This is a genomic window from Mesorhizobium sp. 43Arga (assembly GCF_053714255.1).
Window position 1 is genome coordinate 224,805 of the sequence record NZ_JBSKBO010000006.1, and the last position, 115,343, is coordinate 340,147.

The 115,343-nt window shown below is 58.9% G+C and carries 94 protein-coding genes and 17 pseudogenes (2 of these 111 cut by a window edge); 64 read left to right on the top strand and 47 right to left on the bottom strand.

The window, feature by feature from the left end:
• Window positions 1-53, bottom strand: the 5' portion of a protein-coding gene (locus ACWGS8_RS21850; protein ID WP_454582849.1) for a hypothetical protein. Its footprint begins 133 nt before the window's first position; 53 of the gene's 186 nt are visible here — the first part of the coding sequence; it begins with the start codon at window positions 51-53; its stop codon lies beyond the left edge, outside the window.
• A 476-nt stretch (window positions 54-529) separates the two neighbouring features.
• Between ACWGS8_RS21850 and ACWGS8_RS21855 the strand changes: the two genes are divergently transcribed.
• On the top strand, window positions 530-739 hold the full coding sequence (locus ACWGS8_RS21855; protein WP_454582850.1) for a hypothetical protein: 210 nt from the start codon (window positions 530-532) through the stop codon (window positions 737-739).
• 150 nt (window positions 740-889) lie between these two features.
• Here the strand turns inward: ACWGS8_RS21855 and ACWGS8_RS21860 are convergent, their stop codons facing one another.
• Together ACWGS8_RS21860 and ACWGS8_RS21865 are read right to left on the bottom strand one after the other, a co-directional pair.
• Window positions 890-1,228: a hypothetical protein gene (locus ACWGS8_RS21860; RefSeq protein ID WP_454582851.1), complete on the bottom strand. Its 339-nt coding sequence runs from the start codon at window positions 1,226-1,228 to the stop codon at window positions 890-892.
• A 155-nt stretch (window positions 1,229-1,383) separates the two neighbouring features.
• Complete coding sequence (locus tag ACWGS8_RS21865; RefSeq protein ID WP_454582852.1) at window positions 1,384-1,575, bottom strand: hypothetical protein; 192 nt, start codon at window positions 1,573-1,575, stop codon at window positions 1,384-1,386.
• 184 nt (window positions 1,576-1,759) lie between these two features.
• Here ACWGS8_RS21865 and ACWGS8_RS21870 point away from each other — a divergent pair, with 184 nt between their 5' ends.
• Window positions 1,760-2,008, top strand: a complete 249-nt coding sequence (locus ACWGS8_RS21870; protein ID WP_454582853.1) for a DUF6894 family protein — start codon at window positions 1,760-1,762, stop codon at window positions 2,006-2,008.
• Window positions 2,009-2,159: 151 nt separating this feature from the next.
• Here ACWGS8_RS21870 and ACWGS8_RS21875 read toward each other — a convergent pair whose 3' ends face one another.
• The 3 genes from ACWGS8_RS21875 to ACWGS8_RS21885 form a co-directional block, all read right to left on the bottom strand.
• Entirely contained in the window at window positions 2,160-2,756 is a 597-nt protein-coding gene (locus ACWGS8_RS21875; RefSeq protein WP_454582854.1) for a hypothetical protein, read from the bottom strand.
• 20 nt (window positions 2,757-2,776) lie between these two features.
• Window positions 2,777-3,517 (bottom strand): DUF4142 domain-containing protein, encoded by a 741-nt coding sequence (locus ACWGS8_RS21880; RefSeq protein ID WP_454583039.1) that lies wholly within the window; start codon window positions 3,515-3,517, stop codon window positions 2,777-2,779.
• A 704-nt stretch (window positions 3,518-4,221) separates the two neighbouring features.
• A complete protein-coding gene (locus ACWGS8_RS21885; protein WP_454582855.1) occupies window positions 4,222-4,446 on the bottom strand; it encodes a hypothetical protein in 225 nt (74 codons plus the stop codon).
• Window positions 4,447-5,425: 979 nt separating this feature from the next.
• Here ACWGS8_RS21885 and ACWGS8_RS21890 point away from each other — a divergent pair.
• The 3 genes from ACWGS8_RS21890 to katE are packed head-to-tail and all read left to right on the top strand — an operon-like array spanning window position 5,426 to window position 8,365.
• Window positions 5,426-5,734 (top strand): hypothetical protein, encoded by a 309-nt coding sequence (locus ACWGS8_RS21890; RefSeq protein WP_454582856.1) that lies wholly within the window; start codon window positions 5,426-5,428, stop codon window positions 5,732-5,734.
• 12 nt (window positions 5,735-5,746) lie between these two features.
• Window positions 5,747-6,214, top strand: coding sequence for a DUF6894 family protein (locus ACWGS8_RS21895; protein ID WP_454582857.1), 468 nt, complete (start codon window positions 5,747-5,749; stop codon window positions 6,212-6,214).
• A 36-nt stretch (window positions 6,215-6,250) separates the two neighbouring features.
• Window positions 6,251-8,365: a catalase gene (katE, locus tag ACWGS8_RS21900; protein ID WP_454582858.1), complete on the top strand. Its 2,115-nt coding sequence runs from the start codon at window positions 6,251-6,253 to the stop codon at window positions 8,363-8,365.
• Between the two features lie 344 nt (window positions 8,366-8,709).
• On the opposite strand, the gene lov is transcribed toward katE, so the two are convergent.
• The 6 genes from lov to ACWGS8_RS21930 all read right to left on the bottom strand — a co-directional run bounded on the left by lov (window position 8,710) and on the right by ACWGS8_RS21930 (window position 17,640).
• Window positions 8,710-9,744: a blue-light-activated histidine kinase gene (lov, locus tag ACWGS8_RS21905; protein WP_454582859.1), complete on the bottom strand. Its 1,035-nt coding sequence runs from the start codon at window positions 9,742-9,744 to the stop codon at window positions 8,710-8,712.
• A gap of 618 nt (window positions 9,745-10,362) precedes the next feature.
• A complete protein-coding gene (locus ACWGS8_RS21910) occupies window positions 10,363-10,893 on the bottom strand; it encodes a YciE/YciF ferroxidase family protein (protein ID WP_123169699.1) in 531 nt (176 codons plus the stop codon).
• Between the two features lie 228 nt (window positions 10,894-11,121).
• Window positions 11,122-14,526 carry a DEAD/DEAH box helicase gene (locus tag ACWGS8_RS21915; protein ID WP_454582860.1) on the bottom strand — a complete coding sequence of 1,135 codons (3,405 nt, stop codon included), beginning with the start codon at window positions 14,524-14,526 and terminating at the stop codon, window positions 11,122-11,124.
• Between the two features lie 483 nt (window positions 14,527-15,009).
• Window positions 15,010-15,879 (bottom strand): alpha/beta fold hydrolase, encoded by an 870-nt coding sequence (locus ACWGS8_RS21920; protein WP_454582861.1) that lies wholly within the window; start codon window positions 15,877-15,879, stop codon window positions 15,010-15,012.
• A 570-nt stretch (window positions 15,880-16,449) separates the two neighbouring features.
• A complete protein-coding gene (locus ACWGS8_RS21925; RefSeq protein WP_454582862.1) occupies window positions 16,450-16,875 on the bottom strand; it encodes a transposase in 426 nt (141 codons plus the stop codon).
• Between the two features lie 486 nt (window positions 16,876-17,361).
• On the bottom strand, window positions 17,362-17,640 hold the full coding sequence (locus ACWGS8_RS21930) for a DUF982 domain-containing protein (protein WP_454582863.1): 279 nt from the start codon (window positions 17,638-17,640) through the stop codon (window positions 17,362-17,364).
• A 138-nt stretch (window positions 17,641-17,778) separates the two neighbouring features.
• Here ACWGS8_RS21930 and ACWGS8_RS21935 point away from each other — a divergent pair.
• Window positions 17,779-17,874, top strand: a pseudogene (locus ACWGS8_RS21935) (IS481 family transposase); the annotation flags it as partial.
• Here ACWGS8_RS21935 and ACWGS8_RS21940 read toward each other — a convergent pair.
• On the bottom strand, window positions 17,865-18,053 hold the full coding sequence (locus ACWGS8_RS21940; protein ID WP_454583040.1) for a DUF982 domain-containing protein: 189 nt from the start codon (window positions 18,051-18,053) through the stop codon (window positions 17,865-17,867). The pseudogene ACWGS8_RS21935 and the gene ACWGS8_RS21940 overlap by 10 nt on opposite strands.
• A 179-nt stretch (window positions 18,054-18,232) precedes the next feature.
• Between ACWGS8_RS21940 and ACWGS8_RS21945 the strand changes: the two genes are divergently transcribed.
• Window positions 18,233-18,766 (top strand): hypothetical protein, encoded by a 534-nt coding sequence (locus ACWGS8_RS21945; protein WP_454582864.1) that lies wholly within the window; start codon window positions 18,233-18,235, stop codon window positions 18,764-18,766.
• Between the two features lie 297 nt (window positions 18,767-19,063).
• Here ACWGS8_RS21945 and ACWGS8_RS21950 read toward each other — a convergent pair.
• Window positions 19,064-19,460: pseudogene (locus ACWGS8_RS21950) on the bottom strand (thiamine pyrophosphate-binding protein); the annotation flags it as partial.
• On the opposite strand from ACWGS8_RS21950, the pseudogene ACWGS8_RS21955 reads away from it, so the two are divergent.
• Window positions 19,460-19,645, top strand: a pseudogene (locus tag ACWGS8_RS21955) (alpha/beta hydrolase); the annotation flags it as partial. The pseudogenes ACWGS8_RS21950 and ACWGS8_RS21955 overlap by 1 nt on opposite strands.
• Window positions 19,646-19,754: 109 nt before the next feature.
• Here the strand turns inward: ACWGS8_RS21955 and ACWGS8_RS21960 are convergent.
• Window positions 19,755-19,970, bottom strand: a complete 216-nt coding sequence (locus ACWGS8_RS21960) for a hypothetical protein (protein WP_454582865.1) — start codon at window positions 19,968-19,970, stop codon at window positions 19,755-19,757.
• Between the two features lie 458 nt (window positions 19,971-20,428).
• On the opposite strand from ACWGS8_RS21960, the gene ACWGS8_RS21965 reads away from it, so the two are divergent.
• From ACWGS8_RS21965 to ACWGS8_RS21975, 3 genes are all read left to right on the top strand, one after another.
• The gene (locus ACWGS8_RS21965) at window positions 20,429-20,995 is read left to right on the top strand and encodes a hypothetical protein (protein ID WP_454582866.1); all 567 of its coding nucleotides are present in this window, start codon (window positions 20,429-20,431) and stop codon (window positions 20,993-20,995) included.
• A 335-nt stretch (window positions 20,996-21,330) separates the two neighbouring features.
• A complete protein-coding gene (locus ACWGS8_RS21970) occupies window positions 21,331-22,743 on the top strand; it encodes a hypothetical protein (RefSeq protein ID WP_454582867.1) in 1,413 nt (470 codons plus the stop codon).
• 313 nt (window positions 22,744-23,056) lie between these two features.
• Window positions 23,057-23,626 (top strand): recombinase family protein, encoded by a 570-nt coding sequence (locus ACWGS8_RS21975; protein WP_454582868.1) that lies wholly within the window; start codon window positions 23,057-23,059, stop codon window positions 23,624-23,626.
• A gap of 49 nt (window positions 23,627-23,675) precedes the next feature.
• Here the strand turns inward: ACWGS8_RS21975 and ACWGS8_RS21980 are convergent, their stop codons facing one another.
• Entirely contained in the window at window positions 23,676-24,176 is a 501-nt protein-coding gene (locus ACWGS8_RS21980; protein ID WP_454582869.1) for a hypothetical protein, read from the bottom strand.
• A 117-nt stretch (window positions 24,177-24,293) separates the two neighbouring features.
• Between ACWGS8_RS21980 and ACWGS8_RS21985 the strand changes: the two genes are divergently transcribed.
• Both ACWGS8_RS21985 and ACWGS8_RS21990 read left to right on the top strand, forming a co-directional pair.
• Window positions 24,294-24,998, top strand: coding sequence for an SOS response-associated peptidase (locus ACWGS8_RS21985; RefSeq protein WP_454582870.1), 705 nt, complete (start codon window positions 24,294-24,296; stop codon window positions 24,996-24,998).
• A gap of 30 nt (window positions 24,999-25,028) precedes the next feature.
• Window positions 25,029-25,628, top strand: coding sequence for a hypothetical protein (locus ACWGS8_RS21990; RefSeq protein ID WP_454582871.1), 600 nt, complete (start codon window positions 25,029-25,031; stop codon window positions 25,626-25,628).
• A gap of 331 nt (window positions 25,629-25,959) precedes the next feature.
• Here the strand turns inward: ACWGS8_RS21990 and ACWGS8_RS21995 are convergent, their stop codons facing one another.
• Window positions 25,960-26,220 carry a hypothetical protein gene (locus ACWGS8_RS21995; RefSeq protein WP_454582872.1) on the bottom strand — a complete coding sequence of 87 codons (261 nt, stop codon included), beginning with the start codon at window positions 26,218-26,220 and terminating at the stop codon, window positions 25,960-25,962.
• Between the two features lie 3 nt (window positions 26,221-26,223).
• Entirely contained in the window at window positions 26,224-26,484 is a 261-nt protein-coding gene (locus ACWGS8_RS22000) for a hypothetical protein (protein ID WP_454582873.1), read from the bottom strand.
• Window positions 26,485-26,844: 360 nt separating this feature from the next.
• Between ACWGS8_RS22000 and ACWGS8_RS22005 the strand changes: the two genes are divergently transcribed.
• Complete coding sequence (locus ACWGS8_RS22005; RefSeq protein WP_454582874.1) at window positions 26,845-27,144, top strand: trehalose-6-phosphate synthase; 300 nt, start codon at window positions 26,845-26,847, stop codon at window positions 27,142-27,144.
• Between the two features lie 603 nt (window positions 27,145-27,747).
• Entirely contained in the window at window positions 27,748-28,020 is a 273-nt protein-coding gene (locus ACWGS8_RS22010; RefSeq protein WP_454582875.1) for a hypothetical protein, read from the top strand.
• Window positions 28,021-28,516: 496 nt separating this feature from the next.
• Here the strand turns inward: ACWGS8_RS22010 and ACWGS8_RS22015 are convergent, their stop codons facing one another.
• Window positions 28,517-28,711, bottom strand: coding sequence for a DUF6117 family protein (locus ACWGS8_RS22015; protein ID WP_454583041.1), 195 nt, complete (start codon window positions 28,709-28,711; stop codon window positions 28,517-28,519).
• Between the two features lie 439 nt (window positions 28,712-29,150).
• Window positions 29,151-29,444: a ribbon-helix-helix protein, CopG family gene (locus tag ACWGS8_RS22020; protein ID WP_454582876.1), complete on the bottom strand. Its 294-nt coding sequence runs from the start codon at window positions 29,442-29,444 to the stop codon at window positions 29,151-29,153.
• A 720-nt stretch (window positions 29,445-30,164) separates the two neighbouring features.
• Here ACWGS8_RS22020 and ACWGS8_RS22025 point away from each other — a divergent pair.
• The 3 genes from ACWGS8_RS22025 (at window position 30,165) to ACWGS8_RS22035 (ending at window position 38,447) form a co-directional block, all read left to right on the top strand.
• Window positions 30,165-30,467 carry a hypothetical protein gene (locus tag ACWGS8_RS22025; protein WP_454582877.1) on the top strand — a complete coding sequence of 101 codons (303 nt, stop codon included), beginning with the start codon at window positions 30,165-30,167 and terminating at the stop codon, window positions 30,465-30,467.
• Window positions 30,468-30,650: 183 nt separating this feature from the next.
• Window positions 30,651-36,362 carry a HAMP domain-containing protein gene (locus ACWGS8_RS22030; RefSeq protein WP_454583042.1) on the top strand — a complete coding sequence of 1,904 codons (5,712 nt, stop codon included), beginning with the start codon at window positions 30,651-30,653 and terminating at the stop codon, window positions 36,360-36,362.
• Window positions 36,363-36,371: 9 nt separating this feature from the next.
• Window positions 36,372-38,447 carry a response regulator gene (locus ACWGS8_RS22035; RefSeq protein ID WP_454582878.1) on the top strand — a complete coding sequence of 692 codons (2,076 nt, stop codon included), beginning with the start codon at window positions 36,372-36,374 and terminating at the stop codon, window positions 38,445-38,447.
• Between the two features lie 470 nt (window positions 38,448-38,917).
• On the opposite strand, the gene ACWGS8_RS22040 is transcribed toward ACWGS8_RS22035, so the two are convergent.
• From ACWGS8_RS22040 to ACWGS8_RS22050, 3 genes are all read right to left on the bottom strand, one after another.
• Entirely contained in the window at window positions 38,918-39,373 is a 456-nt protein-coding gene (locus tag ACWGS8_RS22040) for a hypothetical protein (RefSeq protein WP_454582879.1), read from the bottom strand.
• A 138-nt stretch (window positions 39,374-39,511) separates the two neighbouring features.
• Window positions 39,512-39,637 (bottom strand): hypothetical protein, encoded by a 126-nt coding sequence (locus ACWGS8_RS22045; protein ID WP_454582880.1) that lies wholly within the window; start codon window positions 39,635-39,637, stop codon window positions 39,512-39,514.
• A 192-nt stretch (window positions 39,638-39,829) separates the two neighbouring features.
• Window positions 39,830-44,263 carry an NACHT domain-containing protein gene (locus ACWGS8_RS22050; RefSeq protein WP_454582881.1) on the bottom strand — a complete coding sequence of 1,478 codons (4,434 nt, stop codon included), beginning with the start codon at window positions 44,261-44,263 and terminating at the stop codon, window positions 39,830-39,832.
• Window positions 44,264-44,410: 147 nt separating this feature from the next.
• Between ACWGS8_RS22050 and ACWGS8_RS22055 the strand changes: the two genes are divergently transcribed.
• From ACWGS8_RS22055 to ACWGS8_RS22065, 3 genes and pseudogenes are all read left to right on the top strand, one after another.
• Window positions 44,411-46,225 carry a hypothetical protein gene (locus ACWGS8_RS22055; protein WP_454582882.1) on the top strand — a complete coding sequence of 605 codons (1,815 nt, stop codon included), beginning with the start codon at window positions 44,411-44,413 and terminating at the stop codon, window positions 46,223-46,225.
• A 353-nt stretch (window positions 46,226-46,578) separates the two neighbouring features.
• On the top strand, window positions 46,579-47,343 hold the full coding sequence (locus ACWGS8_RS22060) for a hypothetical protein (RefSeq protein ID WP_454582883.1): 765 nt from the start codon (window positions 46,579-46,581) through the stop codon (window positions 47,341-47,343).
• A gap of 119 nt (window positions 47,344-47,462) precedes the next feature.
• Window positions 47,463-47,708: pseudogene (locus ACWGS8_RS22065) on the top strand (polyhydroxyalkanoate synthesis repressor PhaR); the annotation flags it as partial.
• A gap of 23 nt (window positions 47,709-47,731) precedes the next feature.
• On the opposite strand, the gene ACWGS8_RS22070 reads toward ACWGS8_RS22065, so the two are convergent.
• Entirely contained in the window at window positions 47,732-47,860 is a 129-nt protein-coding gene (locus tag ACWGS8_RS22070) for a hypothetical protein (RefSeq protein ID WP_454582884.1), read from the bottom strand.
• 8 nt (window positions 47,861-47,868) lie between these two features.
• Here ACWGS8_RS22070 and ligD point away from each other — a divergent pair, with 8 nt between their 5' ends.
• The 7 genes and pseudogenes from ligD to ACWGS8_RS22105 all read left to right on the top strand — a co-directional run.
• Complete coding sequence (gene ligD, locus ACWGS8_RS22075) at window positions 47,869-48,057, top strand: non-homologous end-joining DNA ligase LigD (protein ID WP_454582885.1); 189 nt, start codon at window positions 47,869-47,871, stop codon at window positions 48,055-48,057.
• A gap of 166 nt (window positions 48,058-48,223) precedes the next feature.
• Window positions 48,224-48,437: pseudogene (locus ACWGS8_RS22080) on the top strand (ArdC-like ssDNA-binding domain-containing protein); the annotation flags it as partial.
• A gap of 389 nt (window positions 48,438-48,826) precedes the next feature.
• Window positions 48,827-49,211 (top strand): annotated as a pseudogene (locus ACWGS8_RS22085) (alpha/beta fold hydrolase); the annotation flags it as partial.
• A 610-nt stretch (window positions 49,212-49,821) separates the two neighbouring features.
• Window positions 49,822-50,307 carry a DUF1353 domain-containing protein gene (locus ACWGS8_RS22090; protein WP_454582886.1) on the top strand — a complete coding sequence of 162 codons (486 nt, stop codon included), beginning with the start codon at window positions 49,822-49,824 and terminating at the stop codon, window positions 50,305-50,307.
• 11 nt (window positions 50,308-50,318) lie between these two features.
• Window positions 50,319-52,028, top strand: coding sequence for a caspase family protein (locus ACWGS8_RS22095; RefSeq protein WP_454582887.1), 1,710 nt, complete (start codon window positions 50,319-50,321; stop codon window positions 52,026-52,028).
• Complete coding sequence (locus ACWGS8_RS22100; protein WP_454582888.1) at window positions 52,028-52,792, top strand: PDZ domain-containing protein; 765 nt, start codon at window positions 52,028-52,030, stop codon at window positions 52,790-52,792. The genes ACWGS8_RS22095 and ACWGS8_RS22100 overlap by 1 nt, the downstream gene beginning before the upstream one ends.
• 48 nt (window positions 52,793-52,840) lie before the next feature.
• A pseudogene (locus ACWGS8_RS22105) lies at window positions 52,841-53,055 on the top strand (hypothetical protein); the annotation flags it as partial.
• A gap of 458 nt (window positions 53,056-53,513) precedes the next feature.
• Here ACWGS8_RS22105 and ACWGS8_RS22110 read toward each other — a convergent pair.
• The 5 genes and pseudogenes from ACWGS8_RS22110 to ACWGS8_RS22130 form a co-directional block, all read right to left on the bottom strand.
• A pseudogene (locus ACWGS8_RS22110) lies at window positions 53,514-53,969 on the bottom strand (MucR family transcriptional regulator).
• Window positions 53,970-54,150: 181 nt separating this feature from the next.
• Entirely contained in the window at window positions 54,151-54,375 is a 225-nt protein-coding gene (locus tag ACWGS8_RS22115) for a topoisomerase DNA-binding C4 zinc finger domain-containing protein (protein WP_454583043.1), read from the bottom strand.
• A 48-nt stretch (window positions 54,376-54,423) separates the two neighbouring features.
• Window positions 54,424-55,257, bottom strand: a pseudogene (locus ACWGS8_RS22120) (UvrD-helicase domain-containing protein); the annotation flags it as partial.
• Window positions 55,139-56,851: a UvrD-helicase domain-containing protein gene (locus tag ACWGS8_RS22125; protein ID WP_454583044.1), complete on the bottom strand. Its 1,713-nt coding sequence runs from the start codon at window positions 56,849-56,851 to the stop codon at window positions 55,139-55,141. The pseudogene ACWGS8_RS22120 and the gene ACWGS8_RS22125, both read right to left, overlap by 119 nt.
• A 249-nt stretch (window positions 56,852-57,100) precedes the next feature.
• Complete coding sequence (locus tag ACWGS8_RS22130) at window positions 57,101-57,637, bottom strand: hypothetical protein (protein ID WP_454582889.1); 537 nt, start codon at window positions 57,635-57,637, stop codon at window positions 57,101-57,103.
• Window positions 57,638-57,768: 131 nt separating this feature from the next.
• On the opposite strand from ACWGS8_RS22130, the gene ACWGS8_RS22135 reads away from it, so the two are divergent.
• From ACWGS8_RS22135 to ACWGS8_RS22145, 3 genes are all read left to right on the top strand, one after another.
• On the top strand, window positions 57,769-58,686 hold the full coding sequence (locus ACWGS8_RS22135) for a hypothetical protein (protein ID WP_454582890.1): 918 nt from the start codon (window positions 57,769-57,771) through the stop codon (window positions 58,684-58,686).
• Window positions 58,687-58,922: 236 nt separating this feature from the next.
• A complete protein-coding gene (locus ACWGS8_RS22140; protein ID WP_454582891.1) occupies window positions 58,923-59,255 on the top strand; it encodes a helix-turn-helix domain-containing protein in 333 nt (110 codons plus the stop codon).
• On the top strand, window positions 59,252-60,538 hold the full coding sequence (locus ACWGS8_RS22145; protein WP_454582892.1) for a type II toxin-antitoxin system HipA family toxin: 1,287 nt from the start codon (window positions 59,252-59,254) through the stop codon (window positions 60,536-60,538). The genes ACWGS8_RS22140 and ACWGS8_RS22145 overlap by 4 nt, the downstream gene beginning before the upstream one ends.
• 622 nt (window positions 60,539-61,160) lie before the next feature.
• On the opposite strand, the pseudogene ACWGS8_RS22150 reads toward ACWGS8_RS22145, so the two are convergent.
• The 3 genes and pseudogenes from ACWGS8_RS22150 to ACWGS8_RS22160 all read right to left on the bottom strand — a co-directional run.
• Window positions 61,161-61,950, bottom strand: a pseudogene (locus ACWGS8_RS22150) (SDR family oxidoreductase).
• A complete protein-coding gene (locus tag ACWGS8_RS22155) occupies window positions 61,947-62,276 on the bottom strand; it encodes a nuclear transport factor 2 family protein (RefSeq protein WP_454582893.1) in 330 nt (109 codons plus the stop codon). Before ACWGS8_RS22155 ends, ACWGS8_RS22150 begins: the two are co-directional and overlap by 4 nt.
• 341 nt (window positions 62,277-62,617) lie before the next feature.
• Window positions 62,618-62,980: pseudogene (locus ACWGS8_RS22160) on the bottom strand (alpha/beta fold hydrolase); the annotation flags it as partial.
• Window positions 62,981-63,120: 140 nt separating this feature from the next.
• Here ACWGS8_RS22160 and ACWGS8_RS22165 point away from each other — a divergent pair.
• From ACWGS8_RS22165 to ACWGS8_RS22180, 4 genes are all read left to right on the top strand, one after another.
• Window positions 63,121-64,038 carry a LysR substrate-binding domain-containing protein gene (locus ACWGS8_RS22165; protein ID WP_454582894.1) on the top strand — a complete coding sequence of 306 codons (918 nt, stop codon included), beginning with the start codon at window positions 63,121-63,123 and terminating at the stop codon, window positions 64,036-64,038.
• 163 nt (window positions 64,039-64,201) lie between these two features.
• Complete coding sequence (locus ACWGS8_RS22170) at window positions 64,202-64,705, top strand: type IV secretory system conjugative DNA transfer family protein (protein WP_454582895.1); 504 nt, start codon at window positions 64,202-64,204, stop codon at window positions 64,703-64,705.
• A 656-nt stretch (window positions 64,706-65,361) separates the two neighbouring features.
• Window positions 65,362-65,574 carry a hypothetical protein gene (locus tag ACWGS8_RS22175; protein WP_454582896.1) on the top strand — a complete coding sequence of 71 codons (213 nt, stop codon included), beginning with the start codon at window positions 65,362-65,364 and terminating at the stop codon, window positions 65,572-65,574.
• Between the two features lie 665 nt (window positions 65,575-66,239).
• Window positions 66,240-67,028 (top strand): Tim44 domain-containing protein, encoded by a 789-nt coding sequence (locus ACWGS8_RS22180; RefSeq protein WP_454582897.1) that lies wholly within the window; start codon window positions 66,240-66,242, stop codon window positions 67,026-67,028.
• Window positions 67,029-67,743: 715 nt separating this feature from the next.
• On the opposite strand, the gene ACWGS8_RS22185 is transcribed toward ACWGS8_RS22180, so the two are convergent.
• From ACWGS8_RS22185 to ACWGS8_RS22195, 3 genes are all read right to left on the bottom strand, one after another.
• Entirely contained in the window at window positions 67,744-67,998 is a 255-nt protein-coding gene (locus tag ACWGS8_RS22185) for a hypothetical protein (RefSeq protein WP_454582898.1), read from the bottom strand.
• A gap of 205 nt (window positions 67,999-68,203) precedes the next feature.
• Window positions 68,204-68,392 carry a DUF3606 domain-containing protein gene (locus ACWGS8_RS22190; RefSeq protein WP_032929693.1) on the bottom strand — a complete coding sequence of 63 codons (189 nt, stop codon included), beginning with the start codon at window positions 68,390-68,392 and terminating at the stop codon, window positions 68,204-68,206.
• A 315-nt stretch (window positions 68,393-68,707) separates the two neighbouring features.
• Window positions 68,708-69,118 carry a sunset domain-containing protein gene (locus ACWGS8_RS22195; RefSeq protein WP_454582899.1) on the bottom strand — a complete coding sequence of 137 codons (411 nt, stop codon included), beginning with the start codon at window positions 69,116-69,118 and terminating at the stop codon, window positions 68,708-68,710.
• Between the two features lie 526 nt (window positions 69,119-69,644).
• On the opposite strand from ACWGS8_RS22195, the gene ACWGS8_RS22200 reads away from it, so the two are divergent.
• The 4 genes and pseudogenes from ACWGS8_RS22200 (at window position 69,645) to ACWGS8_RS22215 (ending at window position 72,496) form a co-directional block, all read left to right on the top strand.
• The gene (locus tag ACWGS8_RS22200; RefSeq protein WP_454582900.1) at window positions 69,645-70,511 is read left to right on the top strand and encodes an ATP-dependent DNA ligase; all 867 of its coding nucleotides are present in this window, start codon (window positions 69,645-69,647) and stop codon (window positions 70,509-70,511) included.
• A complete protein-coding gene (locus ACWGS8_RS22205; protein WP_454582901.1) occupies window positions 70,508-70,708 on the top strand; it encodes a hypothetical protein in 201 nt (66 codons plus the stop codon). The genes ACWGS8_RS22200 and ACWGS8_RS22205 overlap by 4 nt, the downstream gene beginning before the upstream one ends.
• Window positions 70,709-71,362: 654 nt before the next feature.
• Window positions 71,363-71,570: pseudogene (locus ACWGS8_RS22210) on the top strand (DUF768 domain-containing protein); the annotation flags it as partial.
• A 425-nt stretch (window positions 71,571-71,995) separates the two neighbouring features.
• Window positions 71,996-72,496 carry a hypothetical protein gene (locus ACWGS8_RS22215; protein WP_454583052.1) on the top strand — a complete coding sequence of 167 codons (501 nt, stop codon included), beginning with the start codon at window positions 71,996-71,998 and terminating at the stop codon, window positions 72,494-72,496.
• A 46-nt stretch (window positions 72,497-72,542) separates the two neighbouring features.
• Here ACWGS8_RS22215 and ACWGS8_RS22220 read toward each other — a convergent pair whose 3' ends face one another.
• The 4 genes and pseudogenes from ACWGS8_RS22220 to ACWGS8_RS22235 all read right to left on the bottom strand — a co-directional run bounded on the left by ACWGS8_RS22220 (window position 72,543) and on the right by ACWGS8_RS22235 (window position 74,798).
• On the bottom strand, window positions 72,543-72,836 hold the full coding sequence (locus ACWGS8_RS22220) for a hypothetical protein (protein ID WP_454582902.1): 294 nt from the start codon (window positions 72,834-72,836) through the stop codon (window positions 72,543-72,545).
• 564 nt (window positions 72,837-73,400) lie between these two features.
• Complete coding sequence (locus ACWGS8_RS22225) at window positions 73,401-73,667, bottom strand: HGGxSTG domain-containing protein (protein ID WP_454582903.1); 267 nt, start codon at window positions 73,665-73,667, stop codon at window positions 73,401-73,403.
• A pseudogene (locus ACWGS8_RS22230) lies at window positions 73,663-73,780 on the bottom strand (IS1 family transposase); the annotation flags it as partial. The pseudogene ACWGS8_RS22230 and the gene ACWGS8_RS22225, both read right to left, overlap by 5 nt.
• Window positions 73,781-73,814: 34 nt before the next feature.
• Window positions 73,815-74,798 carry a magnesium transporter CorA family protein gene (locus ACWGS8_RS22235; protein ID WP_454582904.1) on the bottom strand — a complete coding sequence of 328 codons (984 nt, stop codon included), beginning with the start codon at window positions 74,796-74,798 and terminating at the stop codon, window positions 73,815-73,817.
• A gap of 1,227 nt (window positions 74,799-76,025) precedes the next feature.
• Between ACWGS8_RS22235 and mprF the strand changes: the two genes are divergently transcribed.
• From mprF to ACWGS8_RS22260, 5 genes are all read left to right on the top strand, one after another.
• On the top strand, window positions 76,026-78,614 hold the full coding sequence (mprF, locus tag ACWGS8_RS22240; protein WP_454582905.1) for a bifunctional lysylphosphatidylglycerol flippase/synthetase MprF: 2,589 nt from the start codon (window positions 76,026-76,028) through the stop codon (window positions 78,612-78,614).
• Window positions 78,615-78,631: 17 nt separating this feature from the next.
• Complete coding sequence (locus tag ACWGS8_RS22245) at window positions 78,632-79,990, top strand: virulence factor family protein (RefSeq protein WP_454582906.1); 1,359 nt, start codon at window positions 78,632-78,634, stop codon at window positions 79,988-79,990.
• Between the two features lie 722 nt (window positions 79,991-80,712).
• Entirely contained in the window at window positions 80,713-81,150 is a 438-nt protein-coding gene (locus ACWGS8_RS22250) for a curlin (RefSeq protein WP_454582907.1), read from the top strand.
• 68 nt (window positions 81,151-81,218) lie between these two features.
• On the top strand, window positions 81,219-81,620 hold the full coding sequence (gene csgH / locus ACWGS8_RS22255; RefSeq protein ID WP_454582908.1) for a curli-like amyloid fiber formation chaperone CsgH: 402 nt from the start codon (window positions 81,219-81,221) through the stop codon (window positions 81,618-81,620).
• Between the two features lie 172 nt (window positions 81,621-81,792).
• Window positions 81,793-82,206, top strand: coding sequence for a curlin (locus ACWGS8_RS22260; protein ID WP_454582909.1), 414 nt, complete (start codon window positions 81,793-81,795; stop codon window positions 82,204-82,206).
• Window positions 82,207-82,453: 247 nt separating this feature from the next.
• Here the strand turns inward: ACWGS8_RS22260 and ACWGS8_RS22265 are convergent, their stop codons facing one another.
• On the bottom strand, window positions 82,454-83,131 hold the full coding sequence (locus tag ACWGS8_RS22265; RefSeq protein WP_454582910.1) for an ATP-dependent DNA ligase: 678 nt from the start codon (window positions 83,129-83,131) through the stop codon (window positions 82,454-82,456).
• Between the two features lie 298 nt (window positions 83,132-83,429).
• Between ACWGS8_RS22265 and ACWGS8_RS22270 the strand changes: the two genes are divergently transcribed.
• Window positions 83,430-84,389: an aldo/keto reductase gene (locus ACWGS8_RS22270; protein WP_454582911.1), complete on the top strand. Its 960-nt coding sequence runs from the start codon at window positions 83,430-83,432 to the stop codon at window positions 84,387-84,389.
• Between the two features lie 589 nt (window positions 84,390-84,978).
• Here ACWGS8_RS22270 and ACWGS8_RS22275 read toward each other — a convergent pair.
• Both ACWGS8_RS22275 and ACWGS8_RS22280 read right to left on the bottom strand, forming a co-directional pair.
• Window positions 84,979-85,983 carry a glycosyltransferase family 2 protein gene (locus tag ACWGS8_RS22275; protein WP_454582912.1) on the bottom strand — a complete coding sequence of 335 codons (1,005 nt, stop codon included), beginning with the start codon at window positions 85,981-85,983 and terminating at the stop codon, window positions 84,979-84,981.
• Window positions 85,980-87,305, bottom strand: a complete 1,326-nt coding sequence (locus tag ACWGS8_RS22280) for an oligosaccharide flippase family protein (RefSeq protein ID WP_454582913.1) — start codon at window positions 87,303-87,305, stop codon at window positions 85,980-85,982. Before ACWGS8_RS22280 ends, ACWGS8_RS22275 begins: the two co-directional genes overlap by 4 nt.
• A gap of 344 nt (window positions 87,306-87,649) precedes the next feature.
• Here ACWGS8_RS22280 and ACWGS8_RS22285 point away from each other — a divergent pair, with 344 nt between their 5' ends.
• The 3 genes from ACWGS8_RS22285 to ACWGS8_RS22295 all read left to right on the top strand — a co-directional run bounded on the left by ACWGS8_RS22285 (window position 87,650) and on the right by ACWGS8_RS22295 (window position 92,262).
• Window positions 87,650-88,501 carry an FkbM family methyltransferase gene (locus ACWGS8_RS22285; protein WP_454582914.1) on the top strand — a complete coding sequence of 284 codons (852 nt, stop codon included), beginning with the start codon at window positions 87,650-87,652 and terminating at the stop codon, window positions 88,499-88,501.
• 257 nt (window positions 88,502-88,758) lie between these two features.
• Entirely contained in the window at window positions 88,759-91,437 is a 2,679-nt protein-coding gene (locus ACWGS8_RS22290) for an AMP-binding protein (RefSeq protein ID WP_454582915.1), read from the top strand.
• 66 nt (window positions 91,438-91,503) lie between these two features.
• Entirely contained in the window at window positions 91,504-92,262 is a 759-nt protein-coding gene (locus ACWGS8_RS22295; RefSeq protein ID WP_454582916.1) for a hypothetical protein, read from the top strand.
• 362 nt (window positions 92,263-92,624) lie between these two features.
• On the opposite strand, the gene ACWGS8_RS22300 is transcribed toward ACWGS8_RS22295, so the two are convergent.
• Window positions 92,625-92,942, bottom strand: a complete 318-nt coding sequence (locus ACWGS8_RS22300) for a hypothetical protein (RefSeq protein WP_454582917.1) — start codon at window positions 92,940-92,942, stop codon at window positions 92,625-92,627.
• A 267-nt stretch (window positions 92,943-93,209) separates the two neighbouring features.
• Here ACWGS8_RS22300 and ACWGS8_RS22305 point away from each other — a divergent pair, with 267 nt between their 5' ends.
• From ACWGS8_RS22305 to ACWGS8_RS22325, 5 genes are all read left to right on the top strand, one after another.
• Window positions 93,210-93,458 (top strand): hypothetical protein, encoded by a 249-nt coding sequence (locus ACWGS8_RS22305; protein ID WP_454582918.1) that lies wholly within the window; start codon window positions 93,210-93,212, stop codon window positions 93,456-93,458.
• Window positions 93,459-94,377: 919 nt separating this feature from the next.
• Window positions 94,378-95,172, top strand: a complete 795-nt coding sequence (locus tag ACWGS8_RS22310) for a class I SAM-dependent methyltransferase (RefSeq protein WP_454582919.1) — start codon at window positions 94,378-94,380, stop codon at window positions 95,170-95,172.
• A 240-nt stretch (window positions 95,173-95,412) separates the two neighbouring features.
• Window positions 95,413-95,706 carry a hypothetical protein gene (locus ACWGS8_RS22315; protein ID WP_454582920.1) on the top strand — a complete coding sequence of 98 codons (294 nt, stop codon included), beginning with the start codon at window positions 95,413-95,415 and terminating at the stop codon, window positions 95,704-95,706.
• 104 nt (window positions 95,707-95,810) lie between these two features.
• Window positions 95,811-96,359 carry a histidine phosphatase family protein gene (locus ACWGS8_RS22320; RefSeq protein WP_454582921.1) on the top strand — a complete coding sequence of 183 codons (549 nt, stop codon included), beginning with the start codon at window positions 95,811-95,813 and terminating at the stop codon, window positions 96,357-96,359.
• A gap of 1,423 nt (window positions 96,360-97,782) precedes the next feature.
• Window positions 97,783-99,591: a hypothetical protein gene (locus tag ACWGS8_RS22325; RefSeq protein WP_454582922.1), complete on the top strand. Its 1,809-nt coding sequence runs from the start codon at window positions 97,783-97,785 to the stop codon at window positions 99,589-99,591.
• A 579-nt stretch (window positions 99,592-100,170) separates the two neighbouring features.
• On the opposite strand, the pseudogene ACWGS8_RS22330 reads toward ACWGS8_RS22325, so the two are convergent.
• The 4 genes and pseudogenes from ACWGS8_RS22330 to ACWGS8_RS22345 form a co-directional block, all read right to left on the bottom strand.
• A pseudogene (locus ACWGS8_RS22330) lies at window positions 100,171-100,469 on the bottom strand (DUF5996 family protein); the annotation flags it as partial.
• A gap of 122 nt (window positions 100,470-100,591) precedes the next feature.
• A pseudogene (locus ACWGS8_RS22335) lies at window positions 100,592-100,777 on the bottom strand (DUF5996 family protein); the annotation flags it as partial.
• Window positions 100,719-101,064: pseudogene (locus ACWGS8_RS22340) on the bottom strand (DUF5996 family protein). The pseudogenes ACWGS8_RS22340 and ACWGS8_RS22335, both read right to left, overlap by 59 nt.
• A gap of 151 nt (window positions 101,065-101,215) precedes the next feature.
• The gene (locus ACWGS8_RS22345; protein WP_454582923.1) at window positions 101,216-102,046 is read right to left on the bottom strand and encodes an alpha/beta hydrolase; all 831 of its coding nucleotides are present in this window, start codon (window positions 102,044-102,046) and stop codon (window positions 101,216-101,218) included.
• A gap of 512 nt (window positions 102,047-102,558) precedes the next feature.
• Here ACWGS8_RS22345 and ACWGS8_RS22350 point away from each other — a divergent pair.
• From ACWGS8_RS22350 to ACWGS8_RS22400, 11 genes and pseudogenes are all read left to right on the top strand, one after another.
• Window positions 102,559-103,488, top strand: coding sequence for an MBL fold metallo-hydrolase (locus ACWGS8_RS22350; RefSeq protein WP_454582924.1), 930 nt, complete (start codon window positions 102,559-102,561; stop codon window positions 103,486-103,488).
• A 309-nt stretch (window positions 103,489-103,797) separates the two neighbouring features.
• Entirely contained in the window at window positions 103,798-104,277 is a 480-nt protein-coding gene (locus ACWGS8_RS22355; protein WP_454582925.1) for a VOC family protein, read from the top strand.
• A 149-nt stretch (window positions 104,278-104,426) separates the two neighbouring features.
• Window positions 104,427-105,294, top strand: a pseudogene (locus tag ACWGS8_RS22360) (MBL fold metallo-hydrolase).
• A gap of 728 nt (window positions 105,295-106,022) precedes the next feature.
• A complete protein-coding gene (locus tag ACWGS8_RS22365; protein ID WP_454582926.1) occupies window positions 106,023-106,781 on the top strand; it encodes an SDR family oxidoreductase in 759 nt (252 codons plus the stop codon).
• Between the two features lie 491 nt (window positions 106,782-107,272).
• Window positions 107,273-108,109 carry an alpha/beta fold hydrolase gene (locus ACWGS8_RS22370; RefSeq protein WP_454583045.1) on the top strand — a complete coding sequence of 279 codons (837 nt, stop codon included), beginning with the start codon at window positions 107,273-107,275 and terminating at the stop codon, window positions 108,107-108,109.
• Window positions 108,110-108,200: 91 nt separating this feature from the next.
• On the top strand, window positions 108,201-108,611 hold the full coding sequence (locus ACWGS8_RS22375; protein ID WP_454582927.1) for a cupin domain-containing protein: 411 nt from the start codon (window positions 108,201-108,203) through the stop codon (window positions 108,609-108,611).
• A 37-nt stretch (window positions 108,612-108,648) separates the two neighbouring features.
• Entirely contained in the window at window positions 108,649-109,086 is a 438-nt protein-coding gene (locus tag ACWGS8_RS22380) for a CBS domain-containing protein (protein ID WP_454582928.1), read from the top strand.
• 456 nt (window positions 109,087-109,542) lie between these two features.
• Window positions 109,543-109,836: a hypothetical protein gene (locus ACWGS8_RS22385; protein WP_454582929.1), complete on the top strand. Its 294-nt coding sequence runs from the start codon at window positions 109,543-109,545 to the stop codon at window positions 109,834-109,836.
• 10 nt (window positions 109,837-109,846) lie between these two features.
• Window positions 109,847-111,142: an HlyD family secretion protein gene (locus ACWGS8_RS22390; RefSeq protein WP_454582930.1), complete on the top strand. Its 1,296-nt coding sequence runs from the start codon at window positions 109,847-109,849 to the stop codon at window positions 111,140-111,142.
• A 130-nt stretch (window positions 111,143-111,272) separates the two neighbouring features.
• Window positions 111,273-112,883 (top strand): MDR family MFS transporter, encoded by a 1,611-nt coding sequence (locus tag ACWGS8_RS22395; RefSeq protein WP_454582931.1) that lies wholly within the window; start codon window positions 111,273-111,275, stop codon window positions 112,881-112,883.
• A gap of 318 nt (window positions 112,884-113,201) precedes the next feature.
• Window positions 113,202-115,343 carry the 5' portion of a PAS domain-containing protein gene (locus tag ACWGS8_RS22400; RefSeq protein ID WP_454582932.1) on the top strand. The gene runs 1,860 nt beyond the window's last position, so the window shows 2,142 of its 4,002 coding nt (coding positions 1-2,142); its start codon is at window positions 113,202-113,204; its stop codon lies beyond the right edge, outside the window.

A 115,343-nucleotide genomic window follows, 5' to 3' on the forward strand; every position in this document is an offset into this window, starting at 1 on the left:
GGCTGTTCTTTTTTGCCCAAGAGACCCGAGAAATACTTGTTGAAGAATCCCATCATTTCCTCCTCGCATGAGCAATATAGCTGCATGATACGAATTTGCCGGAAGATGATTTGTTCCCGTGGAAGCCGCGCTAGCTGCGATTTCCCCCTGTTCCGGTCCAGTGCAGGTCCAGCGCATTGGCACCTCTTCGTGAGTCGACGTCATTCAAGACGGCAGGGTGGTGCGACAAGCCGCTGGTCTTGCAGCACATTGCGAGCCGTGAAACGTCCTTACGTGAATGACATTGCCGGTGAAACCCTCGCCTCGACGCGTCGAGATCAAGACCAGACCGCGTTGTTTGATGGGTTCTACCTGTAAGACCGCTCGTCGGATTGCCCGGGCACACCGGTGTCCGCGGTTCAATAGAGGACGATCGTTGCGTTAGCCGACGACCGCTACAACAAGCCCGCCACCTACAGACTTGACGCTCGCCTTAACGCGCGCGAAATTTTGTGAGCGTCGGTCCAACTTGGCAATCGAGGAACGGGCAATGAAGGGCAGAAGGGCGCAGGACCGGACGGGGCAATATCCAGTAGATGAATTCGCATCCAAGCACGGCCTGTCCGAGAAGTCGGCGACGGTCATTCTCAATCTCTATGGACCATCCCGGCCGGCATGCGATGCTGCCGCAGTGGCTTTCAAGGAAGCTGTCATACAGCGGCAAGCTGGCCGGCTGATAACCCTTCTCGATATCGACTAGGACACGTACGAGGTCGATCTGGATAAAGATCAGTAAAGATCACATTGATCTGCATTGCGCATTCTCGGGTCCACAATCTCAGCCACATGCCGTGACGCAGTCAGCCCTTCCCAGCGTACGGCTGGGCCTGACCCAAGTTTCTCCTACGTTTTATTTCGCAGCCGGTTGTGACGGCTGCACCCCTTGCTGGTCACCGCCTGTACTGGACTGCGGTGTCGGATTCTTGTCCACCTTTGGATTTTTGTCGATCGGCTGGCTGTTACTGTCCGACTGAGATTGGGCTGGATTTGCCGAGGCCGGGTTTGAGCCGGAGGCCGCGGGAGGCTGGCCAACTTGCTGATCTGTCGAAGGCGCTTTGATAACCTCGCCATAGATTTCGGCAATACCCCAGGCGACGAGGGCCAGCAGCAGCGCGGCTATGAGCACGACGAGCACGGGCCGCCCGAGAGGGCCTTGTCGAACTTTGTTTTCGGGGACGTTGTTCGTCATGAGGCACCGTGGGAGTTTGGTTAGCACACAAATCGATGAGGACGTGCTGGCCGACCTCAATCTCGAACCATCCCAAAGGTTCCGGCCGTCGAGAGGGCGATGACTAGATGGAGACAGCCGATCGGCATCGCTTGAGGCAGCCCCGTCGGGCCTCGTCACCCAAACTCCCGCAGGTCTTTCGCTTCTCGTTCGAGGATGGCCGCTACATCCTCTCGACCGAGATGTGTAAGCATCACCGCAATGCAACATTCCAGATAGGTAAGCGACGAGCGGCGCAGAAAGTCGGCGGTGGCGCTTTCTGCCCTTTGGTCAATGCGCTCGACCTCGCTCCGATGAAACTCATTCATCGCGTTAGCTCCCAGCCCTTCGCGATCCGGCCGATCGGCGGGACAGCATGACAACTTCCAACATGCCAGGAAGTGGCATTTCACTTGCAATTTTCCTTACAGCGATGGCCTGCAGAGCGCTGGCGCGTGCGTTGATAAAACGATCGGACGGTGAACTTTTTCCATTCCCGCAAATTAGACGGCAATGGCGAGATATTTCTTCGACATACCGGATGCCGACATCGCTGATCCAAACGATCTTGTCGACGTGCGTGACGCGCGCGAGGCAGGACTACGAGCCCTCGCAGCGATCCTGAGAGAATCACATCCCGACGGCACTAAACGCGCCTTCGAATTCAACGTTTGTGATGAAGTAGGCCGACACTATCTGCACCTCACCATCACACTCGAATGGAGGAATGCACCTGGCCATCCTTCTGTGGCTACCCATTGACCCGATTGACCGTCAAGACAAGTTGCGCGGTTCCGTGGCAGATCACCCAGCGGCGCGGTTTGGAGCGGGCGCCCAAGCATGAAAATTTAGTTGCTGCTGATGAGCGGATCTGAAAGGAAACAGGGTGGCCCTGGCCGCCCTGCGCTGCGCCTCAAAGATCGCGGCCACGTCTATCCCGCTGCAGGTCTGCCCCGGTATAGACGTCGGCGTTCGGGTCGAAACCGGTCCAGCCGCCAGCTTCATATTCATTGCGTCTGCCAGCGACGTCGACCGAATTATACTGCTTGAGGATCCGTTCAGCATTTGGCGCAAGATTATCCTGGACCCTGGCAGTGACCATCGTCCCGCCACGCCGAACGCCTTCGGCATAGACATGGGCGTCATTTTCGGGGACGCCAGCGTTGGTCATGGCGCCGATGATGCCGCCGGCAGCACCACCGACGACGGCTCCGCCGACCGCGCCGACAGCGGTGGCAGCCAGCCACCCAGCTGCAACGACAGGTCCCACTCCAGGAATGGCCATTAAACCGAGGCCGGTTGCCAAACCGCCGGCGCCCCCGATGACGGCGCCCACGCCAGCCCCGGTGGCCGCGTCCTCGCCGGCTTCGGTTTCCTCGCCCTTGTGCCAGCCGCTCGCGTTGCTGGCCACAATGCTGATGTCGTCGCGCGGGACGCCGGTGGCCACGAGTTCGCCAACGGCATCATTGGCATCGTCATGATTGTCGAACAGTCCTGTTACTGTTTTCATTTGCTTGTTCTCGCCTTCTGTCACTTGTTGCCGGCAACAACGTTGCCTTGGTAGTCGAGCGCGATCGGCGTGGACTTGCCGTCCTTGCTCGCGGTTCCGCGCCAGATGCCTTGGTCGTCCTTCGTCAGACCAGAGACGTCGGAGTAGCCAGCCTTTTCGATCGCGCTCTTAGCCTGGGCTTCGGTAAAGCTGTTGGCGCCGGGTACAGGAGCCGCCGGATTGGTGGCGCCGCTGGTGACTGCCGGTGTGGTGCCGTCAGAAGCAGGCGCCGTCATTGCGACCTTTTGTATCATCTCCTGATGCATCTTGAGTGTCGGCAACGTCTCGGCCGCAAAGGATTTCAGGGTGGCGTTGTCGCCGTCCTTGGCATAAGCCTCGAACAAGCTGACCGCATCGGCATGGGCCGCCTTCTGCATGTCGGCATAAGATGCGTCTACTGGGGCCGTCCCCGACTGCAGCTTGTCAACGTCGCTCTTGTGCGCCGCGTCGAGATCGGCAGGCACCTTCAACTTCTGTTCGCCGGCGATGCTCTCAAGCTTCGCATTGGCGGCACCATGATCGGAGATCATCTTCTTGGCGAAGTCCTTCAGGCCTTGGTCTTGCAGCTTGTCTTGGGCAACCTTGCTCGACTGGACTTCGAACATCCCACCCATCGCGGCTTTGGTGACGAAGTCCTGAGCGGTCTCGGCGGCGAAAGCTGGCCAGCCAAATACCATCGAGGCTGCTAACGATAGCGACGCCAGACGAAGACTGTTTCTCATGGTGATAATCCTGGATTGAGATCGAACAATCCAAACCTGCTCGCGTCGGGTTTGTTCCATGCACCATCGAAGGCGCTGCGAGATCGCCTAAGGCCGTGAAATCGGCGGATGACCATTTCGGTCGAAAACGAAACGGGCGCTGTCGGAGGCTGTTGCGGCGGGCCGGCGCGCTTTTTCGTGTTGAGGGGGGAACATCGGTCTTTACCGCTTGTTTGACTGGCGGCGGCCGGCTCTTCAGCGGCGGCCGCTGACCAAAGACCCAAAACCTTGGTCGGCCCGCGCTTCCCCGAGTGGCGCGGGCCACTCCATCCAACCCCACTCCAAGCAGGTTTTCGACCAGACAGTGCCCCTCCCTGCCTTAATCGCAGTGGCGGGCTTTCTTCGTACCTGCGGAACTTCGCCGGTAATTGCTTGTTGACGAGCGGCGGCAGCTACTCAGGAAGGTGCCGATCGCAGGCTACGCGGGCAGCTTCGCCGGAGCCCGTCACTGCTTCCTCAGTGGCGGGCTTTCCCGGGGACAAGCATCTACGCAAGGAAAAACGTACATTGGTCGCCGTGCCCGCCACTCGTTGTTCCAGGCGGTTTGGCCCCCTGCACCCCTCCTGAAGACTGCCCCGCCGGCTCCGGCTTGGGGGCCTTCTTGAGGTCTCGTATCGGGCGCGCGGCAAGGCGGGGCGGGGACGGGGCAGCCAGCTTCGAGGCCTTCATGGCACGCGCTGTGGCCGGCCATTGCCGCGATCAACGTGAGCAAACTTGAAGACTTCGCTTTTTCTCTCGTCCACCACCCTGAACCAACGTGTCTGTGAGGTCCTGACGACCAACGGTCCGCTGGTGACCTTTTGCATAGCCTCTATTGCCGTCTCGCCAGTGGCGACGTGCAGAGCAACAACGGACTCGCCTTGCATCTCATCGATATAGTACTTCACCATCTGCGTCTCCAGGTTTCGCTGCCAAACTTCGCACGGTTGCGGAGGTTCCAATCTTGCGATCAAGCGCCCCGCCGGCTATCAAAAACTGTGCCGGACGTTCCTGGCCGCTCCTAGCTATGCCCGCTGCCGGATGGGGCCGGCATTAGGAAATTCGATGATCTTCGCCTCGGGCTCAAAAGGCTTTAGGGGTGCGTGCCCCGGCTGCTCATGATCGAAAACTTGGCGCAGATCGCGCTGGTCGACCACCGAGGGACAGGCGTAAAATTGTCCTTCCAGTTCCGGTCACCGCCATGGCGCTTGCCGGGAGGCCGGAAGGTCGGAAAGCTTCGTCATGCCGGCTCGAAGGATTGGCCTCCGCAAAAGTTCCCGGCCTCTGGCTCAACGCGGAACATCTTCCAAATTCCCGAGTTATGGGGCCGGAAGTCAAGGGTTATGGACTCTTCCCGAAGCTTCCAGGCCCGTCTCGGGTGGTTGGGTGCGAGGCGGGCTGTTTCGGGGAGCGAAACCTAAGCGGCGCCGCGAGCGCGCGCAGACCTCTTCCTTCAACGAATATCCTGTGGGCGCCGACTGACCTACGCAAGCAGCTGTACGATGACTGCTGCGCGGCGACTTATTTTTCTAGCCGGGGCCTCCGATCGAATTAGGGTTCTGCGCCGACCTCTTTCCTCCGCCTGTCACGACAAGATCAGCTGGCGGTGAAATGTTCGACTATGCAAAGGGCTGCCGTTGCCGACGAACGTGGCGGAACGTTTGCAACGTCGCCAAAACGATATCTGCGCGGGCGTCTAACAACCATTTGCCCGGGCGCTTTATTGCATGGCAGCCCTGGAACCTCGTGTGGTGTGGAAAGTTGTCCGACGTCGGCGAAGGAGATCTAAGTCGTGACGCGTCGTGAAAGCAGACCCGGTCCCGCCCGGCACTGGATGAACATCAGGGTCCCGACGGCATCAACACCACCATTGCAGCCCGGAGAAGGTCCATGAACGTCGCCAACCTTCAGCTGGAGGGACTGCTGATGGCGGTTGCAGCGATCAACAACGCGTTGGTTCGTAAGGGACTACTCACCACCGACGACATCGACAAGGCGTTGAAAACCGCGGAAGCCTCGTTCACCGGCGATGAGCGGCTGCTCGAGGATATGTCACCGGCCAACCGCGATGCCATCTGCTTTCCTTTGCGGCTTTTGCAACTGGCCAACACGAGCCAGTTGGAAGCCAGCGTGCCGCCGTTTTCAGAGCTGGCCAGCCAGGTTGGGATCACCAAACAGCCTTACAACGACCAGATGTGAAGGGAACATAGCATGGAAGTGCTGGAAATCGTCGTTGGCAACAACGTTGTGGAATTCCGCGGCGAGGGCGGTGACAACATAACCGTTACCGTTGCCCAACAATGGATCTTGTCGCCTGAGGAGCTGATCGAGAAATCCAAGGTCATGCTTCTGCACGCCGCCAAATTTGGTGTCGACGAAGGAAAATCTGCCGAACGGCCGCTGGCCGAGGCTGGGGACGAGTATCGGCTTGAGTATCACGACAATGGAGAGATCCGTGAGGTGGGTGGCCTGGTCTTTCCCAATCTGGACGCGGTCCGCGACGAGTGCAGGCGATCGGCGCAGGATTTGTGGAAAGACGCCCTGTCTCGGGGTGAAACACCGGTGGGATGGGCCGTCAGGGCGCGTAACCGTGGCGGTGACATTGTCGCCTCGGTCGATTTTTCCGAGTTGCAACCCGCCTCGGCCGGACTGGACCAGTCATCGCATTCCGAAATCTGAGCACGTCATTCTCAAGCGTTTCAACAGGAGAGCACTATGGCACGTAAGCCGGCAGCCGAAGCCAACGCACCGACAGCCACCGTCCACGACTTGACCTTGGTCAGAGGCCAAGGAGGGGAATTGCATCAGGTCGCGCAGGGTGACATTGACGTCCTGACAACAGCCCAGGGCGGCCCGGTCTCAGACGACCAGACTACTCTCAAGATTGGCGCACGTGGCCCCACACTGATTGAGGATTTTCATTTCCGCGAGAAGATCTTTCATTTCGACCACGAGCGGATTCCTGAGAGGGTCGTGCATGCGCGTGGCTATGGCGCCCACGGCTTTTTCGAAACCTACGAGTCTCTCGCAAAATATACCCGCGCCGACATCTTCCAGCGAGCTGGAGAAAAAACGCCGGCATTCGTCCGGTTCTCGACGGTGGCCGGCAGCAAGGGGTCATTCGACCTCGCCCGCGACGTCCGCGGATTTGCCGTGAAGCTTTACACCAAAGAGGGAAACTGGGACATCGTGGGAAACAATATCCCGGTGTTCTTCATTCAGGACGCGATCAAGTTTCCCGACGTAATCCATTCGGTCAAGCCGGAGCCTGACCGTGACTTCCCGCAAGCTCAATCGGCGCACGACACATTCTGGGATTTTATCAGCCTGACGCCGGAATCGATGCACATGATCATGTGGGTGATGTCGGATCGCGCCATTCCGCGGTCTTTTCGCTTCATGCAGGGTTTTGGGGTGCACACCTTCCGGCTTGTCAACGCGGCTGATGAATCCACGTTCGTGAAATTCATCTGGAAGCCGAAGCTTGGCATGCAATCGGTGGTGTGGAACGAAGCGGTCAAGATCAATGGCGCCGATCCGGATTTTCATCGGAGGGACCTCTGGAATGCCATCCAATCCGGCGATTTCCCCGAATGGGAGCTATGCCTGCAATTGTTCGATCAGGAGTTTGCCGACAATTTCGAGTTCGACATCCTTGATCCGACAAAAATCATTCCCGAGGAGATCCTGCCGCCAATACCGGTCGGGCGTCTTGTTCTGGACCGCATGCCGGATAATTTCTTCGCCGAGACCGAACAGGTCGCGTTCATGACCCAGAATGTTCCGCCAGGCGTCGACTTCAGCAACGATCCGCTGCTGCAGGGGCGCAACTTCTCCTACCTCGACACCCAGCTGAAACGCCTGGGCAGCCCCAACTTCACTCATCTGCCGATCAACGCGCCGAAATGCCCCTTCCATCATTTCCAGCAGGACGGCCATATGGCGATGCGCAATCCGGTCGGACGGGCCAACTACCAGCCAAATTCATTCGGCGTCGGCCCGCGGGAGTCCCCTGAGCGCGGGTTCCGATCCTTCGCTGACGGAGAGGAAGGCCAAAAAGTTAGGCTGCGTTCCGAAAGTTTCGCCGACCACTACAGCCAAGCTGCCCAGTTCTTCAACAGCCAGACCCCACCCGAGCAACGCCACATCGCTCAGGCCTTGACTTTTGAACTGAGCAAGGTTGAAACCCCAGCCATCCGCGAGCGGATGATCGCGCACTTGCTGAACATCGACGATGGGCTCGCCGTCACGGTCGCCGACAAGCTTGGCATAACCGAGATGCCGAAGCCGGCCGACGCCGCTGTACCCCCGCGGGCGGATCTCAGGTCCTCGCCGGCGCTGAGCATCATTGCCAATGGTCCCGAGAGCTTTGCAGGCCGCAAGGTGGGTGTCCTGATCGGCACCGGCACGGACGCGGGTGTCTTCAAGGCCTTAAAGGCCGCCATTGAGAATGAAGGGGCCGCCATGGAAGTCGTCGCGGCAAAGGCCGGCGGCGCGGTGTCGAGCGATGGCACTAAGATCCTGGCCAAGCATATGATCGATGGTGGCCCATCGGTGTTGTTTGACGCGGTCGCCATCCTGCTCACCGAAGAGAGTGCCAATCTGCTGGCCGGCGAAGCAGCGGCTCGCGATTTCGTGGCGGATGCTTTTTCTCATTGCAAGTTCATCGGCTTCACCTCCGGTGCCGTGCCGCTTCTGGCCAAAGCGGGCGTTGAGCCGGGGGCTGACGAAGGAATGCTGCCGCTAGCTGACAAGGCGAGTGCCAGGGATTTCATTGAAAGTTGCCGGGGTCTGCGGCTGTGGGCGCGCGAAGCAGCGGTCAAACTGTAAGGCCCGGTCTTTCAAGCGCAAAGGAGGGGCCGCAAAGTGGGCCCGCCCCTCCGTCTTGATGAATTTCGACAAAGCACGGCCCGAATGGCGTGCGACCGGTTCTCGCACAGTGCTGCCCGCCGCGTGCCGCTCGTGATCCAGGATCTGCTTTCAAAGACATCATGGTCATCGTGAAGGAGATCGCATTAACCTTTGACCGAAACGCCTCTGTCGGCAGGCGCCGTTTGATGAGGAACCTCCTTTGGTTCTTGAGCTTGTCGTCCTGATCAGCGTGGACATCGAGGCCGCGCTGGCCGACCAGCCTTGCTGCTCCCATTGCTCGCTCATGTGCGGTGAACTGGTTGCTATGTCTGGCTGGTGACGTTTGGCACCTCGACGAGAACCCTTACACCGCGGTCTAACCATTCCCGCTCCGTAGACCCTTGAAGTTGTCGCCGTATCGTAGCTTCGGCGATCACAGTGCCAAAACCTGCCTTTCGCATCCTCGCTGGCGGCGGGCCTCCGGTTTCTTCCCAAACGAGCACCAGGCCCTTGGTTTGCGGAATTTCGTTCCAGCTGATTGCGACCTGACCAGTGTCCCGCGAGAGCGCGCCATGCGATGCTGCGTTTACGGCCAGCTCATGAATAAACAAGGCAAGTGGTTGGACAGCGTGAGCTGTAAGCATGACGTCCGGCCCATTCAGGACCGCGCGCGTCGCCCCGTAAGGCTCAATCTGGGTTTGAATGGCTTCCCGCAGCGGAATCAGATGCCAGCCGCGGCGGGATAGCAAAGTATGAGCCCGAGCGAGAGATTGCACACGCTTCTGTACGGAGGCCGCGTACAAGGCGGCATCCTCTGATCGCGTAAGTCGAACGATGCTGTCGACCAGGGCAAGCACATTGTTGGCGCGATGGTCCACCTCTAGAAGGAGCCGGTGCTCGGAGTCTTCGAGAGACTGGATCCTGCGATAGTCTGTGCGGTCGATCTGCGAGCCGAAGTGATATACAACCCGGCCACTGTCATCGTGAATTGGACTGAGGTGAAGCTGGTTCCAGAAGGCCGATCCATCCTTGCGGTAGTTGAGCAGTTCGACACCGACCTCGCGCTCCTCTCTTATCGCGGCTCGTATTTCGGAAACGGCGATTTTCGACGTTGCCGGGCCCTGCAGGAACCGGCAATTTCTCCCAAGAACTTCTCCTGCGCTGTATCCTGTCAATTTCAGGAACGCCTCGTTTGCCAGTACTATTGGGTAATCCTGGCGCGTAGCATCGGTTACGACCATCGGCATACGTGTCCGCTGGAAGGCTATGGCTGCCAACTCTTTACGGTCTCGTAGCACATCTGCCGTGATTGCGGCCGGCTGATCACCGTGAATCTGGGATAGCTCCTTTTTGCCCATGCACGCTTCTTTCGCTGCCGACTAAATCTTGAACGTGGGGGAGGCAAAAGCGTTGCCCACCGTTGGCAAATTCGCGGCCAATGCCAATCTTGAGACAATCGTTGTCGAAGTTGACACCTTCTGTCCGCGCGCTTGAACAAGGACCAAGGCCGCAAATTAGCAGCGTTGAAATGCCGGCCAGTGTCACGAAGGAGACCCGCAATCGCGGTCGATTTGGGTGGTGAGCGAGGATGTCACACGAGATAGAGGAGCGCCGCTTCAAAATGCTTATCGAACAATATGTGGAGTCGCGGAAGACGCGGCACGATGTTGTGTCAGTGAGACACGCAGAGGCGACCGTGCTTACTGTTATGAAGGACTGTCCGGTTTCTAGAAGGGAGCTGGGCGACATGATTGCCGCGAGCGCCGTGGCTCATGGCCTGGGTGTTGTGTTCGATGCGCAGCAATACCCATCGCATCTCTCGCTCTCACACTGAGATGGTTGCTGACCCTACGCTAAGAGAGGAACCCATGGCAGCAATGCAGTGCACATCTGCCTCAACATGACGGGTGGCTGACTGATCCTTAATAGCAAGGGCCACGACGCTGCCGCCGTAGCCCATCTTTCTGTCAGTGCGATCAAGCCGCTTTTTGCTGTTCGGCCGCCCTGTCGTTCACACCGGACTCACCGAGGGAGGTCAGCGCTTCATCGGTGGCCTTCTCCTCTTCCAGTGTGGCGTTGAGGAGTGCGACGATGTCCTCCTTGCCCAGCGATGTCGCCCAGGCGATCAGCGTGCCATAGCGTGCGATCTCATAGTGCTCGACCGCCTGTGCGGCCGCGACAAGGCCGGCGTCGATCGAGGTCGAACCCTTGTATTCCTCCAGGATCTCGGATCCCTCCTCGATGATGCCGTCGATCGCCGGGCAGGTCTTGCCGCGGGCGGCAACGCCAAGGATATCGAACACCTGCTCGAGTCGCTCGACCTGGCTTTCGGTTTCGACAAGATGCTTCTCGAAGGCGGCGGACACCTGGGCGTCCTCCGCGCCCTTGGCCATCTTCGGCAGGGCTTTGAGAATTTTCTTCTCAGCGTAATAGATGTCCTTGAGGCCGTCGAGGAACAGATCCTCAAGACCCTTGGCGCTGGCACTGGCTTTCTTCGTGGCTGCCATCTGACAATCTCCTTTGGTTGAAATCACCCCTTCGGGTGCCAGTCCAACTTGGATTGTCGCGGCAGGTTCCTCCGAAAGTCAGATGTGCTTCATTTTCTTTTTAGCCTCGAACGCCTGTCGAATGCGCAGACACAGGAGTGTGCTGGGCGGCGCCTGCTTGGTGGTATCGTTTGACGCCGTCCCGCGGAACCAAGACAGTGCGAAGTACGAGCAAGCCGAATGGTCCGGTTACAAAACGCCGGCGTCCAGCACCAATTCCTGGACAGCGGCCAACCGCTGCGGCCCGGGCTGGGTGGCGATCTTAAAGATGAGCCGCCCTTGACGTCGAACGCAGTCGGAGCGCTGGGCCAAGCGGCCATAAAACGTGGAACCGGGCGTCGCAAATTCGATCGCTATGGCAACGGGTCCAGCGCCGATCTTGGAGATGCCGGCGTTCACCGCTGCTAGCTTGAGGCGTGCGAGATCGATCAGCATGGTCGTCTCAGGTGGCGGCTTTCCAAACCGATCTTCAAGCTCCTCGGCAAAAGCATCGATTTCGGCGAGAGTCTCAAAGCGTTGCAAACGCGAATAGAGATTCAGGCGCACCACCGGTTCGGGGACATAGTCGAACGCAAGAGTGCCTGAGAATTGCAATTCGATCTCGGTTTCAAAGGTCGAGCCGGCATTACTACCTCGCACCTTGTCGACCGCCTGCGCCAACAGCCGCTGATAGAGACCCAACCCGATCAACTTCATGTGGCCGGCTTGTTCCTCTCCAAGCAGGTCGCCCGCGCCGCGCAGGGCGAGATCGCGGGCACTGATGGCAAACCCCGAACCGAGCCGGTCAAAAGCAAGCAGTGTCGAGAGCCGCGAGCGCGTTTCGGGCGTAATGTCCTTTCCAGCCGCTGTCAGAAAGTACGCCAAACCTTGCAGCCGCCCCCTGCCGACACGGCCCCGCAACTGGTGCAGTTGAGCCATCCCGAACCGGTCCGCCCGAAACACGACGATAGTGTTGGCGCGTGGCACGTCCAAGCCATTCTCGATGATGTTTGTCGACAGAAGGATGTCGCCATCCCCGTTGGCAAAGGTCACGATAGCCTCGTCCATCTCTGAGGGGTTCATGTCGCCATGAGCCACCAACACGGACAAATCGGGGACCAGTTTGCGCAGTTCAGCAAGTGTGGGTTCGATGTCCTCAATACGCGGGACCACGCAAAAACTTTGGCCAGCCCGTCGATGCTCGCGGGTAAGTGCAGTCTTGAGCGACGCTCTATCAAAAGGGGCCAATTCTGTGCGCACCGGGCGCCGCCTCGCCGGTGGCGTGGAAAGCAGGCTGGCTTCCTGGACACCAACCATGGCTGCCGCAAGCGTGCGCGGTATCGGAGTGGCACTCATAGATAAAACGTGGAGCTTCTGGCCGAGCCCGCGAAGCGTTTGCTTGAGTTTGACGCCGAAGCGGTGCTCCTCGTCGATAATGAGCAGACCGAGATCGGCAAAGGTGACGTCCTTGGCCGCGATTGCGTGCGTCCCAACGACGATTCGAAACGATCCGTCGGCGAGCCCCGCCTTGACCTTTCTTGACTGAGCATCGCCGACGACGCGCGAAAGAAGGGCCACACTCACCTCGGTGCCCTCAAACCTGCGGGAAAATGTTTCAAAATGCTGGCGCGCCAGCACCGTAGTCGGTGCGACCACGGCGACTTGACAGCCATTCAACGCGACAACGGCGGCAGCGCGCAACGCCACTTCCGTCTTGCCGAAACCGACATCGCCGCAGATCAGCCTGTTCATCGCCTTGCCGGAGGACAGGTCTGCGATGACGGCGGCAATCGCATCGGCCTGATCGGCGGTTTCCGGATAAGGGAACCTTGCCGCGAAACGGGCATAAGGAACTCGCGGTGGCTTCAACGCGCGGCCACCGGTGCTCTCACGCTCGGCAGCCAGTCTGACAAGGTGTTGCGCAGCCTCGGCAATCTCGATGTCAAGCTGTGCCCGGCGCTTGGCCCAACCATCCCCTTTCAACCTGTCGAGTGTCACGGCATCTTCATCAGCCCCGTAACGCCAGATGCGGCCGAACTCCTCCACGGGCGCCAGAAGCGTGGCTCCTCCATGATATTCTAGCCGAACAGTATCGGTAACGTTCCCCTCGACCTCGACGGTCTCAAGGTCTCGCAGAATGGCGATGCCGTGATCTTCATGCAAAACGACGTCGCCGATTCGCAGCTCTGGCTCCTGAGCGAGAGACCGGGCTCCACGGTCTCCCGGGTTTAATCGTGGCCCGAACACGTCGACGGCCGACACGACCGCAAGTGCGGCCCTTTCATCGACAAAGCCACCGTCGATATCGACGTCGAGGCTGACCAAGGTTGCTGGCTCGGCGCCGAGCGCCGCTGCCCAGCTTTCGACGTCCCCGACATCAAGCGTGAGATGCCGCTGCAGCGCCTTCACCATTCGATCGAGGTCCGGCGAAGGGCCGGCGATGGCGACGCGACGGCCGGCTTGGACCTGGTCGGCAATAAAGTTCGCCATAGCCCTTGCAGGGTTGATCTCTACGATAAAATCGGGTGTTGACGACAGGCCCTGCAAATCAAGGTTCATCCGACGTCTCGCCAGTTGCTTATCAAGGGTCGGGCGATCCAGATAAAAGCGTTCTGCGGTCGGCTTGCGGCCTTGCTGCCTGTTGCGCATCCGCCGGGCATCATCGATCAACGCGATCGCGGCGTCGAAGCGTTCGTCCACGGACCCCTCCACGGCAACAGGGGCGTGGGGCAAGAGCTCGAAGATGGTGTTGAGCTTGTAGCCGGCCCCGACCATTTGGATTTCCATACATTGCGCCTCCGTCGGCTCGACCGGCGCTGGGCGGCATTCCAGAACCTCTGTCGAAGGTGCGAGCGTGATGTTCTCGAAACACTCGTCTGTCCGTTGCGACACCGGGTCGTATGAACGAATGCTGTCGACAACCCCACGCTCGATTAGGATCCGGTAGGGATGTGGGGCGCCCGATGGAAACACCTCGATGCCCTGACCAAGCAACGCAAATTCCCCCGGCTCGTCGACCCGGTCGTCCATCAGGTAGCCCTGCCTCACCAGGCGATCGCAAAAGGCATCAACATCCACGTGGTCCCCGATGGCCAGGTATGTGAAGGCCTTTGCGATGGAATCTGCAGGAGGGATGCGCTGCAAAGCCGCCTCAGGTGACAAAACGACCAGGCGGGCGCGACCGTTGGCTGACTTGGCCAAGGCGAGAAGCGCGGTTGCGCGTCGTCCCATGCTTTCACGCGATGGCTCGATACGGTCGTAAGGCAGACAATCCCACGGCGGCAATAAGATCACCTGCGTTTGCGGCATAAACTGCTTGAAAGAAATTGAGACTTCTTCTGCCTGGTTCTCGCTCCTTGCGATGAATATCAGGTTAGCTGCGCCGCCATCCCGGACTGCCTGGACCAGCCGCGCGGCAATCGCGGCAGCTGGTATTCGACGCGATCGTGGTGCGTGTCCTTCGCTCGCAACACCCGATTGTGAAAGCGTGGTCGCCCCCACCACGTCGATCGGCGCTTTTGAATCTTTTCGTCGTTTCATGAAATTTAGGCCCGAGGTTGCCCGTTCTAACGAGCGGGCGAACAGTGTGTTCCTTGGGCCAAGGATGCGTTGCAACAGGGCGGTAGTCCCGAACGCCGGCCGCTGGAGGCCCGGCTATTGCTGTTCCGGGCGGCTTCAGGTGACCCCTGCGCGGCAGGATGTGGCAAGGATCCAGACTTCGGAGCGGGTTTCCAGAGGAGGTCGCTGGCAAAAGCCCGCGACGGAACCGCGACGACACACAGTCGGCCATTCCGGGAGCCTGAGGTGGCAACCGCAAATCTCGACCAACGGGCTGGCCGGCGCGTATTCTCGAAAGAGGGTCAGCGCATAGGTAAACCTGGAAGAAATCATCGCGAGGCAGATGGCAATGACTTGTCGTCCCTGAGGACCATGTCGGTATTTCGCGGCGTTCTAGCATCTCTGCGCTTCGTCGACCGGGTCGGCCGCCCTGATCTCGTTCAGCTGCGGCTGCTGTCCAGCGTGGTGGGCAAGCGTGAGGCCCGCTCAGCGGCCAGTCGAGCCCAGAAGATCAGATAACCGGCACCCATCGGCGGTCGATCAACTGGTTTCATTTTGAAGAAAGGCCTTGAACGCTGCGGCCAGAGCGGCTGGATTTTCTTCGGCGACGTGGTGCCCGCTCTCGATCCCAAAGCCGCGCACATCGTCGGCCCAGTGCTTCCAGATTGCGACCGGATCGCCATAGATCTGCTCCAGATCGTCGTCGAGCGACCAGAGGCAGAGCATCGGACAGTGCACCTTGCGGCCGGCGTCTCGATCATCACGGTCATGGCGATGATCGATCCTGATACCTGCCCGGTAATCTTCGACCATCCCATGGACGACAGCAGGATCGTGGATGAACGAAACCAGTTCGTCATAGGCGTCGCGTCCCATCTCATCTGGCCGCAGGGCGCTGTACCATGCCATTGGGTCTGCCAGGATGGCACGCTCCGGCTTGTCGGGTTGAGCGAAGAAGAACCAGTGGTACCAGTCTCGGGCGAATTTCCAGTCGGCACGCTCCAGATGCTCGAGAACTGGCAGTCCATCCACGGCAATCAGCTTTCGCACCAGATCGGCATGGTCCATTGCCATTCTGAAAGCGACCAAACTGCCACGATCATGTCCGGCTACGAAAAAACTGTCGTGGCCCAACCTTTTCATAACCTCCACCAGGGCCGCCGCCTTTGCCCGCTTCGAGGACAACCTGCTTTGCGGGTCGTCCGGGGGGATGTAGGAGCGCCCGAACCCCGGGAGATCCGGGCATACGATCCTGAAATCTGCTACCAGCAGCTCTGCGACTTGGCCCCAAGTCATATGCGTGCGGGGATGGCCATGGATCAGAAGCAGCGGCGGCCCAGATCCGCCATGCCGAAGTCGTATCGGCCCGCACCCGGTTTCCACCATTTCAAGTGCGAAGTTTTCGAACATCTACCATCCTCAACCAGCCATGAGCTTACAAACCTTCTCCGGGTGAAATGGTTCACGACGACGGAAGCGCGACGGCCCGGGAGGTTTTGAGGGAGCCTGTGGCGTCAGAATTATCGGAGTTCAGGCAGGGAGGTAGCTGGAGGATGCCAATCACAGCCCGCTCTGACTGCACTGGACGCGCTTGCCGACCCTGCCCATAGGGGAAACTCTTGGCCGGGGGATAATTGGATCGAAAGCTATTGCGGTCAGCGACGAAGGGAAGCGACAGGATGCTGATGGCGGCCTCACGCCACCTGATCGATGAAGCGAGCGGGACATCGGCGGGACCGTGCAGACGACCCATCTCGGTTGAAAAAGCTAACAGTTCATATCGCGCAAACTAGGCGGATTGATGGGCTTTCCAGATCAGGTGCTGAAATTCGTCTGGCATCGCCCACGCAATCTGTGGCGAAGGGCGGGGGACATTCGCAATGGCAGACCGTTCCCCAGCGTTCTTCCAGATGAGGATGCCTCTTGTTGCAGCGATCAAGTGAAACGCAAACAGCTGGCAGTTCCCGCGCGAGTGAGCCGTTAGGAGGCGCGAAAAAGCACCCAGGCCACAATGCCGAACCGCGTTGATTGGTTGTTGTCTCGAATAGGCTGGGCAACATTCGCGGCTGTCGCAAGCCGGAGGCCTCGCTGTAGGCGTCGCGGATGCGTTGGCCGAGCGTGGAGGTCTCTGAGGCGTGCGAACATGTTCTCGATCCTGTGGCGCTGTCGGTATAGGACAGGATCGTAGCGGTGCTGAACACGATGCTTGGCATGGGGCGGGATGCATGGCGTGATACCGCGCTCGACGAGCGCCTGGCGGAAGGCCGCAGAACTGTGGGCCCGATCGGCCAGCAGGGCGTTGGCGGCGGGCAAATCCTCGATCACTGCCGCAGCAGTCTTGTGATCATTGGCCTGCCCTTCGCTCAGATGCAGCAGCCGCGGACGTCCCTTGCCGTCACAGAACACTTGCAGCTTGGTGGTCAGTCCGCCTCGGCGGAACAGTACCCGGCACGCCCGTCACTACGGGGACCCTTGGTGTCACCCCCGGTGTTACGCCCGGAGTAACTGCTAAGGTTGCCCAAATGTCGGGCACTAAGTTGGCACGGATGAAGAAGCGCTGCGCGGAGGTACTCAGTAGCGAAGGTAGCTACGACCGCGACCTGAGACAACTTTGCTTGCTGATCGCCCGTCGTTAGAGCTACACATCACCAGGGAAGGGCCATAGCGACACACTCTGGCCCGAGCCGGTCGGAAAGCCCGCCACACTGGCGGGTTTTCTGTGATGTGGGGTGCGACCCTATCGAGCGCTGCGGATTTCGACGGGGCAGCCCAACACGCTATGCGGACCCACACATCGAAGTCTCGGTGGCCTGAAGCGAAGGCGCTCCCCCAGTCCGCATTGGCGCAGCAAGAGCGTCCTCGCGCCGGACCGCTTCGAATTTCAGCCCGGCATTAGTCAATGAGCTCATCGAGACGCCGCAGCGCCGAGCTTGGGACACTGTTCTGCAACATCCCTTGTCGTGCAGCGGCTTTTTTAAAAGCCGCGAAAGCCACGGCCGGTCTATATGTCCCCGCCATTGCCCCCAAAATCAGATCTCGCGCCAGTTTGAATTCTGCCGCATCTTTGTCGCGCCATTGCTGGTCAAAGGCTGCGCTCGCTTCGCAAATTGACGACACTGTCATCAAGCGGCCGTCCGCGAATTTGAGCCTGACTGGAAGATGATTTGTCATGCACGCTCCCAAGCTTCGAAATGCGCCAAACGCTTGACTAGCCATTTTGTTTCACGCCCGAGACGCGCGGCTCACATGCGGCGGCTTTTTTGCGCGCGAGGAACAACCGATGTCGATGTGGATCATGTCGCCGGGATGCTCGGGCGATTTGAACGGGTTGGCCACCGCACCACCGGCGATCGCACCGGCAAGTCCAACAGTCGCGGCGTGGGCTGGGAGTTCGTTCATGTCTGCAGCGCGTCCCGGTATCTCGGGCCGTGCTCTTCAGGCCACCTCTCCATCAAAAAAACGGCAGCCTCACATGCACTGGAGAGCGTTCGAATTTCCCCACTCGGCAACTCCACGGTCACCGGGATCCTGAAGAGAGCATCGTGCATCGCGTCACCCGACCCCGCCCATCCCAACGAACGCATTCGTTCCAGCAATCCAAACCATCGGGATCACAACGATACCTGTCCGATCTGTGCGCCAAGTTCGATGAAAAGGCTCAGACCTGAGGCATCCATTGGCCAGTCGGGGCGTTGAGACAGAGGTCAGCAGGCCTTCCTTTGGTGTTAGCCGAGGACTGGCGCAATTTCGGAGACTATCACAAATGAATATCCCCAGGGCGGCGCGACCGTCGCCGGAAAAATTGATAGCGTGGCTCGCCGCAGCAATGCTTTGCATCGCAGGGCCTGCCCAATCCGCCGACGCCGCCTTCCTGAAATCATTTGCCGGGAGCTGGGTTGGCGAGGGCATGGTAAAAGTCGATGCTGATTCCCAGCCGATCAAAATCAGCTGCAAATTTGCCTCTATCGCGACCGAAAGATCGTTGTCACTTAATGGCAAGTGTACAGGTTACGTGGTCTTCTCGCGGGCCATTGGCGCCAAAGTCAGGACCAATGGCAAAACATATACGGGCACATACATTGGATCGAGCACCGGCCCAGCTGGCCTCAGTGGCAATCGCTCAGGCAACGCCTTGGTCCTCGCCATTCATTGGGCAAAGGAAGTCAATGGCGACCGTTCGGCCCAGCTGAAGCTAGAAAAGGTCGGAGACAACGGGATGCGTTTGACGACGATCGATAAGGACTCGGCGACCGGCAAGGACATCGTAATCAGCGACATTAATCTCAGCCGTCGCTAGGTTCGATTGGCCTGGTCCGGCAGGCGGGGTGTAAGCTTGCGCGGTTCCATAACGCTGCTGGCCAAATGGAAGCGCGAAACTTCTAGCTTCGGTCGGAGCGGTATTATTGCGGCTGAAGAACCGCGTTGCCAACATGACGACACCGCCGATCAGCAACAACTGGATTATGAAGCTGAGGCCGCCACCGATGCCGCCAAAACCATGGCCAAACATCATGCCAAAAATTCCATTGAAGAGCAGCCCGCCGACCAGCCCACCAACCAGCCCACCGCCAAAGCCCCTCCAAAAACTTGGGTGCATGTCCTCGGGCAGCGAGATGACGACCGGGCCAGGCCGGCCCGATGTTGCGACCGCGAAGGCGCGGGTGACGAATTTGGGGATGCGTGTCGTCGATCTCGACCACCCATTTGGCGATGTCGCCGAAGAACCTCTTGTAATCCACCTTCTGGAACGCCTCGCGTTCCTTGGCGTGGCTGAACAGGATGAGCGGCACCGAATCCTGCATGGCGATGTGGATGCCGGCGGATGCGTTGGTGGCGCCGGGCCCGCGGGTGCCGAAGCAGATGCCGGGCTTGCCGGTCAGCCGCCCCTGGCAGTCGGCCATCATGGCAGCACCGCCTTCCTGGCGGCAGACGATGGTGCGGATCGATGAATCGTGCAGGGCGTCGAGCACCGCCAGATAGGATTCGCCCGGCGTTCGCGCCCGAAGTGGGACAGTCTCTGGCGACGCTGGCCAACAGCGGTCCGGCCACCGAAGGTAGCGCGGCGATTCATCCTGACGACAAAGGCGACCTCTACATCGCTCCCAAGGTGTTCCCTTCGGCACTCAGCCCCGCCGAACTGTGTCGTAGCCGCCACCCCACATCTCACGCTATACCAGCAATGGTTGAATCAACGGTTATGAACAGCGGGCAAATGTTATCTACCATTGCAGACGCGAGCCGGCGAACGGGGGGCCACGCTGGCCAGGCGTATCGCCGTTCCGACCTTACGCCTTTGGTAACAGCAGGTCGGCTAACGCCGAGTGTTCGTGTCCCTCAAAAGCTTCGGTGAGTTCGCTTTCGCTCAAACCCTCTGCTTCAGCGTCGGCGATAAGGCGATATGCCAGCGCAGAAATCTTTGATTGGTCGCGCCCGGAGCAAGTTTGGATCACGTCGTACTTTTCGATCCATTCATCGAGGAATTTTTTTGCTCGTAGGGTCATTCTGGCAACCCCGGATCAAAATGCACAATCGCGTCGACTAGGACACGGTATAGATTGCGCTCGGGAGCCCCTTCCGTATTGATTTCTAACGGAAAATTTCCAGCGCGGCAAGGCATTGTAACACAGGCCCGTGGCTCATTTCGGCTATTAGGACATACTTACGAAAGGGAAGCCGCAATTCTCTCTCGGCAATACCCCGCACCTATGAAAGGGAAGCGGTATGTCGATGGCGATTTGCCCACGGATTGAGCACCACGGGAAACCGCGCGGAAATCCGGCCTTTCGCTAATACCGCCCACTACACGAAGGGAGGGGGCCTCCAGCTAACACCGGGGGTCTCTTTGTTTTGCGCAGCTTCCACCACGCGGCCTGTTGACCGGCCCATCGCCGGACCGAAAAGGCAGCCGTTTTGGGACCCCCCTGACCAGGTAATTCCTCAACCACACGAGGCAAGCGACATGGCAAAAATCACACCTATCAAAGGCAATCTCCCGAGTGAGGCGATACAGGCTGACCTCCTGAAATGGCTTGAGCAGGTCCGAAGCCGGGAAGAAGGAAATCCCGACAGGCTTCTCACAGGGCTCTCCTCCTCCGATCCTGAGCGGTGGGAGATTGGCGTTGTGGACGCATGGCTACACAAGAGCGACCCGACAAAGATCGTGCTCAAGTTTCCGAAGCCAGCGAGCCACCCGGAAGGCGAGGAGCCAACGACTGACTATCTTTTTGACCAGGAGACCGTCTTCCTCCTCGGAGCCCTTATTTTCCACGGGGGGCGGGTAGGCATCTACACCAGCAAATCGGGCGAGAAGGGTAACACGGGGAAGCCCAACGGCTATTACTACCCAGCAATATGGATCGACGGTTTCAAGGGACCCATCCCGGTTGATCGATTGATTGCGAACGCCGGGCCGGCCGCCTCGCCCAGTTGGCGAACCCTCACGACTACCGCAACCATACGCGGCCAAACATCAAGCTCACCGCCGAGCGGGACGTTGTTGCCCAAGTGGGCCGTAAGAAAACCGTGAGAGGCGCAGCCCGTGAGGCTGCTATAGAGGCATCCCTCAAGCTGTGGCGGAAAAGCCTCCTGTTCCCCACGCGGGGCCAATACCGGGCCGCGCTCATGGACATCTACGAGGTGCTCGACCGCAGGCACCCCCTCGCCATGCGAGCCCCGGCCACCGCCTAACGGGCAGGGCCGGCAAATCGGTAATCATCGCGGCTGCACAACGGCAACGCGAATAATGGGGCGGTTAGCTGAACCTTAGGCGCTGGCTCAGGCTACTGTGCGTCTCATTGCAGAGAGCACCGCAGAGCATTACAGAGAGCAGGCCTCCCACGCCTTGCAACCGAAGCTTGTCAAATGCAGCATCTAAAGACCCTACTTGAGCGCTTCTTGGCCGAAGCTGATGCTTTCTCCGAAGCTCACACTTCGCCGTCCTTCCACTACATCGCCTACCTGGAGGGTGACATTTGGCATCTCTTCCGGGGCCGGCTGTTTCTCGCCAGCGATCCGGATGCGGTCCTTAAACCCACATTTCACAGTCCTAGGGTTCGAGCAGGTGAGTTCCGACTACCGAATGGCAGGGAAGCCGTCCGCGAGGTGTTTGAAGAGCTTTGCTCCGGTCAGATCAGCACACCCGATGGGCCGCTTGCTGTCACCCATGACGAAACACAGCGATCACGGTTCATCCCATTCCATGAGGAAGGAATAGCCGCGCAAAATCGGCTCAGTGTTCTCATTATCGAGCCGAACCAGATGGCTATGCCATTTGCCTTCCCAGATGTTGACTGGGAATTCCGCTCTGCGACGCCCCCTTTTGACAGCCTCAGTGAACTTTCAATGCATTTCACGATGGGGTTTCCGCAAACGCGGGGAGTGGTGTTTGAGCTAATTGCCAACGCAGTTGCGTGGGTGGATTACAGTTCTCCGATATCTGGAAGGATGGCGACCCCAACTGTTGGGATGCGGGCTGACCTGGAACCTGAGCATATCAGTTTGGGCATTCGTATACAGAGCGGCGGCCGCGTTGTAGAACGCTATGCTATCCCTGGCACAGAGTTATCGTGGTCGCGAGACGGAGGCATCTTGCGCGGCTTGAAGGAGATTTCCATTCCAGAGGGCGCTCTTGTGCAATGCATTGTAAGATACCGCGACCGCGCCGTTCATTTCGCCTGGATCAGAGATCCAACGCTTAGCCAAAACATACGAAGGGTGGTCTTCGAGACTTTCGACCAGAAGTCGGCAGTAATGGCGGAGCTTCTTTTCGCAGACCCCGGGAAATCGAAGTCGATGCGATCTTCTGACTTTGAACAAGCGGTGGCTTGGTTGCTCTGGTATCTTGGGTTTTCGGTCGCCCACCTTGGCACTTCTCCCCGAATGACTGATGGCCCCGATGTATTAGCCTTTACCCCTCAAGGAAGGCTCGCTGTAATCGAGTGCACAACCGGTCTGTTGCGGGCGGAGAACAAGCTGGCGAATCTTGTCGCGCGGGTCAACCGTGTGAAGGAAGCTTTGCGAAGCTCAATCCACGTAGCAGTGAAGCCATTGCCCGTCATTGTAACGTCAAGGACCCGTGAGGAAATAGCCGCTGAGGTGGATGCGGCGGAGAAGCTTGGCGTGTTTGTTGTCGCCAGAGAGGAGTTACAGGAGGCCTTGAACGTCCGCGCCCAGATGCAACCCGATGCCGACGGGATGTTTACAGAGGCAGAGAAATATCTGGCGGGCAGGCGCGAGGAGGCGGCGATCTTGGCGAGTTCCGATACCATTCAATGAAATTTGGGGGCATATACCCGAGACGCCATATTACGTGTGGGCGGCAGCGAGCTTCCCCCCCGGGGGCTCTGCCGGGGGCTGTTGGTTGACAAGTTGAATGAACGCCACTCGCGGTAGGCCTCAGGGCTATCGACGCCACAACCGAGCCCCGCATCCTCAGGAGCAAACTCCAGTTGGACCGTCTCACTAGGGCAAGCTCGTGTGAGTCTCCTCATGAGCGGCTCAATTGGTCTCACATGAGTAGTCTCTTGACAGAATGCATCGCAGTCTCACATAATGGTCTCATACGGCCACCTGAAATGGAGACTCCGAAATGCCAGCCAGCACGCTCGTGGGCTACGCCCGCACTTCCACCAGCGACCAGAAGGCAGGGCTTGAGGCCCAGCTCCGAGACCTCGACGCGGCGGGATGCACGAAGGTTTTCCGTGAGGAGCTTTCTTCTGTGGCTGACACGCGGCCCCAACTTCAAGCAGCGCTGGACTGGGTGAGAGAGGGGGATACGCTCCTCGTCACCAAGCTCGACCGTCTCGCTCGCTCTGTGGCCGACTTGGTGACAATCACGGAGGCTTTGCGGGCCAAGGGTGTAGGACTTCGCATCCTCGCGATGAACCTCGACACCTCCACCCCCACCGGGAAGCTCATGCTAAACCTGCTGGGCTCCATCGCGGAGTTTGAGCGGGAGCTGATGCTTGAGCGGCAGCGGGAAGGCATCGCCAAGGCCAAGGCTGATGGGAAGTATGCTGGCCGCCAGCCCACCGCCCGCCGTCAAGCCGGCGAGGTGTTGCGCCTCAAGGCCGAAGGGAAGTCGGCAGGTGACATCGTAGCCACCTTGGGCATCAGTAGGGCGAGCGTCTTCCGCATATTAGCTGAGCACAAAGCTTAGCGGGCCGGCTCCGCAACAAGCCGGTGCCGCACTTGTGGCATGAGTTCGGTTAATCTGGCTGCTTTGCTAGGTTTTTCAGCAGCTTGTCGATTTCCTCCGGGATGGGCTTCGTAAGCTTTTCCAGATCGGCACCAGCGCCTGATACTGCCGCGACAAAATATCTAATAGACAGTTCTTCGTGGCCATCCTTTGGAAAGTTAAGCTTGGCGGCTAGAGCTTGCACGCTGGCCCTGGTGAAATCCAGCGTGTCGACGGCATGAGCGAAAAGGTTCCTTATCTCCCGTAGCGTATGAAGTTCGGCTGCCATCTCTTTATCAATGATCCCGAAGGCCTCGCAGAAATAGATTTTGGATGAAAGCGCGGCCATTGGCCCAAATCCACGGAAGAAGCGCTTATACAAATCTCTATTGATTCCCGGCATATTGCTTACCAGAAGAATCTCCAGCGCGTTCGCCAAAAGCTGAGTAGCGATTAGAACAAATCCCGCATCGGTGTGTCTGTGGATGCTTTCCAAGAGGGCATTTGCGGGATGGTGTTTTTCTTCGGGCATTTCATTGCTCCTCCGCGACGATTATCAGCTTAAGCGTGCCATCTCCACGAGAGGTTAAATGTCGGGCGCAAGTCGGCGGCACTTGCAAGCATAGGCTAGTCCCGCAATGCTAGCAGCATGTGCAATCTCTACAACATCACTACCAGCCAAGACGCCATCCGCGAATGGACCCGCGCCATGCGGGACATCATGGGCAACCTTGAGCCCTCGCTGGATGTCCATCCCAACATGCCCGGGGCTGTGGTCCGCAATGCCCTCGATGGCCAGCGTGAGCTTGCCAAGCTGCTTTGGGGCATGCCTACGCCGGCAGAGCGGGTGAAGGGCAAGGCGGATTATGGCACCACCAACATCCGCAATCCGCAGTATGGGCATTGGCAGCAATACGTTGGCGTGGAGAACCGCTGCGTGGTGCCGGTCACGAGCTTCGCGGAACCGAGCCCTACGCCCAACGACAAGGACCCAGAGACCGGCATACAGCGGAACTACTGGTTTGCCCGGAGTGAGGACCGGCCCCTGTTCTTCTTCGCGGGCATGTGGACGCGCTGGCAGGGGGTCCGCAGGGTCAAGGACGGGACGGGCGACTTCGAGCTTTACGGCTTCCTCACGACCAAGCCCAACGCCCTCATAGCGCCGATCCACGAGAAGGCTATGCCGGTGATCCTCACTACGCGGGAGGAGGTGGAGGCTTGGCTCACAGCGCCGTGGTCCGAAGCTCGGCACATGCAGCGGACAGCTCCCGACGATGCCTTGGTGATCGTCGAGAAGCCGGCCACACAGATCAAGTTTCCGCAACAGGCTCCGGTTCAAGGGTCACTGTTTTAGAGGACGGTCAATCATATGAGATTGAGAGCAATGCAGGCTGTGTTGTTTTTGCTGGCGCTCTTGGCCGCGCAAGGCGCCCGAGCCGAGGGGTTGCCTTTTCCGGACTTGGACACAGAGGGCTATTGCACAGCGTTGGTCTCCAAGATGCTCGTCAAGGCCGAGCAACAGGTTGAGAAGCAAAAGTGCCTCATAGAAGAGAACGCGCTGAGAGCCGCGATGCAGCCATACTGGTATCTTGTCAGTGACGATCAAGCTCGATTTCTGAAGGGCAAATATTTAACTGAAGTTCGCTTCCAGACATATCTAACTGTCAGCGAGTTCGTTGGCCCGGCGGTTGGTAGGGCTTGTCTTGACGAACGCATTTTCTGCGCTCCTGACAAAACAACTGCCGTGCTGGCGGCCTTCAAGAAAGCTGGATACTGCCCATCAGCGGATTGCGTTAAGGAGGAGACGGCTCGAAGGTTGCGATTGGAGAAGTATTGGGGGAGCTTGCCAAAGGCTAAGGTTGGCTGGTGCCTTGGCTTCGCCTTCAATCAGAAACTTCTGCCCCTCCAAGTGCTATCCGGTTGCGTGGCTGAAGACATTGGACGGCAGTGTTTCTATAGATCACGGCAGTGTCGCCCCGGTTAGACTTTGTTTAGTCGTCTCGCCATATCACACGACGCACCATACGGACCCCACAAGCCGCCTCACGCGTATCTTCACGCCCTGCGCCGCGCTGGGCAGCAGAATGTCCACATCGACCTCCCGCCGCCTGCACCGCTCGCACCGCATATGCCGCTCCACATCCCAGAACGGAATGTCCTCCAAGAGCTTGAGGACGTCCCCGGGGAGGCAGTGGCGGGTGATGTTGCTATTGATGCAGAGGACGCGGATTAGCTGGCCGATGTCATGGGCACGGCTTAGCGTCTGGACGACGCGTCGAGTTCGACTGCTGGGCTCCGGCTCAAGGCTCCCTGTTCTAGCGCTTGAACGTCTGTGGCACCCAAATGTAACCCTTCGGCGGATGGTCCTGATCAATGAACTGCGTCCGCACGGTGGCGTCCTTTCGGCTGCACCGCTTGCATTTGAAGTTGATGGTTTCCAACGGTTTGTTCCACCCCACCACCTTGGCCACATCGTTGGCCCGGAAGCGGCCCACATGATAACAGTGGCCGCACTCCACGACGAGCAGCATGTTTGCCTTTGCGGCTCGCCCAACGCTGTCCATCGGCCCGGCCATGGGTCACTTTCGAGTCGAGTAGTCCTCGGGTAGCGGTAATAGGCCCAGCCCTGCCGCCCTAAAGTCAGGCTCCTGTTCGGCTACCACGGCAAGCACCTCGTGCAGTTTGTCCGTGAGTCCACTCAATTGCCAGAACAGCGAACCGCTCGCTTTCAGATGAAGCTGAGCTGCAAGCACTGTCTCGCGTAGGCGGAGAGCATCCCGAATGATCGCCTCGGCATTGCTCGAAAACAGTCTTTCATACCGGCTCTTCCGTCTGCCCATTGCGGCTCTCCTCTCAGTAGCGAGCGACCGCCCCACCGCCTCCCAAATAGGAACGCATTCCTGGCGGAGTCAATTCGGCCTTGACAATTTTGTTCCGTTTTTGTTCACTGTGACCATCAGGCCCAGGGAGCAAGCGATATGGGCCATGTTGTTAGGCTCGACAGCCGGCAGGAGGGGATGCCTTGGGTGGATCGCCTTTACGGCCTTGACCGGTTCCTTCGGTGCCTTCGTCGGGGGTCGCTATGCGTGCCAGGGTGGCGGCGACGTCCTGCAACTCTGAAGTTTTCATACGTTCCCTCCTCATACGTGCGTCCGTCAGGCTTGCTAGCTGGCCTGTGACGCGCCAGCCAGGTCGGGCTGGTGACGCCCTTGCGGGATGGAAGGAACCTCGTCGCAAAGGAATTCATAGCTGCCCAGGACCCGGCGGACCCCGGAGTGCTGGTATTGTCGCGTTTTGCAGGCGCGGCTGAAGAGCTTGCGGAAGCCCTGATCGTAAATCCATATTCGATAGACGACGTTGCCGACGCTATCGCCAAAGCGCTCACGATGCCACTTGAGGAAAGGGTTGAGAGGCATGGTGCACTGCTCACGCGCATCAGCCGCAATGACGCAGCGGAATGGCGCCGATCATTTCTCGCTGCGCTCGCGGGCGGGAGCTAGCGCCCGTATCCTAACTACTGTCTCGCGCCATCCCAAGGACAAGATATTCATCGGGCATCCTGCGATGCGCCGATGACCTGAGATGGACCCGAGCTTCTGGAGCGGGCACTTCCGCAACATGCCTGGCGAGGGTGTTCACTCGAGATATTCAACGACCAATTCCGTCAAACACACTTTGGAGGATCACGGTTTTCGTCGGGGTTGGGGACCGGCAAACTCGGCCGCAGAAGGTCAGGGTCGGGCTCGCGGATATCGGGCGTCCAAGCAGGCGCATCCACCGGCGGTTCTTCGGTCGGCTCTGGTTTGGGCGGCATGACTATTCTCCGGGTCTGTTGGTCGGTCGACGTTTCTTACCGGCCACCGGGCGGGCGTCGCTTTGGGTGGCCGGAAAGATATCCCCAAAAGGTCTTTCACCTTTGGACGGAGCGCCTGCCGTCTTAGGGGTGACTGGCGCTTGGTGGGCGTCCCTGGAGTCGAGCCTCTTCCGCGGGATTTCCACACCGGCCGTCTGCGGCTCTTTGACGATTTCATCGCGGAGGTTTTCCTGGTCATGCGGTCATTCCCTTTGGTGGCCAACGACCGGCCGCAGGGAATGTTCCATGGATGGCGGAACTCGCAGGGTGCAGGCCTGTTATCGGTGACCACAAAGGAGCACCGCAAATGTCTGGAAATGAAAACCATCGCGAAACCGGAGCGACGAAATATCCCGCCAAGACCGGCGCCGACCCTTCGGACGCGTTCTCTCAGGACGCGGCTGGAAACAAGAAACCCAAGGATGGAATCGGATCAACGCGGCCCGTGGACGAAGTCGACGGCAAGACGCATCAGTCGGACGGACAGAACCCGCCAGGCCAGGTAAACGGCGCACGGCCATGAACGCTGCCGTCATGGACGCGCGCCATAGACCTCGACCGCGCGCCGTCGGCCCGGATAACGTAGTAGGGCTTGGCGGTTAGTGGGGAACGGCGCGCCGGTCGTGTTGGTCTACAGCCGCACGACCTTATCAAGATGAAGGCGAGGCCGCTGACCTTCCGCAAAGGCCAGGTTTCCAGCTGAATTGCAGTTGAGAATCAGTTTGAACAGGAATGCCGTCGCAGGCTTACGTTGAGAAAGCTGTGGTTCGCGGCCGACTGGTCGCAGGAGAAGTGGCCATGTGAGGCGACGCAGCCGATATCGAGCCGCGCGTCGCCGACGTTGGCTACTAGGGCCTTCTCAAATGAGGCCCCGAGCGCTGGACTCCATTGTCCCATGCGAGGTCGAAGACCTGGACGAGATACTCCGCTTCCGCATGCTCCTTGCGGATGAAGACTCGATTGCGACCATTCTTCTCCCAGCCGGTGACGACGCATTTGTCGCCGCGGAAGTGACCTCATCACCGATTTTGACCGGGCGCCCGTAAGGATGAAACAGGTGTCGGTTGGGAATCTTCAGGCTCCGGTCGATCATACATTTCGAAGGGGTTCCCGTCGGTGAGGTGGCCGAAGGGCGTCATCAGATACTCGCCGTTCTCATAGCCCATGGCAGTGACCACATAGCGGGGCTGGCCGGTCTGCGCGTCCGGACTCATCTTCAAACAATTTTCTCTCGCAAGCGGCTCGCAGCCTCGCGATCGGCGAGCCTCTCGCCTTCAAATGTATAGGAACGAAGGCTGCAGGAGCAATTCGGATGCCAATCCAATCGTGCGATAGCGGGACGAGTCCGGTTTGCTTCGCAAGGCCGTCAGGGAACATGGGCGTCTTCATTAGAACGGAGGGCGACACTAGCAAGCGTTCGTGGAACCATATCTCAAAGTAGGTGCGTTTCACGGAGAGAACGCTTATGGCAGCAGTGGGCCTTTACAGATGCCCGGGAAATCCGCCGTGGGCCTGTGTGCTGGAGGGGGCGAAAGGCACCTACGTCGCAGAACATCATTATCGCGAAGGTGGCTATCAGCCAAACTTTGACACCTTGCCATGGGAGAGCGACTACAAGGCCGCTAAGGAAAAAGCGCTGGCCGCGGCTAGATCCTATCCGTTTCCAACCGTGGTCGAGCCTTCATCGATTGTAAAGATCGGCAAATAAGCGTTGGCGATCAGCCATTCGGTTACGACTATTCGGATCAATTCCGCCTTCGAAACGCCCATCTCTGCAGCCAACCCATCTAGGATTTCCTCGATTTTCGGCTCCAGGTCCACCCCCTCGCCGGCATTTCGGAGCATCAGCGCCGCCCGGCGCAGTAGGACCTTGAGATTCGATGGCGACGTCTCCGCGTTGCGATCGGCGGCGCCTTCAAGCTCTTCGATAAACGATTGGCGGCTCATTGCGACTTGTTTGCCACTCCCTGCAGGTCACCATCGCGCGGTATGTGGAGGAATGCAAGGCGGTTGGCAGCATATGCCGGATGCACCGGCTATGGCCGACGACTTCATTCCGAAGCTCAAATGCGCCAAGTGCGGCAGTAAGTAAGACGGGTTGATTTACGCGACTAGGTGTCCTGTCCCGGAGTGTGGGGGAACCGGTCAAGCTGATCCTTCATTCAGGGATAAGCTATGGGACATATACTCCACGGCAGCGCCACGACCACGCACGACGGCGCAAGGCGGCTTGCAAGCGCCATTGATATCAGGAATGCAATCCTCCCGTTGCGGCGAACCCCTAGAAACAGCAAATCGCCAATCGCCAGGACCAAACTGTCGATGGCAGCTATCACGGGAACAAATCGAGCGCTTTCTAACGGCCGCGGAGGCACTTCACAGGAGCATCGTCAAGCCGCTGATATCGCCGCATTGCGATCATTACCGGTCCACGCGAATCTTGCACGAGGCGCTGCTGAAGGCCGTGCGGGAAGTGATGGGCAAGGAAGTCGAGTTCATCCACCGGGCCGGTGCGGCCTTCGCCTGGTGTTGACGCGGATATCAGCCATTTCTAAATGTTGATGCATGCGGCAGGTTGTGCCTTCACATCGTCTGCCGATGATTTTTTACCACCGATCGGCCCGCCTCTCCCCGAGCGCGGCTTACAACCTAGGAGAAAAGCCAGACATGGCACAATCCGTTGAACCGCCGATATTGCCAGAGGGAAACCCAGATCGTGAGGTGAACTGTGAAGTCGCGTTAGAAGCCGCATTCGCCGCCTTGGTGACTACGTCAGAAATGCAAGGTTGGACGCCCCAGGAAACGGCTGCAACTCTGCTTAAAATCGCGACGGAACATGCCCACCGGCTTGAGGCTGCTGCCGCCGCAGAGTTGCTGACCAGTAAGGACAAGGCAAAGGCCGAAGTTCTGGCGAAAAATGGCGACAAGGTGCGCGTCGACACGATCACGCCGAAGGTGAAGAAGCGGTAGACCATAAAAAGGCCGGCGCCCTCGCTGAGCAAATAGTGTCCCATTTCCTGAGCCCCAGCACGAGCAGCTCCGATGGAACAAAATTGAAATTGCAACGTTCGTGGACTTGCGGGGCGATGTGTCGTCCGGCAGCGGGGTGGCTTGTGTCCTACATGGATAGATAGGGGGAGGGGCGCTGTGAGTGTGCAGGCATCCAAGGAACAATTGGACCGTCGAAGCATCCTGAATTCTCTAAAAGCCTTTCGGCGCGGTGATTTTTCCATCCGAATTGATAATGTCTACGAAGGGGTCGATTCCGAGATCGCCGATACCTTCAATGAGATCGTCGACCTCAACGATCAGGTGACGCGTGAATTCGCGCGCCTGAGCAAAGTGGTCGGCAAAGACGGGCGGATTGGCGAACGCGGCCGCGTCCGAAACGCTACCGGCAGTTGGGAATCCAGTGTCCGGTCGGTGAACGATCTGATCGAGGACATGGTGCAGCCAACGGCTGAAGTTGCGCGCGTCATCGGCGCCGTCGCCAAGGGCGACCTGTCGCAGACCATGATGGTCGAAATCGACGGCCGACCCCTGCGCGGCGAATTCCTGCGCATCGGTAAGATCGTCAACACCATGGTCGGCCAATTGGCCTCTTTTGCCTCTGAAGTGACGCGCGTGGCGCGCGAGGTTGGCACTGAAGGCAAGCTCGGCGGCCAGGCTCGGGTCAAAGGGGTTGCCGGTACATGGAAAGACCTGACCGACAACGTCAACGCGATGGCCACGAACCTGACCGGGCAGGTCCGCAACATCGCAGAGGTTACAACCGCAGTCGCTTCGGGCGATCTGTCGAAGAAGATCACCGTCGATGTCAAAGGCGAAATCCTGGAGCTGAAGAACACGATTAACACGATGGTCGACCAGCTGAATTCCTTCGCTTCGGAAGTGACACGCGTGGCGCGCGAGGTCGGCACCGAAGGCAAGCTTGGCGGCCAGGCGCGCGTCGAAGGCGTCGGTGGGACATGGAAGGATCTCACCGACAATGTGAATTCCATGGCCGAGAACTTGACCGGCCAGGTGCGCAATATCGCCGAGGTGACGACGGCCGTCGCCTTGGGCGACCTGTCGAAGAAGATCACGGTCGATGTGAAAGGCGAAATCCTCGAGCTGAAATCGACCATCAACACGATGGTTGACCAGCTCAATTCATTCGCCGGCGAAGTGACGCGCGTGGCACGCGAGGTTGGCACCGAAGGCAAGCTCGGCGGCCAGGCGCAGGTACGCGGTGTTGCCGGCACCTGGAAGGACCTTACCGACAACGTCAACTCGATGGCTGAGAATTTGACCGGCCAGGTGCGCAACATCGCCGAAGTGACGACTGCGGTCGCTTCGGGCGATCTTTCGAAGAAGATCACGGTCGCGGTGCAGGGCGAAATCCTGGAGCTGAAGGACACCATCAACACGATGGTCGATCAGTTGAACTCCTTTGCCTCTGAAGTGACGCGCGTGGCGCGCGAGGTCGGCACCGAGGGCAAGCTCGGCGGCCAGGCCGAGGTAAAGGGCGTCGGCGGCACCTGGAAGGATCTGACCGACAACGTCAATCTGATGGCTGCCAACCTGACCGGGCAGGTGCGCAACATCGCCGAGGTGACGACGGCCGTGGCGCGTGGCGACCTGTCGAAGAAAATCACCGTCGACGTCAAAGGCGAAATCCTGGAGCTCAAGGACACCGTCAACACGATGGTGGATCAGCTGAACTCCTTTGCCTCGGAAGTCACGCGTGTGGCGCGCGAAGTCGGTTCGGAAGGCAAGCTTGGTGGGCAGGCTCATGTCGAAGGCGTCGGCGGCACCTGGAAGGACTTGACCGACAACGTCAACGCGATGGCCGGCAATTTGACCGTGCAGTTGCGCGACGTGTCTAAGGTGGCGACAGCGATTGCCACCGGCGACCTGACGCAGAAAATCACGGTCGATGCACTGGGCGAGATCTTGCAGATCAAGGACGTCATCAACACGATGGTGGACCAGCTCAATTCCTTCGCGTCGGAGGTTACCCGCGTGGCGCGCGAGGTCGGCTCGGACGGCAAGCTGGGCGGCCAGGCCCAGGTGCGTGGCGTCGCCGGCACCTGGAAGGATTTGACCGACAACGTCAATGCCATGGCTGCCAATCTGACCGGCCAGGTGCGCAACATCGCCGAAGTGACCACGGCCGTGGCACTTGGCGATCTGTCGAAGAAGATTACCGTCGACGTCCGCGGCGAGATTCTGGAATTGAAGGACACGATCAACACGATGGTCGACCAGCTCAATTCCTTTGCATCGGAGGTCACCCGTGTGGCGCGCGAGGTTGGCACCGAAGGCAAGCTGGGCGGCCAGGCGCAGGTGCGCGGCGTTGCCGGCACATGGAAGGACCTGACCGACAATGTGAACTCGATGGCCGAAAACCTGACCGGCCAGGTGCGCAACATCGCCGAAGTGACGACCGCCGTGGCGCGCGGCGATCTCTCCAAAAAGATCACGGTCGACGTCAAGGGGGAAATCCTCGAGCTGAAGTCGACCATCAACACCATGGTGGACCAGCTCAACTCATTCGCCGGCGAGGTGACGCGCGTGGCGCGCGAGGTTGGCACCGAGGGCAAGCTTGGCGGCCAGGCGCGTGTCGAAGGCGTCGCCGGGACCTGGAAGGACCTGACGGACAACGTCAACCTGATGGCGACCAACCTGACCAATCAGGTGCGCGGCATCGCCGATGTCGTGACAGCGGTCGCTCAGGGCAATCTCAGGCGCAAACTGACGGTCGATGCCAAGGGCGAGATAGCTTCGCTCGCTGACACCATCAACGGTATGATTGAGACGCTGGCCACCTTCGCCGACCAGGTGACCAATGTTGCGCGTGAAGTGGGCATCGAGGGCAAGCTCGGCGGTCAGGCGCGCGTGCCCGGTGCCGCCGGCCTGTGGCGCGACCTCACCGACAACGTCAATCAGCTTGCCGCCAACCTGACCACTCAGGTGCGCGCCATCGCCGAGGTTTCGACGGCAGTCACCAAGGGCGATCTGACCCGCTCGATCAGCGTCGAGGCCTCCGGTGAGGTCGCCGCGCTTAAAGACAACATCAACGAAATGATCCGCAACCTGAAGGATCAGACACTGAAGAATGCCGAGCAGGATTGGTTGAAGACCAATCTCGCACGGTTTTCGCGCATGCTGCAGGGCGAACGCGACCTCGCCACGGTTTCGCGGCTGATTATGTCCGAGCTCGCTCCTCTGGTGAACGCGCAATATGGCGTCTTCTATGTCACCAACCGAGATGAGGAGGAATCCTATCTGGAGCTTGCGGCGTCCTATGGCGCCGAAAGCAGGGCTGCCATCAAGCAGCGCCTCGATCTGCGCGAGGGCCTGGTCGGGCAAAGTGCGGCCGACAAGCGCGCCATCATGCTCGACAATGTGCCGCCGGAATTCCTGCGCGTCACTTCAGGTCTCGGCAGCGCCTCGCCGGCCAACGTCATCATTCTGCCCGCCTTGTTCGAGGATGATGTCAAGGCAGTCATCGAACTGGCCTCTTTCAGCGAATTCCGTGACACGCACCAGTCATTTCTCAATCAGCTGATGGAGTCCGTTGGCATCGTTCTCAACACCATTGCCGCGACCATGCGCACCGAAGGTCTGCTCAAGCAGTCGCAACTGCTGACTTCGGAATTGCAAGCGCGCCAGACCGAACTGACCAAGAAGCAGGAAGAGCTGCATGCGACGAACGAGGAGCTGCAAGAAAAGGCGCAACTGCTAGAAAACGAAAAGAAGCAGGTGGAAAACAAGAATCTCGAGATCGAGATGGCACGGCGCGCGCTGGAGGAGAAAGCCGAGCAGTTGGCGCTCACCTCGAAGTACAAGTCCGAATTCCTGGCCAATATGAGCCACGAACTGCGCACTCCGCTCAACTCGCTGCTCATTCTCTCAAATCTGCTTGCGACGAACCAGCAAGGCAATCTCAATGAAAAGCAGGTCGAGTTCGCGCGCACCATCAACTCTGCCGGAACGGATCTTCTCAGCCTCATCAATGATATCCTCGACCTGTCGAAGATCGAGTCCGGAACCGTCTCCATCGACATCAACGATATGCCGGTGAACCATCTGCGTCAGCATATGGAACGCACGTTTCGCCAGTTGGCCGCCGACAAGGGCCTCGGCTTCACCATCAAGGTCGATCCCGCCCTTCCCGAGACGGTGCGAACGGACGAGAAGCGCCTGCAGCAGATTGTCCTCAATCTGCTTTCCAACGCATTCAAGTTTACCTCGGAGGGTGAGGTCAGTTTGAATTTCCGCGTCGAGAAGGCCAATCGCCGTAACGGCTCTGGAAACGCGACCAAGGCCTTGGCGATCGCCGTGACCGACACCGGCATCGGCATCCCGGAAGACAAGCAGAAACTGATCTTTGAAGCTTTCCAGCAGGCAGACGGAACCACCAGCCGCAAATATGGCGGCACCGGGCTCGGGCTATCAATCAGCCGGGAGATCGCGCGCTTGCTTGGCGGCGAATTGCGGGTTGAAAGCACGCCGGGCAAGGGCTCGACATTTACGCTGGTCATTCCCTTCGCGGGGCCCCGAGTGGCGGCAGCGCAGTCGGCCTTGCCCGCCTTCACCCAGGCTGTTGCCGCGCCAGCATCGCAGGGCAGCCCGCCTTTGGCGGAGCTGATCGACGATCGCGATTCCATCGCGCCGACCGATCGGGTCGTGCTGATCGTCGAGGACGACCCGACCTTTGGCGGGTTGCTGCTTGGTCTCGCGCGCGCCGCGGGCCTCAAGGGCGTCCTGTCCAATGCAGGATCCGGCACCTTGGCCCTGGCTCGCAAACTGGTTCCCGACGCCATTACACTCGATCTCGGTCTTTCCGATATCGATGGATGGGTGCTTTTCGATCTGTTGCGGCACGATCAGAAGACGAGGGCCATTCCCATCCATGTCATCTCGGGTGCAGAGGACATCGAAGGTCTCGCCCGCAAGGGGGCGTCCAGCATCTCGACAAAGCCTGTCTCTTCCGATGAACTGATGAAGGTGTTTCAGGATATCCATTCCAGGAAACTGCGCATCCAGCGCCGCGTTCTGGTCGCCGACCCCGATCCGGAGCGCCGGCTATCGCTCGTAGAAGCGATCCGCGACGGCGTGACCTCGGTCACGGCGGTCGGCCGCTTCGCGGCAAATGCCGACGAGGTCGGCATGGCTTCCTATGACGCCGTCGTGCTCGGCTTCGGCCGCTCCGCCAAGGACAACGCTCAAACGCTCGATGAGGTCACCGGGCAGTTCGGCGAAGCCTTGCCGAAACTGTTGTTCTTTGCCCCGCACCCGGACGCGCTTGAACAGGTGCTGGCGTTGAATCCGGCGCTCGCTAATGCGCCGCGAGCGGAGAATTTTGCCCAGCTGGCGCTTCACATCTCCGCGACGCTGCCGGGAGAAGGACGCGAAGAGGGCGCAACAGGAGGGGAACGGGCCGGCAAGTCGGATCTCGCGGGGGCGAAGGTTCTCATCGTCGACGACGACATCCGCAATATCTACTCGCTCACCAGTGTCCTGGAGACCTACGATATCCAGGTTCTGCATGCCGAGCGCGGCCGCGACGGCATCGCGCTGCTGGAGCAGACGCCCGATGTCGACGCCGCCTTGATCGATATCATGATGCCGGAAATGGACGGCTATGAGACGATGCGGCGCATTCGCGCCACGCCGGCGATCGCCCACATCCCGCTGATTTCCGTTACCGCCAAAGCGATGAAAGGCGATCGGCAGAAATGTCTGGACGCTGGCGCTTCCGACTACATCGCCAAGCCGGTCGATCTTGATCTGCTGCTGGCGTTGCTTCGTGTGTGGATTGGTCGTTCCCGGTCACGCGTCGCGACCCCGGAAGAAATGTTCGTGGCGGTGAACTGACGGGCGCCCATGCAAAAGCTTTTGCGAAATAAAGTCAGAAAACTTGAGGTCGCCCAGTTCGCCGAAGGACCGCCAAGAGCGCGGATCCTCGCGGTGGACGACGACGAACGCAACCTGCTGGCGATCAGCGAAGTGCTTGCCTCGACCGGTGACGTCATCTGCGCCCAATCGGGCGAAGAGGCGCTGCGTTTTTTGTTGAAGGAGGACTTTGCCGTCATCCTGCTGGATGTCCTCATGCCCGGAATAGACGGCTATGAGACCGCTGCGCTTATCCGCCAGCGCGAGCAATCCAAGCGCACGCCGATCATCTTCCTCACAGCCATCAACAAAGAGGAGGCCCACATGCTGCGCGGCTATGATGCCGGCGCGGTCGACTATGTGTTCAAGCCGTTCGATCCGGTCATGCTGCGATCGAAGGTCGCGGTTTTCGTCGACCTCCATGAAAAGACCCTGGAAATCCAGCGAAAGGCGGCGACCGAGCAGGGACTGCTGGCGCAGGCCCTCCAGGCGCAGAAGGACAAGCTTCAGGCGGAACGGGCCCTTCGCAATGCAGAGGAACGGCAGGACGCAATCTTGGGCTCGCTGCCGCTCTGTTTCCACGCGCGGGCAGCCGCGCCGCCCTTCGCGGCGCGCTTTGTCACCAAGGGTGTCGAGCGTCTGACCGGTTTTTCGCCTGAAGACCTGACCTCGGATCCGGCCTTCGGCCTGAGCCGGGTCCACCCCGAGGATCTCCCACGATTGGAGCAAGCACTGCTTGAGGCAAAAAGCAGGGGTTCTTATACCTGCGAATTCCGCTGGCTTTGCGCCAATGGCGAGTATCGCATCTTTCTTGATCAGGGCGTGATGTCGAACGGCTCCGACGGAAGCGAGCCCGAGATATTGGGCACGTTGCTTGACGTGACGGAGCGGCGCGGGCTGGAAGATCAGCTGCGGCAATCACAGCGTCTTGATGCAATCGGCAAGCTGACGGGTGGGCTCGCCCACGATTTCAACAATCTGCTTGCCTCTATTCTCAGCGGATTGGGGTTGCTTGAACGCCGCGGGATACTGGATGACCAGGCGCGCCAGGTTATCGATCTGCTGCGGCGCTCTGCCAAACAAGGGACCGATCTCGTCACGCGAATGCTCGCCTTTTCCCGTCGACAAACACTGAAACCGGAAGCGGTCCGGCTTGCCGCCCTCGGCGACACGATGAACGGCTTGGTGGCCCCGGTTTTGGGAGGGTTGATCCGCTTCGATTGGCAAATCGACGACTCGGTATGGCCGGTGCATATCGACGCCGGACAGCTTGAACTTGCGTTGATGAACCTGGTCTTCAATGCGCGCGACGCCATGCCGTCCGGGGGTACCATAGCGGTTCATGCTCAAAACCGGTCAGTTCTAAAGCGATCGGAAGACCTTCCGGCGGGTGACTACGTCGTGCTGACAGTCACGGACACGGGCTCGGGCATTGCTCCAGATATCCTCGCGAAGGTCATCGAGCCCTTCTTCACCACAAAACCAGTGGGCAAGGGAACCGGGCTCGGTCTCAGCACGGTCTACGGCTTTATGAAGCAATCTGGCGGGACGCTGCGCATCGAGAGCGTCGTTGATCGTGGAACAGCCATGCAACTGTGGCTCCCCCGCTCGCTCGAAGAACCAGCCACCCCTTCTGTGGAAGCCGACGTCGCGCAAATACTGCCAGACCCCCGCACCGAGCGCCCGTCGATCCTTTTGATCGATGACAGCAACGTCTTGCGGCAACTGACGGCCGAGTCACTGCGCCAACGTGGTTTCGAGGTGACTTGCGCGGGGGGAGGGGCGGAGGCACTGGCCATGATCGAACGCGCTCCAGACGATTTCGACGTCATCGTTACCGACTTTGCCATGCCACTTGTATCTGGAGTGGACGTCATCCGTTTCGCACGCACGCTGCGTTCCGATTGGCCGGGGGTTATCATCACGGGCTATGCCGAGGCGGAAGAGATCGCCGGTCGGCCGGCGGACGTGCCTCTGCTCGGCAAGCCGTTCAGCGACAAGGATCTGCTCGAGAGCATTTTCCTCGCTATGACCAATGCAGAGCCGCGAAAGATCAAGACGAGCTAAAGCGTTTCACCGTTTCGTGGAGACGGTGAGCCGTTCTAGCTCTTGTTTCAACACAATTCCCAAGGGAAAGCGTTTACGCGCTTTTCCCGGCAAACCGCCGCTTTTCCCGGCAAAACCGCTCACATTTCTGAAATTGCTTTAGGGGCATAGGATGCCGGTTGGCAACGAACCCGCGGATTTCCTACTTGCTGAAATTCAGGTTCCCGACAGCCAAGCCCTGTGCCGCTTCTTCGATCGCCGCGCGGTCGTGACCTAGTCGATCAATCAGGTCCCGAGCCTGCTCCCCGGTTAGGCCTGTACGCATCGCCAAGGCCTCCACTGTCAGCACGTCGGGGACATCGCGTGCAAGTGCGGCCTCGCGATCAGGGAGCGGCGCAGAATAGCCCCCGAGTTTTTTCGTTGCGAGCGATCTGGTCTGTCATGAGGGTCTCCGCGTCTACGCGACGCGGTCGCGTATGATGCCGACGCGTTTAGGCAGACGGCTCGCCAGCCTCGCCTTCGGCAGGCGTTGACAGGGCCGGAGCGGCCGTCTTCAATCTGACGGCCGGGCCCTGACCGACTTGATCGCTTAAAGCGATGAACATCACTCCTGCATCCTCCAGTGCCCGCCGGATCCTGGAAAGCTTGGAAGCCGGTGGAGTTCGGACTTCGTTTTCGAAATCGCGGACGCCATCGGCAGAAACTTGAGCTCCCGGCTGCTCTGTCGGATGCACATACGTCGGCATAGCCCGACCGGTGTCCATCATCTGTTCAGTGAAGTAGGTCTTTTGAAAGTCGAGAAGGTCCTCTTCAAGGCGGTCAAAGCATTCGTCCATCTGCTGAATATGCCTGAGCATAATCCTCTTGTCTTCGTCAATCTTGGGGTGGTCAAAAAACGAGGTGACCAGCGCGTGCGCAAAGCCGGTTGCGCAGCTTGCTTTTCGCATGCAGTCGGTTGCTAAGGTTATCCCATCTGGCCAGATAGGCTGCGTGTTTTGAGAGTGCCTCCCACAGTGCCGCGTCAACCATCTTGTGTTTAGCGTCGAATGAGACGATAGCCCAATATGCTCTCTGAGCGGCTTGTTCTATGCTTTGCCCGAGGCAATTAATCCGAACAGTTCTGAATGCAACCATTCCACGTAAGTCCATACGGCCAACGCCTTCCCGAAAGCGACATACATTTCTGTCTCACCGCTGAGCGTTTCGCTCATCACTCTCTCCTCTTCTGTCGGCACGACTACGCTGATCGAATTGTTAAAGAAATTGAATCCGCCGATGCCTCGCTGACCCAGTGAAGCTACCACCTAGATCGTTAGAATTGGTCTGGGCGAGCCGAGCGCGACAGCTGAAAAAGGCGCCTTGTCGATTGGACGCGTAAAATGTCAGGGCTCCTTGAACCAAAGTCACCGCGCGTCGGTCTTGCCGCGTTTGCGGAGTTTACTTGCACCTTTTTCCTCTCGTGGCGTCGCAGAACCCGCCCCCTTGTCCTTCTCTGCGGACTTTCGCGCCTTGGCGGCTGCCTTGACCGTCCTAGTATCGAGGCCACGCAAGGTTAGGTCGATGCCGACGACAGCCAGATCCTCTACATTGGGGTACTGGCTGGAAATTACCGACCAATGCTGGCGAAGTGCGGTAAGCAGGGCCTCAAAGCTCTCGGCTTTGCCGCCGCCAGGCAAATCCCAGCTTTTCTTTGTACCGATATAAACGAGGAGAAAAATGCCCCTACTGGAGCGGACATCACGCAAATAGTCACCACCGAGCTGCACCTCCATGCGTTCGAACAGATGTGGACCCGTCCAGTTGTCGGCGACCTTAAGCTCGACGGGAACCGGAGCGTCGAACGTCGCGCCTCGAAATCTTAAGTCGGGCCGCTTGGCGTCGGCCAGTTCCTCTTCAGACGGGATGCTGTATCGCCCCCCGGCCTTGTCGCGAAGCCAGCCCCCGATGAATTTGCGGAACTCGGTTTCTTGGTCGGTGCCCTGCAGGATCGACGCGATGCTCTCGTCCGCGTGCTCGAGGTCGTGTTTGAGATCCTCGAGCCGTTCGACGCCGAAGTACCAAAGTTCTCGGTGATTAGCTGGTGTCGCGACCCTGGCATCGTTGAACTGCTTGACCTGGCTCGGCTTCCAAGGGGCAAAATCGGCATCGAGCGTCGCCTTGGTCTTGGCGTGAAAGCCCATCCACGGCCGAGATCTCGCCGCAGGGTGCGTGCGCTCCATCTCCATCAGGGCGAGATAGGCCTCTTTGCCCGGCGTCTCACGGATGAAGGTGAAAAGTGCGTTGCGGGCGTCCTGTGCATCGTCGCGCAGCCCCGGCGAATAAACGCCCGTCCCAGCGCGTTCGATGTCATCTTCCTCGCGAATGTACCTCGTCATCAGAAGATACAGCGCCTTCATGTGCCCGACAGTGCGGTAGGCGAGCCTTGCTCGGCCTTCCTGCCGTCGCCCACCAAGTAACGGTACGACGAAGCGAAGAGCGAGACTGGTCTGTTCTATGGGATCGTTCAATGCCGCAAGGCGGGCAGCGAATGCCGGGATTGCTGCGTCTGGGTCAACGCCGACCCAGGTGGCATACCAGATTGGGCTGAAAACTGGATCGTATTTCGCGCTCGCCTTTCGGGCCGCGATCTTGGCCACTTCCGCGTCGGATACCGAGGAGCCCTGAATGATCGAAAGAAGGTAGCCGAGGTTGAGCGGATTGACCCGTTTGCCGCTGAGCGTCGGCAACAAGGCTGTGGCGATCTGGTCGCGCGCCCATTCGCCGTGCCATGCCATATCGTAAAGGACGTAATGGCTTTCGCCGTCGCTCGTCTCGGTGGCAAGTTCGTGGCGGATTTCCTTCAGTAAGACGCCGACAACCTGGTCGGGAAACGCGCCGTGGAGCTCGGGCAACCAAGCCGGAAATCCGTTTAACTCGGCAAGCGCATATTGCGCCGCCCTTTCCGCCTCGGCAGGGGTCAAGCGCTGGACCCAATGTTCCTCCTCGCGCGCTTCGATCGCGAGGCCGGTCAACCCAAAGATTACCGCGAAAGGAGTCTGATTGGCTGGTGCGCCCAGTGATCGGGTCTGAGGCTGATAGTCGCGCCAAAACCGCACGGTGGCGTCGCGGAATGCACTGGCCACTGGCTCGCCATAGGTCTCAATCAGCGAACGCCAATTGCCCTCGGTCCAGTGGTTGCTGCTGTCGTCGGCCGCCCCTCGCATCCGCTCATGCAGGTAATGTTGATCGTGGGTGTACATGCCTGCCGTGCCCGGATCACGAATCTGATCGACGCGCTCGGCCAGGAGCGCCCTGTCACGCTCCAAGCGCTTCTCTCGGGCCGCCGATATGCGCGCGTCGCGCCGCTTCCACTGCGCCTCGCGTCTGCGAAACTTCGTCATCCCACCCGCAGGAGGGTGGAGCAACGTTTCCAGCTTCACGCGCAAGGCGTCGTCCTTGGCGGCGAGACGTTTCAACCGCTCGCGCCACTTCCGCGGACGGCCGCCGGCGACGAACAGGCGGAACGCGAGGGTCAGGGCGATGAGGCGGTCGTCAAGCAGCGGCCGATTGGCGACGTCGCCCTCGATGATATCGAAGCTGGTCGGGTCAAAGCCCCAGTAGCTGCCGAATATCGACACATACCAATAATCGACGAGACGGTCGACTTTCTCGCGCGCCCGCCATGCGCGCTCCTGGGTGACGGATTGCCAGAACACGGCATGGTTGAGGTCCGGCCATTTCTTCACGAGGTCCGGCAGCTCTTTACGAATTTCCTCGAAATCGTGGCGGCCATGGTCGCTCGCCATCGGAAGCAGACACAGCGCCCTCAGAGTCGCCGATGAGAACGCCGCAGGGTCACGCGCCTCGATCAGCCGTATCGCCACGCGCGCAGCCGTCGAAGCCAGCCATCCGTATTGCTGCGATATCTCACAATGGCGACGCTCGAACACCGGCTCGCGTTCAAGGAGGCACACCAGACCCTCCATGAGCGGGCCGAGCAGTGCGAGCGGGAGCTCGTTGACGCAACGCGCAAGCGGGTCGTTCAGTGGATCGACCTGATGCGGATCCTTGGCTGCCGAGCCTTCGAGCGCCTCCATGAGCCAAGCGATCGCTTCCATCGTGTGAGGGAGGTCGACTAGCAGTTCGGCGAGCCAGTCACGGGACAGCGGCGGTTCCTCTCCAACGAAGTTGCGGCGGACTTCCGCGACGTCGGTCGGGGTACCGACGGTCAGAACCGCCCGGATCGCTGCGATGCGGGTATATTTGGCGCGCGAGGTGAGCGCGAAATGCTTGGCCTTGTCGGCGAGCGCCTCGAGACCGCCCTGAAAAACCATACGCAGCAAAAACCAGGTGATGTCCTCATCACCGGCATATCGGTCGAGCAGCGCGCGAATATCGTCGGCAAGATCGGGGTTGGAGAAGCGCTGCACCGCTTCAAAGTCCATGACGCTGCGACCATGCGCTGGCTGCGCAAGCTGCTCACAGGTTTGTCGCAGGATACGGCGCCTCGTCTCCAGCGGCAGCTTGCTGGGATCGCCGCCCTCGAATAGGATTTCCGGTGCCAGGTCAACGACCTTGTTTAGGATTCGGCGATCGAGCACCGCAAGCCAAGGCAGCACAGGCCGCATCGTCGGCACAATCACCTCGATGCCATATTGCTTGCGGAAGAACAGACTCTCGATCTTCGCGCGTGATCCTTCGTCAACAAGCAGCGAATTGAGCCACTCGGCGGTCAAATACTCCCGGACCGAACGGTGATGGAAACGCACCGTCCCGTATATTCCGGGGTCGAAGATTGGGCGGCTGAGCAAGATAGTACAATCTTGATCATTCCAATCCGTCAGTACGTCTTTGATAGGCAGGCCCTTCGTATTCTGATGCCCGTCGGGAACGCGGATGGCGGATTCCTGACACAGAGTTGTGGCCGCCGCGATCAGTCGGGCACCTTCGCGAACTCGGTCAATGGAGATAGGTCGCGCATCGGCACGGTCCTGATCGCGCTCCTCCAATCGCTTGGCGATGCTACTCGTCATCAGATCGAGACGTGACCCGATACTCTGGTGATCGTTCCAAAACTCGATCGTCTCGGCGAGATCGAGCGGCCGTGTGGTGAACGACCAGGCCTCGGCACGATCGACCGCCTTTCTGAAGGCCTTCAGATCCACGACGCCCTTGGCACGGGCGAATGTGTCGACTTGGCTTCCGTGAAGGTCCTCCAAGGTCACAATACGGAACGGCTCTTTTACATTAGGTCGTTTGATGGTCCGATCGTTCGCAAGGGTATATTCCCCCTGGAATTCGGGCTCGTTCTGTGTGCCCGTGGCCGGAACCATCCAAGGCAGATTGCTCCTGCACAACAGAAGGTCTGTAGTCGGCCGCCACGCTTCTGTGCGGCCCGTAATGATGATGTGCGCCTGCTGCAGAATGCGCTCGATCTTTCTACCGATCTTGCGGATTGCACGTTCGAAGTCCTTGGGATCGCGCAAGCGCGCCTCGTCGATCGAGTCGAGAAACAACCAACCGGGCTCGGCCGATACGATCCACGCTTCGAATTCCTCGGGGCTCCCCTCCTCGAAGCTAGTCTCGAAATCCTCGCTCACATGCTCGATACGCAGAAAGAATGCATGTTTGCCGTCCCGCCGCTGGCGCCTGCAGATGTGCCGTATTTCCTCAGTCTTGCCGGACCCTGCCTCCGCCAAGACGATGACTCGAGGCTCCACAAGAAGATCGGCCCAGTGAGTCGGTGTCTCGCGCCCCCAAAGGCGCACCATCTTCGCCTCATCGCCCTCATCGTCGGAGATGGCGAGGTCGCGAAAGGTGCGGTCTAGTTCGATGAAATTGTCGAAATCCCTGCACATGACCTGATTGTATCGTCGTTGCTGCGATCAGTCGCTTAATATTCTGCTTGTGTCTCGACGGTAATTAAATCGAGGCTTGCGATCACTCGGCATTTGACTCGATATAATGTAGTTTCATGCGTGAAACCGCTGACGGAGTTAGGAAGTATGATTGACGACCTTACAGTTGTGAAATCAGCGACGTTTTTCACTATCAGGAAGAATCTAAGCGATAAAGCTGTGGAGGATATGTTCACAGCTCTTCGCAAGACGCACGGCGTAACCGCGCACAACATTTTCAGGCACATCCGTGAGATGCAGGGCAATACGCGGTGGTCGGCCATCTGCTTCGAGTACGAAACGCCGCCTGCATTTCTCGATCCGGCATCAGGTGTAAAAGAGAAGCTCTGCGGGTACTTGATGCTGGTTGAGTATCACGGGCATGCGGCGCTTTTTTCCTCACGCCTCGGCTTGCCGACTGCGTTCAAGTCCCGGCACTTTGCGCCGATCGCGGTTAGTCGGATGGAAGGCGCAATCGCGCGAGAGAACGCGGTGTTCCAGAAAATGCGAATGCGCAACATGTCGTTGTCACCGTATGTGATGAGGAACAAGACCTTGGAGGCCCCGAACCTTGCGAATGTGGTAGGCCCGGCCGGCAGCCGACGATACGCCCCGCAGACATATATGGTTTCGATCGATGGCATCTATAGCACCGCAACCCCGAGCACAGGTCGCATTGGAGTTCGATCGGACAAGGTGAGTCACGGTGAGTTGATCGAGTTCGCCCAAAACATAATCGACGCCCTGCGTGTCGATCATGTCGATGTCTCGCCATTTATCAGGACATTTGCGCGGCCCATGTCGCTTGCAGATGCCCTTGCCGCGTCACAACCCACAGCGCTCGCGGTGGACACTGCGCGACTCGCGGTCGCGGCCGCAGGCGACGAAGCCACCATACGGCTGGTTTATGTCGGCGACGAAGTCATGGAACTCTCCGCTGATGAGCTCAACGAGCTCCTTAGCCAGCTCGACCAAGCGCTCGCCATCGAAGGGAATGAGAGATTGCGTGGTGCGAAGTTACCAGGCAGCGACGACGAGCTTGCCACGATAAGTCTGAACAAGAGTCGCATTGCGCTCAGATCGTTGACTCTCGGCATGGCTGCCACGGTGAAGGTGGAGACCCTCGGTCTTCCGTTAGGAGCGGATCCGGAACGTCGATCGCTATGTTCATATCTCGATGACGAAGATTGCTTCATCGTACTTTTCGATGACGTTCGACTTTCGTACATCGACGGCCAGGTGTTTCGGGATGAAACCATGCTGGATGGAGGGGCGTCGTTTCTTCCGTACCTACATTCGGATGCATCTCTGCAGACCGTTGTCGACGAGAAGGGTGCATTCGTAGCTGGCCAGGTGGCATTCGACGGGACTTCCACCTTCGGGGCCATCGTCGACCACGTTGGCGCGCAGGATGACGTCCTGATCTGCGACGACCTTGGGGATGAGTGGGCTGACTTCATTGGCATCAAGGAAGAGGCCGGTTTCGTCCAGGTATCTTTCTACCACGCGAAACATGATGAATTGACGCTTAGTGCCGGATCGTTTCACGTTGCAGTCAGTCAGGCGATTAAGAACCTTGGCAATATGATGTTTCCGCCTGAGCGAATGCAGGCCAAAGTCCAGAGCTGGAACGCCACATACAACGCCCAAGGCCAGCCGACACAGATCGCGAGGACCGTTCGGAACAACAAGGGGGACCTTGGCGAAGTCATCGTGCGTGCAAGAACAGCGCCCGATGTGCGGCGGCGAGCGATAATTGTAACGTCGTCGCTTAGCAAGCGTGCGGTCTCGGACGCCTTTGCCGCTATCCAAGCTGGGCAGCGGCCAACCCACACATTTGTACAACTGTATTGGCTCCTGCAATCTTTCTTTTCTGCTTGTACAGAGGTGGGCGCGTCTGGGTCAATCGTCTGTCAGCCGTAGCGAACAATCCGCTTTCTGGAACTCCGAAGCTGAATGAAAGGCTGGAATGAGCCGGATACCAAGCGTTTCACTGGCTGACAAACTTTGCGATGGTCGCCTCACCTTCAACTTCGCAGACCGAGGGATGGCTTGCTTGCAGGTACTGATACTGCCCGCCGCTTGCTGTGCGTCATTAGATCTGGAAAAGCGACACCGACCGAGTATAGTGGCATCAGCTGGCTCAAAATCAGCCTTACGCGGTCGGAACTATGTCGCTCAGAAAGTACCGATTCTCCGCTGTAGAACGGTGGGTTGTTCTCTCGATCCACGGGAAAAAATGTTACTTAAGCGGAGAGCCCCTAAATTTACTTAACATGGAGATAGACCATATAATACCTGAGAGCCTTCTCGGTAATCCTGACAGATTAGCTTATATATTAAATTGGTACGGTCTGCCGAAAGACTTCGACATTAACAGCTATGCTAATTGGTTGCCTGCTTCCAGGAATTGCAATCGAAAGAAAAGTAATTCGGTATTTGACCCTGGTGGTGCGATTCTATCGTATTTGGAGCAGGCGAGAAAAAATTCTGCCAAATGCGAAGCCCTTGAACGAAAATGCCTTGACGACGAAGAGGCTGCGAAAATACTTAATGAAGTAGAGAGAGCATTTGATTTAAGAGCTGCCGACCTGCTGGTGCAATCGGAATTTAATAGAGTGGCCTCTATGGATGCCAATTTTTCGCCATTCAAATATGTTGACGATACCGGTAATATTTCTATTTCTATCGTAAAGAGAAATAAGGTTTTATCGGTAACCGAGTTTGAAGCAGGCGGACAAAAATCTATACATTCGCTACTGTCAACTTTTGGTGATACAATCGCCAATATAGATGCCAGTGGGAACGTAAATATAAGATGGAAACCATCTGTAACGGTGGAAGTCAAATTTACGCTCGGCTTCGCCACGTTCAGGTCAACTATGACTTATGAGTCAAACACGCTAGAGGTTCCCATGTCGTCGCCGATTTTGTCCAAATTTGGAGAGATTGCGGAAAAACAATACGGGGAAAAATCACAACTCCCCTCGTTTATTTATGACGATATACTAACGATTTATCGCCGTAAAATCGGACGGTAGCTACGAAAAGCGGTCGCTTCGATAAGGTGTCTCCAAGGCTAACGACCGCTATGAGTAAGTTCACAGCGGGGCTGCAACGTCGGCAATGAGGCGCAAAGCCGCCACTCGCTCGCTACGGCGCCCCGCTCGATGTGATGAAGATGGCGACGCCGATGAAGGCGCTGGAAGAACAGACCCGCCGCAACATGGAAATGTTCCAGAACGCGATGCTGCTGTTCACGCCTTTCCCGCCCGCGGGCTCGGCGCCGGCCGCGGCTCCCGCCGAGCCGGCCAGGAAGGACGCGCCGCCGGAGAAGTCCGACGATCTGCAGCAGCTGAAAGACCAGATCGCGGCCATGCAGCGCAAGCTCGATACGATGTCGTGAGCCGGCCAGCCGGCAAAGCCAAATCACGCTTGTAGGACACCAGGCTCCTTGCCCGAGGCGTGACCGTCGGCGTCGAGCGCCGCCACATCGGCATCGGTGAAGGACAAGCAGACCGAGGTGTTCGACCGCGTCGCCTTGTATCCCGGGGCCAACGTGACCCATGCTCGCCGCCTATTACGCCGTGGTCGCCGGGAAGATGCTGCCGCACATCCAGGATGGGCCGCTTTCGCTTGGTGCGCGATACCGAGGGCGACCTGCAACAGACTTTTTTCAGAAGCACAGACTGCCAGGCATGCCCCGACCGCATCCGCCACGCAGTCCGGTAGCAATAACCATACTAGATGGTTAGCGACATTCGCCAATTTGGCGCGGACTGCCTTTGCCGCAAATTCGAGAGCGTCCCGCTTCTGCGGAAGGCCCCCGCATCGCCGTCTGGAGTGAGAGTACGGACCGGTTTGTCGTGACGGGTTGAAAGCTGGAGGACGGGCCTCCTGCGACCGTCGCGGAGAACCGCGATGTCCAGACCTTGCGCTCGCGTCGGCGCCGACCGGGCAAGCCTCTATGACGATATCACCAACAAGATCATCGCCGAGCTGGGGGTCGGCCGCTTCCCCTGGGTGCAGCCCTGGGGCACGGCGGCGGCGAAGGCGCCGCTCGCCATGCCGAAGAACGCCGCCACCGGGCGGCGCTATTCGGGCATCAACGTGCTTCTGCTCTGGGTGGCCGTGACGGCATCGCCGTCCATTTCCTCGACGTGGTATTTTGGCACCGTCGCGCTCCTAGCGTCCAATTCGATGCGCAACGTGGATTACCCTCGCTTTGTTGCATTCGCGCTCGGATTTCCGGTTTTGGAACTATTTTAGCTCAATCTTATTTAATGGCGGTCTGTCAGAGTTCCGTGCATGCGTTTGAAGTTTGTCGCGCCCTTGATGCCGACCCTTGTCGACCAGCCTCCCGAGGGCGTTGGTTGGATTCTCGCGCAGAGGGCAAATATGGTCCATGCGCGCATTGCATTAATGCGGAGCTTTCAGGAGCGAGCCTCCGCAGGCGTCCACACTGAACCATTACGTTTGTTGTGAGTTGCTCAGCTGATAACCGATCGGATCTGAGGACCCTAAATGTTCGACAATTTCGTACTTGAAATGATTGAAACGAATGAGGGCCTCATCCGGTTGCGGCATGGCGGGTCTGGTCCGCCCCTTCTTCTCCTCCATGGTCACCCTCGCACACATATGACATGGGGACAGGTTGCTTGCCGAAGATTTCCGGATCGTATGCCCCGACCTGCCCGGCTTTGGGGCTTCTTACAAACCGTTTGACCATCCGGAAAGCAGATTCTCGTCCAAGCGGTCAAAGGCACTAGCGCTGATCGATCTAATGGAGCGGCTGGGCCACCATACTTTTTTCGTCGCCGGGCATGATCGAGGCAGTTTGGTCGCTTTCAGGATGGCGATGGACCATCCCGATCTGGTGCGAAAGTTGATAACCGTGGATGGATTGCCGGCGCAGGGTCAGCTAGCGCCGCACACTGCGAGTGGCAGCGCCCTCGGCGCCACGGGCATCGTCGCCGAGCAAAGCAGCGGTTGGCAAACTTGAGCGCGAAGGATCGCTGCGCCGACCACGAGTCAGATGAACTCTCCGCTACTCACGAATGTGCAGCCTCCGAGGGGACCTCCTAAGCGGAACAACGCCTTGTCGAACTTGACGCGTTGCTACGGAACCAGCTCATTCGGCGTACCGAGCGATCGACTGGCTCGACGCTACAGGTGGCGACAGCGCAGTTGCCCGAATTGATGCCGAATGCCGCACCGTGTTTCTTGAGATCGAGGAAAAGGCACCCCGCTATTGCGAACTGAAGCTCGGCGTGATGTGTGCGACGAGCGCTCTGACGGCACTGCGTTTCTTCAAGCGCCCGCAGCGTGACAATAGGACGATTAAGCGTTAGATTTCATCTTACGGCCTGCGCGGAAAAACGCGTGGCAATTTCCCAGGCGAGATGACTAGGCGCCTCGCCGGTAATGGAGTTTATTGCGTATTCATTGCATAGTGACAGGGGGCTCCGATGCCTGGCACTGCACCTCAACAGAGGACGGAATTTCTTAAGGCGCTCTTGATGGCGACCAAAGCAATTGGAGCGCCGGTCCCCGTTACGCCATTCGCCGACTGGGATTATTTCTACACCAACGCAAGCCTCGAATGGCGCGCGGACAATCCCGTTGATGGAGATTGTACTTATGTCCGTGTGCCAAAATGGTTTGTAACAGACCTTGCCAGCACACCACGAATCTTTTGGAGTTTATTCCCGCCTGCGGCGGCGTACTCATACCCAGCCATAATTCATGACTACCTTTACTGGTTTCAGCCCTGCTCGCGCAAGGCGGCGGACAATGTGTTTAGAATATCGATGAAAGAACTCGCCGTGTCCCCTGCCAAAGCGCTGATGGTATACGGTGCGGTGCGCACCGCCGGCTTCACCGCATGGCAGCATAATCTCAACGAGAGATCATCCGGCAGTCGCAGAGTACTCAAGCGAGTTCCCAGCGATATGACTATTACATGGAAGGAGTGGCGGCTTTGTGAGGACGTGTTCGACGATTAGGGAGAGCGTATATGTTCCAACAACCTTCGCGACGCGCTCTGGTAATAGGTAACGGCGCGTACCACGGATCTCTATTTCTTTCGAACCCGGCGAACGACGCAGACTCTATGGGTAATTCCCTCGAAGGGCTTGGATTCAAGGTCGATATGGTTAAGAATGGAACATATGCGACCCTAAACACCGCAATTGAGCAGTTCATAGATCGTCAAGAGCCGTCAACACATAGCGTGTGTCTATTATATTTCTCTGGGCACGGCATTCAAATAAACGAGCAAAATTATCTAGTTCCGATCGACTACGATAGTGAGGTCGGCAGCATGAAACTTATTCGGCTACAACATGTAATTGATCAACTTTCAACCCGAAGCGATGTTAGAATCGTATTGCTGGACGCATGTCGCAGTGCAGCTCCGGGCGAAGCTGCAATTGGTGCTCGTTCATTGAAGCTGATATCGAGAGACAGGGCCATATTCATCGACGGGAAAGACAGCATCGGTAACGGACTCGCAGCTATCGAAGCGCAGCGCAACACCTTCATTGGTTTTGCTGCGGCGCCGGGAGGTGTTGCATATGATGGAGATCAGGCGCTAAGCCCGTTTACGGGCGCCTTAGTTAAATACCTGGGATCTGTGGATCTCCCGTTGTCTAACTTGACCAGTCGAGTACGGCAAGAAGTGTTGATCTCCACCCAAGGCCGACAACACACGTGGGATCAGTCCTCTTTGATGGAGCCATTCTTTTTTAACCCGGGAACGCTGTTGCTATATACTGGAAACCTTATGGCCTTTGTCGGACTATTTGTTTCACTTATCCCTTATTCACTAGTGCTGTGGGCAAATGAGTCGCCAGCTACCATCCTATATGCTGGATTGTCACCACTGATATCGCTCCTTATTCTCCTGAGCGGGATGCAAGGGGTCTATTCTCGCGTTCGAGGCAAGTTTCGATATCACTCCGGTGCTGATATATCGCTCCAGCGGCATCTCCTGGTCAGTGTGAAACAGGGGGCCATTGGAGGATATATAGGCTCTCTGCCCGGAGCTATCTTTATAGCAGTGCCATACCATTGGCTGTGGAATGTGTACATGAATTTGACCGGGGGAACGGAGCCGGAATCGCTGGGCGCCACTCTGCTGGAAATAGGTACTGCCACCTCGCTATCGGCGTGTGTTCTTGGCACTATGGCTATTTTCGGTACGAGGGTTAGTATCGGAATCTGGAGCGTTCGGGTAACGAACAGACCGTCGCGTATCCAGACCGTGTTAGGTGCGAGCGTCGGGGGAGCAATCGCAGGCGCGCTCACAGCACCGTTTCTGCTTTTGTATTTTGGGGATTTGGATCGACCCGGTCTGACACCGGCATTTTTGTTACCTGGTGCTATTGTTGGAAGTTCGATTGTGATTTTCACGGTGGTTAACTTCGATTTTGAGCGATTGACCGGCCGCCGCGTAATCGCTGGCCTATTAGGCACGGTAGGCGCCTTTGCTTTGGGCTCGATCGGCGCGATTAGCTTATTTGGCGCATTGTATCTTTTGGGAGTGGTCGATCGTACAATCGGATGGCTTGAGGCTGATCTTTGGTCTTTTTCGGTAATCGGATTCGGAGGATTGGTATACGGCACTCCTGTGGGATTGATACTCGGTTTTACGATGGGCGCGGCAATTGTCGTAACACAAGCTTTTTCTGGAAGGCCGGTTATTGCTGACACGGGATCATTTTAATGGTGGCGCTCGTTCGTACGATCGCAATCGCGATAGTGGTTGCATTGTTTTGTTTAAGTAATGATGCTGTAGGAGACGACGGCTACGGGAAGCTGGATTTCAAATGGCTGAATAAAGAGCAAGAGAATCTGTTCTCCGAGCGACTTCAGTCCCTTGCGATGGAAGAGGCGCTTTTGCTTCGATGTGGTCGCTCAGATACTTTTGCGCAGCGGGCGGAGGACGCGATACGATCGTGTGTGACCAAGGATGCATTGGATCGTGCGCGCGGTGTATTTGACGCGAATGTCAAAGTCTTCACTGACTATATGAACAGAAACCGTCAGCCTTGCGAGCACATTCCATTGGTCTCCAGGCCGTCTCTCGGCGTTCATATACTAACAGCGCCGAAGGGCGTAGTATCCAAAGGGGCCGTTGTATATAGTGTCGCGCCAACGTTTCCAGCGGCCCGCGCTGGTATTAGGAGCGGCGACGTTATCGTATCTATAAACGGTGGTCCCGTGGCGGACATCAGAGAATTGCAGGAGGCATTGGCGGGCCTTCCAGTGTCGAAACCTGTCAAGATAGGGGTGTTGCGTGGAGGGGCTCATATTGTTTTGTCTGCGCCCTTTCTTGTGTTTTTGCCTTATTCCTCCGACGGTCGAGTGGTATTTGACGGTCCTGAAGCAATAAAGTTCGATCTGAATGACATGGCAAAAACCTTGTCACAACTTGCGAAGTTATGTCAGTTATGTAAGTATACTGTGTATAGAGCGTATTGTAACTAGCAGGTTAGGATTACGAAGATACTGATGATATTGATAACCCGGTTCGAGATGAGCAAATGTCAACCTGCGCATCTCAATCGCTTCCTGCCTCTTGGTGGCTTGATCGGATTGGGTGGTGGCAGAGTTTCGCCTGACGCTCCTGATCGGAGCATTTTTCGTTTTGTGGCCTGGAGGCCGTGATCCTCAACAAGGCCATGGGCCTTGTGGTCGTCGCATCGGCGCTGGCATTCAGGGCTTCGATAGTCCCTCGCAGCGCTGCTGGTTGTGATCGCAATCGCCCTGATGGTTGGCCAAGCGGGCGATCCAGTGCTTAGGGGATCAGCTCATATCGTCGCTGCTGTGGCACCCTTCCGCTTTCATGAAGAGTTTCGGGCGCCGGCAGGCGTCCCGAGTAAGGAACCGCGGGCCACAGGCGATGGCTATGAGGATTTCGATTTTCGGCAGATGTCGGCGATGCGCGACCGCGGTCGGGAAACTCTGGGGTGAATGCGGACAGACCGCTTCGTTGCACCTCCGCGGGGTGACGGTGGGCGGCTGGGCGCGGCTCTGTCGGAGTCGATATTCACCTTAGACGTGCGTCGATCCGTTGCCGGAGGCTGAGTGCCTGCAGCTGAAGGCAGCCGAAGATCGCTCGAAATCAGGTGGCATGGACCACGTTCTCGACAGGCTAAATGCCCGTCACGGTGCGCCCAACGTTTGAGGCTCTGACAACCAGCCTTCACTAAGCCTTAGGCTTGCGCTTGGCAGGCGCCTTTCGGGTCGCGGTAGGTTGCGGTTTGCGTCCGAGCCCCGCCGCTTTCGCTAGCCTAGATCTTTGGGCCGCGTCGTTTGGCGCAACCATCGGGTAGTCTGGCTTTAATCCCCACTTTTCGCGGTATTCGTCTGGCGTGAGCGCGTAGTGAACCGCAAGATGACGTTTCAGCGATTTTGAATTTCTTCCCGTCTTCCAGGCAGATGATGTAGTCCGGCGTCACCGACCTTTTCGGATTGACGGCGGGTTCCTGCTGAGACTGATCGGGCACATTCGGCTGACCAAGGCCTGTCAGCGACGAATGGATCGACGCGATGAGGTCTGGCAACCCAGCGACGGGCAAGGGGTTTGGCTGACATAGGCGGAGACAATGTCTGCCGTCAGCCCGACCAGATCGGCCGTCACCGCTTCGTTTTGATCACTCAAGTAATCACTCCTGGTATGGGGTCAAATCCGCATCGCCTACTTTCTGTATATCGCAATTTTGAGCGATGCCGAGATAAATCTACTAGCCGCTTCCCTCGTCAGGCTGAAGCAAAGCTCAGAGCTCGTTAGAATGTGAGTTCCTAGAGGGTTCCATCGTCACAATGAGTGCAGGTGATCACCGTCATCGCACTGCGCTTTTCGGTTCAGTGTGTTTGCAGTCCGGAAACTGATTGCATCCACGAAACATCGATCCGTCTTTGTTGCGCCGCTCAACCAATTGGCCGATGAGGCAGGCCGGGCATTGGCTCAATTCGGCCCCCTCAATCGTCTCGAAGCGGACTTCGTCGCCGGCGATCTCGCAAAGCTCATGGATATAGCGCGATGGCTGACGACGATTGGTGAGCATATAGACCCCTCGGCTCGCGCGCGTCAGCGCCACGTAAAACAGGCGCCGTTCTTCCGCGTAAGCGAAGGTCTCGGGGCGAGGAATGACCAGGTTCAGCAGCTCATCGTCCTCGATGCGACTTGGTACACCGTAGTTGCCCTCGCTGACATCGAGCAGGATCGTATAGTCGGCCTCAAGGCCCTTTGCCCGGTGAAACGACAGCCCGGCCACCTCAATGTTTGCAAAGGACGGAGGCCGCCCTTCGAATGGATCGAGGACGTTGTAGCGCCACAAAACCAAAACCTTGAGCTTGCCGCGCTTTTCGTCGCGCCACCGGTCGGCAATGCCACCCAAAGCGGCGTCAAGCCGTTCGAGCAGGCGCTGACAGGCCGCCGCAAAGTCCGGCTTGTCGCGCTTATCCTCAATGGGAATGACACGGATCGATCGCGGGACGGCCGGTCGCGTTGAGCGGACGGACTTCTTGATCTGTTCAGGATTGCGCTGGACGAACTTCGCGGCCGTTTCGGCAATGAGCTGATTACAGCGATACGTCTGTTCAAGGCGCCCCTGCCAACTGGTCCCGAAGTTCGCTTCGAACCGTGTAAAGATCGTAATGTCCGATCCGGCAAAGCGATAGATCGACTGCCAGTCGTCTCCAACCGCGAAGACCTTGCTGAACGCTTTCTGCTGTTTGAGCGCCTTGATGAGGTTAGCGCGCGGCTCGGAAATGTCCTGAAACTCATCCACGAGTATCAGCGAATAAGGGCTTCGATATCGGCCTGTCTCAACCAGCCGGACCGCATCCGCGATCATCGAATCGAAGTCGATCCGTTTCGTTTCCTCGAGCTTTCGGGAATACGCTTGAGTGATCATCCAGACCACGCGCGCGAATAGCGTCGCGCGCTCCTTGTCGTGCAAGGTCTTGGCACGTTCGAGCAGCATGTCGAGGGTGAGGTGGCTGGCACGTATGTGCTTCAAGCAGGTGGAAATCAGCTGGTCCATAGTGCTTGATAACCACCGGATCGAGCGCTTTGGTGATTTCGGCGTAGCTCTTGCGCTCGAAGGGTATTGAGCGACGCGCCAGTTCGGACTCGAGCGTGCTTAGCAGCGTCTCGTCGCTGGCCTGAGCGGAAGTGGTCTCGAAGAAATCGTTCCCATTGCGGCGATATGCCTGCCGTTTATTCTCAGCGTGCTCGGCATAGTCCGCAAAGGGTGAGCTTCCGTCCGCATCGAGCGCGAAATGCTCATGCACAGTTTCGGTCTGCGGATAGTAGAAATCCGGATGCAGATGACGGATGCTGCCACCGTCTTCCTCCACCGCAATTTGCCGTTCGTATTCGAACGCGACTGAATGCAGCCAAAGCCAGTTGGCGATCTTCTTCTCCTGCAACGACTTTACGATTACTTCCGACAGCGAACCGATCGTGGCGCTACCCTTTCTAAGGGTGTCCGATACGTAGCGCCGGTAGTCGGCCTCTCCGTCAAATATCTCGATCGGGATGTCGGCCTTGGGATGCACGACGAGAAGCTCGCTCCACAGCCGGGCAAATTCCGGATCGCTCTCGACAAGGTTCTGGATTATCGCCTCGATGACCCTGGTTTCGCCAGCGGGATGATCCACCCAGTTGGCGAGCTGCGGTGGCCGACCCTCGACCTCCTCAATGATTCCACGCCCAAGCGCATGAAATGTCGTAACGCGACACTCCAGGGCGTCCTCCGCGACCTGCAACTGGGCGGCGATCCTCGCCCTGAGTTCATCGGCTGCGTTTCTGTTGAAGGCCAAGAGCAGAATCTCATCGGGCCGATAGAGTTGCTTCTCCAGGACGTATGCGACCTTGCCGACCATCGTCGCGGATTTGCCCGACCCTGCCGAGGCCACCAGCAGGTTGTTATCCTCTAGGCGGATACAGGCCTCGCGCTGCTGGTTGGAAAACGAGCGCCGGTCGAGATCGTCAAAGAACGACCGGAACTTGATCAATTCCGAGCTGACGAAAGCCTCGTTGTAGGCATGGCGGACGCCCGGGTCCGTTATCATGGAGAACGAGGCCGGGAGGGAGGCCTTGAGCGCTCGCGGCATCAGGTCTGGGTCCAGAAGCGGGTGAGAGAGGGCAGCCGCCGCAGCGCCGGGAACGCTAGCAATGGCCCTGCCAAGATCGGCCTGCGCAAGATACTGTCTGTTGCCTTCGGTAATCTGCCGAAGCCTGCCGTCGACATCGAGCAGGCGCTCCTTCTCGGTGGCGATCAGCCCGAAGAGGTGAGCGTTGATGAAGGCATGAAGGTCCGCGGTCAGTTCTGCGGCCGCGTCACCCGATAGTGCCGATAAAGTGTTTGTCCTGCTGCGGGCTCGGATCTCCACAGTGTGCCATAAGAGGGCCTTGCTGGTGGAAATAGACACGATATCGAGGCAGCTAAGCTCTACCTCGCTATCTTGAGCCAGCCGGAAATGTCCCGAGTTTTTCGGGTCAAGGGTCAGCTTCCATTTTCCGGCTGCTAACATCCGCGCAAAGAAACCAGGCCGGTAGGTGCGCGAGCGGCCAGATAGCAATTTGGTCAAAGCCACGATTCGTGCGTCCCGTATGCAAATGGTGCCGAAGAGCCGGCTATCATGAACAGATTGAGATGTTCCAAATTATCCCAGTACTCATGCTGAATAGTGCCTGGGTATTTCTCAGCGGTCGCTGGAGCGTGATCCGTTGCTACGGGCGCGCATTTGTCATGTCCGTCGGATTCGGCGCTTGGAAGCATGTCATCGAGTTGGCGATGGATTCGGATAAGGGGCTGGTGGGTTCTGGCCTTGAAGCTCGTCGGTAGCTGGGTGTGATTGCTTCGGCCTTCTCGGAGGAAGCGTGGTCAATGCAGTGACCTTTGTCGCCACCTCATCAAGGGTAGCGGTGAGACGGTTTATCTGCGAGGCTGTTGCTGCGAGTTCCGGTCCGTAGCGGGTGACGAGATATTCCCGGTTCTGGCTGAGGGACTGGAGATGCTTTGCAGTTTTGGTGCGAAGGCTCAGCCTGGCCTCCATGGCGTGTTCGGCCCTCGACGACAGGTCGTGCTGCATCTTGCGGATTTGATTGGGATTAAGCCCAAAGTGGAGCAGAAGCGCGGTTAGATAGAGTTCGATCGCATGGATTGCCGCCATTCTGAACGGTGCTCGGGTAAGCGGCTTGCCGGGTCGGCCGAGCTGAAGGAGAAGACTTGCTGCTCTGCGGTATTCTTCAGCCAGGGCGTGGACCTGTTGTGGGGATGCAAGCTCACCGGGATATTTGCGTTCATCGAGCGTCATGAGCGCAACGTAAGGGCGCTATGGGGAAGATTTGGTAAAGAGAAAAGTGTTGTTCGGCATGCTCGCAATTGCCGGATTATCACTAACTCGCGTAGACTTTGTTTATGCTGAGAATCGGCTCCGAGTTACAGTTGAGCGCCTCCGACTTGGTCGGCTACTTGAATTGCGGCCACCTGACGGCGCTTGACCTTCAGGTGGCAGACGGCGCGCTCGAAAAGCCGAAGATCTGGGATCCGCTGCTCGAGATCCTGCAGCAGCGCGGCGCCGAGCACGAGGCGGCCTATGTCGATCACCTGCGCGCGTCCGGCTTTACGGTAGCGGTCATCGAGGGCAGGGGCATCGATGACGGCTCGGTGGCCGCCACGATCGAGGCGATGCACGCCGGTGCGCTGATCATCGTGCAAGCCGCGCTGCGCGCACCGCCCTTCATCGGCCGGGCCGACATCCTCCGGCGCGTCGAAACGCCAAGCGATCTCGGCGCCTGGTCCTATGAAGTCGTCGACACAAAGCTCGCCCGCGAGACCAAGGGCGGGACGGTGCTGCAGCTCTGCATCTATTCCGACCTCGTCGAGCAGGTGCAGGGCCTCGTGCCGGAATACGCCTACGTTGTCGCGCCCCTTACCGGCTTCGCGCCGGAGGCCTTTCGGGTCAGCGACTATGCCGCCTACTACCGCAATGTCCGGGAACGCTTCACCGTGTCCTTGGACGGAAACGGCGGCACCTATCCGGAGCCGGTCGCTCATTGCGATATCTGCCGCTGGCGCCATCTAGTCGAGCAGGCCGGCCTGGAGGGCATGGTTTCGAAGCGCAAGGACAGCAAATACCCAAGCGGCAATTCGACGGCCTGGCTGAAGACGAAGGCATACTCGGTCGACGAATATGAGCTGCTTGGTGTCGAGCGGGAGCCTGGAAAGCCACCCTTTGCGTTGATGGCGGAGCGCGGCACCGGCCGCTATGTCGGCTCGGCATTCATTACCTTGAACCGGGAGATGCGCGACAGCTTTGGCAACGCGTCCAGGAGCACGCAGGGGCGGCGCCGAAGGGCATGAAGCGGCCAGCGACGCAGTGGGTTAAGCCGGGGCTCATCGGTCGCGTGAAGCACCTCCTTGGCGAACGCGATTTGCGGCACGCTTCGCTACAGGATTTCAGAGAAGAAGGTTAGGGCCGAGGCTCACGTAGAGACGGCCTGATCAATATCGCCGGATTCAGATCGGCTCTCGCCAAAACCATTAAGGTCTTATATACAGGACCGTTCGGCGATTATGACATCCTTTATGAGACCAAAATGCGCTCAACCGTGATTGATACATTACCTCCCAAGGTCAAGAGAGCGCTCGGCAAGCTGGGCGCTGACATCGCGCTAGCCCGCAAGAAGCGCAGTCTGACCATCATGATGATGGCGGAAAGGCTAGGGATCGCAAAGAGCACCTACCTGAAGATCGAGAAAGGCGACCCGACGGTCGCCATGGGCGCCTATGCCATGACTTTTTTCGTGCTGGGCTTTGATGAGGCCCTGACCGAGATCGTCGATCCCAAACGCGACGAGCAGGGCCTGCTCCTCGACGCCGAACGCATGCCAAAGAGGATAAGGGTGCGAAAGGCGCCGAGTGCGCCATGAGGCGTTCCATTGCCGTCCATCTCGGCCAGGAAGCGACGCCGCTGGGTATGCTGCGTTACGACCAGCAGGGCGCGCGGGAAAGCGCGGCATTTGAATATGATGCAAGTTGGCTGGCACGGCGAAGCAGGTTCTCGATCGAACCCGGCCTGCCTCTCGTCGCCGGCCCGCAGTATCATCGCAAGGCGCGCGACGGATCGGTGTTCCACGACGCGATCGCCGACACCGAGCCGGACGGATGGGGGCGACGCGTGATCCAGCGCGACCACGCCAAGCGTCGCCAAGAGGCACGCCGGGTAGGAGACGAGACCGAGGCACGGCCCCTCAACGCGATGGACTACCTGCTGGCGGTCGATGACACGAGCCGCGTCGGCGCGCTACGCCTGCAAGATGAGGAGGGGCATTATCAAAGGAGCGTCGACGAGGGACGGCGCACAACACCCCCGCTTGTCGAGATCGGTCAACTCCTCACAGCCACGCGCGCGGTCGAAACCAACACGGAGACGGCGGCTGACCTTGCCTATCTGCGCGGACGCGGCACATCGCTTGGCGGCCTGCGTCCGAAATGCACCGTTCTCGACGATGACGGACGGCTCGCTATCGGCAAGTTTCCGAGTGTCGCGGACGAGCGCTCCGTGACCAAGGGCGAAGTTCTAGCCATGATATTGGCCCGCAAGGCTGGCATCGATGCGGCGGAGGCACGCCTGATCGACAGCGACGGCGCCCCCGTGGCGCTGATCCGCCGTTTCGACCGAACCCCGAACGGCAATCGTCTGATGTATGTCTCGGCCGCCACGATGATCGGCGCCGAGAGGGGGGACGCCGGCGAGCATAGCTATACCGAGCTCGTCGACGCCCTGCGCCAGCACGGTAGCCAGCCGGCGGCCGATATCGACGAGCTTTGGCGGCGCATCGCCTTCTCGATCCTAATCACCAACGTCGATGACCACCTCCACAATCACGGCTTTCTCCATGTGGATCGCGGGCAATGGCGCCTGGCGCCCGGGTTCGACATCAATCCGTTCCCCGAGCGTGTGCGCGAGCTCAAGACCTGGGTTTCCGAGGAGACCGGGCCCGAAGCAACCATTGATGCGCTGATGTCCGTGATCGCCTATTTCCGCATCAGCCGCAATCGCGCGAGGGAAATCCTGGGCCAGGTCGAAGGCGCAGTCGCTAGATGGCGGGAAGATGGGCGGGAGCTTGGCATGACCTCGCAGGAACTCGAAAGCTTCACCGACGCGTTCGAACATTCGGAACGCCAGGCTGCCCAACGGGCGCTGCAGTGAGGTCGACAGCGCGGATTTGCACTTGATGAAGCGACGTGTCTGCACCGCCAGTTGTGCTATTGCCGAACTTCTCCAGCCAACCCGCAAAGCGGCATCTATGAAGGCGAGTTCCTCCGCATGTCACAGTTCGACGTCCGTCTGGCGGTCCGAGAAAGCCTGATCGCCGACATCAACAATGACTGACGATCAGCTCCGATTCCTCCTCTCCTTCAAGGCGCGTCGACCGATTTAAAATCTGTTGGGCATCGACGGCGCTGACGAACTGCCCGCCATGCGGTGGAAAATGCACAATCTGGAGCGCATGCCCGAAGCACCGGCGCGCAGATAAAAATGGCAGCGCGTGCTGAACAAAGAGGATTGATGCGCGGCCGCATAAGAGTTGAGCCACCTTGAGCTGACGGTACTTTCAGGAGGCAGCAGGAATGCTGACGGGGCTTTTCCCTGTTAGATTCTCTAGGGAAAATCCAAAGCTGATCACGTCTACGCAGCGCAATGTGTCGCGATGGCTCATGGCAGCGGACGTTTGCTCCAAGGCCGACGAGCAAACATTGGGACAATCAGGCCATGGCAGGCGTCTGTCCACGCATGGTCGGATCGGCCAAGCGTGGACGTGTCCGTGTGATCAGACAGTCGGGACAGTTCCGCCGTCGACGACGAGTTCTGAACCATGGATCGAAGAGGCGCGATCGGAGGCCAGGAAGGCGATGGCTTCGGCGACCTCGAATGGTTCGGCGCCGCGACCTATGGCAATGCCACCAAGGCCGGCCAGGACGAGTTGGCGCGCGTCCTCGATAGTGCCACCGTTGGCGGCTTGGATGCGCTTGAGAAACCCATCGGTGCCCTCGGTCATGATCCAGCCGGGAGAGACGACGTTGACCCTCACGCCCTTGGAACCCAGCTCCTTGGAGATGGACTTGCTGTAAGTCCGGAGCGCGGCCTTGGCACTGGCGTAGGCGGTTGTTGCCTCGGGAAGCGGCAGCACCGACTGGATGGAGGTGACGTGCACTACCGCGCCGCTGCCCCGCTGCATCATCTGCGGAATCAGGAGCCGGTCGAGGCGGACTGTGGCCAGCAGGTTCAGGTTCAGTTCGGACAGCCAGTGTTCGTCGGTCAGGGCGACGAAGCCTCCGCCGGGCGTGGTCGAACCACCAAGCACATGCGCTAGGATATCTACGCCGCCTAGAAGCTCGAGCGCCGCCCTGGCGAGGGCTTCTCCGCCCTCAGCCGTCGTCAGGTCCGCCTGGACGAATTCGACGCTATCAAATGGGCTCCAGCGTTCCGCGGGCAGATGTAATCACCCGGGCGCCGCCGGCCAGGAAGCGGTCGACGGTCGCGCGGCCCAAACCCTTGGTGCCGCCGCTAACGAGCACGCGCTTTCCCGCGAACTCGGTCGGATCAGCTTTGATGGTCATGCCGTGATCTCCAAAGCTTTGATGGCGTCGTCTTCGAGCGTAAAGCGGTAGGTGAAGCGGATCGGGCTGCCCTTGAAATCGCCATGGGCGGGGCCCTCGACGACGACGTTACCGTGCTCGTATCGAACGGTATCCGGAGTAAAGATCGCCTTGACCGGGATAACCGCTTCTTCGAACAAGGCCCGCATTCCGGCGTAGCCCTTGTGACGGCCTCCATCAGCAAAAAGGACCGCGTCGCGTGTGAAGGGGCTCAACATTCCGTCTACATCGAGACGGGCGTTCGCGGCCACATATGCGGCGATTGGGGGTGGTAATTCGAGCGTCATTGGTCATGTCCTGCTTGTTGCGATCGCAGCCACACGGCTGCAGCGTCGGTTGCAGTGCAAGATGGCAGTAGACAAGTCGCATGATAATCCGGACAATTCGGGATGTCTCATCGCGAAAGATGGGATAATTGTGCAAAATAACCTGACGGAATTAGATGCAATTCTACGGTCGCCCGCCGCGGCAAATTTCGCACAGCTGCGGTTGGGCTGGGTTTCGACAGTCAGGGTAATGCTGACCCACTTCTCCGCCGCGCGATGTCGACGAACGCCTTGAACGCGGCGGTTGGGTTGCGTCGGCTCAGTTAGTAGAGGCTCAACGGCGGCAGAAGGTGTGCAATCCTCACGTACACGAGACTTTCGACTTTGGGGTGGATGCCGGCCTCAGTGATCACGGTGCCGCCCCAAGAATGCCCCACAAGAACTGCCGGTCCTTCCTGACGATCCAGCACACGTTTGGTCGCGGCTACATCGGCTGCCAGCGAGGTTAGCGGATTCTGAACAATCGACACGCGATAACCTCGCGCCGTCAAATCTTCATAGACGCCGCGCCAACCGGTACCATCTGCGAATGCGCCATGAACCAGCACCACGTTCTTGACAGGCTGCGTGTCAGGAATCTTCTCGGCGCCGTGAGAAGCCGAGGCAGCGGCGATTACCGCGACGGCGGCTGTTGCCGCCAAGATGTTCGTTGGTTTCGAAGCCATGTTGGACCTCCAGTTTGTTAATCCGGCCCTGCTGCCGTGCGCCCGGAACCCCTTCAAGGCCGGCAAATGCCAATCTATGCCGAGACGATTGACAGGATAATTGGGACAAATCAGGATGAGGAATCACGAGAAAAGGGATAATGACGCGATCTGTTCTCGCCGAGCTGGATGCCGTTCTCAGCATTGCGCGCCAAGGCTCCTTTCGGGCTGCCGCGCTTGACCTTGGAATGTCGACCACGGCGCTGAGCAACGCCATTGCCAAGCTTGAGCACCGTCTCGGCATTCGGCTATTCAATCGCACGACGCGAAGTGTCTCGCTCACCGAGGCTGGAAAGACCTTTGTCGAGCGGGTTGGTCCGGCGATGACCGACATCCATGACGCCATGCTCGCGGCTCAGTCGCTTCAAGAAACCCCGACCGGTACATTGCGTATCAATGCATTTGCATCGGCGGCGCGGGAAGTGATGGCGCCCCTGATCCTTTCGTTCCTGCAGCGTTATCCGCAGGTGCATATCGATCTGGTCACTGAGGGACGACTGGTCGATATCGTTGCAGCAGGCTTTGACCTGGGCCTCAGGCCGGCCGACCTGGTGCCCAGCGACATGATCGCCGTTTCAATTGGCTTAAAGCGAAGTAATGCCGTCGTTGCATCGCCGGATTTCCTGCGCGCTCACGGTACACCAGCCATTCCGGCCGACCTATATCGATTTCGCTGCATCCGAGCCCGTCTGCCCAACAACGCGTTGTTCCGATGGCGTTTCGAGAAAGACGGAAGCGCGGTCCAGATCGAAGTGCAAGGCTCTATTACGCTCGACGAGCCAAGCCTTGTCAGGATCGCCGCGCAGAATAGTATTGGGCTCGGATATGTTATGGAGGCAGACGTGCGCGACGACATTGCTGCCGGGCGTCTTGTGAGGGTCCTCGAGGATTGGACACCAGATTTGGCGCCGCTAGCGTTGTATTACCCCGGCAGAAAGAACCCTCCGGCTGCCTTCAGCGCGTTTATCCTGGCTGCACGCGAGTACGCAAACGGCAACACTAAGCTAGGGGAGGGCTGATTGAGGTGGGCGCTGCCGTTTAACGAAATGGATACTATGCGGTGTTAAGTGGTTGATTTAATGATGTAAAAAATTCTCATAACTAAACTTCTGCCGTGCGTAGCGTGTCGACTGGGGTTAGCTTTTCGAACTTTCTGCGTCGAGCTTTCCCCGGCGCACCAAGGTGGAGCAGTTGAGAGAGCGAGATCTGATGATGCCGCAGGAAATCCGTCAGCTGCCGCCCGACAAGATGCTGGTGATTTCCGAAGGGCAGAATCCGATCCTTGCCGACAAGCTTCGCTTCTTCGCGGTCAAGCGGTTTCGCGACCTGGAGCTATTCTCCCGAACGCACATTCCGTTCGTTCCGGCCATGGAATTCCTGCCCTCGGCACCGGTCCCCGCCACGACGGCGGCCTATCAGAATGCCGGCGCAGACCGCGCGGTTGCTCCGCGTCAAGAACCCGCCGCGCAGGCCGATCCCTTCCCGGCCGATCGACCCCCGGACGCATCGGCCCATCGCGAACAGGCTCCAGAGGCCGTTGAGGCCCGGTTCAAAATGGCGGCGAAACGATTGAAGGATCTGATCGCGAGCAGAACAAAGCCAGGCAGCGACACGACGAACTGGTCGAAAATATTTGATGAGGCAGTACCCGACGCCTGGTCGGAACTTGAATCGGAAGATGCGTAGGGACCACATCATGATTGACCCCAACGTCCATGCCGATATCGGCGCTAAAATGGTGGAGGCCTTGTTGTATGAGTCGTGCAATCCGCACCGGAAAATCACACGACGCACAAATCGGCATGAACCAACAGAATCAAATGATCGCAGCCGCAAGCGGCGCCCTTTCGTATATGGCCAAGCCTGCTATAACGAGTCAAAATGCGCCGCTACGGTGCGCGATGACACGACGTGTCGGAACCCACGCAAACCCGCCCCTATATTATTGCCCCAATCCAGCATCGCGTAATCAAGGCGCGAGTGCAAGCATCGTCTAAATTAGGGCGGTTATGTACTCTAACCCGGTCTGGTTGGCGGCTTCACGCAACCGTCATGATGGTGATGCTAACTTCGCTGGCCGAACGGGCGCCATCCTCCCAAGTTCGGTATTCCCTTTCCTCCAAAGCTCGGTTCAAACCGGGCTTTCTTTTTATGTCCGAGGGGCCAGCTTCGACCGAATTTCCTCGACGGCGTTTGCGATGGCGTTCCCGGTCGCCGGGCAATCGAGCAGGACATGCGTGGCGCTTTGAGGTCCGTCAACGGCTATAAACCACCGCTGGAACAAAACCTGCTGGTTGCGGTTGAATCCCTCGAAGGGACCAGAACGCCGAAGGAACCGGACAATGGTCGAAATCTTTAGCTTTGAACTTGCGAAGGCTCGTCAGCGAGTGAGCAGAGCCGAGCGCTCTCTCGACCGTGCAAACGAGTTGCTAGACCAGGGCTGTGGCAACGTCGCGGTCAATCTTTCCCTTTGCGATCGGGTCAGATTCGAGCAAAGACGTGTTGCCGAGGCGAGGGAGCGGCTCGCAAACCTTAATCCGATCCCGCGCCACTGACATGTCGTTCTGAAGAGGCCGGCCCGGCCGCCGGTTTGGGCGCCACGGCAGCCGAGTCATGCCGGGAGAGAGTTCCCCGGCGAATTTACCCTGCTCTTCTATTAACGGGTCACGGCGGCGTGTGGCGCGAGAGAGCATTCGTTCGCCAACCTTCGTCGGGGGCGCCAAACCAGGGCGATCATCTCCTCGGTCTGCTGGACAGCTTGATCACCCTTTGATTCCCCGGGCGACGCACTGGCGTTGCGGGGCCGCTGGCTTGGGAGGCAAGGAGCATCGAATTGATGACATCATCACGCGTGAAAGCGCAGGGTTGTCGCCCCGCTTGCGAGCGGTGACCGCCCCCAGCGCAAAAGGCTTACCAAATTGTATGGCCGAAGGGACTCACCGAAGAGCCGCCGGACCTAAACCTGTCTGGGTCCAGACCCCATATATGGGCTTCGCGCAAGGCGAACAACGATGTCTACCGAAGGATTTTTAGAATGCCTAAGTTACGGCTGATCCAAATAGCGTCAATATTGTTGATACTATCGACGGCTGTTGGGAGCGTGTCGATTAATCCGGCGGAAGCACGCAGAGGCGGCAGTTTCGGCAGTCGCGGCAGCCGGACTTTCCAGGCTCCAGCTCCGACGACAACTGCCCCCTACACCGCGCCGGTAAAGCGCTCGATGACGCCAAATACCGCCCAACCGGTGTCACCGTCGCAGCCGTCGCTCGTTCAGCCGCGTCCAAGTTTTTGGAGCGGCTTCGGCGGTGGGCTGGTTGGGGGGCTGGTCGGCGGGCTCCTCTTCAATGGAATTTTTGGCATGATGTTCGGCCACGGCTTTGGCGGCGTCGGAGGCGGCCTCAGCTTCATACTCCAGCTGTTGCTGATCGGCGGTGTCGTCATGTTGGCAATGCGGTTTTTCAGCCGCAACAATTCCGCTCCGGCCGAAGCCAGAAGTTTCGCGCTCCCATTTGGTCAGCAGGGTTTTGGAACCGGCGCGCAAGCCTACAGCCGGCAGGCCCCTACCGGGACAGCGACTAGTGACGCGACCGGGGCAGACGAAATCGGGATTACCGAGACTGATCGTTCTGCGTTCGAGCGCATTCTCGCGGACGTGCAAGCCGCATTCACCCGCGAAGACCACCAAGGGCTACGCCGGCTGACAACACCGGAAATGGTTTCCTACCTCTCCGAGGAGTTGGCGGACAATGCCACCAAGGGTCTCAAGAACGAGGTATCAAATCTTCAGTTTTTGAACGGCGAGGTCTCAGAAGCGTGGCGCGAGGGCACGCGCGACTATGCGACCGTGGCCATGCATTGGTCCGCCATCGATGTGATGCGCAACCGTCAAACAGGCGCCATCGAAACGGGCGATCCCAACAAGCCTGTCGAAACAACGGAGCTGTGGACCTTCACTCGCGAGCCAGGGCAACCATGGCTGCTATCTGCGATCCAGGAAACGGCCAACTGAAGGGCAGCGGCCCTGGCTTTCAATGCCTGACGCTTCTGCGGCGACTGCTCCCGGAACGATGGTTAACTTCCGCATTTTGCATGCGAAAATATCAGGTCGGCTTAATGCCTCATCTATCATGCGGGGATTGGTGATGAAGGTTGCGGATGGCGGCTTGCCGTTTCCGCTCCGCCACCGCCGCCCCCTGATAGACAGGGCTAGTGGTTTCAAGCCCGCTGCCGAATGGTGGCGGGCTTTTTCCTAGCCGGCGCGGAACATCGGAGCCGCACGCAGGTTCTAACAACGGCGGCATGCATCTAGCCGATAGCGGTCGCTGACCATTGTCCCTCATTGGTCGGCCCGCGCCTTGTGCAACAGGCGCGGGCCATCGCTATTTTAGGGTGTTACTCGACCTGATATTTACGAAACCGTAAGTGGCTGACCGAAGGCAACGCTTCTATCTACGCCTGCAGCGACCGTGAAGTCCTATCTCAGGCGTTCTGAAAACCGGATTGTGTCCGCACCACCTTCCGTTCCAGCGGTTCATGGCGCGGCCTCTCGTGCCACATCACCTGACGGAAATCGCGCATGTCTAGCGCAACCAACCCTGGCGCCGGTTCGTTGACCGTTGCTAGTTATCCTGGCACTTCTGTCTCTTGCCCGCTGCTCTCCCGAGTGGCGTGCTTTTTTGTTGGAACCGGATTCGGTGGCTGAAGTTCTGATTACGCTCGGTCCTTCACCGGGCAGACGGCACTGTCGAGAGGCCCGTCACTGCTAGCCGCAGTGGCGGGCTTTTAGCATCAGCTTTCAGTGCTTCGTCGTTTTCCTTCAGCTGGCGAAACACCTGGCAGCAAAAGCGATAGTCAGCTTCGCGCCCATCGTAGTGCGCGGTCAAAGCACAATGGGCAACCGCCGTCGCTGCGTCTACTCCGTAGAGGTCCATCGCCGCCCGCAATGCGGCATTCGGTTCGACGAGGTCCGAAAGTTTCAAGACATTCCCGTGGCTTGACATGTTCACTCGTCGAGGATGAGCGCGTCGTGGTCGGGCAGCTGATGATAAGCTACTTGCCGAAGGTCCCGCATGTCCACTTTCTGGCCGCAGATTTCGCAAGCGTAGAAATGATCCTCTTCATGCGCGGGGGCGCCATCATGTCGAGTACCAGGGATGGGCGGGCCAAGGTCGGATAGCTTGGTCATCACCGGCCCTTGAGGGCTTTGGCCTCGCGTTCCAGGGTGTCGCGGTCATTGCCGTGCTTTGCGATCAGCTCCCGGACCTGCGGGATAGACAGGCCGAACTTGCTCGCGAAATAGCCGACCTCGTATTCCTCATCGCCGCTCACGCGGCTGCGATCCTGATAGCCAAGTTTGTTCTTGTCGTCGGTCATCGTGGTTCTCCCAAGCTGCGATCGACCGCAACGTGCGCCACACCGATTTGTTTCGCTGCTAGCAAAAGCTTATTTAACTGCCGGCTTGTGTGAGTTCAGTGCATGCGGTTGGAGTTTGTCGCGCCCTTGATGCCGACCCTGGTCCACCAGCCTCCGGAAGGCGACGGCTGGATTGGGAGTTCGACGGCTGTCGTCGACTGTCAGGGATCTGGCGCGTGTTGCGGGGTGGATCAGGGCCTTCGCCCGATTCGTAAGGTGGTCGGCTGGAAGGGGCATCAATCGGCTTTGCAAACTGGACCGAGTAAAATCTGCATTTTACCGACGCGCCTTTCGCCAGCCGGCCGCGCGCGCCTCTTCTTCGGTGCAAAACCACCGCTCGCCATACTGGGGGCTGATCCGCGTTTCCCAGTAGTGCTCTTGGCCGGGCACGTGGTAAATGCGCTCCCCGGTGTTGATCGAGATATTTCCTTTGATGGTGCAGCCAATGCCCGAGGACAAAAGCGAGGAGCTTGGAGTTGTTTCAGCGGCTCCGTCGGACAACTGCATGAGGCTGGGAGCGGCGCCGATGATGTCGGGGTTCTGAGAAAGTATCACGGCCACGGGGACCAGGATCAGCGCGAACAGGTACTCAAGCCGCCATATGCCGCGGCGCCGCTTCCTGGTGTTCTTGCGCCACCGGTCAGCCTGATCGGCACCAATATTGTGCTGTTGCTGGACTTTGCCCACGTCCCACTCTCCCCACCGGAAGAATGCTTCCATTGGCGAAGAAAGTCCAGCGTGTTTTAGTCTGGGCTAATATGAGATCAGGCGGCGATCGCATCCCAATTCCAACGCCAAGGCCGATAGCGAGGCCTAGGGTGAGCTTGGCGGCAAACGCGGAATGGCCTCCATGCGTCTGTGCGGGGCGCTCTGAGAACCTGGGAGATATCGTCAGAGATAGTGTCCAATGGTCCGATTCTGGATCGCAACCCCGAATCTGACTCCCCTTGTTCCGATAAAGTCTCACGACTGGAAATACGCAATGGAAAGCACGTTGAGTAACGGTTGATTCAACCATTGCTGGTATTATCATGAAGTAGGGTGGCGGCCCCGACTGTGCGGCAGGGGTGCTGGGTTGTCGGAGCCGCCCGCGCAGTCCGGTTGGATTTGACCGCGCTGTTCCAAAGTAGGACAGCGCGGTCAATTAACCGTTAAAATCTTCCGGAACTAATTAAGCGTATGCTAATTGACTCGCGGTTTGCGAGTCCTGTGCATGCGTTTGAAGTTCGTAGCTCCCCTAATGCCGACCCTTGTCGACCAGCCTCCCGAGGGCGATGGATGGATCCATGAGGTCAAGTTCGATGGCTATCGCTCGCAACTGATCATCGGCGAAGACGGGACACGCATCTACACCCGCAAAGGCCATGACTGGACGGCGAAATATCGGGATCTGGTGCAGGAGGCGAAGACCCTTGGAGCGGAAAGCGCGATCGTCGACGGCGAGATCGGCAAGATCATTGTGCTCAACGAAGCAGGGCTGTCCGACTTCGGCGAGTTGCGCAAGGCGATCACCCGGCGCCAGCACGACCTCTATTTCGTCGCCTTCGACCTGCTGCACCTGAATGGCCATGATTTGCGCGACATGGCGCTTGAGGAGCGGCGCGAGATCCTGGCCAGCATGATCCAGCCTGGCGGCCGGATCCAGTTCAGCGAGCCCCTGCCGGGCGAGGCCAAGGCGATCTTTCACCTGCTCGACCGGGGCGGCCTCGAGGGGATGGTATCGAAGCGCCGCGACAGCAAATACCGCAGCGGCCTGTCGACCAACTGGCTGAAGGCCAAATGCTATACGGTCGAGGAATACGAGCTACTAGGCGTCGAACGGGAGTCAGGGAAGCCTGCCTTCGCGCTCATGGCCGATCGCAAGACGGGGCAGTATGTCGGCTCCGCCTTCATCAAATCCAGCCGCGCCATCCGCGAGCGGCTGTGGAAGCGGGTCCAGGAGCACGCCGGGCCGGCGCCGAAGGGCATGAAGCGGCCTGCGACCCAATGGGTGAGGCCCGGCATCATCGGCCGCGTGAAGCATTTGCGCGGCGAGGAAGACCTGCGCCATGCTTCATTGCAGGATTTCAGAGAGGGATGAGCAAGCGGGGCTGTGATTTTCTCTACCATTGGATGGCGGATCATTTAGCTGATGATCAGATCATCGACCCCGTTTTGCTGGTTATAGATATGGTAGTGGATGCCAAACGTGATGCGGAAAACCAAAGCATTCCAGGCCAAGAGATCGACGAGGAAATCGGCGCGGTTTTCGAAGCCATTATGCAGGGTCTGCGCTAAAGACTGCTTTCCCACGCGTTGATACGTCACAGCTGCTTTCAGAAGCTGGCGGCATATCGCGGCGGACGCTAAACGGCAAGATGATGCCAAAATCGCCTTAGAGCGCGTTTCCCGTGCCGGTGTCGCACGTTTCGTTCATTCGGATGCTTCGAAAAAATCCTAGGAAGCGCATAACCCGCTGGAGCCGGCGGGATGCAGTGGCCCCCCACTCGTCTCGCCGGTTAGGCGGCTCGGCGTCCCGCACCACCATGCCCGGGCGCCGAGCCGCCGCATGGCTGCAGCGCAGATGGGGAGGACGTCGAAGCGGAAGCGGCTCCGCCTGACGCCAAGGTGCGTCAACAACAAAAGATGGTTTGCCGAGTTATCTTTTTTCGGAACAGGGCGTTAGCGCAGGCATTTCCTACTCACATTCCCTACTCAGAGGAGTCGATAGGATTAATGCGGCGTAGCGTCGACAAGGAAAGGATTGCGAGGGCAGACCGAGTGGCCCGCCTGCTGATCGATGCTGAGCGTGAGGCGAGAGATAGCAAGACACTTCGGCTGCGAGAACTGCGGCTGAAGATGGAAGCCGAATTGCTAAGGCCACCGCCGAAAGCCAGGCCTCGGACCAAGCCCGCACCGAGGGAACGGCTCGTGTCATCGAAGTCGAATGACATTCGTGGCATCAACTTCCTGGACCAGTGGATTGCAAACAACGTGCCTGAGACCGCGAAGGCGGATGTCATCTCCGTGGACAAGCTCACCCATCATTGCAGACGCCAACGCCGTTGGCATCAAGAGGATCGAGATCGATGAGGAAGTGGACAGCCTGTATCGCACGATCCTCGATGCGATTGTGCATTCCGACCCTGGTCTAACCGAACAGGTTTGCCAGCTAGACGCAGGCAAGGAATATAATCCTATCGTTGCGGCGATCCCCTCAAAACGGAGTTCGCCATGCCTCTCAAGACCCTCGCCGACACCCTTACTGCGCGCGAAAGCGTCTACGCAAACTGCAGTCATCCCATGTGCTGCAAATCGACAAAACTCGATATACAAGCGCTCACAGACCGCCTTGGGCCTGGCCATGGCTCGATGCATGAGGATCTTGTCGGGCTATTCGTCTGCTCGCCCTGCAAGGCCGCGGGCCGCGATAGGCGCCCGGTGTTCTTCACCTGCATCCCGGACTATGACGGCCAAAATCGGGAGCGGAATCGCGACTGGAAGCCGACCTTTGATCGAGGGGCGTAAGGGGATTTCAGTCTTAGTTGAGCGATTGCTAATAGGTAGCCCTTGTCGCGCAGGTACATGGTCAGGATTTTCTCGACCATCGACGACACCGACCGCATGTCGTCCCTTGGCGAGGCCAAAGGCAGAGGGCTTTTCACATCGGTTGGTCAAGTCTACACCATCGGTCGGGCGAAAACGCTGGTGGGGCGCCATGAAACCGATCGCGCTTGCAATTCCGTTACTCTTCCTCGTGCGTCGCGCCATGCTGATGTGCTCGTGGAGAAGCATCGCCTGCAACGCAAAGAGGTGAATGTGGTTCCTGGGCCAGAAAGCCCGCCAGCCTATCTTGCCAGCGGCGCCGAAGTGGCTGGCACTGGTGACAGGGAAGGGGACACGAGCGGCGATGAATGGTCGCTCGGCTGGACAACGACCGGGGCGCACGGCCTGGGCGAAGACGTAGAGTTGGACACCAGCGATTCTGAACATAGCGTCGGATGGCCCGCATCGTGCAGCCAAGGGCGCGATGCTTGGGAGCTTGGCGGCTATCGATACTTACCGGGCATTGATAGCGAAAACTGACCGCGCGACCTTGCCCCATGAAAGCCCGCTGCCTCACGGAGGCGGGCTAATCATTGTGAGGCACGATGTTGCTACTGCTGACGCCGTTGTTCCCAATGCCCCGTGTGACAATAACCGTCGAATAGCCGCCCGGCAGCGAACCTGTCACGGTCGCGTCGATTCGGCGGCAGCGGCCGACGATTTCACCCCTGGGAGCGCTCGCCAGCTTGTTCTTCAGAGAAGTCCGGCACTCGTCGAGCGATGAAAATACTACCCCAGGCGTATCAATTGGTTTGCAGACAAAAGGCTCACTTGGACTGCAAGAAAGCAAAATCATCACTGCCGCAGTTGCCGGGTCCATCGTCTTGGCTCCTGATGTTGAGCGAAGCATTAACGCTGGGCAGGGGACTTTGTTTCCTTAGGGAGTAACCACCCGGGCACCGGGCTTTGGAGGGTTAGTTTTGGGCCGTAAGGACCAGGGTCTTCACCGGTCTAGTTGATCCAACCCGCTCCAGGCAATGATCCGGAATATTCGGCCACGGCCGCCCCGGCAGGTTGAGCCCTCGTCAGAGGTGGCGAAGACTGTCCGAGTTAACAGCGCCGCCAAGACTGCGACCTGGACTAGAACGGATGCAAGGCGATCATTTCGAGCATGCGCCATAAATGCTCAATTCCCCGCGCCGGTTGCGAACTTAACCGAGACGATCCCGTCGTCGCCCTTTCGTGTCGGGAACATCGAAATTGCGTAGTCCTTTGCGGTCTTCTCGGCGTCGAAGGTCGACTTGTCGATGACGCCCCGTCTTCCATGCCAGGTGACTGTGTAGGCATGAACGAGCGATTACTATCGAACCTCAATAGTGGGGTTTGAAGTGGGGACACGGTGAGCCAAAACGCATTCCCATTTATTTTTAGATAGATAGCCCCATCAAGGCGGAGAGCCCCTCCGCCGTATGGTTTTCTTATCTCCAACCAGTTCACGGGTCGCACGCAGGAAACCCGTTGGCAGCAGCCTCTCTTCTATGGCCCCAGCCGCATAAAATCCGTGCTTGAGGGCGTGCCGGTTCCCTATTGGCGCCCCCGGTCGACTTCCCCCGTGCATTCTACAGCGCCCGTTCCTCATCGCGGGAGGCTGGCAAGGGCCTTTCCCTCGCCGCGTCTTTGCAAGGCACCGTGGGCTGAGGTGCATGGGCATAATCAACGTCGCCGCGGAAAGCGCCTTCGACAGCTTCAAGGTATTGCCCTGTGGCCGTCGCTCGTCTGTTGGACGCGATTGCTAAGACGCCGGGAAAGATCGTCAATGAAGGCCACCGCAGGTGTGCTGTTCTATCGTCGATCATCCTTAGAACCAGCCGCGCCACTTGAACCACACGATCGGTGCGATCGCGCTTACGGCGATCAACGCCAGTCCGTAGGGATAGCCGTATGTCCAGTCATATTCAGGCATGAACTTGAAATTCATGCCGTAGATGCCCGCGATCAGAGTTGGCGGAATACCAACGATTGATACAATCGTCAGAATCTTGAAAATATCATTCTGGGCGATCCCGATCAGGCCGACCATGGCGTCGAGCAGAAATTGCACCTTGTCGGACAGGTGAACCTCATAATCATCCAGGGACACAATGTCCGTCTTTAGAGCCGCCATACGCGGCTGCATTTGCCCGTCTGCCCAGTCAACGGTCAGGTGACACGCGAAATCGACAGCACGACCCAAGGCCAGGAGGGCGTCGCGCTTCTCAGAAAGGTAGTCGCCTAGCCGGCCGAGTTGCCGAAGGCGGGCTCGAATAAGCTTGTTGGATCGCACCGCCTTACGCCCCTGGCCTTCGGGCACGTGGAAAGCCGTCATCGAGAGAGAGCGCAATTCAGTCGCCACCTCCTCCAAGCCGTCGGCAAGGCGGTCGATAAGTTCGTCGCACAGATCGACAAACACCTCGAGACTCGAGCTCGGCGGTTCCGCAGAACGATGGAACCTGGCAGCCACTGCGTCGAAGGCCGGCGAAGCGGCGAAGCGAACGGTGATCAGGTGCTGAGGCGACAGGATGAAACCTATCGGAGCAATCTCGGGACCAGTGCCCTCGACGTGCGTCACCGTAGGCACGCTCATAGATAGCACGCCATTGCGGGTCTTGAGCCGGCTCGAAGTTTCGATCTCGCTGAGATTGCCACGACTCGGCACGTCCATGCCTGTCGCTGCCTGAACCGTGGCGATCTCACCCGGTTGTGGGTCACAAAGATCCCACCAGATGGTTTCACCTTGAGACTCTGACGGATCGCCTGGTCGATAGGAGGTCAACATGACAGTGAAGCCCTTTTCGCGAGTCACCGGTCACTGCTGGCGCACGTTTTTACTCCAGACGCGATCACTGGCTCGTGTCCGCTGCGCCGCGAAACGCTCTCGCGAGGTGAGTTCTCCATGCCGTGGCGCCTCTGCGAACGCTTTTGCGCACTTAGTTGGATATGGAGAAGACCGCCGCGCATTCAAGGTGGTTAGCAGGCCCTTGCTAGCGGGTGGTTCATGCTCGCTGCCACACCAACCGTCGACGCGATATAGCCCAGCAGGAAGCCAGCACTGTCTTTCACGTATCCGTTCGCCTACCGAGCCTGAACATCGTGCGAGACTCCTGCGGAACATTCCTTTCGGCGGCGCCATCCTGCCCGAAACTTAATAGGACTCAGAGGGTTCGGCTCGAGAGCGGCCTGTCGAGACGATGGCCGTAATTATCCGTCATCCAGAAAACCCACCCATCTGATGAATGATAGCGCACGCATCGGGAAAAGATGCCCGAAGGCTATTAGTCGGCGTCCACCTGATCGAGTTTCTCGCCAAATTTCCAGCACGTCACAAGGCTATCGAAGCCAATTGGCACCAAAGGCAAGATGCGTCGAAAGGGACCTTACGAATATTTATTGCAGCGGCAATGTGCGGGAAATTTCAATGGTCCATGGTTTTGGGGATGGAGTCGTTTCAATGAACAGGGTCGCTGAAACTTTTCGAATTGCGTTCGCGCTGGTTCTAGGCGGTGCGCTTGCAATCGTGGCGATACCGATCGTTGTGATCGTTTGTTTTTCGGCACTCGCGCTTCTTGTGGCCACCCGGACGCTTCGTCGGCTACACCGTCATGGCGATGTCACTCGAAAAGCCCCAACTGCAAGGTCCCCGGTTCCTCCCACCATTGAGACGAGCTATAGGGTCGTTCATCCGTCGTAGTGCTGTCGTCGTAGTGCTGTAAATGCCCCGGCGAACGCCGTCATCGACATTATCGATATTGCAGCCGGCGTTGGGGACACAAAAGCAACAAGAACGTTAGGCGAGGAAGCTAGGAAGCGCCCGTTGTGCCATGGGCTCTCGGGATTGACGAATACCGGAATAGTCTCGCCGTCGAAGGCGGGCCTTGCCAGCAAACGCGTCTGGCCCTGGCGAGCATCAATCTTGAAAAACCCTTATTGGCTTGGATAGCCGCCCGTTCCGACGGCCCGAGGACTTTTGAGCAGTATGATTCCGAAGCCTGAATTTCCCAATCCGAGCCACCTGGATCCCATAGCCGATCCGATGACCACGCGCGATGCGCGGCAGCAGATGTTCGGCTTCTGGGGACGCTACCAGCATTTTGCCATGCCCGTCGCAGGCGTGGTCATCGCTGTAGTCACCGTGGCGGTGCTGCAGCGATTTTTGAATGACCTTTCGCTCGACCATGTGTTGCAGTCGGCGCGTAACATCCCTGGCAAACACCTTCTGATCGCGCTTGCACTTACACTTTTGAGTTTTGCCGCCGTCGCCTTTTACGATGTCGTGGCTGTGGAGACGATCGCGCCGGGCCGCGTCCCCAAGCTGTTGTCGGCATGCGTCGGCGCTGCCGGCTACGCCATCTCCAACGCGCTCGGCTTTTCGCTGCTGACAGGCGGGATGCTGCGCTATCGCATCTATGCCGGCGAAGGCATTGCCTTGTCCGATATCGGTCGAATCATCGCCACCTCCTGGCTGTCGATCTGGTTCGCCTTCACCGTGATGATCGCTCTTGCCCTGGTCCTCGACCCGGCTCGTACACCGTTTGTCGACCAGCTTGATCCTCGCCTGGGCCTGACGCTCGGCATCGCCATGATCCTTTCGGTTGGTTTGCTGGTCGTGTGGCTGTCACGCGGCGAACGCACGCTGACGGTGGGAAAATTCTCCATCAAACTGCCCGATTCGCGCGGCGCGCTGACACAGATCGTCGCCGGCCTGGTGGACATCTGCGCCGCCGCCGGGACGCTTTACGTGTTGATGCCTGAGACGATCACCACCGGCCCGGCGGTCTTTGCGCTTGTCTTTGTCGTGGCGACCATCATCGGCATCGCCAGCCACGCTCCGGGCGGGCTCGGCGCCTTCGAGGCCGCCATGATCGCCGGCCTTGGCCTCGGCAACAATCCGGATGCAGTGGCAGCCCTGCTTGTATTCCGGATCATCTTTACCCTCTTGCCCTTTCTGGTTGCCGTCATCGGTGTCCTGGCGTTCGAGATTTACGCGCGGCACGCCGAAGTGTCGCAGCGGGTGCTCCATGCAGGACGCGTCCTGGAGCCTCTCGTCCCACCGATTGCCGCCGGCGCGACCTTCCTGGGCGGGATAATGCTGTTGTTCTCGAGTTCCATTCCAGGTGTGGCCGATCGCCTCGATTCCCTGTCCGACCTGCTGCCGTTGCCATTCATAGAGGTCTCGCACCTCGCGGCCAGCTTCGCCGGCATCGCAATGTTGATCCTTGCGCGTGGCCTGGCGCGGCGGCTTCAGCAGGCATGGGCGGCGTCGCTCATCCTGTTCATCCTGGGAGCCGCCTTTTCGATCGGCAAGGGCCTCGATTGGGAGGATGCAGCCGTCCTTCTGATCCTGTCGACAGTCCTGATAAGCTTCCGCAAGGCTTTCTATCGCCGCCCGATTGAGGGCATCGGAACGCTGTCATGGGGCTGGCTCGCCAGCGTGATCAGCATTGTCGCGATCTCGATATGGCTTGGATTTTTCAGTTATCGCGATGTCGACTATTCCAATCAACTGTTCTGGCAGTTCGCCATCGATGGCGACGCCCCGCGCTTCCTGCGCGCCAGTATCGTGATCCTGATCGTTACAGCAGCGGCCGCGCTCCACACGGCCATCAATCGGAAGGCCATCGACTGCAAGCAACGGAAAGAAATACCCCCGGCCGTGAGCGCGATCGTCGCCTCCTCGAACGTGACCCATGCGGCCCTGGCAATGCTCGGCGACAAGCAATTCCTGATGTCGCCGGACGGTCGCGGTTTCATCATGTATGCCCGCTCGGGGGGCAGCCTTATCGCGCTCGGCGGGCCGATCGGCCCCGTCGAGGGCGACACCAAGCTCGCCTGGGCCTTTCACGACCTGGCCGACCGTTCCGCGGCCCGCACCGCCTTTTACGGTGTGGAGCCCGACCAATTGCCCATGTATCTGGACATGGGCCTCGTCGCGCTGAAGCTCGGCGAGGTCGCGCGCGTCGACTTGACGGCCTTCAACCTCGACGGCCCGCGCCGCCAGCCGCTGCGCTACGCCGACCGACGCGCCGAGAAGGACGGCCTGCTTTTCGAGATCGTCAAAGCCGCCGATGTGAGACCGCTTCTTGGCGAATTGCGAGACGTGTCGGATGCCTGGCTCCAGATGAAATCGAGCGGCGAGAAGGGTTTTTCACTAGGCTATTTCGAAGATGACTACGTCAGCAGATTCGATATGGCCGTCTTTCGCTGGCAGGGCCGCATCATCGCTTTCGCCAACATGTGGGGGAGCGCCGACAAAAGCGAACTGACCGTGGACCTGATGCGCCATGCGCCCGATGCGCCCAAGATCGTCATGGACGCGCTGCTGACCAAACTGCTTCTGCATGGCAAGTCGCAGGGTTATCGCAGGTTCAATCTGGGCGCGGCGCCGCTTTCGGGATTGTCCGCGGGTCGGCTCGCTTCCCGCTGGAACCGGTTCGGGTCCTTTCTCTACCGGCGTGGCCGGACCTTTTATCGCTTCGACGGGCTCAAGGCTTTCAAGGACAAGTTCGATCCCGTCTGGACCCCGCATTATTTCGTATGTCCTCCTGGACTGGACACCGTACGCTCCTTGCTCGATGTCACCACCTTGATCAGCGGCAATCCGTTGGAACTCGTCCGGAAATGATTGCATATTTTGCGCAGATGACGAAGAGCCGCGCGATGCTGGCTCTGTTGGCTCTGGTCATCGCTGCCGGCCTTGGCCTCGCGCTGTATTTCAACCGGACATGGGCCGTCCCGCATCAGATCCGCGTTTCCGCCGAGCGGCTGGTCGATATTCCCGTTCAACTGCCGCAACAGGATCCGGTGGGGCTGGTCATCCTGTTCTCGCAAAAAGGCGGCATTGGTCAGCGTGACATCGATCTGGCGGCGGCCCTGGTCAGCAAGCGCTTGATCGTGCTGCCGGTCGACCTCGAAAAATATCGCAAGGCGCTGAGTGCGGCCGATGGCGCGTGTATGTATCTGGGGTCCGATCTGGAGGCGCTGTCCAAGGCGGCCATCCGTGCCGTCGGCGGCAGCAGCTATTTTCATCCGGTCGTGGCGGGTATCGGCGAAGGAGGCACGCTCGCTTATGCGGCGTTGGCCGATGCACCGGCGGCGACACTGGCCGGCGCAGTCGCGCTCGAACCAGCGCGCAACCTGGTTACGCCACTGCCAACATGCCCGGGTGGCGCAACACCGACGCCGGATCCGGCGGGCGGCTTCGACTATGCCCTCGACGCGCAATTGCATTCCCCTGCAACACTGGTTTCGGCCGACCCGCTTGCGGATATTTCCACGCAATCGTCCGACAATGTGATGCGGGCAAGGGCGATTGTTGTCGACAGCGTGTCTGACCGCCTTGACGCGGCGGTTGACGCCGTGGCGTCGATCGCCGCGAGCGATGCGTCGTCAAATGATCTACCGACCATCGATATCCCCGCCAGTTCGACGCCAGATTCCCTCGTGCTGTTCTTTTCAGGCGACGGCGGCTGGCGCGACCTCGACAAGGTGATCGGCGATGAGATGAGCAGACACGGCGTTCATGTGGTGGGCATCGATTCGCTTCGCTACTTCTGGGCGGAGCGCACGCCACGGCAAATCGCCAATGATACCGTATCCATCATCGACCGCGCCGATCCCTCGGGCAAAATGCCTGTCGCGGTCTACGGTTATTCATTCGGCGCCGATGTCTTTCCGTTTGCCTGGACCTTGCTGCCGAAGCGGATAAAGGATCGCATCCGGTTTGTCGGACTCCTCGCCACCCAGAAAACGATTACCTTCCAGGTGACCGTTGGTACCTGGCTCGGTGGTGGAGGCGACCATTTCGTCGCGCCCGCGATTGCCACCATTCCGCGCGAGCGCCTGCTGTGCGTTTATGGCGAGGACGAGGATGACACGGCCTGCACCGATCCCACGCTGGCGGGAATGCAGACGCTGAAGATGAAGGGCGGCCATCACTTCGACGAAGACTACCCCGCGCTCGCCAAGATTCTCCTTGCCCGCATGAAACCGCGAATTTAGTGCGCGGTGAACGGCGGCCCAATTTGGCGGCAAAACAGCTGGGCCCCGACGTAACATGACGAACTGCTCCCGACACACACGCACCAACCCTATAGCTCGAGGGATGTAGGAAGTAGTCGCGACGGTAGAACGAAAGAGGCCCGATAGTCCCAGGACCACCAGGAAAAGTGCAATCGCCAAAAGAACGGCGTTAGTACTAACAAACAGCCTTAGAAATTGCATTTGCCACACTGAAGTCCCCACAATCGCCTCGTACATAGCGCGGCAAATCGAAAGCGCATCTAGGCCATTCCGGTCGAAGTGTCCCGTACTACGAAGCTTAGCCAGCAGCATGACTGCCGTTCCGTGAAAGTCGCCCAAGGCTTGCTCATTAAGCGGAGACGCACGCCACGCGGCCAGATCAGATACCAGAAAGCCCGTTTCGCCGTTTACCGAAGCGCATCGAAGTTGCAGACTTCCGTCTATCTCCATCCCGCCGTGGTGGCGGGCTGCTCGACTATGCTGCCCGGCGCGATCGCTCGCAATTGCTCGTCGCTGAAGCGGCGATCGCCTCTTTCCTGATGCCGACGCACAACACGAGGCGGGCCGGCGTAGCGCCGCACCGCTTCCGTTTAGTCGTTCCTGAACTCCATCTGAATGGTGCCTTCAGCTTGGGTTCGAACGGCAGCTTCTAAAAAGAAGCCGTTCAACTCGCGGTCCCGCCCGCCAAAGGAGACGCTCTCATGTTCCGTAATTCTTTCATCGCAACCGCGCTCGCCGCTCTTGTCGGTATCACTGTCGCCGCCCCGGCCATGGCCAACGACGTGAGCATCGAGCAATATGGCTGGTCGAACTCGGCTGGCGGCGCCCAGAACGGCTTCAAAAACCGCATCCGGGTCTACCAGGACGGTCGCTTCAACACGGTGATCGGCCAGCAGCGTGGCCGCCACAACCTTTCCGCCATCGGCCAGGAAGGCGCCGGCAACTACGGTGCCACGTACCAGACCGGCAATCGCAACGTGGCCGGCGTCGGGCAGTTCGGCTCGAATCATACCGCCATCCTGACCCAGGATGGCAACGGCAACATCGCCGCCGGCGTGCAGGTGGGCCATGGCTGCGATGCCAACGTCAGCCAGGGTGGCAGCGGCAATGTCGCCGCCTTCGTCCAGGCCTGTCCGTAATCGGCAGCGCGCCAGGCGGTCGCGGAGAGCTCCGCGACCGCGGCTAGCCAATGCCAAGGAGACAAATCATGCTCCGCATCGTCAAGCATCCCCGCCGTATCATAACGGCACTCACTCTCATCCTGGTCCCGGTCGGCGCGCTGGCGACCATGGCCACCGCCGACCAGTCCATCGGGCCGGTTCGCTGCGAGATCCGCGTCACGCCGCAAGGCGGCATGGTCTCGCTCGAGGCGCTCGCTCATGCCGACAGAAACGTGACCGGCATCTATTCGCTCCATGTCGAAAGCGCCGGCCAGACCGGCGGCACCAATATCGTGCAAGGCGGCGCCTTCAGCGCCGCGAATGGCAAGCCAGCGAAGCTTAGCGCTGTCACGCTGGAAGCGAAGGGCGCTGTCTACGACGCCACGCTCGAGGTCACAGTCGATGGCAAGAACATCAGCTGTGCCGAGCGGGTCGGGGGCGCGACCTGACCGCATCGCCAGGCTTGTGAAAAAAAAGGGCGTCGGCATTCGGCGCCCTTTTTTATGTGCGCCCGGCCGGGAGAAATGAGTGAACGACAGCTGAACGAAGGATTCCGGGTGGGTTCAGCCACGCCATGGGAAGGTTGGCCATAGGCTGGGGCAGCCGGAAATGGAGACCAATATGACGCGCAAGATGTTCAAGACCCTTACCGCCGCCTTGGTTGCCGGCAGCTTCGGCCAGGCGGCGCTGTCCGCGCCGGCTTACGCGGGCGGCTTGCTTTCGGTGACATTTGCCCCAGCCAACGCCCGCGACGCTGGCGCCCTGGCGACTGGACTGCGCTTCTATTCGCTGTATCGCGGCCTGCACGGTGCCAGCATCCGTCAGTCCGGACATGGCAACGCAGCCGGACTTAGCCAGAACGGTCGCGGCAATCTGGGCATCATCCAGCAGGAGGGTAACGGCCACTCCGCGACCTTGCAGCAGAACGGCAATGACAACGCTTACGGTATTTTCCAGTTCGGCAGGAATACCAATGCCAATGTCGTGCAGAGCGGCGATGGCGGTGGTAGTGCCACCTTCAGCTACGGCTGGTAGCGGAAGATGGAGGCTCGGACCCGGAGATAAACCGTTGCTCGTCGCCGGCGGCTCGCTTGGTCGGTACTTCCTCGATATCCAGCCTGGCACGACCGCCGCGCCGAGCTCGAACGAAGATTTCGGCAGGACAAGGTTATCATCCGCTACATGCCGATGGCACTCATCTAGGGTCGACGCCATGCCTTCGACGTCGATCCGCATAAATGATCCGCCATCCAATGGTAGAGAAAATCCCTGCCCCGCTTGCTCATCCCTCTCTGAAATCCTGCAGCGAAGCGTGCCGCAAATCCGCCTCGCCGCGCAAGTGCTTCACGCGCCCGATGATTCCGGGCTTCACCCATTGGGTCGCTGGCCGCTTCATGCCCTTCGGCGCCGGCCCGGCATGCTCCTGGACCCGCTTCCACAGCCGCTCGCGGATGGCACGGCTGGAGTTGATGAAAGCGGAGCCGACATAACGCCCCGTCTTCCGGTCGGCCATCAAGGCAAAGGCCGGTTTGCCCACCTCGCGCTCGACACCGAGGAGCTCGTATTCGTCGATCGAGTAGCATTTCGCCTTCAGCCAGTTGGTCGACGGGCCGCTGCGGTATTTGCTGTTGCGGCGCTTCGATACCATCCCCTCGAGGCCGCCCCGATCGAGCAGGTGAAAGATCGCCTTGGCCTCGCCCGGCAGGGGCTCACTGAACTGGATCCGGCCGCGAGGCTGGATCATGCTGGCCAGGATCTCGCGCCGCTCCTCAAGCGCCATGTCGCGCAAATCGTGGCCGTTGAGATGCAGGAGATCGAAGGCGACGAAATAGAGGTCGTGCTGGCGACGCGTAATCGCCTTCCGCAGCTCGCCGAAGTCGGACAGTCCTGCTTCGTTGAGCACGATGATCTCGCCATCGACGATCGCACTCTCGGCGCCAAGGTTCGCCGATTCTTTCACCAGGTCGGAATATTTGGCTGTTACTCGCTCGCGCCTGCGATGGTGTCACACCCCGGTATTTCTTCATGGTAAAATGGCTCTGGCTTGAAAATCCGGCCAAATGGGCGACTTCTGCGATCGACATGCCGCCGGCGAGAAGGCAGACTATCGGCGAAGTCCAGCCCTCGATCGAGAACGTACCTGTGTGGTGGCATCCCGAACGTCTGGGCGCCATGTCTTGTGTATCCCGTCACAGACAGACAGAATGAGTATTCGAACATCCTCAGTTTGATGCCGTCTTGAAAAACGAGTCTTTCCGATGAAGCAGGTCTTTGTCGAAGCTATCGGCACCAAAGTATCAAGTATCGGTTTTGGCTGCGCTTCGCTTGGTTCGCGCATCGGAGTTCGCAAGGGCATAGACACGCTCGAACGCGCGTACGAAGCAGGGGGAACCTGGTACGACGTGGCGCCTTCATATGGCGACGGGATGGCTGAATCGATCTGGGGCGAATTTGCATCCAGAAAGCGCGATCGCGTTTGCGTCTGCACCAAGGTTGGCATGCGTCCGCCGAAGACCTCCGCCACCATGCGACTGCTGAAGCCGTTGTCGCGGATCGCTGTTGCAAAGGTTCCGGCGCTTAAGCAATATGCTTCAAGAGTGCGCCCCGCGCCATTCAAGGTGCCGCTGTCCGCGGAGTTGATAAGATCAAGTGTCGAGGAGAGCCTGGGGCGTCTTCGCACGGATTATGTCGATGTCCTCGCACTGCATCGTCCGACCGCCGAGGAGCTGGTTCGCGAGGATATCATCCGGGCCGTGGAGCGCGTGGTTCAGGACGGGAAAGCCCGGGCCATTTCGGTCGCGGGAGACCTCGGGGCTGGGATGACGGCTCTCGATGAATCGCTGCCTTACCGATTCGTCCAGATTACCAATACTCCGCTGGAGCCAAACCTTGAGAAGTTGAAAGAGCGCGCGCACTCGCACAAAACGTTTGTAACGCACGGGACATTCTCAGGCCTCGACCGGAGTGTCGCGAGAATAAATGCGCACAAGGAAATCCTGGACGCCCTGGGGGAGCTTGGCTACCGTGGCACTCCCGCTGAAATTGCTGTCGCATTTCTCGCCGATTACGCATTCGCCACGAATTCGGCTGGGATCACGCTGGTCTCGATGTTTCAGAAGGAGCATCTCGATTTCAACCTGTCGCGATTGAAGAGCCATCCGGCGCAGGAGCGGCTTGATTCCATCGTTGCCGCGCTCGAAGTGGGGGTGACAGACTGATCGACAGGCGAACTCCGGGTTTCTCCAACGCGAGTTCCCAAAATCGCTGACAGCTTTTGGTGGCGCACCCGGCCGAATGGCGATGCGAACATTTGCCTTATCGAATTCGTCTTGACAGTGGAATGATGCTCAACCTGACGCGATTTCAGCTTTTCCGCTTGCGACGCGTAGTGCTCGTGGCGGGGTCGATGCTGAAGAACTGGTTCATAACCGTTCGGAGATCGACAGACATAACGGTTAACTATGACCGAGCGGACTACCGCGTCCATGTTGCAATCCCCGGATCAGATCGCCTTTTCCTACATACTTCCCAACAGCGAATCCGACGACGGCCCTTTCGAACTCGAGGCCGCGACGGTTACCGGCGCGCCGTGCTTCCGCAATAATCCATAGGCAGAGACGCGTGCCAAGGTGGATCGCACTGGTTTTGCGTTACCAACCGGCGCCGCCTGCGCGTTAGCTGTCAGTCACGAAGATGCTGGGTTTGTAGATTAGCTTCATGGGGCTTGATTTCCCCAGATTCTGCAGCCCATGCCTGTTCCGCGCGGGCGATTAGACATCGTCCGAGCGGGGGTTTTGCAATCCGCAATCACCAATTTGCCCGTCGAAGCCGACGACGCAAGGTTGCGGAGACGCGGGCGAAGATATCTTGGTTCACCGCTCTCATGACCGATGGATGAAAAATTTGCATTGCGGAGCGGATCGTCGATCCCAAAGGCTGGTAGCGGAATCGACTACGCAGACGAGCAACCTGCAGCGCGCGCGCTACCGTCTCCGGATGGGGAAGCCTATTTTTATCCTCAATCAAGCTCCAAGTAAGCTGCTTGAGGTCAATGGTTTCCCGGTCAACGTCGAAAAACGTTGTAGAAGCGGTGATGCTCGAATGGTTCGTCGCGTCGTAGAAGACTAGGCCATCTTCGATCACAATCATGTCTCCATGGCAGGCAAGATCGACAAAAAGGAGTTGATCGACCCCGGTTGTTATCGACTTGTATGTCCGCATTAGACAACCCTTCTGGACAACGTCACGATTGATCAACAACGACGATGGGATAATCCCAAGGGAACGCGTCGTGCGGACCAAATAAAGATCCTTCAGAGTTTGCTCACTCGAATAGACTGCGATGTGCTTCCGCTTGTGACGAGCCAAACGGAATTTTACCCGGTCATCCTGGACCCTATTTGTAGCGCAGGTTATGAACGCGGCAGAGGGATACTGTTCGGCAACGTCTGCAAATGTCCCAAGCGCCTTTGGTGCCAGCCAATCGTCGTCGTGCAATAACTTGATCCAGCTTCCGCGGCAGGCGAGCATGACGTTATTGGTATTTTCCACCTGTCCCCGACCTCGGCGGTTTTCAATAATGCGGATGCGAGGGTCGGCCCGTGCGTAATCAGTCACTATGGCCCAAGTCTGTCCGTCTGGCCCCTCGTCGTCGCTGACGACCAACTCCCAGTTCGAAAAGTCCTGATGTAAGACGCTGTCGATGGCCCGACGAACTGTGTCCGGCCGGCGGAAAGTCGGAATGGCTACCGAAATGAATCTGCTTCCCCTAACATCAGCGGGTTGAGAATGGCCTAGCTGTGGTGGCTTCATTCTGCTCTCGGTCGTTGAAGTGGGTTTGTTGTTGCGCACGCTCCAGCTGATTGCGCGTCCCGAGTTAGGAGAACGAGAGAGGTGGCCGCGCTCAAAGCAAATCCGACCGCGCCACCGGCTGCCATCAGATAGATCACGTGCAAGGGTTGCCAGCCGGCGTGAACACCAACCGCGAGCGGCCCAAACATAAGCAACGCCCGCGCGACGTCGAGCAGAAGCCGCACCTCTTGTCGCCGCAGGATGGTCGGGACCATTTGAAGCGGTGTCGCAATTGCCTGCGCCGCCCCCATGCACGCGAGAGCGCTCACGATCTGTCCGGCAACCATCCAAGGTTCGCCCAAAAATGGAACGACAAGATAAGGGGCGGCAAGGCCAAGCCCCAATATCGGCAGGGCAATCACACCAGCCGCCAGAATCAGCAGGCCATGCGCGCTGCCGAGCAGACTCCGATCGTTGCGCCCTTCATTTGCTATGGCAACAAAAACATTGCCGAGGGGATTCGCAATCAAAGCGATTGGCGCAGTCACGATGCGCGCGGCGACTCCGAAAAATCCTGCGAAATTGGCCCCAAACAGCGACCCAATGAGAATTGCGGGAAGGTTGATGATTGTGAAGGCCGCGAGGGCTGCGGGAAGGTCAAACATAGGAAACTTGTATTCTCGTCTGGCGGTGGCGATTACTGTCAGCCACGGCGCTCGGACGATGCCATACGCATCGTCCAAACTCAGGATGCGGGTGCCGATTACCAGTATGAGCACTGCCTGGCTGAGGATATGTGCATAGACCATCGCCTCACCTCCTAGGTGGGCGACGCCAAAGATCAATTGCAGCAATGCCATGGTCGCCGGTTGGATCACGCGTCCAATGGCGAAGTCGCGCACGTAACCAAAACGGAGGCTCCAGCAGTTCATCGCTTCGGCGACGGCTGCGCCGGCCATCCCGATTGGAACAAGCCAGACAAGATGGTTGAGCCGTCCTGGCGCGACGCGCAACAGCAGATATCCTGTTGCCAGGGTCGTAACGGTCGTCGCGAAGACAGCCAGGAGAATGAGCTTAAAGGCCACCTGCCCTCGAGCCCTATCCTCAACGACGTAGATCGAGGATTCGAAGCGAAGCGCCGCGATGGCGCCGAGAATATTTACGATCGAAAGATAGATCGTGAAAATACCGAAATCGGCTGGCGAATAGAGGCGAGCCAGCAGAGGAATGGCCGCGACCAGAGTGAACTGGCCAATGATGGCCATGGCCGAGACGCCCCCCGCCATGCGAATAATGCTGCGGATCGGGCTCGGCGTTGCGCCAGCCATCATTTTCGCGACCATAGTGAATGTCCTAGGGCGTCAGAAGTCACTTCGGAACATGTGCGATCGCGCTGTGCAAACGACCTGCCGCTCCGCCAGAGTTTAGAATCGGAGACGAGCCTCACAATCATTCATTCGCATGATGTCCCTTCGATCCGGAAGTTTCAGTATTACCGTGATTTCATTCATATTTTTCCGAGATCTTGATGTAGCCAATGACAAGACCCTCGGGAGCGGCCAAGGTGGAGACAATATTGCGCGGCTTCGCCCTTCGCTCGACCGTCCTGACGACACAGCCTTGACGAAGTGGTGCCAAATGTTGGCCATACCAGCGTTCGCGCACAATCGCACAATGGAGAGGTTTGGTGCGCAAGTTCCGTGATTTTAGCGACCGCCTCCGCGAGGAACCGCATAAATTCAGGTTTGTGCTGTCTCGTGTGCTGTGGGCGACCGGATTGTGTCGCCTGATTACCTTCAACTTCCCCGCTGGCTACAGGATGCGCTTTTATCCCAGCGCTATCTCTGCAGGGCTTTGGCGGGACCGGCATTTTCGTTCCGAAGACGTTGATTTCGTGGCAGGCTACCTTCGGCCGGGCGAAACGTTTGTCGACGTGGGTGCAAATGTGGGCCAGCTCAGCCTCGTGGCCGCCCGGCGTGTTACGTCGTCGGGACGGACCATCGCTATCGAAGCGCATCCGCGAACCTGCGGTTTCCTGCGAGGCAACGTCCGCCTCAATGGTTTTCCCATCGAGATCCACAATGTCGCCGTGGGCAGCGAATGCGGCGAGCTGTTTTTTACTAATTTTCGCAGCGACGACATGAACTTTGCCTATGCAGCCTCGCCGCGAAGCGGCTCTGCGCTACGTGTTCCGGTCGCTACGCTCGATTCCATCATCTGCGAACGGCGTGTGGATTTACTGAAAGTTGATGTTGAGGGATTTGAGTGCGACCTTCTCCGGGGCGCCGCGCAAACACTCCGCAATTGCCGATGTCTATATATTGAAGATTCCGAGCCCAATTTGCGGCGAGCTGGCAGTTCGCGAGCGGAACTATACGATCGCCTGATCGACAGGGGATTCGAGCTCTTCCATGTCAGGGAGAAACAGCTGGAGCGGGTTTCGGTGCAAGGGGCGGGCCCACTCACCGAGAACTTAATTGCTGTTCGCGCCTCCGATCTGCCGGACGCGCTCGCTCGGACCGGTTTTTGCCTAGCGTGAACGTCTTAGGTTTGTGACGTCTCAATGACGCATCACCCGCAGGGAGCCACGCACGGTTGTACGGTCGCTTTACGACAGTACGGCCATCATTCGTTCTAACGATGCAGCGGCCAATGCGGTCCCGTACGACACGGCAAAGCTGGTCAGCCAAAAGGGGGGCAGTTTTGGAAGCGTTTCGGCGTCGGCGCTCTTCTGAAGGCTCACCTTTCCATGCCTTGCCGTCCATCCCTGGGGAAAGGAAGGAGCAGGACGTTGCGATGATTCGCAGTAGCGGCCTGGACCATTTGATGTGGCGACAGGCATCGGCGCGACCTCTCGACATGAATGGCCCGACAGACCGTCCTTTCGAACGGATGAACGACAATTTTTCAGATATATCGACGTTCGAGCATCTGCAGCGGGTTGTCCAAAAGCACGCGGGCAAGATCGCACTCAGTGATGGCATGACGTCGCTGACTTTCTTGACGTTGTTGCATGTCGTCCAGAACCTAGCCTGCGTAATCGCTGATGCGGTTCCACCCGGCGAGGCTGTCGGACTTCTTCTCGGCAACGCGATCTGGCACCCGGTGGTCATGCTGGCTGCCATGCACGCCGGCAGGCCCGCCGTACCGCTCAATCCCAGGGACCCTTTATCACGCCTAGCTGCCATCGCCGCGGACGCGCGCCTGAAGGCTATCGTCATGGCCGGTCAAGGCAAACCGGAAGGCTGGCCGGATGCGATCCCGCTGCAATGGATCGATCCGTCTCACGTTCTCACCGAAACGGCGCCTGACAAATCCCCGCTCGTGTCATCGGACGCGTCCGTCGATTCGCCGGCAATCGTTCTCTACACATCGGGGAGCACCGGAACACCGAAGGGCGTTGTAAACAGCCAGCGCGCGCTCCTTCAGCGCGTTCAACAATACGTCAACGCCGGCCATATCGGTTCTGATGATGTATTCATGCCACTGACCGGGCCTGCAACCATCGCGGGATGCCGCGAGATGATGACCCCGATGCTCTGTGGCGCGGCGTTGTACCTGCTGGACATTGAGAGTGCGGGCATTCGCGGTGTTCGCGAGCATTTCCAGAAATGGCAGGTGACTGTCGCCTACATCGTACCGGCCTTGCTGCGTGTGTTGCTCAACAACTCGGTGCCCGACGCATTTTCTTCGCTGCGGATGGTGCGTGTTGGCGGGGAAAGAGTGCTGTGGTCCGACATCGACCGCCTCCGCGACGTTGTTCCAGCATCGTGCTTCATTCAGATAAGCTATCTGTCGACCGAGACCACCGGAACGCAGTGGTTCTTGCCCAAACATTATCGCGAGCAAGGTCCGACCGTCCCGGTCGGCTTCATCCTGCCCGGCATTGAATACGCCGTCGTTGACGGGAACGGATGCGAGGCGGCTGCAGGATTTGAGGGCGAGTTGCTGGTCAGGAGCAGATACACCGCTCTTGGATATTGGGATGACGGGAGACATGTTCCTCTTCCGGGGAGCTTGTTCGACCCGGGGATTCGCGTCTTCGCAACAGGCGACCTCGTCAAAGTGGACGATGCCGGTCTGATGTGGATCGTTGGACGCAAAGGGCGTCAGATAAAGATCAACGGACGGCGGGTCGAGCCGGCCGAACTGGAACTTGTTTTGCGGCGCGCTCCCCACGTGCAGGATGCCGTCGCGGTCGTATCGGACACGAATGAACTGGTGGCCTTTGTCGTTCCAACCAAACACGCAGGCAGGAATCTTATCCCCGAATTGCGCGACTTGATCAGACAAGCGCTGCCCCCCGCGGTCCATCCGACACGACTGCATGGTCTTGCCGAAATGCCACGGCTCCAGGGCGGGAAGATCGATGGACTCAGCTTACGGCAGCTGGATTGCGTTCTGCGCGAACGAAAAGGAAGCCACGACGCTCCGAGCGCCGGGCTTCCGGCGGATTCCCAAGCTGTCGAAGCAGCGGTCGGAACCGTTTGGAAAAGAATACTCCAGGGCAAGGCAGTGGCGAGCAGCCGCTGGGATGAAGCCGGTGGCGACTCGCTGAAGCTGTTGCAATTTGTGATGGAACTTGAGACTGCCCTTGGACGGGACCTCAGTTTGGACGCGTTCACCGTCGCCATGAGTTTTGCCGACATTGTCAGGGCGGCATCTATCGACGAAACAGCAAGGGGTCCGCTTGTTGAAGCCTCAGATCCACGGCCCATTTTGTTCATTGTGCCAGGATCGATCGGTTACGGTCCAAGTCTTGCGGCGTTCGGGGTGGAGATGAGCAATGTCGCCAGGGTTATTGCGGCGCGCTACGAAGATCTGAACGACCTGCTGAGCGGACAGGAGGCGATGCCCAGGATGGTGGATGCTGTTGTCGCCCAAATCAGCCAGGTCCAGCCTGAAGGCAACTTGAAGCTCATCGGCTATTCGCTTGGCGGCGGCGTCGCTTTCGATGTTGCCAGCAAACTTGTTGCCGCGGGTCGGTCGGTCACGTTCTTGGGAATCCTGGACACCAATATCGGACCTTGGCGCCACGACTACCGTGAAACTTTCGCCCGCACCGCGCAGCGCATCCGTACACATAGAGTGACCATGGATCGCATGATGCTACGTGCCATTGCGAAAATATTTGCCAACCTGGGTGCTGAGGCCCTGCTCGCCAGGGGCATTGATCGATTGAAATGGAAAACCCTGGCCAGAACACGGTTCATCTTACGCCTCGAACTTGAGGAAATCCTGCGGATGCGGGCGTTCGGCCGCTGGGTCGGGCAACCGAAAACCGCGCTGCCAATAGTCGCCACCTTGTTCAGATGCCGACGTACCGGCGTTCCGCCAGATCTTGGCTGGAGCAAATTCTTTGCCGGTCTGAACGTAGTGCCGATCGTCGGCGGACACCTGGACATGCTCGTTGAGCCCCACCTCAGTCACAACCGCCCATTGATAGAGCGCGCCTTCCTGGCGAGCGGCAAGTGAAAGCGAGGATTTCTGGTTCAATCGTAACCTTTCCTAGTCGTTGTCGAGTCAAACAGAGGAAATCGGATGACTCTCCATTACGCATCAGGCGGAACAGCAGCAGAAATCGCAACAGCCGGGTTCAATCTGGTTGACGTTTCGTCCGTCGAGCAGCTCAACGCACTGCCACCCGGGATGAAGGGCTTGGTCTGGCTCGACGAGGCTAACGGGGCATCATCGTCCTTCATCCAGAAAGTCACCCCCTTCATTGGCAATCCGAAGGTATTTGGCTTCTTCCTTGTCGACGAGCCGGATCCCACCGGCAAATGGGGAAGATATGCAACCGCTTCAAATCTGAAAGCGGAATCCGACTGGATCCATTCCAACTTGCCCGGCGTCAAGTCCTTTATTACCATGATGAACATGGGGTCTGCCGCGAACCCGGATTTTTCAAACACCTTCAATCCTGCAAACACGCATATCGACTACTACGGAGTGGATGCGTATCCGGTGCAAACTGGTTCGGTCGACTACAACATGATCGACAAAACAGTGGCGGCGGCTGTGGCGTCGGGCGTCCCGACCAGCCAGATCGTTCCCGTCTATCAGACGTTTGGGGGCGGCAAATGGACCACCGATACGGGTGGTAAATTTGTCGTTCCCTCCACATCCCAGATGCAGACAATGGTGGATCATTGGGATAAGCTGGTTCCGTCACCCGCATTCGACTATGCGTACGCCTGGGGTTCACAACAAGGTGACACCGCGCTTGGAAACTCCCCGGCACTGCAAGCCTTTTTCCTTGAACATAATCTCCAAAATGTCGACAATCTCCCCCGTCGATAATCTCGCCACAGTCAGCGATCATGTTCTGGATCTCAGCCATTCCGCCAAGTGGTTCGCGGCTGATTTCTCAGCCGAGGGGACCGCGAGGCGAAATCCGAGTTTTTACCGCGCACTGCTCCCAACAGTCTCCCCAAACTGGCCCGCTGCCTGCCCCCCCGGGGCGCTGCTTTTTTTGTTGGAACAGAATGGCGCAGGGGCGCACTCCAATCGGGGGGTCAGTTTTGGAAGCCGTTTGACAGGCGATTATCTGATTGACAAACCCAAAGGAGAATAGAAAAGGGGCGCAAAATCATTGGTATCAAGCGCGCATGATTGCTGATCGTGATGGCGATAGCCCGACGGCTAAAAGTCCCCGTGGAAGTTCACGGGACTTTTTTCAGCAGTGGGAAAAATGAACGCAGGACATCGAAATGCGTTAGTGCGCCAAAGTAAGATGCCGATTGGTCGCCAATGTCGAATACGAAGATCATGTCCTCCTGGACACTCAGGCCGGCCGACACGGCTTTCGCTAGACCGGACGCACTCAAGGAAGACTCCACAAGAAAGAACGACGTGGTTTCGTCCCAATAGCCCAATCCTTCATGCGCGGCGTCAACCACGGATTGCCGCCTGTCGTCGTAGCTTTTCCCATTGATCGTTTTGTTCGCTATCCGAAAGCTAACGCAATAACTCGAAGTCATGACTCCCTGCCCTCCCTATTGAGAAGGGCAGCAAAGCACATTCTAAATGCTATGGCGATTCGAGCGTGGTTCCAAAGCGGGTCTACCTGTTAGCCCTCCCCAGGGGGAGGGCCATCCGCCCACCTTTCGTATCGAAAGTCAGCATTTCCATCGAATGTGCTCGGGTACCTGCTGCGAGCGAATTTATTTTCGTTACGGATTTTTGGGAATTTGAGCGCCGCAAGGGCGCGCACCTTGCCATAGATGACCAGTATGCGGGCAAGAAACTTGGATCAGCGCTGGTCGACTTCGCGCTATGCGTCGCCAAAACTCAAATTTGCCCCAATGGTAGGATGCCGGATTGCAATTGTGGACCGAAAAACCCAATCGATTGGATTTTATGAAAAGTGCGGCTTCACGCTGCTCGACATGCCAGAAAATCGGGATATAGAACATCCGTTTATGTATCTGGACCTGCGGCGAGCGCAACTGGCGCTGCCATCACCGCCACCACGAGCGGATCATCGTAACAACTGAACACCGCTTCATCGCCATCATCATGTAGACGTTGAAGGCTACAACGGCGCCTACTGAACTCCACTGCCAACTCATACGGCCCGGCGGCTTCGGCTTCCGGGCCGTTTTTGCGTTCCTGGGAACGAGAGTGTGGGGTAGCCGGTTAACTGGATATGCCAACCAAGTTCAAAGAACCGAAATCGAAGCCAAACGCGAAAAAGCCGCCTGTCCGTCTTCACGACAAGGAATGTCAGAACCCACCATCGATCCGCCACCGCGAGACGTGCGAGAGGCGCCGACACCATATCCAAACGCGATGAGGAATCATAACGTTTCCGAGCGCTCCCCGCGCTGACTTCGTCGGCACACCGATTGAATGTTTGCGTCTCGACACTTTCTCCGTTTCCAGGCGAATACGAGCGCATCTTTCCTGAGCTCTCTGCGCTCGATTGGCGAGATCGATACCCCATCCGATCCGCCAACCTCTAGGGCTTCTTACGAATATGTATTCCAGCGGAAATGCGCGGGAAACATAAATGCCTCATTGCTTCTGGGAAATTGGAGTCATTTCCATCAACAGGATCGCCGAAACCTTCTGGATTGCGTGCGCCGTGTTCCAGGCGTGGCACTTGCGGTCATCGCGGTGCCGATCGTTGCGATCGTTTGCTTTTTGGCGCTCGCGCTTCCTAAGGCGATGCGGACGGTTCAATGGTACCGGTATTGCGACGGTGTCGTTTCTTCCTCCACTCGGACAGGCCCGGCTGATGGGCCCTGTGTTCCCCCGGCCATTGAGACGACCTACACCGTTGTTGGGCGATCGTAGCCCTGCGCGGTGTTCCAACGATGGCCGCTGCCGCAATTCGTGCCGGGTCCGTTTGGGACACCGCCACCTCGAACTGGCATCCCCGGGGGTATCGTCCGCAACAGAAGGCAACAATGAATGTTTGATGAAAAAGCCCAGGGATCGCACGCAATACCGTTGGCTCCGCAGATTGACAGATGCGGCGGAAACGATGGCCTCGCTTTCCAAGGCACACCTTGCTGGCATCCGGAACCACCACATCCCTCGGTCGTTGAGACTATCGATGATATAGGCGCCATTGGTCTGCACAACTTTATTGCGCAACAATTTTCGATGCCGGAGGGCATGTGCGGGCATGCAGCCGGGGCAGTCATGGGTCTGATAAATCACCTGCCCAACAGGCGCGCCATCGAACGATTGGACATCGACGAGCAGGATGACGTGCTTGAAATAGGGTTTGGGCCGGGTTGGGCGCTCAAGAAAATGGCCAAACTTGCGCACGCCGGTACGATCACAGGGGTGGATCGGTCGCCGACCATGCTTCGTCAGGCCCAAATGCGAAATCGAGCCGCAATTCAGGACGGGAAGCTGAAACTAATCCAAGGCACCTTCGAGCGGCTGCCAGTGGAAAGCGGCTCAATGGACAAGCTTCTAGCCGTCAACGTGATTTACTTCTGCTCGCCGACCGGAACCGCGCTGTCGGAAGCCCGCAGGGTTCTGCGTCCAGGCGGAACAATGTCGATCTATGCGACAGATCGCTCTTCAATGAAGAGGTTGCAATTCATTGGTCCCGAAACCAGGCAAACGTTTGATCTAAAAGGACTTGGGGATTTCCTCTGCGGGAGCGCATTTGCGTCGGATGAGATCGATATTCAAATGATTTGGTTGCCATTCGGCTTTCGCGGCCTGGTGGCGCGACTGTCCAAGCGGTGAGGAGGTTTACGGTGTCCCGCGCGCCAACCGACCATCTTCGAAGCACCTGCGTGGCCGCTGCCAACCGCGACGAAGATTGCCACCACTACTGGGCCCACGAACGCGCGGACCCCATCGGCAACGCCAATCAGTGCCAACCAGTTCTGGATCGAGGGTTAAGCGGCAGCCGGAGGATGCATCGGCAAGGAGCCACCCTCACCAAGCCCGGCGGCCTAGGCTGCGCTTTTCTGCGGAGGGCAAATGCCGAATAGCGCCCAAGTGCGACTGCTTCTAGCCGGCGCTTTCGCAGCCACTATCGTCGGGGTTGGGTACTATGTCCTCGGCGAACGGGAATCGGACCAGCAGGGAAAAGAAGCGACGTTGCAACACTTGGTGGACAAGACACTACGGCAAGGGTGCCTTGATGACTTGAACGCCACGCTCTCCATTCCTCCAAGTCAGCCATATGAAGTCGCGAACTGCCTCCGAATGGGGTATTTGAGTGAAGCCGAGGTGAAACGCCGGGAGGATTACCTTGGCATTCCGCTGCGCTAGAAGCGGCAATTTTGGTCCAGGAGTCCGATAACAAATGAATGCCGCTATGCCGATCCTAGGAACACCATCGACTTGTTCAGATGCTGACGTGAAGCAGGCGAACGATGCCAAATAGGATCGTAATGATCATTCGTCATGCCGAAAAGCCGATCCCAATGGGGCCGGATGTCGGGGTCACCGAGCAGGGCGAAAGTGATCCCGCGTCACTGACGGTGCGCGGCTGGCAACGCGCGGGAGGCCTTTGCCGACTATTTTACGAACCGCCTCCACCTCTGGGCAGACCTGCATCGATTGTTGCGTCTGGCACGATAAAAAGAGACGATTCCGGCAGTCGGAGCAAGCGGCCTAGCCAGACCATCACTCCACTGGCAAGGCGGCTTGGCCTCGAACCTGATGTCACTCATTCGAAGGGACAAGAGCGGTTCGCGGCGGATGCCATCCGCACTGCCCAATCACCGGTCTTGGTCAGCTGGCAACACGAGTCCATTCCCGTTCTGGCAGCTGCGCTGGTCGGCGGCACAGGGATCGCTCCAGAACTTTGGCCCGATGATGACTTCGACAGCATCTGGGTGCTCGAAGCAGACGAGGCGGACCTCTGGTCGTTCTCGCACGAACGTCAAGCTCTCTTGGACGGTGATGACGCCGTCAATTAAGTTGAGGGTCTGCTTGGAGACAAAACGGCAGCTTCTAAGCCTATGAACAAGTAACCCGACAGACCGCTTGCCGCCCATTGCAGTCATTCTGGAACATGGCTCCGAAGGGTCGCGGATGTTCACAAGAAGATGTTCGGTTAGCTAAAATCGACTTCATGGCATCAGGGGACCATACGGAAAAATGCGGGAAGATTTCTGATCTTGGCCCACGAAAAACTCTATAGAATCAACAATTTTAACACGCCCCGGGCCCACAAATTTCATGTGGAATAATCAGCGTTCAGCCCAGCGCAGGGAGTGGGTAGCAGGACGCCGAGGTGTCGATATTGTGCGAGGATCGTGCCCCGGGTCCGACACTCGCCTGCGGTCTGTCAGCTCGCTGAGAATGTGCTACATAGTGTGATACCTATTGTGATACAAATTTTACCTTTTTACCGAAAAAGTATAATGAAAACAACGTCTTGGTGAGGGTATCGATCCCAGCCAACTGAACCACGAGAAGTTCTTCACGCGCATTAAACCGCAACCTGCGGGATCGGGGCGATGTGACGAGAAGACCTACTAGGTTCGTGGTTTCGCCCGTAATCGTTTGACACGCTCGCGCACCTCGGCGAGTCGTTCCTCCTTGGCCTGAAGATCTCGCATCGCACGTTCCAGGTGATCATAGAGCGGAAGCCATGCCTCGCGTTTGTCGCCAAGCGCAACAATGATCTCTGCAACACGGTCAAGCGCGCGCCCGATCCGTTCCACAGTAAGCGGGCGAGGGGTGGCTGAGTACCGCCTCATGACATCGCTCTCTTATTGGCCTGTGGGTTTGACCTTCCCTATTGCAAATTGCCTCATGAGGAAAGCGCAAGGCCCTGCCTAATCTTCTCCAATACCATAAGTTTTTGACGGTTCCCTGGGGGGCACCTGCCGACGCAAGGACCGATCTCTCCGGCCCGGTTGAGGCCTGCATGGTCATGAACAAGGGAGATCCTAGGCGTGATGGTGTTCACGGACCTTTCATAATCACCTGAGGGATGTGTCACCGCTGGCGGCTCTCGCTCTATGCCGCCCGACCATCAAATGGCTAGAACGGCACCTGGTGTTTAGTGGCAAGCTGATCATCCCGGCCCGGGCCGGAGAGCTCGGCGACCAACGCCGTCAGCTACACCAATCCCTGGGACATGCTCCGGCGTGAGGCGGGCGGCTGTCATGCGTCCCAGCGAAAACCATGGGTGAGTACCGTGTCTTGAAGACGGAAAAAATCGAACCTCTTGGGGTGGAGGACGCCGAAGTCCCGGGCTTTGATGCGCGACCGCTCATGCTGTCAGCGTCAGAGCTTGCAAATCGCGGCACTTTACACAAAACTTGACCATCGAGGCCAATCATCCGGTGGATGTTGGTTTAGCCAATTCAAATTGAATGAGGATGGCAGCCGATGTTTGCAGTCATACGCGCTCATTTTACAGCCACTCCAGTGAGCGACGTCTGGTCCGACGCCGAAATGCGGAACTGGCTTGACCCTACAATACCCTACAGCGTCGCCCACTATTGGTCTCAAACATCTTTCTCGCAAATCGATTTAAGTTATCAGCTGTTGCCGATACTTCAGCTTGCTGACCCACGCAATGATCCGAATTTCGGCACGACGCCCCGGCAAAGGCTAGTGAATGCTGTCCTCGCCGGGGCGACTAACGAGTGGGACCCAGATTGGTCCACTTTCGCCCACGTCGTTATCTGGTTTCCTGCTGCGGTAGATCTTCACGGTGGCGGCAGCTATAGCGTCAAACGCAAGGACGGCACCGGCGAACGAAGCATAGTCGTTGCGGTCGTCAACAAGGGTGCACGGTTCGACACGATCTGTCAGGAGTTTGGGCACAATTTCGGATTTCAGCATGAACGAAATAAAGCGGGAGGCGAATACGGCAGTCCCTATTCAACGATGAGTTCCTCTGTATTCCCCGATAACGCCTTCGAGCGCCCTGCCTCTCCACAGCTTCCGGCAGGTCTTGCGCCTTTCGACGGCAACCCTCCGCCTACGACGGATGTTATGCGCATAGCCGGTCCGTATGTTACCCCCCTACAGTTCTTCGTAAATCGGACCGGAGACTTCGTGCATGCCGATTCGGTTGAAGAGCTCCCGGCCACATTCCAAGATGCTCACGTCAATGTATACCTCCGAGCGCTCGACGTAGGAGTAACGTCTTGGCCAACACGTCGTAAGGTCTTGGCAGTCGTTCCGCCCGCATACGGGGACGCAAATGGATATGGAATCGAAATTCGCAGACCGCGCGAGTACGACCAAGGTCTCAACGCGTCTCCAGCGCCCGGTATTTCAGGTGTCGCAGGCGCCGTGATTCATTCTTTTGATCCTTCCACCAAACTCATTACCTATGTTGGTTGCATACCGTTTGCTAGCCTTGAAGGTGATCGAGACTATCGGATCGGAAATTTGGTCATCCGACTCAACAATTTCAACGACGACTCCGATTTTGCGAGCGTTACTGTTGGCGGGGCTAAATTGGGCGAAGCCACGATTCAGTTCGCAGCGGCGCAGATCTCGTCAACCGTTACTTACACGACAGATTGGGAGTGGGTGTATGCGACTCCGTGCACAATGTTTCCTGAAAGCTCATACTCCCAGCGCAGCCACCTAAAGTCCACCAAAGTCGTCCTGGCGGCTCTCTCTGAGGGGTATGAAGAGCCGGGATACGTTTGGACAATTAACGACGTGGCAGTTGACCCTGCGCAGACCAGTATGGAAGTTTCGGTCAATGTGCGGTCCGGCGATCCAGGTCTAGGCAGGCAGTTTCGAAGTGAAAGCATCACCGTAAAGTATCGAATTATAGATAACCGCCTGGAGTTAGAATCCGATGCGCCGTATTCGGAGTTCAGCCTGAGTGTGTCTGCAACGGTGAGCGAAACGCTAACCGCCGCTGCCGCGTCCACCCCCGCTCGGTCCGTATCAACAGACGTTACATTCCACAATACAGAGATTGAATGGTCACTGTCCTACCTCGAAAAAATGGTCCGGTGCTGGCGCGAGCACATCTACCAGTGGACCCCCGAGGACATGTTCGGCATTCCCACGGGCAACGGTGCCGTTGCCGTCAAAATACGCCAGTTCCAACAGCTCCACGACCACCTACTGGGGACGAACCCTGAACTCGCGGAAACTCTCACGAGAGAAGTCCTAAAACTGGGAAACATTACTAGGGATGATCTTTTTGCCCAGCCTGGCCCCTAAGAAGCGGGACAGAGTTCTGCGAAATGACAGCCGATCTTTCGGAACTCCGAAGCGCTCGTCTCATCGTTCGCAGGCCAACGCCCCAAGATGTGGACACGCGACTAGCGCTTGGACGGCATCGCGAGATCGTTGAAGCTTACGGTGGGACATTCGACCCAAACGCAACCTTTACCCGAGACGGAGCCGAAGCCGCCATTCGCTTCATCGAACAACTGCACTGTGCCTGGGTGATCGATGCAGGTTGCTTTGTCATGTCCGCCTCCACCGTATAGACTGGCAGGACAATAGGGCGCCATTGGCATCGACGACCCAGCATATCTCGGCAAGGGATATGGTGCCGAAGCGATCAGGCTCGTCCTCGGTTATGCCTTCGGTCGTGGCCCGCGTCGCCTGTCCCTGAGGGTGTTATCGAGCAATTCCCGCGCTATCGTCGTCTCTGCGCCTCATGCATATCGGACGTTGCGATCAGCCTCTTCGTTTCCTGAAGCGGACCTTGCCGCTGGACACGACGCAAATTGCCGGCACGCTCTCTTTTTCGCTGGCGATCGATGGGACCACCGAAACTTAACCGCTGCCTGTTTAGACGAGCACCCAACGCGGTACCCCCGGGACGCCGAAGTCGCATTCGAGTGCTTGCCGGTCCCACTTCGCGGTCTCCGCTGCGGCAGCGTAGGTCGATTGCAGAAGCTTCATGAGGTCGCCCTCCGGATCGGCGCTCGTCCGCACGACCTCATATGGCAGCAGGAACTCGCCCAGGGAACGCTCGAAGCGGCCGCGCTCGGCGCGACGGGCCGGTCGGCGAATCCGTCGGGTACTGGATAGGCGTAGGAATAGAACATCGGCTCGCCCACGCCTCCTGCCCCGGGCCAGAACCCGGCCGAGGATACCTCGTGGCTGTACGCCTCCTGCGTAACCGCATCGGGAAGGGCCCAGTACCCCGCCCGGGTGGAGCGGCCGCTTTCCGATGAGAGAACCTAGTCACGGCAAGATCGAAGGATCCCCAGAAAAGGTGCACCGGCGAAACCTTGCCGAGGAATCCGGTCCGGAACCGACCGAACACCCGGTCGATCCGCACCAGCGCCTCGTGGAAGCGCTGTACTGCCGCTCCGTCATAGGGCCGGGGCGCATTATCCTGCGCAAAGGGCATGGCATCGGGGATCTCGTTCGGAGCGCCGTGAATGTCCATTCGCCCGCCAAGCCGCTCGACCAGCGCGGCAGTCCAGGAAATCAGCAACACTCATCGCCTCCAAGGGGAAAATCTCGCGGGCATCCCGCGTCTCCCCGACCAGAACATGGTTCCGAAGATCGAATCTCAAGGAATTGGCCGTCTCCCCGTCGGGCACCATCCCCGTCGTCAGGCCGCGCGGCGTAACGTAGAGCGTGGCGCTCGTGCGCGAGGCGATACTTGCCGACGATCTGCGTCCAAAGATGCAGCGCGGTATAGGTCTCAGCCCAGTCGGCGTAGGGGGCCAGGCGGTCTCGCTGTGCTGGTCATCCGACCGGCTCCATTGTGCTGGCGTTTCTTCACCGTTCCGAACCTTGGTAAGCAGGTGCTATCAGCACGCACGTCGAGTATGTTTGCTTGATTGATGACGTTTTGAGTCTTTTGATAGCTCATCACCGATCAAGACTTGCCGATTTTCAGGGCGGCTGTACCGCCTTCAGCGGCAGAACTTTGGCGGCGGCTGTTCTTCACAGCCCAGTCAAGCGCGAAGTCTGCGACTTCCTCCCAGCCCGGCTGAATACAGGTCCAGTGGGCGCGGTTGGGATAGATCTTGAGCTCGGTGTTCGACGGCGCCTGCTTCTGTTTCTTGAACATGGCTTTGGTCATCTTGGCCTCGGCAATGAGGTCGATGCCGCCGCCGATGAGAAGCAGAGGTGCGCGATTGGGGTTGTCCCAGCGGATTTTGCCTGCGGCCGAGACCAGACCGTCCCAGTAGATTTTCCCAGGCGTGGGGACAATGTAGCGGTCATACATGGCATCGACCTGGGCTGGTGGCACGATCTGTGCGAAACGGGTGCTGAAGAACCTGCGCGACATGGTCATGACCCGCCGCCAGCTTCCCCAGGAAAAGAACACGGGGAAGGTCGACTTGATGGTCTGCCACCCGACCAGCACGCCAGAAGTCGGCGCGGGGTCAATGACAACGCCGGCCACGCCGAGCCCACGGTCAAGCAGGTGCTGCGTAACGGTGCCTCCGAACGAGTGCCCGATCAGGATTGGCGACTCGGGCAGCGCGCGGATGAGGCGATCGTAGTGATTGATGAGTTCGTTAATGCCGACCTTGGCAAGAGCGGGATTTGGGGACGCACGTAGCTCGTCCGGAGAACGGTCGTCGAGCGGCCACGACGGAGCGACAACCGCATAGCCCTTGGCCTCATAGCGGGCCTTGAAGCCTTCCCAACTGTGGGCGTTCAGCCAGGCGCCATGAATCAGCATGATGGTCTTGGACATTGGTCGCTCCGTTGGTTCTGCCTGGTAACCGTGAGGCGTCCGGTGCGCAGCGCCATCACCAATCGGGCTGGGCCGTCTGTCGGTGCCACACGTCTGTGCTCCACGTTTGCCGATCGACCAGCGTGCCGACCGGATTCATATGGAGAACAGTATGTCGAGAGCGCGCGTGCAGTCGACTGCATCAAGGCCGTGGACGACCGACACCGCAGTATAGGATTGATCGTGATCTTACGCGTCCGGCGTACCGCCGAGATGCAAGAGGCACTGCCGTTGTTGCCTGCTCGAGCGGTGTCTTGCGACGCTTGCGCCAGATCACCCGTGCCTGCAACGGCGTCTGCCATGGACCTTCGCACTGCCTTACCGATACTTCCGTTTGATAGTCGCGCATGCCAACGGCGGCGCAATCTCCGCAGACGCCGGGTGGCTGTCCTTGGAAGCATTTGCCAACCCACGGGGTCAGCGGCGGAGGCGGTCGATATGACCGTGGGAAAGGCGATAAACAGGAGACGAACATGAACGTAAACATGAGCCTGGACGACATTTCACACTCCGGCCGACCTGGGTCCGACGAACTCGTTCCGTCGCGCTACGCGCTGAAGGTCGGCGAGATTGACGTGCTGGTTGTCAGCGACGGGATCCTGCCAATTCCATCCCCGACCATCGCATACAACGTCGACCCGGCCGTCCGGTCAGCCTGGCTGGAGGACGAGTTCCTGTCTCCGGAGATGCTCGAGTGGCCGCTGAACGTGGTCGTGGTGCGCAGCGGCGACCAGACCATACTCGTCGATGCTGGCCTGGGCGCGGACCCGGACTTGCACCTGCCGCGGGCTGGGCAGTTGATCCATCGACTGAAGGCTGCCGGCATCGATCTCGGGTCAGTGACCGATGTGGTGCTGACCCATATGCACATGGACCATATTGGCGGGCTGCTCATCGACGGAGTGAAGGACCAACTGCGTCCGGACCTGCGGATTCACGTGGCAGCAGCTGAGCTCAAGTTTTGGGAGTCGCCCGATTTCTCCCGCGTCTCCATGCCGGAAGGGTTCCCGGACGCGCTTCGGCGGGCTGCCAAGCGGTTCGCGAACGAGTACCGCAGCCAGCTGCGTCCGTTCGATCAGGAGTACGAATTGGCGCCAGGCGTAGTCGTCCAACGCACCGGCGGCCATACCCCTGGGCACAGCGTGGTCCGCCTGGCGTCAGGCGGCGATCGGCTGACATTCGCCGGGGATCTCGTGTTTCAGGTCGGATTCGATCATCCCGACTGGCACAACGGCTTCGAACACGACCCCGAGGAGGCGGCACGCGTCCGCGTCAGTCTCATGCGGCAGCTCGCGGCGAACCGCGAGCCGTTGGTGGCTACCCACCTGCCGTTCCCCTCGGTCTGCCATGTGGCGGTGGACGGCGACGCCTTTCGTTGCGTGCCGGCCGTCTGGGACTACTGACCGCTTGTTGAGTTAGGGCCGAAAGGAGCTACAGGGCCATGATCGTCTGTTCGTGCAACGTATTGAGCGATCAGGATGTCCGCTTCGCCGTCGAGGCGGAGCGGACGTGCTCGATCAGCCAAATCTATCGCTGTCTCGGCTGCAGCCCCAAGTGCGGCCGTTGCGTGCGCACGATCCGCTGCCTCATGGACGAGGCGCTCGGCGGAGCGTGCGCCGCATCCTGCAACGGCTGCGCGCGGTCCTCGCAACCCTGACCCGGCCGGCGCCGGCCGGCCTTCCGGGAGCAACGCTGCAGAAATGGAGCAACCCATGACAGACCCCGCCCCCCGCATCGACTTCGCCAACCTGCCCGCGCCAGGCGAGGGCATTCTGGTGACGTTGTTCATCACCGTGCGCAAGGTCGCCCGGTCCCGGGACTTCTACTCGCGCGTGTTAGGAGGCGCCGTCGTCCTGGACGAGAACCCGTGCATGGTCAAGCTGTCCAATTCGTGGATCATCATGAACCCCGGCGGGCCGCCCACCGGCGACAAGCCGGGCATCTCGGTGGTCGACTACCAGCCCGGTAACACCACCTCGATCTTCCTGAACTTGCGGGTCGCTGACATCCAGGCCTGCTACGAGGAATGGAAGGCAAAGGGGGCGGAGTTTGTCACGCCGCCCATCGATCGTGGAGCGGAGATTCGCTGCTACATGCGTGACCCGGACGGCTACCTCATCGAGGTCGGCCAGTCCACCGGCCTGCCGCACGGCAAGCTCGCCGCAAAGCGTCCGGAGGACCTCTCTGGCTGAACTCTGTCACCGGCCGGCAATTCCGGTCGGCAACCCACCACCTGCCAATCTGGCGCACTTTCGACAAACCCATGAACAGCAAGATGACGAAAGGACACAGACAATGAACGTGATCACGAAAATGGACGGCATTCGGCAGACCCGACGAGTTGGTTCCCTCGCGCTATGCCGTGCCGGTCGGCGACATTGATGTCCTGGTGATCAGCGACGGGGTGGTAGCGCCCCTAGCCGAGTCAATGGCCACCAACGCCGACCCGGCCGTCCGGGGGGGCTGGCTGGACGACATGTTCCTGTCGCGGGACTCGTTCGATTGGGCGCTGAACGAGGTCGTGGTGCGCAGCGGCGGCAAGGTCATCCTCATCGACAGTGGAATAGGAGGGGAGGTTCCGGACTTCCCGCGGGCCGGGCAGTTTGGACATCGACTGGCGGCCGTCGGCGTCGAGCTCGCGTCCGTGACAGACGTGGTGCTGACCCACATGCACTTTGATCACGTCGGCGGGTTGCTGGTCGACGGGGTGAAGGAACAGATGCGCCCGGACCTGCGGATTCACTTGGCCGCCGCCGAGGCCAAGTTCTGGCAGTCACCCGATTTCTCCCGCACCGCCATGGGGCCGATGCTCTGGGACGTGGCTCGCCGGTCTGCCAAGCACTTCCTGAACGAGTATCACAGCCAGCTACGGCCGTTCGAGGCTGACTACGAGGTGGCGCCAGGCGTGGGTCGTCCAACGCACCGGCGGCCACACCCCCGGGCACAGCGTGGTCCGCATAACGTCCGGCGGTGACCGGTTGATGTTCGCCGGCGACGCGATATTCCCGATCTCGTTTGACCACCCCGAATGGCACAACGGTTTCGAACACGACCCCGAGGAGGCGACCCGCGTTCGGCTCCGTCTAATGCGGGAGCTGGCGGAGACCGGCGCGTGGTTGGTGTCCACGCACATGCCGTTTCCGTCCATCGGCCGCGTGGCGGCCGTCGGCAACCTCTTCCGTTGGGTGCCGGCCTGGTGGGACTACTGACCGCGCGCTAGGTCCGAACGAGCCGCGATACGATCGCCGTCGAGAACCATCGCGCCATGATCATCTGGTCATGCAATGTGTTAGCGATCAGGGATGTCCGCTCCGTGGTCGAGGCGGAGCGGACGTGCTCGGTCAGTCGGGTCTGTGGCTGTCTCGGCTGCAGGCCCAGGTGCGGCCGTTGCGTGCGCTGTCGCCTCGTAGGCTCGCGGCTTTGACGACATGGATCACGGGCGCTGTCGCACTGCAAAGTGCGCGCGGGTTCGATTCGGGTGAGCGCCACCGCCTTTCCCCGCGCTCGGAAAACCTGCGATATTTTCTATGGGCGTGATGACCTGTCTCCCTCCGACAATGAGCTGTGGGGAACGGGAAAGTCTGACCCGAAGCCGACCCACGTTGCACGACGCAAACGGCAGCTTGCGCCTCATCCTGGTCGAGGAGTTTTGGCGTTGGCCGAAAGCTGTCTTCCGCTCACCTCGCTGCTGAATGCGGTCTCTCCTGACCGCATGTCGGCTTGGCTAGCACATGAGACGGTGTCTCCTCGCTGACTAGGGTCCCCAATCTACGGACGCATCTATCCTAGACCTTAGCATCGCATGACAGATGCTTCCGTTCGATAGTCTGGGCCTGCAGCTCCGGTGCATCGTCGGGAGCAGAAGACAGCTGATGCCCACTAGGCCATCGGCTCGATCAGACAAATCAACTCTGAAACACGAGCGAGGAGGTTCGTCATGAAGATCGTGGTCATTGGTGGTACCGGGCTGATCGGCTCGAAAACAGTCCAGCGGCTGCGCAGGAAGGGACATGAAGTACTTGCCGCGTCACCGAACGGTGGTGTCAACACGATTACCGGCGAAGGCGTAGCCGAAGCGCTCGCCGGAGCGCAGACCGTCGTCGACCTGGCGAATTCGCCCTCCTTCGAGGACAAGGCAGTGCTGGAGTTCTTCGAGACCTCCGGTCGGAATTTGCTCGCAGCAGAAAAGGTGGCGGGCGTGAAGCACCACATCGCACTTTCGATCGTGGGGGCCGAGCGTCTGCCTGACAGCGGCTATATGCGCGCCAAGATGGCTCAGGAAAAGCTCATCCGAGGTTCCGGCATCCCCTACACCATCGTCCACTCGACGCAGTTTTTCGAGTTTCTGGGCGGCATCGCCCAGTCAGGAACGGTCGGGGACACCACAACAGTTTCGAGTGCCTATTTTCAGCCAATCGCGTCTGACGACGTCGCGGACATCATGACCGATGTTGCGCTCTCGCCGCCGGTCAACGGCGTGATAGAGATCGCAGGCCCGGAACCGATCCGCATGAGTGAGATGGTTGCGCGGTTTCTGAAAGCCACGAACGATCCGCGCAAGGTAACCGCGGATCCTCAAGCGCTATATTTCGGCACGCAGCTGAACGACCGCTCGCTCGTGCCAGGCGACCATCCGCGCATCGGTACAACTCGCTTCGAAGACTGGTTCAGCCACGCCCCGCTCCAGCGGCACTGATACGCGGCTCGCATGTCGTCGATGCTTCGGTCCTCAAGTTAAATTCCGAGCATCACAATATTCTGAAAAATAAGAAAGAAGAAAATCAGATGACGTACCATGTTAAAGAGCAGGCGATGACAAATGGAATTACCGGCTTTTACGTCTACAACGACGAAAAGTACGTCGCTGGACCGTGGATCGAAGACTGGGAAGCTGAGCATTTCATCGAGACTCTGGCTGAAGGCCGCTACATGGCAAAAGCCGACCGTGCGGCCGTCATGCGCGGCCGCCGGAGCAACGGCAAATTGGTAATGCGCGATCAGCACGAACATCAGCCGCGCAATGTCGGCGACATCGAAGACGATTTGGTCCGCCGTGCGTCCCGCCGCGATGTCCTGTTGGGGGTCTTTGGCGCCACGGTTGCGGCGAGCCTGTCCCGAACCGCCCCCACTCAGGCGCGGGAACACCAAATTCCTTCATCTTCCAAGGCAAGCAAGGGAACAACGACCATGGGCATGATCAACTCCAGTGACGGCACCGAAATCTATTACAAAGACTGGGGCTCCAAGGATGCCCAACCGATCGTTTTCCACCACGGGTGGCCTCTGAGCGGCGACGATTGGGATACCCAGATGCTCTATTTCCTCGACAAGGGCTACCGCGTCGTCGCCCATGACCGGCGCGGCCATGGCCGCTCGGCACAGGTGAGCGAAGGTCACGACATGGATCACTACGCCGCTGATGCCGCGGCCGTGTTCGAACATCTCGACCTGAAAAATGCCATTCATGTCGGTCACTCCACCGGTGGCGGCGAAGCTGCTCACTATGTCGCGCGGCACGGTCAGCATCAGAACCGTGTCGCCAAGCTCGTGCTGATCGGCGCCGTGCCGCCGATCATGGTGAAGACGCCTGCGAACCCAGGCGGCCTGCCAATCGAAGTTTTTGACGGCTTGCGCAAGGCGCTCGCCGACAATCGGGCTCAGTTCTATCTCGATTTCTCGGGTGGTCCTTTTTACGGGTTTAACCGGCCGGGCGCGAAGCCAATTCCGGGCGTAGTTCAAAATTGGTGGCGGCAGGCGATGATGGGCAGCGCCAAGGCACAATATCAGGGCATCAAGGCCTTTTCAGAAACCGATTTCACCGAGGATCTAAAGGCCATCACCGTGCCGACGCTCGTGATGCATGGCGACGACGACCAGATCGTTCCGATCGCCGACTCGGCACTGCTCTCGGCAAAGATCCTGAAGAACGGGACGCTCAAGGTCTACGAGAAATTCCCGCACGGCATGTGCACGACCCATGCCGACACGGTGAATCCGGACCTCCTCGCCTTCATCAGGTCATAGGCTCGCGCCGCGTCCCCCCGGCAAGAGCCCGATCGCCGGCCGCCCCTCCCATCGGCCGGCGATCCCCCTTTCACAAACAGGAGCCAAGACAATGATCAGAACGATCCTCTTCGTCGCTGCCGTCGCAGCCATCTCCGCAACCGGCGCCCTGGCTGACGATTCGCATGGCGCCAAGGCCACGCTGGTCTACGACAAGCCGCTGCCCAACGTGCCAGGCAAGAGCATCAAGGGCGTGCTCGTCGAATACGGGCCTGGCGGAAGTTCCCAGGCGCATACTCATGCAAAATCGGCCTTCATCTATGCCACGGTCCTCGAAGGAACAATCAACACTCAGGTCAATTACGGCCCGGTGAAGACATATCGGGCCGGCGAGAACTTTTCCGAGTCTCCGGGTGATCATCACACCTTCGAGGAGAATGCCAGCAAGACGGAGCGCGCGCGCATGCTTGCCGTATTCGTCGTCGACACGAACGATACGAATCTAACGACATTCGACAAGTGAACTCGACGAAGGAAAGGCGATCTCTTGGAGGACTTTGATGCAAATCGAACAACTCAACGCGATGACGAAGGCTCGCTTGGTGGTGATCGGCGCCAATGCGGCGGTGCAAGCCGCCGCTCTTTCGCTTTCGAAGCCCGGTATTGGCCTTGTCGTTGTGTGTGACGACGATGGAGCGGCGGCAGGCGTTCTAAGCAAATCCGACCTCATCCGCCACCTTACCGGCCCGGGATCGCCGGCGCCGCTGGCCTCGGCCCTCATGACCAGCTCAATCGTGTCATGCGGTCCGCAGGATGATCTCCACACCGTCTACCAGACCATGGCTTCGCGAAGCCTGCAAAACCTCCCTGTGCTCGACGTCGGCGCAAAGCCTCTCGGCATATTGGATATACGCGATGCGATGAGAGCTCTTTTCCGTGAAGAACAGGTGGAGGAGCAAATGCTCTTCAACTACGTCACGGGCGTTGGATATCGCTAGCGATCGCCGCGCAGTATTCAACGCTTAGTGTCCGAGAGGTTGCCCGAGCGCGCGTGTTGGCGCAGTCGGCGTGTCCTGTCGTAGGTGCGGTGCCTTGCCTAGTTATCACCAAGTAATCGATCGGCCACCAGCTGATCGTTTCAAAGATTTTCTCGTACGAAGAAGCGTGTCATCACGTGGGATTCCGTTGACGTCAGTCTATACAATTAAAATAGCACCGCTCGCGGTTTGGATTGCAGATCCTGTACGTTGGAATAGATGATTTCTTTTCGGTTTGTTTCAAAATGTGCTTCGAACCGTGGAAACTGAAAGAGACAGGGATAACGAATGCAGGGGCTTTTCCAATTTCTCTCTGCAGCTAACGAAGAGGGAGGCGAGCGCCTTACCTGTCCGGATTTTTTGAGCGTTAGGGGCATTCTGCCCCCGACCGCTACACAGCCTTGATGGAGGAAAGCAATGCGCAGTCTCATTGCAATGCCCTTGCACCGCGCCAATCTGGCCGCGCCAGCGTTCGTTGCCCGGACCGTCGTTGCGATGCAAGGACTCATGCAATTGGCATCTGCCGTCCGCGAATTCATTTCGCCATTCTTCAAACCCGATCTCCACTACATCCGGCGCGCGCGACCGGCATATGCACGTCGTGTCGAATCGAGGCAGGTGCTGCCGGTGCTGAAGGGTAGGGGTATCGGACGTTCTTGGGGCGCACCGCCGGTCCAACGGCAGCTTTTGGGCGAACGGCATGAACGATAGGACGAATGACATGTCCGAGATGCCTGCAACCACCAGCTTCTCCAACGCACCCGAGTCGGCGGAGCCTCAGCAGCAGCCGGCGGCCTTCGTCGAGCAACCCGCTCGGCCCTCAGCGGAACAGCCGGGCCCCCTGCCGGTTTCCACGGAGGCTACTCCCGATGGCATCATCGCGCCGGTGTCCAGGCGCCGTCACTTAAAGCGCATCGCATTCGCGACGGTGCTTCTGGCCAGCGCAACTGCGGGCGGTTATTGGGGCTACGGTTACTGGATCACGGGCCAGTACCTGGAGTCGACCGACGACGCCTATTTGAAGGCCGACTACACGACTGTGGCGCCAAAGATCTCGGGCTATATCGCTGCCGTGCTGGTGCACGACAACCAGACGGTCGAGGCAGGGCAGGTTCTCGCCCGCATCGACGACCGCGACTTCCGGGCCGCGCTTGTCCAGGCTGATGCCGAGGTCAAGGCCGCCGAGGCGGCCGTCCGTAACCTCGACGCACAGATTGCACTCCAGCATTCGCTGATCGCGCAGGCAAAGGCGACGGTCGCCGCAACGCAGGCCTCGCTGACGTTCGCCAGCGCCGACGCCGATCGATACACGACGTTGGCAAGGAGCGGCACTGGCACTGCCCAGAAAGCCCAAGCAAGCCGCGCCCAAGCCGACCAACTCATCGCCGGCCTGCACCGCGACGAGGCTTCCGTGGCCGCCGCACAGGCCAAGATCAACGTGCTCGCCACCGAGCGCGACAGTGCCGTGGCCCAAAATGACCGTGCTGAGGCAGCGGCCGAGCAGGCCCGGCTGAACCTTTCCTACGCTACGATCACGGCACCGGTTGACGGAACGGTCGGCGCGCGCACGCTTCGGATCGGGCAGTATGTGGGATCAGGCACGCAACTGATGGCTGTCGTGCCGATGGATGCGGTTTACGTCGTCGCTAACTTCAAAGAGACGCAGCTCGCTCATGTGCGCGACGGTCAGCCGGTGCGCGTTACCGTCGACGGCTTACCGAGTGTCCAACTGAAGGGGCACGTCGACAGCCTGTCGCCGGCGAGCGGGCTGGAATTCGCACTGCTGCCGCCCGACAACGCAACCGGCAACTTCACCAAGATCGTGCAACGTATCCCAGTGAGGATCGCCATCGACAATCACGAGTTCGGCGGGCTGCTCAGGCCCGGCATGTCCGTCGAGCCGACCATCGACACGAAGGCGACCGTGCTGGCTGAAGCAGGCAGGTCAGCCCAGGCTGACACATTCGCCCGGAACACGGAGGCTGCGGCGGACGGCGCCCCGGTAGAAAAGCGTTGAGCGTCAAATCAAGCCGAGCTTGCCAGAAACGCCAATCCGACGGTGCGGACTGACAGCCGTTCCACCGTTCGCGCGATGATCGACACCGGCTGTCAGGCCCATTCTTCAATGCGCTCGAGGAGCCGCAACCATGACCTCCGCCGTCTCCTCGTTCCCAACTTCGGCTCGCGCCCAGAGCGCTGCCGGGACAGTTGGTACCGCCAATTCGGCACGGGTTTGGTTGGCGGTGGTCGGTTCTGCCCTCGGCGCATTTATGGCAGTGCTCAACATCCAGATCGTCAATGCTTCGCTTGCCGACATCCAGGGGGCGATCGGGGCCGGCATCGACGACGGCGGCTGGATCTCGACGTCCTACCTCATTGCCGAGATTGTGGTGATCCCATTAACCGGCTGGCTGTCCCAAGTCTTCTCGCTGCGCAACTATCTGATCACCAATGCGGCGCTGTTCCTCGCGTTCTCGGTCGCCTGCGCCTTCGCTGCCAACCTAGGTCAGATGATCGTTCTGAGAGCGATCCAGGGTTTCACCGGCGGCGTGCTCATCCCGCTCGCCTTCACCATCGTCATCACACTGCTGCCGAAAGCCAAGCAGCCGATCGGCCTGGCGCTGTTTGCACTGTCGGCTACCTTCGCGCCGGCGATCGGCCCGACTATCGGCGGCTATCTCACTGAAAACTGGGGCTGGCAGTACATCTTCTACGTCAACCTGGTGCCCGGGGCACTGATGGTCGGCATGCTGTGGTTCTCGCTCGACCGCCAGCCGATGCGGCTTGGCCTGCTAGGCAAGGGCGACTGGTCGGGCATCGCCACAATGGCCCTCGGGCTCGCTGCACTGCAGACCGTGCTAGAGGAGGGCAACAAGGAAGACTGGTTCGGTTCGCCATTTATCGCACGGCTGGCAATCGTCGCAGCCGTGTCGCTGACGCTGTTCGTGTGGATCGAGTTCACGTCGAGCCATCCGCTGCTGAATCTCAGGCTGCTGGTCCGCCGGAACTTCGGCTTCGGCATCCTCGCCAACTTCCTGCTTGGCATCGCCCTCTACGGCTCGGTCTTCATTGTACCTGTCTATCTCGCCCGCATTCAGGGCTACAATTCCGAGCAGATCGGCTTGGTGCTTGCGTGGACCGGCCTGCCGCAGCTCGTCCTGATCCCGCTGGTGCCTGGCCTCATGCAGCGGTTCGACATTCGTCTCGTCATCGCGATCGGCTTTGCGCTGTTTGCCGCCTCCAACTTCATGAACATCCACATGAGCGGATCATATGCCAGCGACCAGCTTTTCTGGCCGAATATCGTGCGCGCCATCGGCCAGGCCCTTATACTAGCCCCGCTCTCGGCGATCGCCACGTCGGGTATCGAGACGGAAAATGCCGGCTCGGCCTCGGCCCTTTTCAATATGACCCGCAACCTCGGCGGCGCCGTCGGCATCGCGCTGCTACAAACCTTCCTCACCAAGCGCGAGCAATACCATTCGAACGTGCTTGTACAATCGGTGTCCCTGTTTCAGGAGGCAACCCGCGCCCGCATCGCGCGGCTTACCGCCTACTTCCTCTCGCATGGTATCAACGACCAGGCACTCGCCGCACAAAAAGCAGTTCTTGCGATCGCGCTGAGGGTCCGCCAGCAGGCCTACGTCATGGCCTTTAATGACACCTTCTTCCTGCTTGGCGTTAGCTTGACGATCGCGTTGGCGGCGGTCCTGCTGCTGAAGAAGCCCGGCCACGTAACAGCCGGCGGCGCCCACTGACACGGTGTGATCGACGAGATGGACTGAAGCCCAGAGGCGAGAGCAGTCAGTAGAAATCTCCGCTCTTATCTTGGATCCAGACTGCAAACATCGTGGTAAGCTAAGCGGAATTCGCCCTCCTACCAGCAGGGGCGAGGACGCTATCAAGGGGCATTCGCTGGTTCGTGCCCAGGGCCAGTGGCGCGCAATGCATGGATTTCCATAGGATGCGCCTCTGGTATGGTGGCACTAGGATGCGGTGTGAATTCCCGAGCCCAGGTAGGTGCTACGCCAAGCGCTGACGATCCTCACGCCGTCTTTGTCAGGCAGGAGAAGCCGATGGTGCGCGTCTGGTCGCGGCGTCCAAAATTCTTACATTTGGGACTTTTTTTCGCGGCTTATGTCTTGGGTTGCGGTTTTGCTCAGCTGCTCGCAATCGTACCTGGAACAGGGATTTCCGTTTGGCCTCCCAGCGGGCTTTTCATTGCCACGCTTGTTGTTGCCTCCAGGCGCAGTTGGCCATGGTGGGTGTTATCCGGCTGCCTGGCTGAACTGTTCAGCAATTACCTTTGGTTCCACAGTCCGCCGGCCGCGGCCTTGCTGATTTTTGTCGGCAACGCTCTTGAGGCGGCAGCCGGCGCCTGGCTCGTGAATCGGACCAGCAAGCGGCCGGGAGAACTGGAAAGCCTGCAGGAAGTACTTGCGTTCGTCGTGCTTGCCGCTGGAATTGCGCCGGTCGTAAGCGCGACGGTGGGAAGCGCCACACTTGCTTGGTTTGGCATGCAATCGCAAACCTTCACGGGGGCTTGGCCCCTATGGTGGATCGGAGACGCCACCGGGGTTCTGATCGTGGCGCCCCTTTCTCTGGTTGTGTTCCAGAACTGGCGAGCCAGGGCCTACCTCTCGGCCACGCAATGGATGGAAGTTTGCGTCCTGGGGCTGATCTTTCTGGGTGTCGCCGCACTTTCCTTGAGCGGTTACTTGCCTTTCGCCTACATCATTATGCCTCCCCTTCTTTGGGCCGCGGTGCGCTTTGAGTTCAAGGGCGCTGCCGTCGCCTTGATCCTCCTTGCTTTGATCACAGCGGCATTCACGGCATTCGGTGCTGGCGAATTTGCCGGTGATCCCGGGACCCTGAAGCACAACCATACCATGCTGCAGCTTTTCCTGGGGATCTCGGCATTTTCAGCACTGATCGTGGCCGCCATATCCCGACAGCACCAGCTGGCGTTGCTCACATTGCGTGAAAGCGTGGAGGCGCTGCGCGACCGTGAGCAAGAACTCTCGCAACTGGTGGACATGGTTCCGAGCCATGTTTGGCGACTGATGCCCGACGGCGAGCCGACTTTCTTCAATAAGCGAATGGTCGATTTCCTAGGGCTAGATATAGCGGATTTGAGTAAGCCCGGAATAAGCAGGCTGCGGACGCTTGTGGAGACAGTCCATCCCGATGACGCGGCGGGCTTCGGCGACTCGCTGCGTCGCTGCCTCGACACAGGCGAGAGCTTCGCGATGCGATATCGGCTACGTCGCGCCGACGGCGTCTACCACTGGATGTCGAGCCGGGCGGACCCCATGCGGGACCAGCACGGGCGCATCGTTCAGTGGTACGGCTTGTGCCATGACATACACGATCAAGTGCACGCGGAAGAGGCGCTTCGACGAAGCGAGCGGCAGCTCCAGGAGATGGTCGACGCCGTGCCGGTCCGGATCTGGAGCGCAATGCCTACGGGTGGGCCGGTCTACTTCAACAAGCGATACGCAGATCATTTCCGCGATGTCATCGCGAATTTCGAAACTCTTGAAGAACCCCGTATCGAAAATCTGCTGCAAGAACTGGTGCATCCCGATGATAGTCCCGAGGTGGAGCGCACATTACAGCATTGTTTCGAAACTGGCGGCTCGTCCGCTATGCGCTTTCGTTGGCGCGAGAAGGACGGCGTCTATCGGTGGGCAGAGTGCCGGGTAGCGCCTCGGCGCGACGAAGATGGATCGATAGCGCAATGGTATGGCGTTTCTCTCGATATCGACGATGAGATGCGCGCGCAACATGCGTTGGGCGAGCGCGAGCGGGAACTCAAGCTGCTCGTAGACATGGTCCCTGTCAACATCGGTCGCATGTCACCCGATGGCGATCCGACATTCTTCAACAAGCGCCTGATCGATTTTCTCGGACTAGACATAACCGATTTGGAAAAGCCGGGCGTGAGCCGGCTTGCGGCCGTCATGGCGGCCGCCATCCATCCCGATGATGCAGCCGGCTTTGCGGACGCATTCAACCACTCTCTGCTCACCGGCGAGCCCCTTTTCAGAAAATACCGCCTGCGTCGTGCGGACGGCGTGTACCGTTGGGTAGACAACCGCATTGAGCCGCTGCGGGATCAAGACGGAGTGATTGTACAATGGTACGGTGTCTCTCTCGACATAGACGATCAGGTGCGCCTTTACAGCGAACTTGCGGAACGAGAAGGCAGGATTAGG

Coding starts and splice junctions, on each gene's coding strand:
- ACWGS8_RS22280 (WP_454582913.1), bottom strand. CDS start 87,305: ATGGTCGCGAAAATGATGGCTGGCGCAACGCCGAGCCCGATCCGCAGC.
- csgH (WP_454582908.1), top strand. CDS start 81,219: ATGCTCCGCATCGTCAAGCATCCCCGCCGTATCATAACGGCACTCACT.
- ACWGS8_RS22180 (WP_454582897.1), top strand. CDS start 66,240: ATGACGCCAAATACCGCCCAACCGGTGTCACCGTCGCAGCCGTCGCTC.
- ACWGS8_RS22275 (WP_454582912.1), bottom strand. CDS start 85,983: ATGAAGCCACCACAGCTAGGCCATTCTCAACCCGCTGATGTTAGGGGA.
- ACWGS8_RS22245 (WP_454582906.1), top strand. CDS start 78,632: ATGACGAAGAGCCGCGCGATGCTGGCTCTGTTGGCTCTGGTCATCGCT.
- ACWGS8_RS22310 (WP_454582919.1), top strand. CDS start 94,378: ATGTTTGATGAAAAAGCCCAGGGATCGCACGCAATACCGTTGGCTCCG.
- ACWGS8_RS22010 (WP_454582875.1), top strand. CDS start 27,748: ATGGCGGAACTCGCAGGGTGCAGGCCTGTTATCGGTGACCACAAAGGA.
- ACWGS8_RS22325 (WP_454582922.1), top strand. CDS start 97,783: ATGTTTGCAGTCATACGCGCTCATTTTACAGCCACTCCAGTGAGCGAC.
- ACWGS8_RS21895 (WP_454582857.1), top strand. CDS start 5,747: ATGGAAGTGCTGGAAATCGTCGTTGGCAACAACGTTGTGGAATTCCGC.
- ACWGS8_RS22190 (WP_032929693.1), bottom strand. CDS start 68,392: ATGACCGACGACAAGAACAAACTTGGCTATCAGGATCGCAGCCGCGTG.
- ACWGS8_RS22315 (WP_454582920.1), top strand. CDS start 95,413: ATGCCGAATAGCGCCCAAGTGCGACTGCTTCTAGCCGGCGCTTTCGCA.
- ACWGS8_RS22350 (WP_454582924.1), top strand. CDS start 102,559: ATGAACGTAAACATGAGCCTGGACGACATTTCACACTCCGGCCGACCT.
- ACWGS8_RS22380 (WP_454582928.1), top strand. CDS start 108,649: ATGCAAATCGAACAACTCAACGCGATGACGAAGGCTCGCTTGGTGGTG.
- ACWGS8_RS22050 (WP_454582881.1), bottom strand. CDS start 44,263: ATGTGCAGGGATTTCGACAATTTCATCGAACTAGACCGCACCTTTCGC.
- ACWGS8_RS22095 (WP_454582887.1), top strand. CDS start 50,319: ATGTTCCAACAACCTTCGCGACGCGCTCTGGTAATAGGTAACGGCGCG.
- ACWGS8_RS22115 (WP_454583043.1), bottom strand. CDS start 54,375: ATGCTCACCAATCGTCGTCAGCCATCGCGCTATATCCATGAGCTTTGC.
- ACWGS8_RS22270 (WP_454582911.1), top strand. CDS start 83,430: ATGAAGCAGGTCTTTGTCGAAGCTATCGGCACCAAAGTATCAAGTATC.
- ACWGS8_RS21965 (WP_454582866.1), top strand. CDS start 20,429: ATGGCAAAAATCACACCTATCAAAGGCAATCTCCCGAGTGAGGCGATA.
- ACWGS8_RS22020 (WP_454582876.1), bottom strand. CDS start 29,444: ATGAGCCGCCAATCGTTTATCGAAGAGCTTGAAGGCGCCGCCGATCGC.
- ACWGS8_RS21870 (WP_454582853.1), top strand. CDS start 1,760: ATGGCGAGATATTTCTTCGACATACCGGATGCCGACATCGCTGATCCA.
- ACWGS8_RS21945 (WP_454582864.1), top strand. CDS start 18,233: ATGAATATCCCCAGGGCGGCGCGACCGTCGCCGGAAAAATTGATAGCG.
- ACWGS8_RS22205 (WP_454582901.1), top strand. CDS start 70,508: ATGAGCAAGCGGGGCTGTGATTTTCTCTACCATTGGATGGCGGATCAT.
- lov (WP_454582859.1), bottom strand. CDS start 9,744: ATGGGCAAAAAGGAGCTATCCCAGATTCACGGTGATCAGCCGGCCGCA.
- ACWGS8_RS21910 (WP_123169699.1), bottom strand. CDS start 10,893: ATGGCAGCCACGAAGAAAGCCAGTGCCAGCGCCAAGGGTCTTGAGGAT.
- ACWGS8_RS22100 (WP_454582888.1), top strand. CDS start 52,028: ATGGTGGCGCTCGTTCGTACGATCGCAATCGCGATAGTGGTTGCATTG.
- ACWGS8_RS21855 (WP_454582850.1), top strand. CDS start 530: ATGAAGGGCAGAAGGGCGCAGGACCGGACGGGGCAATATCCAGTAGAT.
- ACWGS8_RS21930 (WP_454582863.1), bottom strand. CDS start 17,640: ATGACAAATCATCTTCCAGTCAGGCTCAAATTCGCGGACGGCCGCTTG.
- ACWGS8_RS21865 (WP_454582852.1), bottom strand. CDS start 1,575: ATGAATGAGTTTCATCGGAGCGAGGTCGAGCGCATTGACCAAAGGGCA.
- ACWGS8_RS22130 (WP_454582889.1), bottom strand. CDS start 57,637: ATGACGCTCGATGAACGCAAATATCCCGGTGAGCTTGCATCCCCACAA.
- ACWGS8_RS22345 (WP_454582923.1), bottom strand. CDS start 102,046: ATGTCCAAGACCATCATGCTGATTCATGGCGCCTGGCTGAACGCCCAC.
- ACWGS8_RS22250 (WP_454582907.1), top strand. CDS start 80,713: ATGTTCCGTAATTCTTTCATCGCAACCGCGCTCGCCGCTCTTGTCGGT.
- ACWGS8_RS21920 (WP_454582861.1), bottom strand. CDS start 15,879: ATGTTCGAAAACTTCGCACTTGAAATGGTGGAAACCGGGTGCGGGCCG.
- katE (WP_454582858.1), top strand. CDS start 6,251: ATGGCACGTAAGCCGGCAGCCGAAGCCAACGCACCGACAGCCACCGTC.
- ACWGS8_RS22370 (WP_454583045.1), top strand. CDS start 107,273: ATGGGCATGATCAACTCCAGTGACGGCACCGAAATCTATTACAAAGAC.
- ACWGS8_RS21890 (WP_454582856.1), top strand. CDS start 5,426: ATGAACGTCGCCAACCTTCAGCTGGAGGGACTGCTGATGGCGGTTGCA.
- ACWGS8_RS22040 (WP_454582879.1), bottom strand. CDS start 39,373: ATGCGAAAAGCAAGCTGCGCAACCGGCTTTGCGCACGCGCTGGTCACC.
- ACWGS8_RS22295 (WP_454582916.1), top strand. CDS start 91,504: ATGACTCTCCATTACGCATCAGGCGGAACAGCAGCAGAAATCGCAACA.
- ACWGS8_RS21860 (WP_454582851.1), bottom strand. CDS start 1,228: ATGACGAACAACGTCCCCGAAAACAAAGTTCGACAAGGCCCTCTCGGG.
- ACWGS8_RS22055 (WP_454582882.1), top strand. CDS start 44,411: ATGATTGACGACCTTACAGTTGTGAAATCAGCGACGTTTTTCACTATC.
- ACWGS8_RS21990 (WP_454582871.1), top strand. CDS start 25,029: ATGCAGGCTGTGTTGTTTTTGCTGGCGCTCTTGGCCGCGCAAGGCGCC.
- ACWGS8_RS22260 (WP_454582909.1), top strand. CDS start 81,793: ATGACGCGCAAGATGTTCAAGACCCTTACCGCCGCCTTGGTTGCCGGC.
- ACWGS8_RS22215 (WP_454583052.1), top strand. CDS start 71,996: ATGGTCAGGATTTTCTCGACCATCGACGACACCGACCGCATGTCGTCC.
- ACWGS8_RS22395 (WP_454582931.1), top strand. CDS start 111,273: ATGACCTCCGCCGTCTCCTCGTTCCCAACTTCGGCTCGCGCCCAGAGC.
- ACWGS8_RS22175 (WP_454582896.1), top strand. CDS start 65,362: ATGGTCGAAATCTTTAGCTTTGAACTTGCGAAGGCTCGTCAGCGAGTG.
- ACWGS8_RS21995 (WP_454582872.1), bottom strand. CDS start 26,220: ATGGCCGGGCCGATGGACAGCGTTGGGCGAGCCGCAAAGGCAAACATG.
- ACWGS8_RS21975 (WP_454582868.1), top strand. CDS start 23,057: ATGCCAGCCAGCACGCTCGTGGGCTACGCCCGCACTTCCACCAGCGAC.
- ACWGS8_RS22200 (WP_454582900.1), top strand. CDS start 69,645: ATGCGTTTGAAGTTCGTAGCTCCCCTAATGCCGACCCTTGTCGACCAG.
- ACWGS8_RS22025 (WP_454582877.1), top strand. CDS start 30,165: ATGGCACAATCCGTTGAACCGCCGATATTGCCAGAGGGAAACCCAGAT.
- ACWGS8_RS22220 (WP_454582902.1), bottom strand. CDS start 72,836: ATGGACCCGGCAACTGCGGCAGTGATGATTTTGCTTTCTTGCAGTCCA.
- ligD (WP_454582885.1), top strand. CDS start 47,869: ATGCTCGCCGCCTATTACGCCGTGGTCGCCGGGAAGATGCTGCCGCAC.
- ACWGS8_RS21960 (WP_454582865.1), bottom strand. CDS start 19,970: ATGACCCTACGAGCAAAAAAATTCCTCGATGAATGGATCGAAAAGTAC.
- ACWGS8_RS22140 (WP_454582891.1), top strand. CDS start 58,923: ATGCGCTCAACCGTGATTGATACATTACCTCCCAAGGTCAAGAGAGCG.
- ACWGS8_RS22125 (WP_454583044.1), bottom strand. CDS start 56,851: ATGTTAGCAGCCGGAAAATGGAAGCTGACCCTTGACCCGAAAAACTCG.
- ACWGS8_RS22355 (WP_454582925.1), top strand. CDS start 103,798: ATGACAGACCCCGCCCCCCGCATCGACTTCGCCAACCTGCCCGCGCCA.
- ACWGS8_RS22300 (WP_454582917.1), bottom strand. CDS start 92,942: ATGACTTCGAGTTATTGCGTTAGCTTTCGGATAGCGAACAAAACGATC.
- ACWGS8_RS21940 (WP_454583040.1), bottom strand. CDS start 18,053: ATGCGTTCGTTGGGATGGGCGGGGTCGGGTGACGCGATGCACGATGCT.
- ACWGS8_RS22365 (WP_454582926.1), top strand. CDS start 106,023: ATGAAGATCGTGGTCATTGGTGGTACCGGGCTGATCGGCTCGAAAACA.
- ACWGS8_RS22060 (WP_454582883.1), top strand. CDS start 46,579: ATGGAGATAGACCATATAATACCTGAGAGCCTTCTCGGTAATCCTGAC.
- ACWGS8_RS21970 (WP_454582867.1), top strand. CDS start 21,331: ATGCAGCATCTAAAGACCCTACTTGAGCGCTTCTTGGCCGAAGCTGAT.
- ACWGS8_RS22390 (WP_454582930.1), top strand. CDS start 109,847: ATGTCCGAGATGCCTGCAACCACCAGCTTCTCCAACGCACCCGAGTCG.
- ACWGS8_RS21980 (WP_454582869.1), bottom strand. CDS start 24,176: ATGCCCGAAGAAAAACACCATCCCGCAAATGCCCTCTTGGAAAGCATC.
- ACWGS8_RS22090 (WP_454582886.1), top strand. CDS start 49,822: ATGGCGACCAAAGCAATTGGAGCGCCGGTCCCCGTTACGCCATTCGCC.
- ACWGS8_RS22155 (WP_454582893.1), bottom strand. CDS start 62,276: ATGACGCTCGAATTACCACCCCCAATCGCCGCATATGTGGCCGCGAAC.
- ACWGS8_RS22165 (WP_454582894.1), top strand. CDS start 63,121: ATGACGCGATCTGTTCTCGCCGAGCTGGATGCCGTTCTCAGCATTGCG.
- ACWGS8_RS21885 (WP_454582855.1), bottom strand. CDS start 4,446: ATGGTGAAGTACTATATCGATGAGATGCAAGGCGAGTCCGTTGTTGCT.
- ACWGS8_RS22015 (WP_454583041.1), bottom strand. CDS start 28,711: ATGAGTCCGGACGCGCAGACCGGCCAGCCCCGCTATGTGGTCACTGCC.
- ACWGS8_RS22145 (WP_454582892.1), top strand. CDS start 59,252: ATGAGGCGTTCCATTGCCGTCCATCTCGGCCAGGAAGCGACGCCGCTG.
- ACWGS8_RS22385 (WP_454582929.1), top strand. CDS start 109,543: ATGCGCAGTCTCATTGCAATGCCCTTGCACCGCGCCAATCTGGCCGCG.
- ACWGS8_RS22375 (WP_454582927.1), top strand. CDS start 108,201: ATGATCAGAACGATCCTCTTCGTCGCTGCCGTCGCAGCCATCTCCGCA.
- ACWGS8_RS22225 (WP_454582903.1), bottom strand. CDS start 73,667: ATGCCCATGCACCTCAGCCCACGGTGCCTTGCAAAGACGCGGCGAGGG.
- mprF (WP_454582905.1), top strand. CDS start 76,026: ATGACCACGCGCGATGCGCGGCAGCAGATGTTCGGCTTCTGGGGACGC.
- ACWGS8_RS21880 (WP_454583039.1), bottom strand. CDS start 3,517: ATGAGAAACAGTCTTCGTCTGGCGTCGCTATCGTTAGCAGCCTCGATG.
- ACWGS8_RS21985 (WP_454582870.1), top strand. CDS start 24,294: ATGTGCAATCTCTACAACATCACTACCAGCCAAGACGCCATCCGCGAA.
- ACWGS8_RS22290 (WP_454582915.1), top strand. CDS start 88,759: ATGATTCGCAGTAGCGGCCTGGACCATTTGATGTGGCGACAGGCATCG.
- ACWGS8_RS21875 (WP_454582854.1), bottom strand. CDS start 2,756: ATGAAAACAGTAACAGGACTGTTCGACAATCATGACGATGCCAATGAT.
- ACWGS8_RS22320 (WP_454582921.1), top strand. CDS start 95,811: ATGCCAAATAGGATCGTAATGATCATTCGTCATGCCGAAAAGCCGATC.
- ACWGS8_RS22045 (WP_454582880.1), bottom strand. CDS start 39,637: ATGAGCGAAACGCTCAGCGGTGAGACAGAAATGTATGTCGCTTTCGGG.
- ACWGS8_RS22035 (WP_454582878.1), top strand. CDS start 36,372: ATGCAAAAGCTTTTGCGAAATAAAGTCAGAAAACTTGAGGTCGCCCAG.
- ACWGS8_RS22000 (WP_454582873.1), bottom strand. CDS start 26,484: ATGGGCAGACGGAAGAGCCGGTATGAAAGACTGTTTTCGAGCAATGCC.